The organism is Brachybacterium sp. AOP29-B2-41, from assembly GCF_052378395.1.
Taxonomy (GTDB): Bacteria; Actinomycetota; Actinomycetes; order Actinomycetales; family Dermabacteraceae; genus Brachybacterium.
In genome coordinates, this window is record NZ_JBQSXR010000009.1 from 1 (window position 1) to 114,661 (window position 114,661).

The following is a 114,661-nucleotide window of genomic DNA, read 5'->3' on the forward strand; positions in this document are numbered from 1 at the left end:
TTAACGCCTCAGGTGGTGCTGCTGCGTTGCTCCTGGGCATGCCTGCGGCGGTGGTGGCATTTGCAGTAGGACCCCGCGAGAGCTCCATCGAGGCCGCCCTTCTGGGCCCGTTGCGTATCGGAATCTTGACATGTGCTGTGATGCTCTTGGCGTGCGCAGCCAGTCTCGTCGGCGTGCTCGACGAACCGTTCCGTGTGGCACTTTGGTCGATCGGCGCAGCCTGGTCCGGATTGTTGGCGTGCGTCCTCTGCCTTCGCGAGGTCAGGGAGCGCCTCAAGATCTGGGGGAAGCTCCTGGTGGGCGCCTTGGTTTTGGCGGCAGTGGCGCTCTGGGGCATCGCAATGTTGACGTGGTGACACTGAGCAATCGTGCCTCGGCGGGTGTCGCGGCACGCTTGCTGGGACTACGATGGCATGATCGCTTTACGGCGAGGACGGAGGGAGTCGACCGATGTCGGACAATGTTGCCAATCGGGTGGACGTTCAGAGCCCAGGGAGACGTTCCGGTCAGGAGGGTCGCTGGCAATGGCTCAAAGTACGGCTCCCCGGAGGGGATGCTGATGCCACTATTGCTGTTCGCGTGCTTTCCCCCGAAGCATCTGGACCTAGTGGAACGGGAAAGAGGGACACAGAGTCCCGCAACCCGCGGCCTGATATGCACGTCCAGCTGGCGGTACCAATGATGACGGCACGCCGCGCGACCTAGCCGCAGGCTACCTGCGCTCCGATCTTCCGCCTGCTAAATGTGACGACAGGATCGATCAAGATGCGGTAGGCCGTGGACGGTCCGCGTTTTCAACACCCCGAATTTTAATTCTGAACTATCCCGGGATGTGATGTCGCAAGGCTTCGGTGGCGGTTATGCGGCTCTTCGCAGATGGGGGTGTAGTTGCGGAGGGGTCGTGATCGGGTCAGCTAGGTGGGCGCCGGGTGGGCCGGACACCGATGAATCCCTGCTGACGGAAAGCCGAGCCACGGCCACGTCGGCTATTGGCGCGGTGCGGCCAGCGTTGTCGTGCTTCCACCGATCGGGCGGACAGCGGACGGAACCGCCGCAGACCGCTGCACTCAGCCCATCCACGCCTCAGCCAGCAGCTCGGCGGAGCGAAGCCGCTGCTCCACCCGCGGTCCCTGGTGGGCGATGATCAGCTCGTCCGCGCCGGTCTGCTCGGCGAACTCGGTGACCTGGTCCCGGACCGTGCCCGGGGTGCCGACGGCGCTATAGGTCGCCATCTCGTGCAGGTGCCGGGCCTGGGGAGCAGCGAGCAGCTCATCGGCCTGCTCGTCGGTGTACTCGGTGCCCGGCTGCAGCAGCAGCGCCACCCGGCTGCGCATCATCTCGTGCTGCTGGCGCTCGGCGTCGGCCTGGTCATCGGCGGCGATGACGTTGTACGCCGCCATCACATAGGGCGCATCGAGCTGCTCGGAGGGCTGGAAGTCGCGGCGGTACAGCGCGATCGCCTCGTGCAGCGCGCCGGGGGAGAAGTGCGAGGCGAAGGCGTAGGGCAGGCCGAGCACGGCGGCCAGGCTCGCACCGAACAGCGAGGAGCCGAGGATGGTCAGCGGGACGTCGGTGCCCTTGCCCGGATAGGCGTTCACACCCGGGATCCGGGACTGACCGCGCAGGTAGGCCTGCAGCTCCACGACGTCCTCGGGGAAGGAATCGGCCGTGGCGCCGCTGCGGCGCAGCGCGCGCATCGTGTTCTGGTCGGTGCCCGGCGCGCGGCCCAGTCCCAGGTCGATCCGCCCGGGATGGAGGGTCTCGAGGGTGCCGAACTGCTCAGCGATCACCAGCGGGGCATGGTTGGGCAGCATGATGCCGCCCGCTCCGAGTCGGATGGTGCTGGTGTGCGCGGCGACATGGGCGATCAGCACCGCGGTGGCGGAGGAGGCGATCGAGACCATGTTGTGGTGCTCGGCGTACCAGACCCGCCCGTACCCGGTCTCCTCCGCTTTCCGGGCCAGAGCGACCGTGCCCTCCAGCGCCTGCGCCACGCTCTGGTCACGGGCGGCGGTGGCGAGGTCGAGGATCGAGAGCGGGACAGGCATGGAGCACCTTTCGTGGAGTGGCGGCACCGGTCGGAGCAGCACCTGCTGGCACAACGCCCACGGCGTCGGTTCTCTTCCCGGCACCTCTTCGCGCCGTCGCGGCGGAGCGCCAGAGCCCCGTCCACCCCTGGGACGCCACATCACGAGAAGGTCACGGCGCCCTCTCGCTCTTCGCCTCAGCTCCACAAGAGCCCAGGATGGCCGCACCCCGCTGCAGGCGCACGGGACATGCCCATCCTTCCCTCGTGTCAGGAGCTGCCATGTCCTACGTCCAGCCCACCGATCTGGTGGACCGGCTCACCGCCGCCGGCGCCTCGAAGGTCACCTACTCCGCCGGAGTCACGGTGCTGCGAGCCTTCATGGCCGGGGCGATCCTCACCCTCGGCGCCGCCTTCGCCGTCACCGTCTCCACCCAGACCGGGGAGCCGCTGCTGGGAGCGCTGCTGTTCCCCGTCGGCTTCATCCTGCTGTACCTGATGGGCTACGACCTGCTCACCGGGGTGTTCACACTGATGCCGATCGCACTGATCGCGCGGAAGCCCGGAGTGACGGTGCGCTCGATGCTTCGCGTCTGGGGCCTGGTGTTCCTGGGCAACTTCCTCGGCGCATTCATGGTCGCGGTGCTGATGGCCATCTACTTCACCTACGGCTTCTCCACCGAGCCCAGCCCCGTGGGCCTGGCGATCTCCGAGATCGGCCATGGCCGCACCGTCGGCTACGCCGATCACGGCGCCGCCGGAATGCTCACCCTGTTCATCCGCGCCGTGCTGTGCAACTGGATGGTCTCCACCGGCGTGGTCGGCGCGTTCATGACCGACAACATCCTGGGGAAGATCGCCTGCATGTGGATGCCGGTGATGCTGTTCTTCTACATGGGCTTCGAGCACTCCATCGTGAACATGTTCCTGTTCCCCTCCGGCCTGCTGCTCGGCGCGGAGTTCACGATCATGGACTACCTGATCTGGAACGAGATCCCCACCGTGATCGGCAACCTCGTCGGCGGCCTGGTGTTCGTGGGCCTCCCGCTCTACTACGCCCACCGCCGCAAGAACCCCGCCGCTGCTGCCGGTACCCCCACCACCGCGACCGGCACCGCTGCGGAGGCCACCCCCGCCCCTGCCCTCGACCCCACCGGCGCCCCGGCCGCCCCGTCGGCCGAGGGTCCGACCGAGGCCCCCGAACTGGTGGGGGCGCCCCGATGAGCCCCCGCATCGTCGTGATCGGCGCCGGGATGGCGGCGCACCGCCTGGTCGACTCGCTCGTCACCCGTGCCGAGGAGCGGATCACCGTGACCGTGCTCGGGGACGAGGCCCGCCGCCCCTACGACCGGGTGGGCCTGACCCGCTTCTTCGACGGGGACAGTCCCGAGGAGCTCACCCTCGCGCACACGATCTTCGAGGACCCCCGCGTCACCCTCCACGAGGGGGACCCGGCCGCTCGGATCGACCGCGAGGCCCGCACCGTCATCACCGCCTCCGGCGCCGTCCACCCCTACGACCACCTGGTCCTGGCCACCGGCTCCCACGCGGCGAGGCCCCCGATCCAGGGCGCCGAGCTGCCCGGCTGCTTCGTCTACCGCACCTTGGATGATGTCGAGGCGCTGCGCCGCCACGTCGAAGCACGCGCCGCCCAGCTCGGCGTCGCACAGTCCGATGCCGCACAGTCCGACGCCGCACAGGGCGATCAGCCCGTGCGCGGGATCGTCGTCGGCGGCGGGCTGCTGGGCCTCGAGGCCGCCGGCGCCCTGCAGGGCATGGGCGCCGAGGCGACGGTCCTGCAGTCCGGCGACCGGCTGATGTCCGCCCAGCTGGACCTGCCCGCCGGAGCGACGCTGCGCCGCCTCATCGAGGCCCGCGGGATCACCGTGCGCACCGAGGCCCGCTCCAACGCCGTGCTCCCGGACGCCGACGGCAGCGCCCGCGCCGTCCTCCTCCCGGACGGCTCCGAGCTCCCGGCGGACCTCGTGATCTTCACCGTCGGTGTCCGCCCCCGCGACGAGCTCGCCCGCGCCGCGGGCCTGGTCTGTGACGAGCGCGGCGGGGTGCGGATCGACGAGGCCTGCGCGACCTCCGACCCGGCCGTGCACGCGATCGGCGAGGTCGCCTCCTTCGCGGGGCAGTGCGTGGGCCTGGTCGCCCCCGGCTACGCCATGGCCGAGGTGGTCAGCGACCGGATCCTCGGCGGGCAGGCGACGTTCGCCGGCTACGACCTCTCCACCAAGCTCAAGCTCTCCGGCGTGGACGTCGCCAGCTTCGGCGACGCCTTCGCCACCACCCCCGGCGCCCTGGACGTGGTCTACACCGACCCCGTGAACGGCGTCCACAAGAAGCTCGTCCTCTCCGACGATGCGAAGACCCTGCTCGGCGGGATGCTGGTGGGGGACGCCTCCGCCTACGGCTCCCTGCGCCCGCTGGTCGGCGGGCCGCTCGGCGGGGACCCCGCCGCCTACCTGCTCCCCGCCGGGGCGTCGGCCGCCCCGACCGCCGAGCTGCCCGATGAGGCGGTGGTCTGCTCCTGCTCCTCGGTGAGCGCCGGCGCCATCCGCCACGCCGTGCGGGAGCAGGGCTGCGCCGACGCCGCGGCCGTCACCGCCTGCACCAAGGCGGGCGCCACCTGCGGCTCCTGCACCGTGATGGTCACCTCGCTCGTCGGCAGCGAGCTCGCGAAGCTCGGCCGGGCCGTCTCCGCCGGGCTGTGCGAGCACTTCGACCTCTCCCGCCGCCAGCTGTTCGACGCCGTGCACGTCTCGGGCCTGACCACCTTCAGCGCCGTCATCGCGCGGTTCGGCCGCGGGCGCGGCTGCGACACCTGCAAGCCCGTGCTCGCCGGCATCCTCGCCCTGCTCGGCGGGGAGCACGTGCTGGACAACGAGAACGCCACCCTGCAGGACACCAACGACCACGTGATGGCCAACATGCAGAAGGACGGCACCTACTCCGTGGTCCCGCGCATGCCCGGCGGGGAGGTCACCCCCGAGGGCCTGATCACGGTGGGGGAGGTGGCCCGCGACTTCGGGCTCTACACCAAGATCACCGGCGGCCAGCGGGTGGACATGTTCGGCGCCCGACTCGAGGAGCTGCCGCTGATCTGGCGGCGCCTGACCGAGGCCGGCTTCGAATCCGGCCACGCCTACGGCAAGTCGCTGCGCACCGTGAAATCCTGCGTGGGCTCCACCTGGTGCCGCTACGGCGTGCTGGACTCCACCTCCATGGCCATCCAGCTCGAGCTGCGCTACCGCGGGCTGCGCACCCCGCACAAGTTCAAGCTCGGCGTCTCCGGCTGCGCCCGCGAATGCGCCGAGGCCCGCGCCAAGGACGCCGGCATCATCGCCACCGCCCAGGGCTGGAACCTGTACGTGGGCGGGAACGGCGGCGCCACCCCGCGCCACGCCCAGCTGCTGGTCGAGGGCCTGGACGACGACACCCTGATCCGCACCCTGGACCGATACTTCATGTACTACGCCCGCACCGCCGACAAGCTCCAGCGCACCGCCCCCTGGCTCGAAGCCCTCGACGGCGGGATCGACGGGCTGCGCGCCGTGATCATGGAGGACTCCCTGGGGCTCGCCGCAGATCTCGACGCGGCCATGGAACGCCACGTCGAGGGATACCGTGACGAGTGGGCTGAGACCCTCGCCGACCCTGCCAAGCTCGCCCGCTTCCGCTCCTTCGTGAACGCCCCCACCACCCCCGACCCCGGCCTCGCCTTCGTCCCCGAGCGCGGGCAGGTGCGCCCGGCCCGCCCCGAGGAGCGCACGGGTGGGATCCTGATCGCCGGCACGACCCTGGAGGTACGACGATGACCCCGACCCTCACCACCCCGAGCACCGCCAGCACGACTCTCGCCACCCCGACCCTCGCCAGCCCGAGCCTCAGCAGCCCGGCGCTCGCCCCGCAGCTCGCGGCGAACTGGCTCCGGCTGTGCACCCTCGCGGATCTCGAGGTCGAACGGGGCTGCGCGGCCCTCGTGGGCCAGGAGCAGGTCGCCCTGTTCCTGCTGGCCGACGGCGACCTCCGCGCGGTCGACAACCACGACCCCTACTCGGGGGCGAACGTCATCTCCCGCGGCATCGTCGGCTCCCGCGGCGGCCGTCCCACCATCGCCTCCCCGATGTACAAGCAGGTCTTCGACCTGCGCTCGGGCACCTGCGTGAACACCCGCGGCAAGCAGGTGCGACGCCTCCGGGTCTGGCCCGTGCGCACCCTCGACGGGGACGTCTACCTGCTGCGCGGCGGCGCACGATGACCGTCGAGTCCGGAGCACGGACTCCGGCGCCGGCCCCGGCGTTCGGGAGGCCGACCCGCACGCTCAAGGCACCGGCACCGGCACCGGCACCGGCACCGGCACCGGCACCGGCACCGGCACCCGCACTGACTCCCGCCGCGGCACCGGCACCGGCAACCGACCCGTTGGCCGCCCGCGGCCACGTGGCGCTGGTGGGCGGCGGGCCGGGCCCGCTGGACCTGCTGACCGTGCGGGCCCTGCGGCTGCTGCGCGGGGCCGACGTCGTGATCGTCGACCGGCTCGGCCCCGCCGCAGAGGTCCGCGCGGAGCTGCGTCCCAGCGCGCTCGTGATCGACGTCGGCAAGCGCCCCGGCCACCATCCCGTCCCGCAGGAGCAGATCAACGCCCTGCTCATCGCGCACGCCCGCGCCGGGAAGGCGGTCGTGCGGCTGAAGGGCGGGGATCCGTTCGTGCTGGGCCGCGGCGGCGAGGAGGTGCTCGCCTGCCGCGCTGCCGGGATCGAGGTCGAGGTGGTCCCCGGCATCAGCAGCGCCTTCGCCGTGCCCCAGGCCGCCGGGGTGCCGGTCACCCATCGCGGACTCTCCTCCACCGTGCACGTGGTCAGCGGGCACGACCTGAGCGGGCCGCACGGACCGTCGGCCGCGACCCTCGCCGCGCTCGCCGACGACACGGTGACCACCGTGGTGCTGATGGGAGTCGCGGCGCTTCCCGCCCTGGTCGCCGCCGCCCTCGCCCATGGAGTGCCGGGGCAGCGGCCGATCGCGATCATCGAGAACGGCCACACCCCGCGACAGCGCACCACTCGCACCACCCTCGCCCGCGCCGTCCATACGGCCGGAGCCGTCGGCGTGCGCAGCCCCGCGGTGATCGTGATCGGCGAGGTGGCCCGGGCCGGACTGCTGCAGCCGGAAACGTCGGCAGCGCTCGCCCCCGCTGAGCTGAGCCCATCGGCCGCGCTCGCCCCCGCTGAGCCGAGCCCATCGGCCGCGCTCGCCCTCGCGGAGCCGAACCGGTCAGCGGCGCCGGACCTCACCGAGATGGCCGCGCTCGGCGGGCAGACGCCGGAGCACGCGGCGTGAGCACCCCGCCCCAGCTCTCCAGCGCGCTCGCGGGCAGACGGCTCGTGCTCGCCCTGGACCGCCGGGCCGAGGAGCTCGCCGCCGCACTGATCCGCCACGGCGCCGAGATCCAGCACGCCCCCGCGATGAGCATGATCCCGCACGTGGACGACCCGCAGCTGCTGGCCCGCACCGCCGAGCTCATCGCCCTCCCGCCGAACCTGCTGATCGCCACCACCGGGGTGGGGGTGCGCGGCTGGTTCGAGGCCGCCGACGCCGCCGGCCTCGCCCCCTCGCTGCGCGCCGCGCTCGCCGGCACCCGGGTCCTCGCCCGCGGCCCCAAGGCCCGCGGCGCCGCCCAGCAGGCGGGGCTCACCGTGGACTGGGTCGCCCAGGAGGGAACCTCCGCCGAGGTGATCGCCCACCTCGCCGGCCAGGACCTCACCGGGACCCGCGCCGCCGTGCAGCACCACGGCTCCGGGGCCGACGGCCTCGACGAGGCGCTGCAGGGCGCCGGCGCCGAGGTGGTGGCCCTGACCGTCTACCGCTGGGGACCACCGCGCGACCCGGCCGCTGTGCACCGCTCCGTGTGTGATGCCGCCGCCGGAGCAGTGGACGCGGTCCTGTTCACCGCCGCACCCGGCACCGAGAACTGGCTGGTCGCCGCCGAACAGGCCGGCGCCCTGCCGGCGATCGCCGCCCGCACCCGCGCCGGTGAGCTGGTCATGGCGGCCGTCGGCCCCCTCACCGCCGCACCCCTGGAAGCGCGCGGGATGCCCGCACTGCTGCCCGCCCGCAGCCGGATGGGCGCGCTGGCGCGCGCCGTCATACAGCACTTCGATCCCACCGCCCTGACGGCGCAGGAGGACTCATGACCGCGCTGATCGCCTGCTCCCACGGCACCCGCTCCGCCGCGGGCCGCGCCGTGATCGCCCGGATCCGGGAGCAGCTCGCCCGCGCCGTCCCGGACGCCGAGGTGCGCGAGGCCTACGTCGACGTGGAGCAGCCTGAGGTCGCGGGCGTCGTCACGCGCGCCGCCGCGGAGGGCCCCGTGGTGGTGGTGCCGCTGCTGCTCTCGACCGGTTTCCACACCTCCGTGGACATCGCCGCGGCCGTCGAGCCCCATCCCCGCGCCGTCGCCGCCCCCGCCCTCGGCCCGCACCCGGCTCTGGTGCGGGCGCTGCGGGACCGACTCGCCGCCGTCAGCGAGGGAGATGCCGGGCATCGCCCCGGCGATCATGTGGTGCTCGCCGCAGCCGGCTCCTCCGACCCGGCCGCCGCCCGTGCCGTGGAGCACATGCGTGATCTGGTCGCCGCCCACCTGCCGTGCCCCGTGAGCATCGGATACGGGGCGGGCTGCGCGCCCTCCCTCCCGGAGGCCGTCGACGCGGCGCGTGCGGCCGGCGCCCGGAGGGTGATCGCGGCGAGCTATGTGCTGGCCCCGGGCCATTTCGCGAACCTCGTCGGCGGCGCCGGGGCCGACCTCGTCAGCGCCCCGCTGGGGGCGCATCCGGAGGTGATCGGCGTGGCCGCCGCGCGGTTCCGGGAGGCGCTGGCCGTCCTCGCTCAGCCCGTGAGCTGATCCAGGGAACTCCCCACCGAACCCCAAAAAGGTCACGGAAAGGTCACAGCACGCCCACAGCCAGCGGTTCTACGTTTCTCGCTCCAGCACAGGACACCGAGAGGACCGCCATGGACAACGTCCCGCACCGCCCCGTCGGCCGCGCTTATCCCGAGGCCCGCGAGCACGACCCTGCCGCGCCGGCGACGGACCCTCCGACCTGCTTCGAGGGCCGCCCCCTGCACCACCCCGAGGAGGACGTCGAGGACCAGGGCCTCGCCTTCGACGTCGGTACGCTCGTCTCCCGCCGCGGAGTGCTCGGAGTGCTCGGCGCCGGCAGCGTCGCCGCGGTCCTCGCCGCCTGCACCGGCGGAAGCGCCGAGACGTCCGACGGCGCCGGCAACGGGGGAGGGGTGAGCGGCGGTGGGGCGAGTGACGGCGGCGGCACCTCCGCCTCAGCCCTCGAGGAGATGCCCGGCGAGACCGCCGGCCCCTACCCGGGGGACGGCTCCAACGGCGCGGACGTGCTCGAGACCAGTGGCGTCGAGCGCAGCGACCTCCGCTCCAGCATCGACTCCGACACCACCGCCGAGGGCGTGCCGCTCGAGCTCACCATGAACATCATCGACATGGCCGGCGGCGACGTGCCGATGGAGGGCGCGGCGGTGTACCTGTGGCACTGCGACGCCGAGGGCCGCTACTCGATGTACTCCCAGGGGCTGGAGAACGAGACCTACCTGCGCGGTGTGCAGATCACCGACTCCGCGGGCGCCGTCACCTTCACCAGCATTCTCCCCGGCTGCTACGCCGGCCGCTGGCCCCACCTCCACTTCGAGGTGTTCCCGGACGCCGACTCGATCGTCGACGCCGGCAACGCGATCCTCACCTCCCAGATCGCCCTGCCCGAGGTGGAGTGCCGCGAGGTCTACGCGCTCGAGGGCTATGCCGGCTCCACCGCGAACCTCGATCAGCTGACCCTCGAGAGCGACGGGATCTTCTCCGACAGCTACGAGCAGCAGCTGGTCGCCTTCAGCGGTGACCTCAAGGGCGGCTACTCCTTCAGCATCGACGTCCCGATCGACACGACCACCGAGCCTGAGGCCGGCGGGATGCCCGGTGGGGGCGGCGGTGAGGGTGGCTCTGGCGGGGAACCCCCCGCGGGTGGCGAGGGAGGCCCGGGTGGCGGCGGCACCCCGCCCGAGGACGCACCGCAGGGCGCGGGCCCCGGGGGCGAGCCTCCGGCGGACGGCGAGGGGTCCGAGGCGCCCAGCGACGGCGGGGAGTGACGGCCGGGAGTGACGGGGGCGCAGGGAACCCGCTGCAGCGCGGCCGGGCTCTGCCCGCCCGGCCGCACTGTCCCCGTCGGGCCGCCCCCGCTGCTCTGCCCGCTCCGCTACTCCCGCTGCCTCGACATCACCGCACGCTGCAGCAGCACGAAGATCAGCAGGATCCCGCCGGTGATGATGGTGGTGGCTTCCGGCGGGATGCTGCCGTCGCGGGTGATCAGCACGTTCATCAGGCCCAGCACGAGCGCACCGACCACGGAGCCGAGCACGTAGCCGAAGCCGCCGGTGAGCAGGGTGCCGCCGATGACAGCAGCAGCGATCGCATCGAGCTCCCAGCCGATGCCGGTGATGTTCTGGGCGGAGCCGAGGCGCGCGGTGTAGACCACCGCGGCGATCCCGGCGAGGGTCCCGCTGATCACGTAGATCAGCAGCTTGGTGCGCAGCACCGGCAGGCCCATCAGCGAGGCGGACTGCTCGGAGCCGCCGATGGCGTAGACGGTGCGCCCGGTGCGGGTGCGGTGCAGCACCAGGAACGCGGCGATGACCACCAGCAGAGCGATCAGCACGCCCGGGGTGATGACCAGGTCGTTGACCTTCGGACCGTCGATGATCTTGAGCTTCGTGCCCAGCAGCAGGATCCCGGAGCCCTCCTCGAGCCGCACCGGCACGGTGGAGAGCATCGAGGCCAGGCCTCTGCCCAGGAACATCATCGCGAGCGTCGCGATGAAGGGTTGGACGTTGAAGTATTGGATGAGGATTCCGGAGGCGAGCCCGATCGTGGAGCCGATCAGGATCATCACCACGATGACCAGCACCGCATTCATCCCGGTGCCGGCGAGCATCACCCCGCACACGGAGGACAGCGCGATGATCGCCCCGACGGAGAGGTCGATCCCGCCGCTGATGATCACGAAGGTCAGCCCCACGGCCAGGATGATCAGATGGGCGTTGTTGATGAAGAGGTTCGAGATGGTGCTGAGCTGGAAGATCCGGCCGTAGGCCGTCTCCCCGTAGATCAGCATCAGCACGAAGATGACCAGCGCGGCGAGGGTGGGCAGCGAGTCGGCGCGGAAGAAGCTCTTGACCCGGTGCAGGCGCGAGGGGCGCGGCGGGGTGCTGGTCGCCGACGGGGTGGTGGTCGCGGTGCTCATGCGGAGACCGCCTCCTTCGGGGTCTCGCTGCGGGGGCCGACGGGCTGGGAGCGGCGGGCACGGAACAGGTCCCGTACCCGCTGGGACTGCAGCAGGCACAGCGCGATGATCACGATCGCCTTGAACGCCGGGGTGGCGGAGGAGGAGATGCCCAGGAACACCACCGTCTTGTCGAGGGTCGCGATCAGCAGCGCGCCGATCGCGGCGCCGGTGATGTTGAACTTCCCTCCCGCCAGGGAGGTCCCGCCGATCACGACGGCGAGGATCGCGTCCATCTCCAGCTGGTAACCGGTGTTGGAGACGTCCACCGTCATCACGCTGGCGGTGGCGAACACTCCGCCCACCGCGGCGAGGAGCCCGGAGGCGATGTACACCGCGAACAGCAGCCCGCGCCGGTTCACGCCGGCCAGGCGGGCGGCCTTCGGGTCCATGCCGATCGCCTCGATCATCAGGCCCAGTGCGCTGCGGCGCACCAGCAGGCCCACCGCGATCACGATCAGCACGGCGAGCACGAACACCACCGGGACGCCGAGCACATAGCCATTGGCGAGCCATCGGAAGGACTCGTTGCTCGCCGCGGTGTTCTGCCCGCCGGTGATCACCTTCGCCAGACCTCGCCCGGCGAGCATCATCACCAGGGTGGAGATGAACGGCTGCAGCCCCACCACCGAGACCAGCACGGCGTTCACGGCACCGAGCGCCCCTCCCAGCAGCAGCGCGAGCGCGAGCGCGCCGGCGGCGGCGCCGAGAGAGCTGCCGGCGAAGGAGAGGAACTCCATCGCGATCGCACCGGAGACCGCCATCAGCGAGCCCACCGAGAGGTCGATCCCGGCCGTCGCGATCACCAGACACATGCCCACCGAGATCATCGCGATCGGGGCGGCGGCGCGCAGGATGTCGATGACGTTGCCGACCAGCGAGCCGGTGGTCTCGTTGTAGCTGACCGCCAGGTATCCGGGGTCCTTGAGCGTGTTGATCAGCAGCAGCAGGGCGATCGCGATGATCCCCCAGAAGTAGGGGCGGCGGATCAGGTCGAGCACCGCTGAATGCCGGGGTGTGCCGTCGAGGCTCATGAGCCGACTCCTGTTCCTGCGGGGTGGGGGCTCCCGGGCTGGCCCGGTGCGGGGTCCCCGGCGATGGTGGCGATCAGCGAGTCGGTGGTGACGGACTCGTCCACGGTGAGGTCCGCCAGCTTATGGCGGTCCTTCAGCACGATGATGCGGTCGCTGAGCCGCACCACCTCCTCGAGCTCGGAGGAGATGAACACGATCGCCACGCCGTCATCGGCCAGGGCGATCACCTGCTCCATGATCTCGGTCTTCGCGCCCACGTCGATGCCGCGGGTGGGCTCATCCAGGATCAGCACCTCCGGCTGGGTCGCCAGCCACCGTCCCAGCAGCACTTTCTGCTGGTTCCCGCCGGAGAGGTTGCTGATCGGCCGGTCCGGATCGGCGGGCCGCACGTTCAGCGCAGTCATGTACTTCTCGACCAGGGCGTCCTTCTCGTGCGCGGGCAGCGGCCGGGCCCAGCCGCGCTCCGCCTGGACGGCGAGGATGAGGTTCTCGCGCACGGTGAGGTCGCGGATGATGCCCTCATCGCGCCGGTTCTCGCTCGCGTAGGCGATGCGGGCGGCGAGTGCCTGGGAGGGGGAGGAGATCGAGGTGGTCGCGCCGCGCAGCTGCACGGTGCCGGATTCGGGTTTGTCCGCCCCGTAGACGAGGCGGGCGAGCTCGGTGCGGCCGCTGCCCAGCAGGCCGGCGATGCCGAGGACCTCCCCGGCGTGGAAGGTGACGTCCGTCGGCTCGAGCGAGCCGGTGCGGCTGAGGCCCTCGGCGCTGTAGACGGGGGTGCCGGTGCGGTCCACCTCGCGGCGGGCGCTGGCGCGCTCGAGCGAATCCAGTGCGCCGATCTCCTTGCCCACCATGGTGGAGATGAGCGCGCCCTGGCTGATCTCCTCGGTCATGAACTCGCCCTGGAACACGCCGTTGCGCAGCACGGTGAGGCGGTCGCTGATCTCGTACACCTGGTCCAGGAAGTGGGAGACGAACAGGATCGCGACCCCCTCATCCCGCAGCGAGCGGATCACCGCGAACAGCTGCGCGACCTCCGCCGAATCCAGGCTCGAGGTGGGCTCGTCCAGGATCAGCACCGTGGAGTCGGTGACCGTGGCGCGGCTGATCGCGACCAGCTGCTGCAGCGCGATCGACAGGGAGGAGAGCGGCTGGCGCGGGTCCAGCCCGCCGAGCCCCACCTTCGCCAGCACCTCGGAGGCCCGTCGATGGGTGGCACCCCAGCGGATGCCCAGTGGCCCGCGCAGCTCATAGCCGAGCATCACGTTCTCGCCGATCGACAGGTTCGTGCAGAGGTTCACCTCCTGGTACACGGTCGAGATCCCGGCGGCCTGGGCGTCGGCCGTGCCGTGCAGGCGCTGGGGGGTCCCGGCGACCAGGACCGTGCCCGCGTCGATGCTGTACACCCCGGTGAGCGCCTTGATCAGGGTGGATTTCCCCGCGCCGTTCTCGCCCATCAGGGCGTGGACCTCGCCGGGGAAGAGCCGGAAGTCGACCCCGTCGAGGGCCTTGACCCCGGGGAAGGAGATCGAGATGTCCTGCATCTCGACGATCGGTGGTGCGGGCATCGGTGCCTCTCCGTGGGTGCTGCGGGCAGCGGCGATCAGTTGCGGTGGGGTTCTGCGCGGCGCTCTGGGGTGCTGCGGGCTGGTCAGACGGCCTGGTCAGGCGCAGTCAGGTGCGGTGCGGGAGGCCCCGTCCTTCGACCCTGAGGGTCGAAGGACGGGGCCGCCTGCTGCTCAGAACTTGCGGTCCGGGAGTGCTTCCTCAGCGGCCTCGGGCGAGTCGAAGGTGGTCGACTCGACCTGGATGTAGGACTCGACCTCGCCGCCGTCCAGCACGGTGTTGACCGCCTCCAGCGCCTGGTCGCCGAACAGCGGGTTGTACTCCGCCACGAAGCTCAAGGTGCCGGCGGCGAGCGCCTCGAGCGCTGCCTTGGTGCCGTCGATGGTCGCGATCTTGACGTCCTCGCCCGGGACCAGTCCGGCCTCCTCGACCGCCTGCGCGGCGCCGAGGCCCATCTCGTCGTTCTGTGCGAAGACCAGCTGGACGTCGTTGCTGTTGGACTTCAGCACCGTCTCGAAGACGCTCTTGGCCTCCTCGGTGGACCAGTTCGCCGTCTGCGCACCGAGGTTCGTGAAGGAGGACTCGCCCTCCATCACCGCGTTCCAGCCCTCATTGCGCTCGTTGACCACGGAGACGCCGGCCGGGCCCTCGAGCACGAAGTACTTCGCGCCGTCCGGGAAGGTCTCCAGCGCCCACTCGGCGACCGAGGTGGACACGGCGATGTTGTCCGGTGCCAGGCGGGTGACGTACAGGGAGGCGTCGTCGGGCTCGATGCCGCGGTCGATCAGCAGCACCGGGATCTCCGCCTCCTGCGCGCGGCTGAGGGACTCCTCCCAGCCGGAGCCCTCGGTGGCGGACAGCAGGATCACGTCCACCCCCTCATCCACGAAGGAGGTGAAGGCGTCGATCTGGGACTTCTGGTCGAGGTTGGTGGCGGGGGCGTACTTCAGCTCGAAGCCCGCCTCCTGGGTGAACGTGTCCTGGACGTTCTCCTCGTTGGCCTGGCGCCAGGCGCCCTCGGGGCCCACGGCGACGAAGCCGATCGTGATCAGCTCACCGGAGTCGCCGCCGGAGCCGCCCCCGGAGCCGCCGCCGGCGCTGCCGGAGTCATCAGAGGAGCAGGCGGCCAGGACGGTGCCGACGAGGCCGGCGGCACCGAGGCCGAGAAGGGTACGACGAGTGGTAGTCATGATCTCCTCCTTGAGATCGAGGGCGCCGTGGGCGCCTGCCCGGTATCGAGACCGGGCGCGGGGGCGGGGGCGAGAGGGGGACGGCGGACTGCCGCGCCATGTTCCACAAATGTTACCGGGAACATGGCGGAGTGCAAGGTAGGTCACATCACGAAACGGACACGGCCGCGGGACGGACGAAACGGACACGGTCGCGGGGCGGGGGAGCGACGCCGCGAACAGCTGCGGGACGTGCGGAGCGGCCGTGTGGACGGCCGGCGGTCGGGCGGAGCGGCAGCGCGGGCACGGCTCAGCCGGGCGCGACCTCGCCGATCGGCGGAAGGTCGTCGTCCTCCTCGGCGGGGGCCGCGATCATCTCCACGATCGTGTCCACGCTCAGCCCCGGGCCGTTGCTGACCTCGCCGATCTTCACCCGGTCCTTCATCACCACGATCCGGTCGCTGAGCCGGATCAGCTCATCGAGGTCCGAGGAGATGATGACGACCCCCACGTGGCTCGCGGCCAGGCGCGCGATCAGGGACTGGATCTCCACCCGGGAACGGATGTCGATCCCCTTGGTGGGCTCGTCCAGCACCACGATCCGGGGCCGGGTGGCCAGCCAGCGGGCCAGCAGCACCTTCTGCTGGTTCCCGCCGGAGAGCAGCTCGACCGGGGTGGCTGGATCGGCCGGAGTGATCCCGAGCTCGTCGATATAGGCTGCCACCAGCTCATCCCGTTCGGCGCGGGACATCGGCCGCGCCCAGCCGCGCATCGACTGCAGCGCGAGCGTGATGTTCTCGCGGATGCTCAGCCCCGCGATCACCCCCTCGCCGAGCCGGTCCTCGCTGGCCATCGCGATGTGGTGGCGCAGCGCCGCGGCGGGGGAGGCGAAGGAGACCTCGGCCCCGTCCACCTCCGCGCGGCCGGAGTCCGGTCGCTCACCCCCCGCCAGCAGCCGCGCGAGCTCCGTCCGCCCCGAGCCGCGCAGCCCCGCGATCCCCACCACCTCGCCCCGGTGGAGGTCCAGATCCGTGGGGGACAGGACGTCCTGCTGGCCCAGGCCCCGCACGCTGTAGAACGGCCGGCCCTCGGGATGCGTGCGATGCTCCTGGCGCAGCGAGCCGATCCGTCGCAGCTCCTGCAGATCCCGCCCGATCATCAGCGCGATCAGCTCCGCCCGCTCGACCTGACGGGCGGGGAACTGCGCGATCCGGGTGCCCGCGCGCAGCACCGTCAGCTGATCGCTGAGGGCGAGGACCTGTTCGAGGAAGTGGGAGGCGAACACCATCGCGACCCCCTGGTCCCGCAGCCGGCGCAGCACGATGAACAGCTGCTGGACCTCCGCCGAGTCCAGGCTCGAGGTCGGCTCGTCCAGCAGCAGCACCCGGGGACCGGTCGCCATAGCGCGCGCGATCGATACCAGCTGCCGCAGCGCGGGGGACAGCGACCGCAGCGGCTGGCGGGTGTCCAGCTCTGCCAGGCCCAGCTCGCTGAGCATCTGATGGGCGCGGTCATGCAGCTCTGCCCAGCGGATGCCGAGGCGGCCGTAGGGCTCATGGCCGAGCATCACGTTCTCGCCGATGCTGAGATGCTGGGACAGCGGCACGTCCTGCAGCACTGCGGCGATGCCAGCGGCCTGGGCGTCGGCCGCTGAGGAGAAGCGCGCCTCCTGGCCCTCGAGGCGGATGCTGCCCGAGCTGGGATGGACCACCCCGGCCAGCACGTTGATCAGGGTCGACTTCCCGGCGCCGTTCTCGCCCATCAGCGCATGGATCTCGCCGGGGCGGAGCACAAGATCCACCCCGTGGAGCGTGCGCACCGGGCCGAAGTCCACGGTGATGCCCCGCATCTCGACCGCCACAGCAGCATCCGCCGCCCGTCCCGCTGTCGGTCTTGCTGACCGCCCCGCTGCCGTTTTCGCTGCCCGTTCGGCTGCCGGTTTCGCCGCCCGCTCCGACGCCCGTTCCGTGCTCACGGCGTTTCCCGTGCCTTCGCGGTGGACAGGCGCACGATCAGCTCGGGCGGGATCTTCGTGCGCTGCGGGAGGGGGCGGCCCTCGATCGCAGCCAGCAGCACGTCCACCACCGCGGCACCGAGCATCTCGAAGGGCTGGCGCACCGTGGTCAGGGGCGGGATGGAATGCCGCGAGAAGGGAGCGTCGTCGAAGCCGACGATGCTGAGCTCCCCCGGGACGCTGATCCCACGGTCGTGCAGACCGTGCACGATCCCGAGTGCCACCTGGTCGTTCGCCGCGAAGATCGCCGTGTAGTCCGGGCGGCGCTGCAGGCCGACGGCGAAGTCGTAGCCGAAATCTGCGGACCAGTCCCCGGCCACGATGGGCCGCTCCGGCATCCCCCAGGAGCGGGTGCGTGCCCGGAAGGCCCGCTCCCGGGCGCGGGCGTCGAGCCAGTCCATCGGGCCGGAGACGTGCAGGATGTCGCGGTGGCCCAGCGCCGCGAGGTGATCCACCGCCATCGTGACCCCCAGCTGCTGGTCCACGCACACCCGCAGCAGCTCCTCCTCGCGTTCGGGCTTGACCACCAGCACCGGGATCTCCGCGGCCAGCGCGCGCAGGGCGGCGAGCGAGGAGGAGCGCGGGGTGACCAGGCACAGCGCATCGATGCCGAGACCGGTCAGCTGCCGCAATGCCTGGGCGGCGTCGGCCGAATCATCCTCGTCCAGCGCGATCGAGCTCACCGAATAGCCGCGCTGCCGAGCCGCGCGATGGATCGCCCGCAGGGCGCTCGCCGGGCCGAACTCCGCCTCCGTCTCCACGATCGCGCCGATCCGCAGCGTCTTCTGGGTGGCCAGGGCCCGGGCGGCGATGTTGGGGCGGTACCCCAGCTCCTCCACAGCGGCGAGCACCTTCTCGCGGGTGCTCTCCTTGATGCTCGTGTGGCCGTTGAGCACCCGGGAGACCGTCATGTGGGAGACCCCGGCGTTCTCCGCGACCTGGCGGATGCTGGGGCGTTCGGAGGCGGATCGTGTGGTCACCGGGCCTCCGTCTCTTTCATGGAATCGCTGTCGTGGTGCGTGCTGCGTGCTGCGTGGTGCGTAACGCGTCGTGCGGAGCGCGCGTCGATTGTGCGGGAATCGTTCCCCGGGAGCGGCGCTCGCGGACCGGGAGATGTCGGCTCGCACCGAGATCGGGCGGACCCGCACGGTTCATCATGCCGGATCGGCCCCGTCCTGCCACGTTCATGCCTGGGAGGCGAAGGATCCGGGGGAGCCGAAACGCTGAGCGTTGGCGCTCGGAGCCGCCTTCGGTGAACCATATTCCCGCAGAAGCTCCATGGCCTGGGACACTGCTTGTCGAGTGCCGCCCCCGGCGGCTTGCCGAACATATGCGAGGTCGACGATGTCCATGCAGTACCGCACCCCCGCCCGTCTGGGCCGCCCGCTCTCCGTGATCGGTCAGGGCTGCTGGCAGATCGGCGCCGACTGGGGAGACGTCACCGACGACTCCGCCCAGGCCGTGCTCGGCGCCGCGCTCGATGCGGGCGTGACCTTCTTCGACACCGCCGACGTCTACGGCGACGGCCGCAGCGAGCAGCTGGTGGGCGCGATGCGCGCCGCCGCCGTCGACGGGGGAGCGGAGGCTCCGTTCGTCGCCACCAAGGCCTCCCGCCGCGCCGACCCCTTCGCCCCGGAGACCTTCACCGAGGAGAACCTGCGCGCCTGGGTCGAGCGCTCGCGGCAGAACCTCGCCATGGACACCCTGGACCTGGTGCAGCTGCACTGCCCGCCGCCGGCGATCTACCGCGAGGACCGCGTGTTCGACGTGCTCGACGCGCTTGCGGCGGAGAAGAAGATCGCCGCCTGGGGCGTGAGCGTGGAGACCTGTGAGGAGGCGCTGATCAGCCTCGAGCGCGAGCACCTCGCCTCGATCCAGATCATCCTGAACCCCTTCCGCCTGAAGCCCCTGGACGAGGTGGTCCCGCTCGCGGGCCAGAAGGGCGTGGCGATCATCGCCCGCGTCCCCCTCGCCTCCGGCCTGCTGACCGGCAAGTTCTCGCCCAGCAGCAGCTTCGCCGCGAACGACCACCGCAGCTTCAACCGCCACGGCGAAGCCTTCGATCAGGGCGAGACCTTCTCCGGCGTGGACTACGAGACCGGCCTCACCACCGTGGCCCGCCTCGAGCAGGCCCTCGACGGCGCGATGCCGCTCGCCGAGGCCAGCCTGCGCTGGATCCTCGCGCAGCCTGGCGTCACCGCCGCGATCCCCGGCGCCAGCAGCGGCGAGCAGGCCCGCCGCAACGCCGCCGCCGGCAGCGCCCCCACCGCCGAGCAGGCCGAGGTGCTCGGCCGCTTCGACGCCGCCGTGCGCGAGACCTACGACCAGCTGCTGCGCGAGAGCATCCACCCGCGCTGGTGAGCACGGCGGGTCATGCCGTCGTCGCGGTCCCCGGCGCTCGTCGGTGGCCGCGGGTCGCGATGTGCAGCACGTCCACGAAGTCCTCGACGATCGGTGAGGGATCGGGCCCGGTCACCACACCGATGGTGCGCCGGGCCTCGGGGTGGGCGATCGGGAGCTCGACGACATCCGCGGCGTGCGTGACGGCGCTCGGCGGCAGGACGGTCACACCCACCCCTGCGGCGGCGAGGCCCTGGGCGACCCGGTAGTCGTCGACCTCGAAGACGCTCTCGGGCAGGCCGCCGACGTCGGCGAGCAGGCGGACGATCGAATCGTGCAGCCCATACCCGGCGCTGAGGATCACCAGCTCGTGGGCGCGGAGGTCCTCGGGCAGGAGCGGGCGCTGGAGCCTCGCGATCGGATGCTGGGTGGAGGCCAGAGCCACCAACGGCTCATCGAAGAGCACCGCCACCTGGCCACCGGGGACGTTCTCCGGCTCCGCGACCAGGGCGAGATCCGCGGAGCCGTCCCGCACCGCATCGAGGGTCCCGCGCCGCGACCCATGGCTCAGCTGGAACCGGGTGGTGCGCCGGAAGGTGCGGAAGTGCGCGATCGCGCGGGGAAGGTAGCTCTCGCCCAACGCCGCCTGATAGCTGATACTGATCAGGGCGTTCTCCGTCCCTGCCTGGCGGCGCGCGGCGATGAGTCCGTTCTCGAGCAGTGCGAGCGCCTCGGTGCCTGCCTCCGCGAGATGGCGCCCGGCGTCGGTGAGGACGACGGACCGCCCTTGTCGCGCGGTCAGCCGCACGCCGGCGTGCTGTGCCAAGCGGGCCACGGCCCGGCTGGCAGAGGGCTGCTGCATCCCCAGCACGAGAGCGGCCTCGGAGATCGTTCCGGTGCGAGCGAGCTCGACCAGGACGGGGAGGTCGGGCAGGAGACGACGCGCATCCGACTGATTCATACTCGCAGTGTATGTGACGTCGGCGAATCAGTATTAGTCATGCGCCCGGGGTTTGCATACCATGGCGAGATGTCTTCCTCGCCCGCGCCGAGCCCCGCATCCGGCGCTACCGCCACGCAGGGCACGGCGCGAGGCGCCGCGCAGGGCGCCTCGCAGGTCGGTGGAGCCCCGCTTCCCTCCGCATCGGTGGCGCCGCGCGGCTCGGCACGGCCCGAGGTCTCCACCCGTCGGCTCGCCCTGGTGCTGCTGCTCGCGGGCTTCGCCAGCTTCGCGGAGCTCTACGCCGTCCAGGGGCTGCTCCCCAGCCTCTCCGCCGACTTCGGTATCAGCGCCGCAGACTCCGCGTGGGTCGTCTCCGCCGGCACGATCGGCGTGGCCCTCGGCGTGTTCCCGTGGGCGTGGGCGGCGGGCCGCATCGGCCGCCTGCAGGCGCTGCGCATCGCCACCATCGCGGGCGTGCTCCTCATGCTCCTGGCCACCCTCGCGCCGACGCTCGAGGTGATGCTGGCCGGCCGCCTCCTCGCAGGAATCTTCCTGGGCGGCGTCCCAGTGCTCGCAGTGCCCTATGTGTACGACCTGCTCAGCGGCCGCCGCGCCGCCGTGGCCCTGGCCACCTACATCTCCGGCACCACCATCGGCGGCGCCGGCGGCCGGCTCCTGGCCGGGCCGCTCGGGGAATGGCTGGGCTGGGAGAGCGCGCTGATGGTGATCAGCGGCCTGAGCCTGCTGTGCGCGATCCTGTTCGCCCTGCTCGCCCCGGTGCCCGCCGCCGGCTCGGCCCTGGTCCCCGCTGCCAGGCCATCCGCGGCCAGCTCATCGGCGCGCACCAGCAGTCCCGCTGCACGCGCCAGCCAGTGGTCCCGGATCCGGGCCGCGCTCGCCCAGCCGCACCTGCGCCGGCTGAACCTGCAGGGGCTCCTGCTCACCGGAGTGATGGTGAGCTTCTACAGCCTCATCGGGTTCCGGCTCGCCGCCGAGCCGTTCCACCTCTCGCCCACCTGGACCGCGTTCGTGTTCCTCGCCTACTTCGCGGGAACGTTCAGCTCCCGCCTGGCCGGCACGTGGCTGCCCCGGTTCGGCTTCGTGCGCACCGACCTGGTGGCCCTCGCCCTGACCGCCCTGGGCCTCGCCCTCACCCTGGTCCCGCACCTGGCGGCGGTCGTCGCCGGGGTCGTGATCTTCACCGCCGGATTCTTCATGGCGCACTCCGCGGCGGTCACGACCGTGGGCGCGACCAGCTCGCCCCAGGCGCGCAGCCAGGCCAGCGCGCTGTACACGCTGTTCTTCTACCTGGGCAGCGGCGTGGTCGGCGGCCTGGTCGCCATCGCCTACGACCTCTCCGGCTGGGCGGTGCTGATCGGCGTGATGCTGCTGATCATCCTGCTGGCCGGGATCAGCGCGCTGACCACCAAGGTGCCTCGCCCGGAATTCCTCCGCGCGGAAATGGAGGGCGTGCGGGCCGACGGAGACCAGGGAGCTCTTGCGCTGGCGGCCTCCGCACAGACAGCGTCAGCGCATGCAGCCTCAGCGCAGGCTGGCCACACCCCGCAGAACCACTCCGCGGAGCGTCAGCCCGTCTCCTCCTGAAGCTGGGCCTCGAGCGCCGCACGCAGATGCTCGGCCAGCAGCTCGCCCGAATGCAGGATGTGCGAGCGCACCGCCGCGCGGGCGGCCTCCGCGTCACGGGCCTGGAGCGCCTCGATGATCGCATCGTGCTCGGAACGGGTGGCCTCCGGCCAGCCCTCGATCCCGTCATAGAAGCCGCGGGGCACGTACTTCGAGCACAGGCCGACGATCCGGTCCAGCAGCGGCGCATCCACCACCAGGTTCAGCGAACGGTGGAAGGAGTTGTTGAGCGACTCGAGCGTGGTCAGATCATCGCGCAGGGACGCGGCCATCATCTCGTAGTGCAGGCTGCTCAGCGCTCTGACCTGCTCATCGGTGATGATCGCGACCGCGCGGGAGGCGAGCTCCCCGGAGACGTCCGCGTGCACCAGGAAGGCGTCGGCGGGACCACGGTCACCATCGGGCTGCCCTCGCCCGATGCCCGCTCGACGATCGCCCCGCTGGGGCTCACCGCCGAGGCTCGCACCATCGTCGGCTCCTACCTCGGCTCGGCGGTCCCCTCCCGCGACATCCCCGTCTACCTCGACCTCTGGCGACAGGGGAAGCTGCCCATCGAGGAGCTGATCTCGGACCGCATCAAGCTCGCGGACATCAACGAGTCCCTCGACAAGCTCGCCGACGGCAAGGCCGTGCGACAGGTGATCCTCTTCGAGGACTGATCCACGCAGCTGGCATCTGGCAGCTGACTCCCGAGCGATGTTCCTCGGGTCGTGCGCCCGGGCGGCAGCTCGCACCGGAGCCCGGTCGTGCTCGTTGCGCGGCCGGGCTCCCGTCGGCTCAGAACGGGAAGCCGTGGAATATCCCCCGGGTGAAGACGACGAACCCGCTGAGGAACACCAGCATCACCAGCGAGAAACCGATCCTCGTGACGGGCTGCCACCAGGACAGGCTCCGACCGTTCTTCGGCGCGATCATCCGCTCGGGCCGCTCGCGGTCGTAGAACACCACGACCTCCTGGCCGGTGCGATCCAGCATGCCGACGTCGCCACGCACCGGGTTCGTGCGGATCTGCTGGCCGCGATCGGTGGTGAACTCGATCGTCTCCACCATGGTCGAGCTCCGATTGTCGCGGTCACCGGAGACGTGGACCTGCGACGAGATGACCATGCCGCGGGCCTGCTGCCCCCGAGTGGTCAATCGGGCATTGCGCAGCAGATCCCGCACGGCGCTGAGCATCATCAGCAGGGCGATGATGCCGATCACCGCCGGGACGATCACGAAGATGAGTCCGATGTGCTCGAGTCCCATGGGGTCCCCTCTCCGCCGGTGAGCAGGTGGTCAAACGCTCACCATAAGGTGCGGCCCGGGCAGTGTGTGCCGCCGCCGAATACCGGGTCGCTCAGACAGCCGCCTCGGCGTGCTGGTCTGCGGTGACGTCATGCTCGGTATCGCCCAGCAGGTGGGTGCCGCCGATCGGGGTGCTGACCCAGTCGTTGAGCACCCAGCCCTCGTCGGGATGGCCGGTGAGGGTGACCATGCCGGTGTTGTACAGCGGGCGGTCGTGGCGGGTGGAGGCGCCGAGCTGCCCGGCCAGTGAGGCGAACACCCGGATCGCCGCACCATGGCTGACCAGCGCGACGGTCGCATCCTCGGCGTAGAGCCCGGCGATGTGGCGCAGCGCGCGGGTGTAGCGGTCCAGGAAGGCGTGTCCCGTCTCCCCACCGGGGAGGGAGCCGTCGAGCTCGCCCCCGCTCCATCGCGCCTGGTTGTCCTGGTAGGCGTCGACGGCCTGCTCGTCGCGCCGCATCTCGAAGTCACCCGCGACGATCTCCTCGAGCCCCTCGGTGAGCCGCGGGCTCATGTCCAGGGCGGCGGCGAGCGGCGCAGCGGTCTCATGGGTGCGCAGCAGGCGGGAGACGTGCAGACCCTGGATCGTCTCGTGCTGCAGGGCATCGGGCACAGCCTGCGCCTGTGCGCGGCCCAGGGCAGTCAGCCCGGGCCCGGGATAGCCCGCATCGAGGATCCCCTCGACATTGCTCGGAGTCTGGCCATGACGGATCAGGAGAAGTCGCATGCCTGGCACCGTACGCGATCACCCGACGGGTTCCATGGACGCCAGGTGAACAACCGGTGCGCAGGTCACAGCCGTGGGAGCGATCCCACACGGGTGGCGATCGTCGGCCCCGTCGGCCCCGTCGGTTCCCTCAGGCTGTCAACGGCGCCGGATCAGGAACAGCGCGATCGTGAGCGCGACCACCCGCACCAGCAGCACCCCGACCGCCAGTCCGGCCGTGCCCAGGCCGAGGAGCGCCCATGCCGGCATGGACTGCTCTGGGGGCCCGCCCGGCTCACCGGGCTGGGGGACGGGCTGATCGGTGAGGTCCGCGGGATCGCCCAGCAGCTCGGTGAGCCGCTCCGGGTCATCGGGGCCGCCGTCCGCCGGTAGAGCGCACCAGGTGCTGCTGTACGAGCCGTCCTTCCCGGAAGCCCAGACCAGCAGGCTCGTGCCCGCCTCGATCCTGCCCAGTCCGCAGGAAGCGACCCACTCATGGGTGGTGAACTCGATGGTGCGGGACTCCTCGCCCTTCCACACCGTGTCGACCACCGCGAAGTAGGTGACCTTCCCCTCGACGTCCTCGAGCTCGGTCTCGATCGTGATGTCCGCGATCAGATCGGCATTCGCCGCGGCTTCCTCGAAGGTCAGCTCCATGCAGTCGCAGGCATACGCCGAGGGTGCGCCCACCAGGACCAGCATCAGCAGGCCGGCGAGCATCACGAGCAGCCGCGAGCTGCGACGAGTTGCGGTGGTGTGCATCACGCCAGGATAGTGTCGAGCTGTCGCCGGCACCTGCTTTGTGGAAGGAGCGCACCATGCGCCGCAGCATCGTCAACGATCCCGAGGACCTGGTCCCCGAGGCCCTCGAAGGTCTCGTGCTCAGCCACCCCCTCATGCTCGCCCTCGACGCGGAGCACCGCTTCGTCACCCGCCGCCAGCCCGCCACCGACAAGGTGGGCCTGGTCTCCGGCGGCGGCTCCGGTCATGAGCCCCTGCACGCCGGCTTCGTGGGCACCGGGATGCTCGACGTCGCGGTCGCCGGCGCCATCTTCGCCAGCCCCACCGCCCTGCAGGTCCTCGAAGCCACCAAGGCGGCCGACGCAGGCCGCGGCGTGGTCCAGATCGTCAAGAACTACACCGGGGACGTGCTGAACTTCCGCATTGCGGGCGAGATCAGCGGCGACGACGCAGTAGAGACCGAGATGGTGCTGGTCGACGACGACCTCGCCACCGACACCGGTGACGAAGACGGCCCCGGCCGCCGCGGCACCGCCGCCACCGTGATCGTCGAGAAGCTGTGCGGCGCCGCCGCCGAGGCCGGGGCGAGCCTCGCGGAGGTCGCCGAGATCGGTCGCCGCGCCGCCTCCCGCGCCCGCACCATGAGCCTCGCCCTCTCCGCCGGCACCCATCCCGGGGACGCCGAGCCGCAGTTCACCCTCGACGATGACGAGGTCGAACTCGGCGTGGGCATCCACGGCGAACGCGGCCGTGGCCGGGTCCCCTTCCGTGACGCCGACGGACTGGTCGAGCTGCTGGTCCAGCCGCTGCGCGAGGAGCTGGACCTCCACCGCGGCGAGGAGGTGCTCGCGATCGTCAACGGCCTCGGCGGCACCTACCCGCTCGAGCTGCAGCTCGCAGCCCGCTCGCTGCACCACCATCTGGCCGACGCGGGAGTGTCGATCGGACGCTCCCTGGTCGGCTCCTATGTCACCAGCCTGGACATGCACGGCATCTCGATCACCCTGATGCCGCTGGACGATGAGCAGAGCCGGCTGTGGGACGCTTCTGTGCGCACCCCGGCCCTGACCTGGTAAGGAACCACCCAATGAACGATCAGACCCCCAGCAGGACCCTCCCCGACAGCTTCGGCCGCGCGTTCGTCCTCACCCTGCGCGAGGCCCTCGTGGGCTCCGCGGACGAGCTCGGCGACCTCGACCGCCGCGCCGGCGACGGCGACTTCGGCACCAACGTCCGCACCGCCATGAAGCACCTCGACCAGAACCTCGAGACCGACGAACCCCGCAGCTACCGCGAATGGTTGACCGCCCTGTACATGGCATGGCTCGGCGTGGGCGGCACCAGCGGGCCCCTCTTCGGCATGTTCTTCCGCGACCTCGCCAAGGCGGGAGAGGAGGCGGACGCCGCCGTGCCCACCATCGCCCAGTTCGCCAACGCGCTCGCCGCCGGCCAGGCCACCGTGCAGAAGTACGGCGAGGCGAATGTGGGCGACAAGACGATGATCGACTCGCTCGACCCGGCCGTCACCGCCCTGCGCACCGCCTTCGAGGCCGATGCGGAGACCACCGCCGTCGAGGCCCTGTTCGCGGCGGAGGATGCCGCAGTCACCGCGGCCACCGCCACGGCGCAGACCATCGCGCGTCGAGGCCGTGCCAGCTACGTCGGCGACGCCTCCCAGGGCGTCATCGACCCCGGCGCCGCAGCCATGGCCCTGGTGATCAGCTCCGCCCGCGCCGGGGCCGACGGCTCCGGCGTCGCCAACATCGGCTGGATCGCCTGACTGGCAGCTGAGCCGCGGCCCGCGACGAGTGCCCGGCGGCCGGTACCGCTCAGCGCGCTCCCCGCGCCGCTCCGCGCGCGCCACCGCTCCGCGCGTCGCCGATTCTGCGCTCAGGACCGATGGCGGGCATGATCATCGGTCCTGTGCGCAGAATCGGTGAGTCGTCTGCGCGGCTCAGCGGGTGGCAGCTGACGGGAGCGGGGCTCGCAGCTGCGGTGGCTGGGCGGTGGTGGCCGGGCGGCATCAGGGGCGGAGGGGCCGGAGAGGCGGCGTCAGAGGCGAATGACGTCAGCCATCTTCCCGGTGCGGGAGGACTCGTAGGCCGCGAGGATCACGCCGAGCACGCTGACGCCCTCGACCTCGGTGTTGAGCGGACGCTCCCCGGTGAGCAGGCAGTCCACGAAGTGCGCGATCTCTGCGGAGAAGGTCTCCACCTCCTCGTGCTCGAAGACCTGCTCCTCCTCGCCGCGCACCTGCACCCGCAGGGTCGAGCCGTCTGAGCTGAGCGAGCCCTTCTCGCCCACCACCGAGAAGCGGTCCGTGCCCGGCGCCGCCTGGTACGCCCAGGAGGTCACCATCTGGCCCACCGCGCCGTTCTCGAAGCGCACCAGCACCTGGGCCGAGTCCTCACCCTCCATGAACTTCAGGCGGTGGGTCGAGAGCATCGCGAAGGCGCTGGTCGGCACCGCGCCGGCCAGGTGCAGCATCAGGTAGGTGGGGTGGTAGCCGGTGTCGATCAGCTCGCCGCCGCCAGAGGTCGCGGCATTCGCGCGCCAGCCCATCGAGTCGGGATCGAAGTCGTTGAAGAACGAGTCGGTGGTGCGCACCTCGTACACCTCGCCCAGCGTGCCGGCGTCGATCAGCTCCTTGGCCTTCGCGACAGCGGGCATGAACAGCTGGTTGTGCGCGCACATCAGCGTCACGCCCGCCTTCTGCACCGCGTCGCTGACCTGCTTCGCCTCCTCCGGGGTGAGGCACAGCGGCTTCTCGCACAGGATGTGCTTGCCCGCTGCGGCGGCCGCGAGGATCGCCGGGGTGTGCAGGTGGTGGGGGAGGCAGATGTCGATCGCATCGACGTTCTCGTCCTTCACCAGCTCCAGGAAGTCGGTGTAGCCCTTCGCGCCGGTCTCGGCCTCGCGGCGGGCGAGCGCCTCGGGGTCGACGTCGGCGATGGCCGTGACCTGCGCACGGTCCGAGACGGTGGCGTAGGCGTTGAGGTGGGCGGTGGCGATGCCGCCGCCGCCCAGGATGCCGATGCGGAGGGGGGAGGGGACGGTCGTGGTCATGGGAGCTCCTGAGAAGTCGTGGGGGTTCGTGCTGGACGTGCTCGTCTTGTCGGTCTTCGGGGTCGTGATGGGGCGCCTCAGGTGGCCGCGGCGTTCGCGGCGACCACGAGGGCGGTGAGAGCCTGGGCCCGGTCGAGGTTCTCGGCCGTGTCCTGGCCCGAGCGGATCGCCCGGGCCCACTGCGCGAAGGGGTTCTCGGCATCGCCGGGGACGTCGATCGGGACGGGGCCCTGGCCGGTGTCGACGCTGGTGCCGCCTCCCTTCCCGAGCCCGTGCTGGAACGAGCCTTTGGTGCCCTGCACCTCGATCGAGAAGGGGCTGGTGGGAGTGACGAACCCGGTCTCGATCACCCCGATCGCGCCGTCGGCGCTGGTCATGACGACCACGGCGTTGTCCTCCACGCCGCGGCCGGTCATGTCGGTGAAGGTCGCCGAGCGCACCTGCACCTCGCTGCCCAGGATCATCTGGGCCAGATACACGGGATGCGCGGCGAGGTCGCTGAATGCCCCGCCGATCGCGGTGGCCGGATCGTAGAAGCGCGCCGGCAGCCAGTCCCCGGTGGACCCGTCATGGGCCAGCCGCACCCGCGAGTAGGTCAGCCGCCCCAGCGTCCCCTCCTCGAGCACCCGGCGCAGCGCGAGCGCATAGCCGTGGGCCAGGCGGGGCAGGGAGACGGTCAGCCGCACCCCCGCCTCGCGTGCCGCGGCGATCAGCGCCTCGCCTTCGGCGACGGTGGGGGCCAGCAGCTTCTCGGTGAACACGTGCTTGCCCGCCGCGAGCGCGCGGCCGATGATCTCGCGGTGCGCGCTGGTGGCGGTGGTGACGGTGACCCCGTCGAGATCCTCCCGGGCCAGCAGCGCGTCGAGATCCGAGACGAACTCGACCCCGAGCGCCGTGGCCAGGGACCGGCCCCGCTCGGCGTCCTCGTCCCAGACGGCGACCAGCTCGGTCCCGGGATGCTGCTGCGCTTCCCGGGCGTACTCCTCGGCGTGGACGTGCCAGGCCGAGAGGGCGGCGATCCGCAGAGGGCGGAAAGGCGGGGCCGCGGACGGCAGGGGAGCAGACGGGCGGGAAGCAGACGGAGGCGGGGCGGAAGAACGGGGAGCGGAGGGACGGGGTGCAGACATGGTCCTCACAGATTCGTCGGTGGAGATGCGGCATGCCCGCAGATCGCACCCTCGCGCGGGAGGGTCAGAGCGGGATCCCTGCACTGTTCGTGACGTAGGTTACTCACCTCCCCACGGCGAGACGGATGGAGCGGCCCGGACGGGGCCGACGCGGCCAGCCAGCTGGGGCCGACGCGGCACCCCTGGCAGGGCCCGACGCAGAATCCGGACAGGGCTGATGCGGCACCCCCGGACGGGGCCGACGCAGCAGCAGCGACACGGACCGCCTCTCCTCCCGGGGCAGCACGCTGATAAGTTCACTCACCGTGCCTGACCTCGCTGCCCTGATCCCCACCATGAGTCCTGCTGCCTGGGCGCTGGTGGCACTCGGCGCCCTGATCGTCGGCTTCTCCAAGACCGCACTGCCCGGTGCCGGCACCCTCGCGGTGGGCCTGTTCGCCTTCGCCATGCCCGCCAAGGAATCCACCGCTGCGCTGCTCCTCCTGCTGATCGTCGGCGATATGACCGCGCTGTGGGTGTACCGGCGCGAACCGGACTGGCGCACCCTGATCAGGCTGCTGCCCAGCGCCATGGTCGGAGTGGTGATCGGTGCGTTCTACTTCGCCCGGGTCGACGGGGACGGGGTGCGCCTGACCATCGGCATCATCCTGCTGGTGCTGATGATCGTCACCGTGAGCCGTCGCGTGCTCGCTCAGCGCCGCGAGGCCGCCGGTACCGCCGCGGGCAAGGAGCTGCCGCCCACCCGCGCCGCCGCGGCCGGGTCACAGCCCGGTACCGCCGCGGCCGTGCAGGGCATCGGCTACGGCCTGCTCGGCGGCTTCACCACCATGGTCGCCAACGCCGCTGGGCCCGTGATGTCCCTGTACTTCTACGCGATGCGGATGCCGGTGCTGACCTTCCTCGGCACCTCTGCCTGGTACTTCGCGATCGTGAACCTCTTCAAGGTGCCGTTCTCCGCGGGGCTGGGCCTGATCAGCCGGGACACCCTCGTGATGGACGCGATGCTGATCCCCGTGGTGCTGATCGGCGCCTACGCCGGCGCGAAGGTGGCCCGTCGGATCCCCCAGAAGGTGTTCGAGAACCTGATCCTGGTGCTCACCGTCGTCGCCGCGCTGGGCCTGCTGCTGGTCTGACGGTGGCCCGCCGCCGAAAGGCTCAGCCGGCCTGGAAGCCCTGTGCCTCGACGTCCTCGGGCGTGCCGGCGTAGATGATCTCCCGGACCTCGACCGTGGTCGGCTCGGCGCCGCCCACTCCGAGGTCGGCCGTCCACACCTTGCCACTGGGGTCGAAGTAGTAGCTCGCGGTCGAGATGTCCAGCAGCAGGGCGGCGTTCTCGCCGCAGTACAGCCAGCTCTGTCGCCCGGCATGATGATCGATGCCGTCGCGGGCGACGGGGGTGCAGGTGGTGCCGTCTGCCAGGATCACCATCAGCGGCAGCGGCGCCTCGGGGGACGGTGCCGTGAACCCGTCGATCGCGGGGGAGTGGATGCGCACGGCCGTCTTCTCCAGCGGGTCACGCACGCAGAGCGCCTCGTCGCCCTGCACCTGCTTGCAGGCGATCAGCAGATCCTCCTCCGCGCCGCAGCCGAAATAGTTCTTGCCCAGCACCCAGCGGGAGATCTGCGGTGCCCGGCCGGCGCACGCATCACCCTCGAGCTCCTCGATCTGCCAGCTCTGATCAGGCCAGACCCCGGTGATCGTGGTGGCCGTGAGCGGCGCCCCCTCCCCGCTGCCATCGACGTGCGCCCCGGGCTCGCCCTCGGAGGGGACCGGGGCATCGGCATCGACCGAGGGCACCTGGTGACCCGGGAGGTCGCTGCCGGCGCTCGGGGGCTCGGGAGGTTCGGGCTCCGGCGGGGGAGCGGCGCCGCTGCACGCCGCCAGCACCAGGGCGAGCAGGAGCGCGCTGAGCAGGGCGAGTGGTCGGCGGTGAGCAGCCATGGAGAGTGAGTGTCCGTTCCAGCAGGGGGACGACGGCCCATTCCGCCCGCCCCGGAGCTCTGCCGCTCAGCATAGGCCGACGGTCCCCCGGAGGGAACGGCTCATCGCCCCGGATCCGACACGCCCCGCCCCTCCTCTGGCGCCTTCCGGACCGTGCCCGTCCAGTCGCGCAGGGAGGCGATCACCTCGAGCAGCTCGGGCGGGTCGATCACCTCGATCGGGGCGCCGATCCACGCCAGGTACATCGCCACCCAGTGCAGCTCATCGGCGCCCGCGCGGAGGATGCAGGCATCCGGCCCGTCGGCCGTGACCGTTCCGGACCTCGCCGGGACGTGCGGCGCGACCTGCTCGTACGGGGCCAGGATCCGCACCGTCGTCGACCTCGGATACCCGCCCACGGTGATCGACTCCCGCACCACCGCCTCGATATCCGGGGTCGCTCGCGGGGTGATGGCGAAGGTCGAGGTGTGCACCGCGTGCATGCGGTCCAGCCGGAAGGTGCGCCAGTCCTCGCGGTCCAGGTCCCAGGCGAAGAGGTACCACCGCCCTTCCATGGACAGCACCCGGTGCGGTTCGAGCCGGCGCTCGGCGCGCTCGCCGTCGGCCCGCTCGTAGTCCACCCGCACCCGCACCCCGTCCCGCACCGCGGTGGCCAGGGTCATCAGCACCTCGGAGCGGATACCGGCGGCTGGCCGGGTGATCACCCCCATCGCCTCGCTGATCGCGCCCACCTCCGCCCGCACCGGCGCCGGGAGGATCCGGTCCAGGGCGGCGAGGGCCCGGAGTGCTTCCTCGTCCAGGCCGTCCACCCCGGAGGACGCCGCCAGTCGCAGTCCCACCGCCACCGCGACCGCTTCGCTCGAGCTCAGCAGCAGGGGCGGCAGCGCTCGGCCCGCGCCGAGCTGGTAGCCGCCGCCGTGCCCGGCCGAGGTGAGCACCGGATAGCCCAGCTCCCGCAGCCGATCCACATCGCGCCGCACCGTCCGCGTGGTCACGGCCATCTCCGCGGCGAGCTCCGGCCCGGTCCACACCGATCTCGACTGCAGCAGGGCCAGCAGTCGCAGCGCCCTCGTGGTCACATCGCTCATGCACACAGCATGACTGACTTCGCGGACAGGACCTGTCCGCAGGGGTGATCAGCGCCGGGTGAAGGTGCGGTGCACGAAGCGGCCAGCCCGTCGCGCGGGGCCGCCGCTCGCGGCGAGGTACGTGCCCAGCAGTGCGGCTGCTCCGCCGACGCCGAGCAGCGCGGGGCCGCGCAGCTGCGAGGGTCGTCCAGGGGCGGCGGAGATGAAGCTGCCGATGCCCACCAGCAGGGCGCTGAGGGTCATTCCCACGATCAGCCTGTCGGCGGTGCCCTCCAGGCGGGAGATGGCCCGGTCGAGGTCCTCGGCATGGATGCCGATGTCGATGCCGTGGGCCTCGTAGTCGTCCAGCAGCCGTGCCGCGCGGCCCGGCAGCTCGTGCCCGACGCGGAGCGCCTGCATCCCGGCGGAGCTGGCCCGTCGCAGGAGCGCCTCCGGGCTGAGCAGCTCGACGAGCGCCACCGGCATCACGCTCTGGAGCACCGTTCCCAGGTGGAAGTCGGGGTCCAGCACCACGGCGGTGGACTCGGTGAGCACCAGCATCCGCAGCATGGAGGACACCTCGGCGGGCAGCTGCAATCGGTGGTGGCGCAACAGCGCATAGATCTGTTCGACGACCCGTGAGACCGACACCTCGGCCAGCGGATGCCCGGAGATCGACTCGACCAGGGCCCCCACGTCCCGGGTGAGGCGCCGACGGTCGATCCCTCGGCGCGGGGGCGCCAGCCTCAGCAGCGAGGCGACTATGGCCTCCTCATCATGACGAGACATCGCCAGCAGCAGCCACAGCAGATCCTCACGGGCCGCGGGGTTGAGCCGGCCGACCATCCCGAAGTCGATGAGCCAGATCGTGGAGTCCGCGGCGACGAAGAGGTTGCCCGGGTGCGGGTCAGCGTGGAAGAACCCGTCGACGAGCACCATCCGGATCAGGGCGTCGGTGGCGGTGTGCGCGAGCGCCCGACGGTCCACTCCGGCGGCCTCCAGTCCCGCGGAATCGGTGATGTTCCGACCGGTCACGAGTTCCTCGGTGAGCACCTCGGAGGTCGTCAGCTCCTCGACCACGAGTGGGATCCGTACGGCGGGGTTGTCGGCCAGGTTCTGGCGGAACTGCTCGGCGTTCGCGGACTCGGTGCGGTAATCGAGCTCCCCGAGCATCATCCGGTCGAAGGCCTCGACCAGGGCCTCGATGTCCACATCGCGCGCCAGTTCCCATTCGCGGGCGGCCAGGGAGGCCAGCTGCTTCATGACGTCCAGATCTGCCCTGACCTCGGCGGTGACCCCGGGCTTGCGCACCTTGACGATCACCTCGGTGCCGTCATGCAGGCGGGCCCGGTGGGCCTGGCCGATGGAGGCGGTGGCCAGGGGTGTCTCCTCGAAGCTCGGGTACAGCTCATGCGGGTCGGCGCCCAGCTCGCGACGGATCGAGGCAGCGATGGCCTCGTAGGGAACCGGGGTGGCGGAGTCCTGGAGCTTGGTCAGCTCGGCGATGTAGTCCGCTGGCAGCAGATCGCTGCGGGTCGACAGCATCTGGCCGAGCTTGACGAAGGTGGGGCCGAGCTCTTCCAGAGCGGTGCGCAGGCGCTCCGGCCCCATGGGCAGACGCTCCTCCGCGTGATGGTGGCGCAGCGCCTGCGGAAGGTGATCGCGCAGACCGATCTGGGCAGCGAGGGCAGAGAGGCCGTTGCGCGCCAGCACCTCGACGATCTGTCGGTAGCGTGCTGTGACGGAGGCCATGACCAGCATCCTAGTGGGTGCTATCGAGGCAGCCGGGTGACTTCGCGGACAGCACTTGTCCGCACGGGGGCGAAGAGTGGGTCTCGAACCACCGGAGGGTCGCAGAACACCGTGTCCCGGCCCCAAGCAGACGAGAGATGAGAGCACGATGCCTTTCCTCACCGCAGAGACCACCGACGAGCGCGACAGCCTCGCCACCTTCGCCCAGCAGCAGATCGACCAGATCGCCACGGCCCTCCACAGGCTCGACCGGGAACAGCTCGCCCAGATCCCCAGCGCCTCCGAGATGAGCTTGGGCGCCCTGGCACGGCACGTGCTGCTGATCTCCGAGCGTGCGGCAGAGTCCTTCCACGCCGCGCCGGACGCGCCCCCGGCGCCCGCCAGCACCCTGGATCAGCTCATGGCCGAGGGCACCATCTCCTCCGAGGCGCTGCGCGAGAAGGACACCGCCGACTCGCTGATCGAGCAGCTCCAACAGGCCGGTGCGGGGCTCGCCGCCGCGATCCGTGAGGTCGATCTGGAGACCAGGGGTCCCGTCCCCGACCAACCCTGGTTCGAGGGGCGCACGACGTGGAGCCTGCGGTGGTACGCCCTGCACCTGATCGAGGAGAACGCCCGCCACGCCGGCCATGCGGACATCCTGCGGGAGAGCATCGACGGCAAGACCGCCTACGAGCTCAACGCGCTCGCCGCAGGGGAGGGCTGGCCGCCCGCCGGCTGGTGACCCCTCCCGCTCCCTCGCGTCGCCCGCCGGCGCCGCCTCCCTGCTCCAACCCTCACAGGAGAACCCTCATGACCAGCCCCGACATCACTCAGACCGACCAGCCCCGCGGCATCGGCGGCGACCTGCCCACCGTCCTGCTCGACCAGATCGAGCTCCACGCCCGCGAGCACCTGCGTCCTCGCCTCGAGGGCCTCTCGGACGAGGAGTACTTCTACGACCCCTCCGGCGCCGGCCGGGCCTGGACCGTGCACCCGCGCGCAGCCGACGGAGAGCTCCCGCCCACCTCGATGCAGGGCGGCTCCGGGGCGATGGTCATCGACTTCGAGTTCCCAGAGCCTGACCCCGCGCCGTTGACCACGATCGCCTGGCGGCTGGGGCACATCATCGTCGCCCTGCTCGCGATGCGCAGCCACGACCACCACGGTGGCCCGTCCGCGGACTACATGAGCTGGGACTATGCCGCGACAGCGACGGAGGCTCTGGCCCAGTTCGACGCGGAGTACGAGCGCTGGATCGCCGGCGTGCGGGCCTGGGACGCGGAGGACCTCCAGGTCGCCGTGGGCGAGGCGGAGGGGCCGTGGGCCGAATACTCCCGCGCCACCCTCGTCGCCCACATCAGCCGAGAGCTCATCCACCACCTCGCCGAGATCGCCCTGCTGCGCGACCTGTGGGCGCATCGGGGGTGACCCCGCAGGAGCGCAGGCGCCACCCCGCAGGAGCGCAGGCGCCACCCCGCAGGAGCGCAGGCGCCACCCCGCAGTAGCGCAGGCGCCACCCCGCAGGAGCGCCGGCGCCACCCCACAGGAGCGCAGGCGTCGAGCTCTCTTTCGCCGAGCGGGCAGGAGCGGTGCGGGCAGGAGCGGTGCGCTCAGGCGCCCGGCCCGGCGTGGGAGAGCTCGCGGGCCGGGCCGCTGCGGGAGGCCCGTCCCGGGGTCATGAACGTCTGCAGTGCGAGCACCGCTGCGCCGACAGCGCAGGGATGGGGCTGGACCTGGGAGACCGCCACGGTCATCTCCCCGCCGAGGTTGCGGGCCCGGGCAGTGAGCAGCTCGTCCATCACCTCTTCGACCAGCACCGGGGCGACCTGCACCCCTGGTCCGGAGAGCACCACCGCGCGGATCCCCAGGGCGCTGGTCGCGGACCAGACCGCCTGGGCGAGCGCGGAGATCGCTGCCACGAACACCTCACGCGCTCGAGGCTCCCCGCGAGCGGCGGCCAGGGCGATCAGCACCACGTCGCTGCTCAGGGAGGCCGGAGTCAGCCGCAGCTCGAGGTCCTGCGCCAGGCTGCCGGTGCGCACGGCGCACTCGATGATCGCGCGGGCCGAGGCGTACTGATGGAGGCAGCCGCGGCCGCCGCACTCGCAGGGCGCCCCGTCGGGATCGATGCCCACATGATCGAGGGTGGCGGAGCTGCCCGAGCCGGGCTGCAGCGGCCGGCCATCCAGCAGGATCGACAGCCCCAGCCCCGCATCCATGTGCACCGTCGCGCACAGCCCGCTCTCGGGCTGCTCTCCGCTCCAGAAGCTGCCGAGCGCGGCGCAGGTCGGTGCGTTCGCACTGATCGAAGGGATGTCCAGGCCCTCCGAGATCGTGCGCACCAGGGCCGGACCACGCCCGTCGAGCCCATAGGGGATCGCGAAACCGATCCCGGTGGCGGAGTGCGCCTCGGCCTCGGGCCGGATCATGGACAGCGCCCGGCGCAGCGCAGTGCCCACCTCCTCCGCATCGGAGGCGGAGCCCAGCGGAACCGCGATCCGGGCGCGCAGCCCACCGGCGAGATCCACCCCCGCCAGGGAGAGGCGGTCGGCATCGATGGTGCAGCCGATCGCCCATCGCGCCTGGTCGTTCAGCCGCAGCAGGGAAGCGCGCTTGCCGCCGTTGGACCGAGCGAAACCGCTCTCCACCAGCAGCTCCGCCGCGAGCAGACGCTTGACGGCATAGGTGACGGTCGCCGGGGTCACCCCGAGCTCCCGTGAGATCTCCACCCGGCTGGTCTCCGAGCGGCGGCGCACCAGCTCGAGGATCGCGGCGTCGGTGGTGGAGGCTCTGCGCTCTCCGATCACGCTCATCACCGCCTCCTGTCTTCCGGTCCTGGGATGGTCTCGAGCTGCTCCCGAGCTCGTCCTGTGCTGCTCTCGAGCTGTTCTCGAGATGGTCTCGAGATGGTCTTGCGTCAATCTCGCGTCAGTCTCGCACCCGGGCGGCGACGGCGGGTCGCACCGCATCGTGATCATTCCGTTGCCTGCTCCGGATGCCCCCGCCACTTGACGGATCGTGACCGAGGTCTCCACAATACCGATACTTCATTAACGTAATGAAGAAATCTCCTCGGAGCGATCGACCCGGCACGCACTGATGCGTGACAAGGAGAGCAACGATGCACCTCAGTCGTCGAGACCTGTACAAGCTCACCGCGCTCGGCGCGGCCCCCGTCGCACTCGCGGCGTGCAGCACGAGCTCCAACCTCGAGAACGGCGGAGGCGGTGGGGCGGAGGAGCGACCGATCATCACCACCACCGCCAACACCGGCCTGGCCGAGAACTTCAACCCGCATTCACCCTCGGTGATCTCCCTGATCCAGGGCCTGATCTACGAGACGCTGTTCTACTTCAACCCCCTCGAGCCCATCGATCAGGAGCCCGTCCCGCTGCTGGGCGAGAGCTACGCCTGGAACGAGGACGGCACCGTCCTGACCGTGACCACCCGCGCCGGCGCGGTCTGGGCCGACGACACCCCCTTCACCGCGAAGGATGTCGCCTTCACCTTCACCAAGATCCTCGACACTGAAGCGCTCAACGCCGCGGGCACCGCCCCGTCGGCCGAGGCGATCGACGACACCACTGTCGAGATCACATACGCCGAGCCGTCCTTCACCGAGGGTCCCAACGCCCTGGCCCGCACCTGGATCATCCCCGAGCACCTCTTCGCGGACGTCGATGATCTGGCGACCTACGCGAACCCGGAACCGGTGGGCACCGGCCCCTTCGCTCTGGATGACTTCACCCCCGAGTCCTACCTGCTGCTGGCCAACGACAAGCACTGGGACGAGGGCAAGCCCGCCATCGGCGGGATCCGCGCGATCGCCATCTCGGGCAACCAGTCCGCGACCGACATGTGGCTGGCCGGCGAGATCGACTACATGTCCTCCGCGATCCCGAACCTCGAAGAGCACGTGGCCGCCAACCCCGACCTCTCGTTCACCAACACCGGCATCTCCCAGATGGCGCTCATGGCCGCCTCCAACCCGGAGCTGGGCTGCGAGGGACCTCAGACCGACGTCGCCGTGCGCAAGGCCCTCTACTACGGGATGGACCGCGAGCAGCTCTCCAAGCTGGCCTTCTTCGACCTCGGCGCGGACATCTCGCCCTCCTTCGGCCTGCCTGAGCGCGACGCCGACTTCATCGATCCCTCGATCGAGAACGCTCCCTGGAACGCCCAGCCCGACGAGGCCAAGAAGATCCTCGAGGACGCCGGCTACGCGCTCGGCTCCGACGGGGTGTACGCCAAGGGCGACGTTCGGGTCTCGATGACGGTCTCCTGCCCCACCGGCTGGTCCGACTTCGTCACCGCGCTGGACACGCTCGCCGCGCAGTACAAGGAGATCGGCATCGAGCTGATCCCCCAGCAGGTCTCGGTCAACGAGTGGAACGACGCCAAGGCGCGCGGCACCTATCAGCTGGTCATCGACTCCGTCGGCCAGGGTCCCGCCCCGGACCCGTACTACCCGTACCGCAACCACTTCTCCACCGACAACACGGTCCCCGTCGGCGAGAACGGCAACCCGTACCACAACGTCACCCGCTTCTCGGATCCCGAGGTCGACGCCGCACTCGATGCCGCTGCGGCGACCGACGATCCCGAGGTCAAGAAGGGGCACTACTTCCTGATCCAGCAGCGGCTGGCCGAAGTGATGCCGGCGATCCCGGTGATGATCGGCTCGAGCCTGACGGAGTACAACTCCTCGAGGGTCACCGGCTGGCCCACCCAGGAGAACCTCTTCGCCTACCCGATGGCCTGGGCGGCGCCGGACAACTCCATGGTCCTCAAGGCCATCACCCCCGCCAGCTGACCCACCGGCCCGCGCCGCCCACCCCGCCCGGACACCGGCGGTCCAGGCGGCGCGGCCCGGGCGACGAAAGGATCTCGAGGCAGTGCACCTCCTGCGCAAGATCGGGTTCTACCTGGTGGCTCTCTGGGCCGCAGTGACCCTCAACTTCTTCATCCCCCGCGCCCTGCCGGGGAGCCCGGTGGACGCCGTCCTCGCGAAGCTCGCGCTGCGCGGACCGGTATCCCCTGAGACCCGCAGAGCGATCGAGGTGATGCTCGGAGCGGATACGGACCGATCGCTGTTCGAGGAGTACTTCGCCTACCTCGGCGGTCTGCTCTCCGGAGATCTCGGGGTCTCGGTGACCTACTTCCCGACCCCCGTCTCCCAGGTGGTGGGCCAGTCCCTGCCGTGGACCCTGGTGCTGGTGGGCCTGGCGACCACCTTCACCTTCATCCTGGGGATGGCGCTGGGCACCCTGGCGGGATGGAAGCGCGGGACCTGGCTCGACTCACTGATCCCCGCCACCACGATCCTGCAGGCCGTGCCCTACTTCTGGCTCGCGCTGCTGTTCATCTACGTGCTGTCGGTGAACCTGGGGATGTTCCCGATCTCCGGCGGCTACGACTACACCCTGGTGCGCCCGGCCTTCGACTACCCCTTCATCTCCAACGCCCTCTACTACGGGTTCCTGCCGGCGCTGACGATCGTGCTGTCCTCGCTGGGCGGCTGGCTGCTGGGGATGCGCAACATGATGGTCTCCACCCTCAGCGAGGACTACATCCTCACCGCCGAGGCGAAGGGACTCTCTCCGCGCCGCGTGATGCTCATGTACGCCGCCCGCAACGCGATGCTCCCCAGCGTCTCCGGCTTCGCGATCTCGCTGGGCTTCGTGGTCTCCGGCTCGATCGTGGTCGAGACCGTCTTCTCCTATCCAGGGGTCGGCTTCACCATGCTGCAGGCCGTGCAGAACAACGACTACGCGCTCATGCAGGGAATGTTCCTGATCATCACGGTGGCCGTGCTCGCGGCGAACCTCGTGGTGGACCTGCTGTACGGCGTCATCGACCCCCGCACCCGAGCGCGAGGCTGAGGAGCTCCCATGATCGACACCCCCGCTTCCCGTGGCGCCCGCTTCCGCGCCTCCCTGCGCCGCAACGCCACCCCCTCACTCGTGATCGGGGCAGGACTGGTCGTCGCGATCACCCTGTTCGGGCTGATCGCCCCGCTCGTCGTCGCCGATCCGCTGGCCATCTCCAGCGTGGGCATGTCTCCGCCGTCGGCCGAGCACCTGCTGGGCACCACCCAGACCGGGCAGGACGTGCTGGCACAGCTCGCCTGGGCCACCCGTGGCTCCCTGCTGGTGGGCATCATCGTCGCGGTCCTGGCGCTGTTCCTCTCCGCCTTCTTCGGGATCCTCGGCGGCTATCTCGGCGGCTGGATCGACGAGGGGTTCTCCCTGTTCACCAATGTCGTGCTGATCCTGCCGGGCCTGCCGCTGATGATCGTGATCGGCTCCTACGTCCAGCAGCGAGGCCTGCTGCTGATCGCCGTGATCCTCGCGATCACCTCCTGGGCCGCCGCGGCCCGAGTGCTGCGCTCGCAGACCCTCTCGATCCGCACCCGTGACTATGTGCAGGCCGCGAAGATCGCCGGGGAGAAGCCCCTCCGCATCATCGCCGTGGAGATCCTGCCGAACCTGCTGCCGGTGATGTCCAGCGGCTTCGTGTTCGCCCTGATCACCGCGATCCTCGGCGAAGCGGGCCTGAGCTTCATCGGTCTCGGCGTGGTGGGCACCCAGACCTGGGGCTCGATGCTGTTCTACGCCCAGAACGGCCAGGCCCTCACCCTGGGCGGCTGGTGGTGGTTCGTCCCGCCGGGTCTGATGATCGCGCTGCTGGGCTGCGGGCTGTCCCTGATCAACTTCTCCATCGACGGCATCATCAACCCGCGCCTGCGCACCGCCCCCAAGGCCGCGCGCAGCGTCCGCAAGGCCGAGAACGCCGACGACTCCGAGGCCACGACGAAGGAGGTCCTCGTATGAGCACCCCGATGACCGGGCCCGTCCCCCCGGACCACCCCGCCCACGAACCGGATCCGAATGTCGAGACCGCCTCCGCGATCGCGCGCGGCGAGATCGGCGACCCCGTCCTGGACAGCTCGCTCGAGGAGGGGCGCACCGGCGGCGACGTCTCCCCGGTGCTCGAGGAGCCCGTGCTGAGCGTGCGCGACCTCAACATCGTCTACGAGGTCGGCGAGGGGGTCCATGCTGTCAAGGACGCCTCATTCATCCTGCGCCGCGGAGAGATCCTGGGCCTGGCGGGGGAGTCCGGCTGCGGCAAGACCACCCTCGCCTACGGACTGAACCAGCTCCATCGCCCGCCCGCCCGCATCACCAGCGGCTCGGTCACCTTCCATGACCGCGTGAACGGCTCCGACGTGGACGTGCTGGCCTTGAAGGGGCCCGCGCTGCGCGCCTTCCGCTGGTCGAAGGTCGCGATGGTGTTCCAGGGGGCGATGAACTCCCTGAACCCCGTGCTCAGCATCCGCACCCAGCTCGCCGATGTGCTCATCACGCACCGGCCCCAGATGGAACGGGCCGAGCGCCGCCACCGCGGCGAGGAGCTGCTGGAGCTGGTGGGGGTGGACCGCGGCCGCATCGATGCCTACCCCCACGAGCTCTCCGGAGGCATGCGCCAGCGCGTGATGATCGCGATGGCGCTCGCGCTGGACCCGCAGCTGATGATCATGGACGAGCCCACCACCGCACTGGATGTGGTGGTCCAGCGCGAGATCCTCCAGGAGGTGCTGCGGCTGCGCAAGGAGCTCGGCTTCGCGGTCGTGTTCATCACCCACGACCTGCCGATGCTGCTGGAGATCTCCGACCGGATCGCGGTGATGAAGGCGGGACGGATCGTCGAGATCGACACCGCCGAGAACCTCTACTTCGAGCCCAGGGATCCCTACACCCGGCGCCTGCTGGGCTCCTTCCCCTCCCTGACCGGCGAGGCCGGGGACTTCGTGCGCGCCGGCTTCGGCGGAGAGCAGCACGCCGACCAGGAGGCCACCGCATGACCACGCTGACCGTCACCGACCTGCACAAGTCCTACCGGCTGCGCAGCGGGGCCCGCTTCACCACCCTCCAGGCCGTCAAGGGGGTGGACCTCGAGCTGCAGCCCGGCCGCACCGTGGCGCTGGTGGGCCAGTCCGGCTCCGGCAAGTCCACCATCGCGAAGATCCTCGTCCAGCTCGAGAAGCCCACCTCGGGCACCATCACCCTGGACGGGCAGCCGATCGGCACCCGCGGCAAGGGCCTGGCCCACTACCGCGACCACGTGCAGATGGTGTTCCAGGATCCCTTCGCCTCGCTGAACCCCTTCCACACCATCGGCCACCACATCGAGCGACCCCTGCTGCTGCACGGCAAGGCCACCCGCGCGAACGTGCGGCAGAAGGTGTGCGAGCTGCTCGAGCGGGTCAACCTCAGCCCCGCCGAGAGCTTCATCGACCGCAGCCCCCACGAGCTCTCCGGCGGGCAGCGCCAGCGGGTGGCGATCGCCCGCGCGCTCGCCCCGGAGCCGACGGTGCTGATCGCCGACGAGCCGGTCTCGATGCTCGACGTGTCCATCCGCCTCGGAGTGCTGAACCTGCTGGCGCGGCTGCAGCGCGAGGAGAACCTCGCGATGCTCTACATCACCCATGACCTGGCCACCGCCCGGCACTTCTCCGACGAGATCCTGGTGATGTACCGCGGCGAGGTCGTCGAGCGCGGCCCGGCCGACGATGTCATCCTGAACCCTCAAGCGGAGTTCACCCGGCAGCTGCTGCTCGCCGCCCCTGAACCGGGGAACAACCCGCGCTTCCTCGCCGAGGCCCAGCGCCGCGGCGTCCCCATGCCCGACCATCTGGCCCTCGCGAAGGAGACCCCGTGACCCTGACCAGCACCCCCAGCCGTCGGCCCCTGCACGAGGGCTGGCGTCTGAGCATCACCGACGGTCCCGCGCCCTTCGCGGTGCGCGAGGTGCCGGCCACCGTGCCCGGCACCCTGATCACCGACCTCCACGCCGCCGGGCTGATCGAGGATCCGTACCTGGACCGCCACGAGCACGACCTGCAGTGGACCGGCGAATGCGATGTCACCTACGCGACCCGCTTCGACTGGGCACCCACCGGCGCCGAGCGGGTGGACCTGGTCGCCGCCTCCCTCGACACCGCCGCCACGGTCGTCCTGAACGGCACGCGCATCGCCGAGGCGCAGAACCAGCACCGCTCCTGGCGCTTCGACGTCACCGACGCGCTGATCGAGGGCGAGAACCAGCTCGAGATCCGGTTCGCCTCCCCGCTGCGCACCGCCCGCGAGAACGAGCGGGTGCTCGGGAAGATGCCGGTGACCGGCAACGACCTGCCCTACAACGCGATCCGCAAGATGGCCTGCAACTTCGGCTGGGACTGGGGACCGGTGCTGGTCACCAGCGGGATCGCCGGCCCGATCGGCCTCGAGGAATGGTCCGGGGCGCGCCTGGCCGAGGTGCGCCCGCAGATCACCGTCGAGCCTGGTGCTGGCGCGCGCGGGCTCGTCGACCTCACGGTCCTGATCGAGCGTGCGGATCTGCTGGACGAGTCCGCGGTGACCGTCTCGGCGAGACTGCTGGACCCTGCCGGGAAGCAGATCGATGAGCTCTCTCGCTCCGATGCGCAGGACGAGCTCGACCTGCGGCTGTCGGCCGCGGACCCGCAGCTGTGGTGGCCGCGCGGTTACGGCGACCAGCCCCTGTACACCGTGGCGATCGAGCTGCGGGACGCCGAGCACCGGGTGCGCGATGCGCGCGAGCACCGGATCGGCTTCCGTACCGCCGGCGTCCTCGAGGAGCCCGACGAGATCGGCACCTCCTTCACGATCGTGGTCAACGATCGCCCGATCTTCGCCAAGGGTGCGAACTGGATCCCCGACGACTGCTTCCCGGTGCGCCTGACCGCGCAGGACTACCGCGCGAGCGTCACCGACGCGCTCGAGGCAGGGATGAACACCCTGCGGATCTGGGGCGGCGGGCTCTACGAATCGGAGCTGCTCTACGAGCTGTGTGACGAACTGGGGATCATGGTGTGGCAGGACTTCACCACCGCCTGCGCCGCCTACTCCGAGCTCGAGCCGCTGCGCAGCGAGTTCGAGGCCGAAGCCCGCGAGCACATCGTGCGCCTGGCGTGGCATCCGGCGCTGGTCCACTGGAACGGCAGCAACGAGAACGTCGAGGGCTACTACCACTGGGGCTGGCAGGAGCACATCCCCGAGGGCGCCGGCTGGGGGCTCGGCTACTACACCGAGCTGTTCCCCTCGCTGCTGGCTGAGCTCGACCCCACACGCAGCTACACCCCCACCAGCCCCTATTCGCGGCCACTGCCCGAAGATCCCCGCAACCCCGACCACGGCACCGTGCACAACTGGGTGGCCTGGGCCTCCGAGGAGGACAACGACTACACCCGCTACCGGGACACCATCCCGCGGTTCTCCGCCGAGTTCGGCTACCAGGGCCCGGCGAACTACGCGACGATCGCCCGCGCGATCACAGAGCGGCCCCTGGACGAGGATTCCGAGACGATGCTCTCCCACCAGAAGGCCGTGGGCGGACAGGACAAGCTGCGCCGCGGCATGGCCCCGCACCTGCCACCGGTCGAGGGCTTCGACGACTTCCACTTCGCGACCCAGCTCAACCAGGCCCGCGCGCTGATCAGCGGGATCGGCCACTACCGCTCCCACTGGCCGGTATGCGCCGGCACCATCGTGTGGCAGCTGAACGACTGCTGGCCGGTGACCTCCTGGGCCGCGGTGGATGGCGACCGACGCCGCAAGCTGCTCTGGTACGCGCTGCGCGAGGTGTACGAGCCGGTGCTGCTGAGCATCCAGCCCCGCGAGGCCAGCCCCGCGATCAGCCTCGGCAACGACACCGACGAGCCCCTGAGCGGAACCTTGCACCTGCGCCGACAGCGCCACGACGGCACTGTCCTCGCCGAGGCCACGCTCGACGCGCAGGTTCCCGCTCGCTCAGCGGCCACGCTGCCCGTGCCTGCAGAGCTCGCGACCGCCACGGACGCTGCCGACGAGGTGCTGCTGGTCGAGCTGGCGGGGACCGACGGGGACGGCGAAGTCGTGCGCACGGTGCACCCCTTCGCAGAGGACCGGGACTCCGCCCTGGTCGGTGACGCGGTCACCGCCACTGCACAGCCGGTCTCGGACGGGGTCGAGATCCTCGTGGAGGCCGCTTCGACCGTGCGCGACCTGTGCGTGCTGGCGGACAAGGTCGACCCCGCCGCCACGGTGGACCGCCAGCTGGTGACCCTGCTGGCCGGGGAGAGTACCCGCTTCCATGTGCGCACCTCCGCCACGGTGGACCCGAGGGCCTTCCTGGCCGATGATGTGCTTCTGAGCGCCAACGACCTGGTGGCACGGGCCCGTGCCCGCGACACCTGAGGAAGCGGGGAAGGGTATCCATGGCCACCATCGGGATCACGATCCCCGAGACCGTCTGGTCCGCACGCTCGGAACGGTTCTACACCCAGGTCCTGCATGGCCTCGAGGACACCGCGGTCTCCCAGGGCCACACCGTGCTCAGTCACGTCGCCGGCAGCCCCGGGGAGGAGATCGAGACGGTACGGCGCTGGGCCGAGCGCGACATGGTCGACCTGCTGATCCTCAAGGACCTCCTGGACGATGATGACCGCCTCCAGCAGGCTCATACGCTCGACCTTCCCTTCGTGGTGATCGGCGATCAGCGCCAGGGCGAGTTCTCCGCCGTGACCGTCGACAACGCCGGCACCATGCAACGTGTCCTGGAGGACCTGCACGGGCGGGGCCACCGGGCCATCGGCCACGTCGGCGGCCCCTCCCACCTGCTGCACAGCCGCTGGCGGTGCGAGGCATATTGGGAGTTCGTGCACGCCCGCGGCCTGCCCACGCTCTTCGCCGAAGGCGACTACGGGGCCGACAGCGGCACCGCCGCGACCCAGGCCCTGCTGGCTGACCCGCAGCGCCCCACCGTGATCGTCTACGACAACGACGCGATGGCGATCGCCGGCGCCCACTGGGCGGCCGCGGCCGGGCTGCGGGTGCCCGAGGACCTCTCGATCGTGGCCTGGGACGACTCGCCAGCCTGTCAGACCCATGAGCCGCCGCTGGCGGTGCTCGAGCACCATCCCCACCAGCTCGGCGTGGACCTCGCCCGCACTGCGCAGACCCTGCTCGCGGCTCCGGGCACCCCGGTGCGCGTGGCTCATGAGGTGCCGCGGCTGATCCCCCGGGGCACCCTGAGCACGCTGGACACCCTGGCGCCCTGAGCGCCCGCCCGTCGGTCGCCTGAGGCGAGCGCCGCACCCCGGCGAGGAGCGTGCCTCCGGCCCGGTGTGGACAGGAAAACGGGGCGAAAGCGCCTGGTCATAGACTCGCCGGCGTGACCACCCCCGAGGCGGCCGACCCCGCGACCATCCCTCCCCGCCGCCGCACGGCCGGCGCCCGCATCACCCTCACCCTCGCCGCCCTGGGGATGCTGGGCCCGTTCACGATCAACACCGTCTTCCCCGCGTTCACACAGATCGGGGAGGAGTTCGGTGCCTCCGACGTGGTGCTGCAGCAGCTGATCAGCGTCTACCTCGCCTCCTTCGCAGTGATGAGCGTGTTCCACGGCCCGCTCTCGGACGCGCTGGGCCGCAAGAAGGTGATGCTCGTGGGGCTTGCGATCTACATCCTGGCGATGTTCGGCGCGGTCTTCGCCTCGGGGATGGGCATGCTGATCGCGCTGCGGGTGCTGCAGGGCATGAGCGCCGGCGCCGCCACCATCGTCTCGCGAGTGGTGATCCGGGATCTCTTCGCGGGCGCCGAGGCGCAGCGGCTGATGGCGCAGGTGATGATGATCTTCGCGCTCTCCCCGGTGATCGCCCCGATGCTCGGCGGCTGGCTGCTGCTGCTGGGCGACTGGCGCTGGGTGTTCGTGGGCGTCGGCCTGTACGGGGTGGCCGTGATGGTGGCGACCGCGCTGATGCCCGAATCCCTGCCGAAGGCGGCCCGGATCCCGCTGCGGGTGGGCTCCGTGGTCGGAGCCCTGTGGGAGGTGGGACGCTCCCCGACGATGGTGCGGATTGCGCTCGCGACCGCTTTCGGGTTCGCGGCGCACTTCGTGTTCGTCGCCGCCGCCCCGATCATCGTGGTGCGGCTGCTGGGGCTCGGCGAGCAGGACTTCTGGGTGCTCTTCGGCCCGCTGATCATCGGCATGATGGCCGGGTCCTACCTGGTGGGGCGGGCGGCCGACGCGATGGAGCGCACCCGGCTGATCACGCTCGGCTACCTCGGCACGGTGGTGACCAGCGTGCTGAACCTGGTGCTGGTGATGGTTTTCCCGGATCCTTCCGGGCAGCTCGATGTGAGCCTGCTGCCGGTGCTGGTGGGCCCGATGCTGATGTCCTTCACCGCCTCGCTGTTCTTCGCCCCCATCCAGCTGGAGATCCTGGATCTGTTCCCGCATCAGCGCGGGGCCGCAGCATCGCTGGGCACCTTCTTCACCCTGGTCATGAACGCCCTGCTCTCCGGGGTGATCGCCCCGCTGATCACCGGCAGCCTCACCGTGGTGGCAGTGGTCGCGCTCGGCTACGTGGTGGTCGGGTCGCTCCTGTGGGCCTGGCATCTCGCGGAGAGTCGACGCCGACCCATGCGCGCTGCAGCTCCGCTCTGAGGCGCCGCACTGGGCCGCCGCGCTGAGTCGCCCCGCTGACGCCTCGCTCTGAGGCTCCCTCTGAGAGCCCGTTTCGCGCATTCCTTCTCCATTGCGGCGCTGAAGGGGGACGATGGGGTCATGTCCTTCGACCTGGATCCTCTCGAGCTCGTCGCCGCCGCGCTGATGGCCGTGCTGCTGTCCGTCCCGATCGCGTTCCCGCTGGCCGCCGGGATCATCGCCGGTCCGCGTCGGGCCTGGAGCGGGGCGGGGCTCGCGATGGGGGTCAGCCTGCTGCTGGGCGTGCTGCTCGCCATCGCGGCGTTCTTCATCGGGCCGGGGCCGTTGCAGACGCTCAGCGGCATCGGGCTGACGCTGGGGCTGCTGTGCGCGATCGCCGCTGCGGTGCTGGTCATCGTGCATGAGGATGGCAACACCCTCGCCATCGTCCTCGGGATCGTCGCCTGCGTGCTGATCGGCCTCGGCGAGCCCGGCGAGACCGTGGTCGCGATGCTCGGCATCAGCTCCTCGACCCTGGTGGTGCTCTCCTCGGTGGTGATCGGAGCGGTCGCCCTGGTGGCGATCGTCGGCTTCCTGGTCGCCGTCGCGGGCAGGGTGCGGGCGCTGCAGATCGGGGTGGCGGCGGCCGCGATCATCGGCGCGCTGATCAGCGTGTTCGGGATGTTTGGGATGCTGCTGTATGAGCTTGCGGGGGTCGATCTGCCGCAGCTGCCGCTGCTGGCCACCCTGATCACCGTGCTGGTCGCGCTCGTGATCGGCAGCGTGGTCGGTGGCGTGCTCGAGATGACGAAGGCTCGTCGGCCGAGAGTGGCGGTTCCCGAAGAGATCGCCTGACCGCCAGCAGCTCGCCTGACCCGAGTAGTGCAGATGCCCATCACCGGAACCCTCGACACCTCAGGCCGCGACCTCGTGCTCACCCGCGCCGTCGCCGCCCCTGCCGCCCGGATCTGGGAGTACCTGAGCCGCTCCGAGCTGCTCGCCACCTGGTACGGGACGTACACCGGCGACCCGGCGAGCGGCTCCGTCCTGGTCACCATGACTGCCGAGCCCGGGGAGGCGTCCGCCTCCGAGTACACGATCCACGCCTGCGAGCCGGGCCGACTGCTGACGGTCAGCGCCTCGATGGAGGGCACCTGGCGGCTGTCCCTCGAGCTCGCCGACGCGGACACTGGGGTTGACTCGGCCGACGCCGACGCCGACGCCGATGCCGACGCCGACGCGGTCGATGACGCCAGCGCCAGCACCCGCCTCGCGCTGCGTCATCACGAGGTGCCGCTCGAGATGCTCCAGTACGTGGGGCCCGGCTGGGAGTGGTACCTCGACCGACTCATCGGTGCTGTCACCGGGGGAGCGATCCCTGGCATGGACGTCTGGGACAGCGAGTACATGAGCCTCGGTGAGGACTACGCCGCGCTCGCCGGCTGACGTTCGTCCGTCACTCAGCGCGCGAGCTCGAAGCCGGCCGGGGCGAGGCGCGAAAGCTCCTCGTGCAGCAGCGCGCCGACCTCATTGCGCCGCGCCGCCCCCATCCGCTCGAGCGGCCCGGTGACGCTCACCGCGACCGAGCGTCCGCCGGTGCGGGTCAGAGCCACGCCCACGCAGGCGATGCCCACCTCGTTCTCCTCGATCTCGGTGGACCAGCCGCGCGCCGCGGCCTGATCCACCACCTCGGTGAGGTGCTGCAGGCTGATCACGGCCCCAGTCTCGCCCGCCCCCACCTCGGTGGCCTGGGCGTACGCGGCAAGAGCGTCCCCTCGGACCCCGTCGGCCGCGAGCATCGCCCGGCCCATCGCGGTGCGAGCCGCCGGCGCTCGGCTGCCCACCCGCGACCACACCCGGAGCGTGCGCTCGGGCTCGACCTTGTCGAGGTAGAGCACGCGGGTGCCGTCCATCTGCCCCAGGTGCACCAGCTCCTGGGAGTGCTGGGAGATGCTCGCGAGCGCCGGCGCGAACAGGGTCGGCAGGTTCTCGCCGGCACCGTAGGCATGGGCGAGCTCGAGCGGGGTGGTGCCCAGCCGGTAGCGCTGGTCGCTCGCTGACTGCTCCGCGAAGCCACGGTGCATGAGCGCCCGCAGCAGGCGGTGCACCGAAGCCTTGTTCAACCCTCCGGCCTCGGCGATATCGCGCAGGGACATACCCTCGGGGCCGGCTGCGGCCAGGATCTCCAACAGGATCAGTGCCTTGTCCACGCTGCCGACGGGGGAGGCAGCGTGGGGCTCGGTCGGCTCCGCGCCGGATGCAGAAGTGGTCATCTCGTGCCTCTCTCCGTGGCTGAGCAGATGTTGCTCGGTGCGCATGGCACACCTAGACTCGTCACGAACTACAGAATAAGCGTTCCATCATATAAAACAGCATCGAGGTCTCGTAGGTCGCCACCTCGCCCCGGAGGAGCCCCGCATGGCCATCGATCGCATCGACGTCAACGTCACCAGCCCTGGCCGGAACTTCGTGACCGTCAAGGTCACCACCAGCGACGGCATCACGGGCCTCGGTGACGGCACCCTGAACGGGCGCGAGCTCTCGGTGGTCTCCTACCTGCGCGACCACGTCGCCCCCACCCTCATCGGCCGCGACGAATCCCAGATCGAATCGATCTGGCAGTACCTCTACCGCAGCCCCTACTGGCGCCGCGGACCGGTGACGATGAGCGCAGTCTCCGCGATCGACATGGCCCTGTGGGACATCGCCGCGAAGAAGGCGGGGGAGCCGCTGTACAAGCTGCTCGGCGGTGCCTCCCGCAGCGGCCTGCTCACCTACGCCCACGCCTCCGGCACCACCATCGAGAAGCTCAACGAGGCGATCCACGGCTACGTCGAGGACGGCTTCCGAGCGGTGCGGATCCAGGCGGGCGTGCCGGGGCTGGACCAGATCTACGGCGTGCACGACGCCGCTCCCGGTGGGAAGTATGAATACGAACCGGCTGGGCGGGCGACGGCGGGAGCAGGGGGCACGACGATGCGGCCGACGGAGGAGTCCTGGGACACCGCCGCCTACCTCCGCCACCTGCCGACCGTCTTCGCCGGAGTGCGCGACGAGTTCGGCCCCGAGCTGCGCCTGCTGCACGACGGCCACCACCGCATGACCCCGATCGAGGCGGCGAAGCTCGCGAAGTCCCTCGAGCCCTACGACCCGTTCTGGCTCGAGGACTGCACCCCCGGCGAGGACCAGGCGGTGCTGCGCCTGGTGCGCCAGCATTCGGTGACCCCGCTCGCGATCGGCGAGGTGTTCAACTCCGTCTACGACTACCAGACGCTGATCACCGAGCGCCTGATCGACTATGTGCGCTCCTCCGCCACCCACGCCGGCGGCATCACCGGACTGCGCCAGATCATGAGCTTCGCCGCGATCTACGGCATCCGCTCCGGCTTCCACGGCCCCACCGACGTCTCGCCCGTGGGGATGGCCGCGAACCTGCATCTGGGCCTCGCGATCCACAACTTCGGCATCCAGGAGTACATGCCGCACTCCGAGAGCACGCTGTCGGTGTTCCGCACCAGCTACCGCTTCGAGGATGGCCTGCTCCACCCGGGCGACACCCCGGGCCTCGGCGTCGAGCTCGACGAGGAGGCCGCGGCCAAGCACGACTACCAGCCCGCCTACCTGCCCGTGAACCGACTGCGGGACGGCACCGTCCACGACTGGTGAGGCGTCCGGTCCGGTCCGGTGAGGGGTGCACGGTGATCGGTGGCCGCTGGCCAGTCCGAACCGTGACTACGTCGCCCACGACACGCTGTGAGGATGCGTCGAGATCACCGATTCCTGTCGTTTCTGGCAGGGAACGGTGATCTCGGTGGACGACGCGCGGCGTGTCCAGGATCAGCTGGGGTGTTCCGGTCAGCTACGGCGTGTCCGGGGTCGGCTTCGAACCGTGGCTCCGTCGCCCACGACACGCTGTGAGGGTGCGTCGAGATCACCGATTGCTGTCGTTTCTGGCAGGGGACGGTGATCTCGGTGGTCGACGCGCGGCGTGTCCGGGCCAGCTGGGGCGTTCCGGTCAGCTGGGGTGGATCAACGGTAGTGGTCGATCGACGGTCGGGGCGGCCTCACGGGACAGAGGCAGGCTCGGTCTCACCCCTCGTCGCCGACGGTGATCGCCTCGGCCTGCTCAAGGTCGGTGAGCTGGTGGTGGGTGCCGACTGCGGCCAGGTGGCGTCGGCCGCGGACCAGCATGAGCATCGAGATCACCAGCGCGCCCGCCGCGAGCAGGTAGGGGGCGCCGGCCACGGTCGCTGCCGCGAGCGGGCCCGCGATCGCCGGGGCGATCGCACCGCCGAGGAAGCGCACGCCCGAGTAGGCGGAGCTGGCGACGCCGCGGGGCAGGTCGGTGGCCTCCATGACCGTCTCGGTGAGCGCCGTGTTCATGATGCCCAGCAGCAGCCCGCCGATCACGATCAGCGTGATCAGACCGGTCATCGAGGTGTGGAAGATGCTCATCACCAGCATCAGCACCGCGAGCAGGCCGAGTGTGGTCAGCAGCGTGGGGATGAGTCCCAGCTTCCGGGTGAGCACCGGGGCGACGAACACCGAGGTGATCGCCAGGCCCAGCCCCCAGCCGAAGAACACCCCGCCGATGCCGAGGGCGCCGAACTCCATCCCGTGCGCGGCAGCCGCCGCCTCGAGCGGGAACGGGGAGTAGGCCAGCAGCGTGAAGAAGGCGAAGTTGTAGAAGATCGCGGTGAGCGCGAGGGTGCGCAGCGCCGGATGGGAGAGTGCCCGGAGGGAGGCCAGCGGCGAGACCGGTGCGGGACGTGCCTCCTTCTGCAGCAGCACCATGATCGCCAGGAAGCCGACGCCCATCAGCACCGCCGTGCCCGCGAAGGGGGCGCGCCAGGAGACGTTGCCGAGCAGCCCGCCCAGCAGCGGCCCGAAGGCCATGCCGATGCCGAGCGCCGTCTCGTACAGGATGATCGCGCCCGCGCTCGGCCCGGCGGTCGCGCCCACGATCGCGGCCAGCGCGGTGGAGATGAACAGGGCGTTCCCGAGGCCCCAGCCGGCACGCAGGCCGATGATCTCCCAGACGCTCCCTGCTCCTGCGGCCAGCGCCGCGAAGAGCACCACCAGCACCAGTCCGATCAGCAGCGTGCGCTTCACCCCGATCTTCGAGGCGAACCAGCTGGTGAAGAACATGGCGATCGCGGTGATGAAGAGGTAGCTGGTGAACAGCAGCATCGCCTGCGAGGGCGTCGCGTCCAGCTGGCTGCTGATCGCGGGGAGGATCGGGTCCACCAGGCCGATGCCCATGAACGACACGGTTGCGGCGAAGGCGATCGCCCACACGGACTTCGGCTGGCGGAACGCCTCGCGCAGGGTGGGTACTGCGGTCTGGATTGGTAACGCGGGCTGGGTGGGCGCCGCGTGCGGGGCGGGAGTCGCTGCAGTGGCCGGGGCGGTAGTGGGGGCGACGGCGGGTGCGTGGGGAGCGGCGGTGTGCTCGGGGGTATGTGCGGTCATGCGCTGGGGGTTCCTTCGGTGGGAAGTACGGCGGCGAGGGGGTGACGAGGCGGGGCGACGGATCCGCGACGGATCCGGCTCGGGGTCCGGCTCGGGATCCCTCGCAGGGTCGGGCTCGGCGTCAGCCGTCGTGGGCGTCGACGAGTCCGGCGAGGATCTCGGCGGCACGTTCGAGGGTTGCGAGGTCGGCGTCGGGCAGCGGCTCCAGGAGCGCACCCACACCGTCGGCGAGCTGGGACCGCCAGGCGGCGAGCTGCTGGATGCCCTGTTCCGTGGTGCTGACCAGCCAGGAGCGGGAATCCGCGGGGTCGGGCTCGCGGCGTACGAGCCCTTCCTCCTCGAGGCGCTTGATGACGGTGGTCGCCGTGGGGCGGGAGACCCGCTCGCGGTCGGCGATCTCGCTCAGGCGCAGCGGGCCGTGCCGGTCGATCGTGGCGACCACTCGCCAGGAGACGGTCCCGACGCCCACCTCGGAGCGTCGCGCCGCGAGCCGGGAGAACTGGCTGCAGACGAGGGCGAAGTGCTGGGGGAGCTCGCCGGGAAGCGAGGTGGGGGAAGTGGTCGACACGAGACGTCAATATAGTTAGCAATGCGAACCAGTGCAACGGGGCGGCCGGGCCGACGTGACAAGAAGATCGTTCGGCCGGAATGCGGCGGCCTTGAGGAATAGACGCCGGGAGAGGCTCGTTGGCGCAGGCGAGCACGATGAGACTGACGAGCACGCCCCGACGAGCACGACCCGACGAGCACGACGAGACCCGCCGCCCCGCGCTGTGCACCCGCTCTGTGCACCGCGCCGTGAAGGAGCATCCCGCATGACCGACCTGATGACACCGCTCGAGCTCGGGGAGCTCACGCTCCCCAACCGGATCGTGATGGCTCCGCTCACCCGCGCCCGCACCGGCGATGAACGGGTCCCCACGGAGCTCAACGCCGAGTACTACAGCCAGCGGGCAGGCGCCGGGCTGATCATCAGCGAGGCCACTTCCGTCAGCCCTCAGGGCGTGGGATACCACGGCACTCCCGGTATCTGGAACGACGCGCAGGTGGCAGGGTGGCAGAAGGTCACCGAAGCCGTGCATGCCGCGGGCGGCCGGATCGTCCTGCAGCTGTGGCACGTGGGCCGGATCTCCGATCCCGAGCTGCTCGGCGGGGAGGCGCCCGTCGCCCCCAGCGCCGTCGCCCCCGCCGGGCGCGTGGCACGACTGCGGCCCAAGCGTCCGTACGTGCAGCCGCGCGCGCTGGCCGTCGAAGAGATCCCCGGCATCGTCGAGGACTTCCGGCACGGTGCCCAGAACGCGAAGCGGGCCGGCTTCGACGGCGTGGAGATCCACGGCGCTAACGGCTACCTGATCGACCAGTTCCTCCAGGACAGCACCAACCAGCGCGCCGACGAGTACGGCGGCTCGGTGCGGAACCGGGCGCGCTTCCTGCTGGAGATCACCGACGCGGTCCTCGACGTCTGGGGCCCCGGCCGGGTGGGTGTGCATCTGCGCCCCCGCGGCGAGGAGCACGACATGGGCGACAGCGATCCTCGCGCGATCTTCGGCCACGTCGCCGAGGAGCTCGGGAGGAGGAAACTCGCCTTCCTGTTCATCCGCGAGGTGGAGGACGAGGACAGCCTCGTGGGCGTGATCCGCGGGCTCTTCGGTGGTCCCGTGATCGCCAATGACGAGATGACTGCGGCCGACGGTCAGCGGCTCCTCGAGGCCGGCGCGGCCGACGCGGTCGCCTTCGGCCGCGACTACATCGCCACCCCGGACCTCGCCGAGCGCATCGCGGCCGGCGCCGCGCTGAACCCGCAGCACAAGGCCACCTTCTATCCCGATACGGGCGAGGCGCTCTCCGTGGGCTACATCGACTACCCCACGATGGCCGAGGCGGCGCTCGCGGTCTGACGCCAGCAGTTCGCCCCGCCGACGGCTGAAACGGTCAGCGGCTCACCCTGCCATCAGCTGACCCTGCCCGCGGCTGAAACGGTCAGCGGCTCACAGGGTCCGCCGCGCCGCCGGAGAGCAGGGCGTCGAGGTCGCGCAGCCGTGGCGCTCCCTCCCAGTCCCCGGGGGTGGTGCAGGCCAGCGCCCCGCAGGCGTTCGCCCGGGCCAGCTGCGCGGGCACGTCGAGCCCGTCGAGCTGGGCGCTGAGGTAGCCGGCCACGAAGGCGTCCCCGGCGCCGACGGTGTCGACCACGTCGACCCGGTGTCCGGGCGCCTCGTGGATCGTGCCGCCCGCGAGGGCGGCGCCACCGTCGGCCCCGAGCTTCACGACCACCTGGCGTCCGTCGGCCTCCAGTGCGTGCAGCAGGGCGCGGTGGTCGGACTCCATGACGGCCGGCGCGAGGATCGAGAGCTCCTCCGGCCCGCCGAACACGACATCGACGTGCTCGAGGATCTCGCCCAGCAGCTCGCCGAGGCGCTCCCGCGATCCCAGCCGCGAGCGGTAGTTCACGTCCAGGCTGACCTGCACTCCTGCCGCTACCGCGCGCTGCACGGCAGCGACGTTCGTGGCGTGCGCGGTCTCCGAGAGCAGCGGGGTGATGCCGCTGAGGTGCAGGATCTCGGCCTCCTCGATGAGTCCTGCTGGGAGGTCGCCCGGGGTGAGTGCGGAGGCGGCGGACCCGGCCCGGTAGTAGTCCACGCGGGTGGTGGTCCCGCTGGGGCGGGACTTGATCATCAGGCCCGTCGGCCGCTCCGGATCGACCGTGCAGTGCACCTCGACGCCCTCGGCGCGGATCTCTCGGGCCACGCGCGTGCCCAGGGGGTCATCGCCCACCCGGCTCACCCACGCGGAGGGCACGCCCAGCCGGCGCAGCCCGATCGCGAGATTCGATTCCGCACCGCCCAGCGAGATGTCCACCGAGGGCAGATGGGCGAGCGAGCCGATCGTGGAGGTGCGCATCAGCGCCATGGTCTCGCCGACGGCCACCACGCGGGGCCCGGCCGACGCACGACCGCCCTCGGCCGGGACACTCATGCGCCGGCCTCGCGGGTGGTGACGCCGACGAACCTCGCCGCGCGCTCGGCCAGCTCCTCGAGGCTCCCGCCCCGGAGGGCATCGCCCAGCAGCGGCCCGCCCACGGAGACCGCCTCGGCCCCGGCCTGCAGCCAGGCCGCCGCCGCCTCGAGGTCCACTCCGCCGGAGGGGATGACGCGGATGCCGGGGAACGGTCCGCGCAGGTCCTTGAGGTAGCCGGGGCCCACCACAGAGGCCGGGAACACCTTGACCGCCGCCGCGCCCGCGGACCAGCCGGCGTGCAGCTCGCTCGGAGTGAGACCGCCGGACACGATCGGAATCCCGGACTCCGCAGCCGCTGCGAGCAGGTCCGCCCGGGTGATCGGGGTGACGATGTAGTGGGCACCGCGTTCGGCGGCGGTGCGCAGATCCGCCGGATCGGTGACGGTGCCGACGCCGATATCGAGCTGGTCCCCGAAGCGCTCCCTCAGGGCGGGCAGCTCGTCCAGGGTGCCGGGGGTGGACAGGGTGAGCTCGACGGAACGGATCCGGGCGCCGGCGAGGGCCTCCAGCACGGGGGCGTACTGATCGGCGCGCTCGCCGCGGATCACGACGATAAGCCGAGCGGCGGCGGTGCGCTCGGGAAGGGGCGGGCGAGGGGTGGGGGACATCGGGGCCTCCTGAGCGGTGCCGAGGTGCGCGGCGACATGGCTCGACGTGCACCGTTTTGGAATGCAAAACGTATGTTCCGGCATGCGTGACAGTCTAGCAAGAGTAGCTGGCCCGGACAGGTGACCGACCGGGCGGTCCCGCTGCGCCGCCCCACCCGCCCGTCTTCCCGTCGGCCCGCGCGCCTCTCGCGCCCATGTCGGCCACAATGGCCCTGTGACCCCAGCCAGCGCGACCATCGACACCGTCCTGACCCTGCTGCGCGGCGAGGAGCAGGATGAGGCCCAGCTCGAGCAGCTCGGCCTGGAGGCGCAGACGCTGCCGATCGGCGAGCTCGTCTACCTCGTGGAGACCCGCCCCGCGACCGAGGCTGCGCTGCTGTTCCGGGTGCTCGGCAAGACCGCCGCCCTGGCGGTGTTCGAGGCGCTGCCGGCGCATCACCAGGCCGAGCTGATCTCCGCGCTGCGCACCCAGCAGGTCGCCCACATCATCGGCGAGCTCGACCCTGACGACCGTGCCTCCCTGTTCGATGAGCTGCCGGCCTCGGTCGCCGAGCGGCTGATGCACGGCCTGGATGCCGCCGAGCGCGCGATGACCACCGCGGTCCTCGGCTATCCGCGCCACGCGATCGGTCGATACATGTCGCCCGAGGTGCTCACCCTGGCCCCCGGGCTCACCGTGAGAGAGGCGCTCGAGCATGTGCGCGCGCAGGCCGAGCAGGCCGAGACGATCTACCTGCTGCCCGTGGTGGATGATTCCCGCTTGCTGCTGGGCGTGGTGGGGCTGCGCCGCCTGCTGGTGGCCGACGGCGATGCGCTCGTGGGCGATATCGCCCACGTGCCGGTCAGCGCGACCGCGACCGATGACCGAGAGGATGCCGCGCGCCGCTTCTTCGCGGCGAAGCTGCTGGCCATGCCCATTGTGGACGGCGAAGGGCGGCTGGTCGGGATCGTGACCGTCGATGACGCCGTGGACATCATCGAGCGTGAGAACGCCGAGGATTCCGCCCGCACCAGCGGCTCCGAACCGCTGCCGCGCGCCTACCTCTCCACGCCGATCCTGCGCGTCGTGCGCAGTCGCATCGTCTGGCTGCTGGTGCTCGCGATCTCCGCGATCCTCACCGTCCAGGTGCTCGAGGTCTTCGAGGATCGGCTGGACCAGGTGGTGATCCTGGCGCTGTTCATCCCACTGCTGACCGGCACCGGCGGCAACACCGGAAACCAGGCCGCGACCACGGTGACCCGCGCGCTCGCCGTGGGCGAGGTGCGCGTGCGCGACCTGCCCCGGGTGGTGTGGCGCGAGCTGCGGGTGGGCACGGTGCTCGGCGTGGTCCTCGGAGCGCTCGGCTTCCTGGTCGCGGGCCTCGTCTACGGCTGGGCGATCGGGGCGGTGATCGGCACGACGCTGCTGTCGATCTGCGCCATGGCCGCGATCGTGGGCGGGATGATGCCGCTGATCGCGAAGCGGGTGGGCGCGGACCCGGCGGTGTTCTCCAATCCCTTCATCTCGACCTTCTGCGATGCCACCGGCCTGATCATCTACTTCACGATCGCGACGGCCGTGCTGGGTCTCTGAGGCCGACGGGCCCCTCGCCAGCGGGCGCTTGACGCGTCCTGCGCGGCACCGCATACTGGCTGACACGAAGGTGTCGAAGCGCTTCGACTGCACCTGAGTGACCCCCTCCCCGAACTGACGAGGTGGCGAGTTCGATCGTGTCGAAGCGCTTCGACTAGTGGTGCGGAAGAGCGGACGAGGAGGTGCGGAGATGGCGACGATGAGTGATGTGGCGCGCGAGGCCGGCGTCGCGCTGAGCACCGTCTCCTACATGCTCTCGGGGGACAAGCCGGTCGCAGCCGCCACCCGTGAGCGCATCGAGCTCGCGATGCGGGAGCTCGGCTACCGCCCCAACGCGATCGCCCGCAGCCTCGCCAGTCGGCGCACCCGGATCCTCGCCCTGCACCTGCCGGAGTTCGATGTCTCCGCCGGCGAGACCGTCTTCGAGATCGTCCGCGGGGCGTACGACCGTGCCGCCGAGCGGGGCTACCTGCTCACCGTGTGGCCGATCGCCTCGCAGCGAGCCCCTCAGGAGCTCTCCGACCTGGTGGGTCAGGGGCACGCCGACGGGGTGCTGCTGGTCGAGGTGGCGCTCGACGATCCGCGGATCGAGAGCCTGCAGGACGCAGACGTCCCCTTCTTCTCCGTCGGCCGCAGCCGCGAGAGCGAGCAGCTGCACTACATCGACATCGACTTCGAGGCCACCATCGCCCATGCGCTCGACGCGCTGGTCGATTCCGGGCACCGGGACCTGATGCTGATCGGCCGCTCCCGCGAGATGGAGGCCTCCGGCTACGGCCCGGCCGTGCGCTCCCATGAGGACTTCTCCCGCCTCGCCCAGGAGCGGGGCCTCGCACACCGCGAGTACGCCCTGGATCCCAGCCCGCAGGCAGGCCGCGAGCTGGCCCGCGAGGTGTTCACCGCCGGCCCGCGCCCGGATGCGGTGGTGGCGATGAACGATCTCGCCGTCGTCGGCTTCGTCAACGAGCTGCAGGCCATGGGACTGGACGTGCCCGAAGACCTCTCCATCGTCACCGTCGTCTCCTCCAAGCGCACGGCGTCGATGACCACCCCGAGCCTGGCCTCCTGGCGGGCACCGGGAGAGGAGATGGGACGACGGGCGGTCGACGGCCTGCTCGACCAGCTCGCGGCACCCCACGCCCCGCCCACGCAGGTGCTGGTCGCCTGTGCGCCGTTCGACGGGGGATCGGTCCAGGACCGACGGCCCACCGGCTGAGCGAACTTCCACGCAGCACCCGGCATCACCGGCATCACCGCAGGACCCGCACCCGCAGGACCCCGCAGGACCCACAGGACCCCGCACCACCCGCACGACCCGCAGGACCTCGCACCACCCGCACCACCCGCAGGACCCCACCCGAGGGTCCTTCCCACAAGGAAGTAGGACACCATGAAGCGCAGGAAATTCACCACCCTCCTCACCGCCTCCGCACTCGGCGCCGCCGCCATGCCCGCCCTCAGCGCCTGCGGCGGCAGCGGCGGCGGTTCAGGCGACGGCACCTCACTGGTGATCTGGCATTACGAGAACGAGGACTCCGCGATGGGGCAGGCCTGGGCGCTGGCCCAGGAGATCTTCGAGGAGGCGCATCCCGAGGTCACCGTCACCGTCGAGAAGCAGACCTTCGAGCAGCTGCAGAAGAACGCGACCATCGTGCTCACCGGCGACGACGTCCCGGATCTGATGGAGTTCAACAAGGGCAACTCCACCGCCGGGCAGCTCGCCGCGCAGGGCCTGATCGAGCCGTTCACCGAGATCGCGACCGAGAAGGGCTGGGATCAGAAGCTCTCCGCGAGCCTGCAGACCACCTCCCGCTACGACGAGTTCGGCCTGATGGGCTCCGGCGACTGGTTCGGCCTGCCCAACTACGGCGAGTACGTCTACGTCTTCTACAACCAGCGGATGTTCGACGAGGCCGGGGTCGCCGTCCCGACCACGCTCGAGGAGTTCGAGGACGTCCTGCAGACCTTCGTCGACAAGGACATCATCCCGCTGGCCGGCGCCGGCGCGGAGTACCCCGCCGGGCAGCTCTGGTACCAGCTCGCCCTCGCCCACGCCGACCGTGACTTCGTGGACGCCTACCAGCTCTTCGACGGGGAGGTCGACTGGGCGGCGGATCCGATCCTGGCCGGCGCCCAGCGCTTCGCCGACTGGGTCGCCAAGGGCTACCTCGCCGGCGACTCCGCCGGCCTGACCGCCGAGGACATGGGCACCGCCTTCATCTCCGGCACCTACCCGATCATGTTCTCCGGCTCGTGGTGGTTCGGCCGCCTGGTGGCGGAGATGACCGACGAGTGGGGGCAGTTCCTCTTCCCCGGCTCCGACCTCACCATCGGCTCCTCGGGGAACCTCTGGGTGGTGCCCGCCAACGCCGCGAACAAGGACCTCGCCTACGAGTTCATGGAGATCACCATGTCCCAGGAGGTCCAGGACCTGCTCGGGGCGAAGGGCGGCCTGCCGGTCGCGGGGGACACCTCGGCGATCGAGGACGAGAAGACCCGGGAGATGACCGAGAACTTCGCGGCCGTCAACGAGTCCGATGGCCTCGCGTTCTACCCGGACTGGCCCGTCGCCGGGTTCTACGACCAGGTCGTCAGCGCGATGCAGTCCCTCATCAACGGCTCCAAGTCTCCGGAGCAGGCGATGGCCGAGCTCGGAGAGGTCTACGCGACCGGTCGCTCCGACCTCACCGGTGAGTGAGACCAGCACAGTCACCCGGGCGGGCTGCAGCAAGCGGCCCGCCCTCCCCAGGGAGGAAGCATGTCCACCACAGTCGCCCCACCGTCGTCGACATCCGTCGCGCGACCCCCGCGGAGACGGCGCCCTCGCAGCGCCGCCGCCGGGTACTGGCCCTATCTGATCCCCGGTCTGCTCTCGTTCGGCGTCATCATCCTGGTGCCGTTCCTGCTGAACATCTGGTACAGCCTGCACAGCTGGAAGGGCGGGCTGTCCCCGAAGCGCTGGATCGGTCTGGACAACTACGTCGCGCTGCTGTCCGACGACGCGTTCTGGCTCTCGTTCCGCAACTCGCTGTCGATGATCGCGGCGATGGTGGTGGTCCCCACCCTGCTGGGCCTGCTGCTGGCCGCGGTGCTGTTCGACTACGTCGCCAAGCACTGGAACAGCAGGGTCGCCGCGTTCCTCCGCGCCACCTACTACCTGCCGCAGATCCTGCCGATCTCGGTGGCCGGCATCGTCTGGAACTGGATCCTGAACAGCCAGACCGGAGCGGTCAACGTGCTGCTGCGGGGGATCGGGATCGAGGCTCCGCCGAACTGGCTGGGCAGTCCCACCCTCGCCCTCGGCTCCGTGATGCTGGTGCTGATATGGATCCAGATCGGCTATCCCACGGTGATCTTCATGTCCGCCCTGGCGCGGGTGGATCCCGAGCTGTACGAGGCGGCCGAGCTCGACGGTGCCGGCTGGTTCGCCCGCTTCCGCGCCATCACCATCCCGCAGATCTCCCCGGAGACCTTCGTGATCGTTCTGACCTGCACCATCGCCGCCCTGAAGGTGTTCGCGCCGATCTACGTGCTCACCCGAGGCGGTCCTGAGGGGTCCACGCTGGTGCCCTCGTACTACTCGTTCCTGAACTTCTTCGACACTTCGCGGGTGGGCTACGGCGCCGCGATCGCGACGGTGCTGACGCTCATCATCATCATCGTCGCGGGCGGCATCCAGGTGCTCCAGAACCGCAGTGCCCGCAAGTCAGAGGAGGGCCGCTGAGATGGCCGCAGTGATCACCGGCAGCCCCGTCCCGTCGAGCTCCACCCCGTCGAACTCCACCCCGTCAGGTCCCGGACCGTCGGGCGGCGCGTCCGTCGGGCGTCGGCGCAACCGCCACCAGCGGGGCCTGACCCGCTGGCTGGTGCTGGCCGGAGCGCTCCTGGTGGGGCTGCTCATGGTGGCCCCCTTTGTGCTCATGATCCTCAACGCTTTCAAGTCACCCGCGGACTACTCCGCCGGCGGGCCGCTGTCGCTGCCGCGGGAGATCTACCTCGACGGGATCATCGCGTTCTGGGAGCGCGTGAACTTCCCGATCAAGCTCTGGAACTCGCTCTGGACCTCGACCCTGGTCGCCGTACTCGCGGTGCTGCTGTCCCTGCTGAACGCCTACGCGATCGGGGTGGGCAGGGTGAAGGGCCGGCTCTGGCTGGTGGCCCTGTTCCTGATGGCGAACATGCTCCCGCAGGAGGTGCTGATCTACCCCCTGTTCAACATGGCGCGGCAGGTCGGACTCACCGACAACCCGTGGTCGATCGTCATCATCTTCACGGTCGTCCAATCCGCGTTCGGCACCTATCTGCTCTCCTCCGTGCTGGGCACCTTCCCGCCGGCACTGCTGGAGGCGGCGCAGCTCGACGGCGCCACCCGCTGGCAGATCCTGTGGCGGATCGTCTACCCCGTGGTGCGCCCCACCATGTCCGTGCTGATGATCTTCTTCTTCATCTGGACCTGGAACGAGTTCTTCATCCCGCTGGTGATGCTCACCAGCAACGACAACCAGACGATCCCGATCGCGCTGTCCTCGCTCCAGGGTGACCGCATGCTCGACGTCCCCACCTTGAACGCAGGTGCGCTGCTGTCGCTGCTGCCGACGTTCATCTTCTTCCTCATCTTCCAGCGCACCCTCACCCGCGGCGTCACCGCCGGCGCGGTGAAGTGACCCTCCGGATTCCCGGCACTCTGCATAGAAAGGGGCGCTGACCATGCGCTTCACCAACGGATACTGGATGGACCGGGAGGGCTTCACGGTTCAGCGTGGCAGCCAGGTCCACGACCTCCAGATCGACGACGAGGCCGGACGCCTCCGCGCCTTCGCCCCTGTCCGGCCCGTCCGCGGCCGCGGGGACACCCTGAACAACCCCCAGCTCACCGTCACCTATGAGGCGGTCGCCGAGGGCGTGATCCGGGTGCGGGTGGAGAACCATCGCGGGGTGGCCGCCCCGCAGCCCCGTTTCGAGGTCGCTGCGGATCCCAGCTACCGCGGCACCATCGAGTCCGCGGCCGACGGGTGGACCACGCTCCGCGCGGGCGACCTCACCCTGACCATCGGCGTCGGCGAGCAGTGGCAGGCGGACTTCAGCTCCGCCGGCCGCGCGCTCACCAGCTCGATGCGTCGTTCCATCGCCCACGTCGTCGCACCGGACGGGCAGCACCACATGCACGAGCAGCTCAGCCTGCAGCCGGGGGAGAGCGTCTACGGCCTCGGCGAACGGTTCGGCGCCTTCGTGAAGAACGGGCAGAGCGTCGACATCTGGAACGAGGACGGCGGCACCACCTCGGAGCAGGCGTACAAGAACGTCCCGCTCTACCTCACCTCGCGCGGCTATGGCGTGTTCGTCGAGGACACCGGCGGGGTCTCCTTCGAGGTCGCCTCCGAGATGACCACCCGGGTGCAGTTCTCCGTCGAGGGCCAGTCGCTGAGCTACCTGGTGATCGACGGCCCCACCCCCAAGGACGTGCTGCGTCGTTACACCGCCCTGACCGGCCGGCCGCCGCTGGTGCCGGAGTGGTCCTACGGGCTGTGGCTGTCCACCTCCTTCACCACCGATTACGACGAGGCCACGGTCATGTCGTTCATCGACGGGATGGAGGAGCGCGGCATCCCGCTGTCCGTGTTCCACTTCGACTGCTTCTGGATGCGCGGCTTCACCTGGACCGACTTCGTGTGGGACCCGGCCACGTTCCCGGACCCGGAGGGGCTGATCCGTCGGCTCCATGAGCGGGGCCTGAAGGTGTGCGTGTGGATCAACCCCTACATCGCCCAGAAGTCGGTGCTGTTCGACGAGGGCCTCGAGCACGGCTACCTGGTCCGCACCACCGACGGCAACCTCTGGCAGACGGACCTCTGGCAGGCCGGGATGGCACTGGTGGACTTCACGAACCCCGACGCGGTCGCCTGGTACCGCAGCAAGCTCGAGGGCCTGCTGGACATCGGCGTGGACTGCTTCAAGACCGACTTCGGGGAGCGGATCCCGGTGCGGGACATCGCCTGGCACGACGGCTCCGACCCGGAGAAGATGCACAACTACTACACGCATCTGTTCAACCGCACCGTGTTCGACCTGCTGGTGGAGCGGCAGGGGGAGGGCGAAGCGATCCTCTTCGCCCGCTCCGCGACCGCCGGCGGCCAGCAGTTCCCGGCCCACTGGGGCGGGGACAACGACTCCTCCCTGCCCTCGATGGGGGAGACCCTGCGCGGCGGGCTCTCGCTCGCACTGTCCGGCTTCGGCTACTGGAGCCACGACATCGGCGGCTTCGAAGGGGCACCGGATCCGACGGTGTTCAAGCGCTGGCTCGCCTTCGGCCTGCTCTCCTCCCACTCGCGCCTGCACGGCTCGAGCTCCTACCGGGTGCCGTGGGCCTTCGACGACGAGGCGGTGGACGTGGCCCGCCGCTTCACGCTGCTGAAGCAGCAGCTGGTGCCCTACCTGCAGCAGATGGCGCTCCAGGCGCATGAGCAGGGCACCCCGATCCTGCGCCCGATGGTGCTCGAGTTCCCGGAGGATCGCACCTGCCACGCTCTCGACACCCAGTACATGCTCGGCGACTCGCTGCTGGTCGCCCCGGTGTTCTCGCCCGACGGCGAGGTCGAGTTCTACCTGCCCGAGGGCCGCTGGACCTCCGTGTTCGACGGGACCGTCGAGGCCGGCGGGCGCTGGCTGCGCCAGCAGCACGGGTTCATGACCCTGCCGCTGTACCTCCGCGAGGGCGCGGAGCTGGCGATCGACGTCGCGGCGATCGACGCGGCGGCGGCCGACGTGGCCGCGAGCGCCGTGGCCGCGATCCACGGCTGAGCCACGGCGCCACGCCGCCCGGACCACCCGGACCACCCGGGCCAGCCAGACCGCCCGGGTCCCCGGCGCCGCCCGGGCCGCTCGCGCCAGCGATGCCGGTCGATTCCGAGCCAGATCAGCCCTGATTCTGGCTCGGAATCGACCGATTATGACGCAGGCTGAGAACCGCACTCGTCTAGCCTGACTGGATGAGCATCACCCTTTCGATCGACTCGCGGAAGCTCGACATCCTCGGCATCATGCCGACCACCGCAGGTGGTCTTGGGGTCGCGCTCACCGTCTGGGGGCAACTGGCGCGGCAAGAGCTGTATTCGTTCTATGTGTTCAACGGGCATGGGACGGCGGACGGCCTCATGCTGATCGCCTTCATTCCAGGGGCGATCTGTGCCGTTCTCGCCCTTGCGCTCGGCATGGCCAGTCTGCGTAGCCGGGCCAGTGGGAGAACGTGGGCGATAGTGGGCCTCGTTGCGGGAGCTGTCGCGGTCGCCTTCATGGTGTCCGGCATACCCGTTGATCTGGTGCTGAACCCCCGGATTCCGCAAGGGCCCCTGTGAGCATCGTTGGCGCGATCGCGGTGCGCTCCTGAATCGACCGCTTTCGGCACGGCCACAATCCCGCGGGCCCGTAGCGTAGCCGGGTGAGTCGCACGAGCCCCAGCAGCGCCCAGATGGTCGATGGCCTAGGGCGCTACTCAGTTACCGCTGGCGTCCTCGCGGTCGCGCTCTCAGTGATCGCACGAATGCCCGTGGCGTACATGCGTGCCTCTGAGATCAGCTCTGGCCACCTGGCGGCACTGACGCTGTCAACGTCTCCTTGACCGGCATCCCCGTCGGCCTGGTGCCGGAGAGCCGGATCGGGCCAGGGGCCTGGTAAGGACGTCGGCAGCACCACTTCTCCGAGTGTGACCGCTCAGCCCACGCCCGGGACCGGGTCCCGTGGGGCGCTGGCTGCCAGCGGCCCGATCACTCCGGGGCGACCCATTCCGCCAGCTGCTTCGCCGAGACGTCGGCGAGCCACTTCTGCCACAGCGGCCCGAAGGTGATGCGGCGTGCGCCGAGCTCGGTCAGGGCGGACAGCGTGCCGGCACCGTGGCCCGTCACCGGATGGGCGGTCACGTTGACCGGCACCGAGACCGCGCCGACGAGTGCGGTGACCTGCTCCGCGGTGGTCAGCCCGACGGGGTACACGGCGCGGGCACCGGCACCCTCCATCAGCTGGATGCGCTCGACAGCTTCCGCCAGCGGGTCCGGAAAGACGTCCGTGCCGAGCTTGACCGCATCGGTGCGTCCGTTGAGCACGAACGGCACCCCGGCGGCGTCGGCCGCACTGCGGGCTGCGGCGATGTAGTCGGCGTGCTCCTGCCGATCGCGGACCCGCTTCCCCTCCCCGTGGACTACGTCCTCGATGTTCGCTCCTGTGGCGCCGGCCTCGAGCAGACGCTCGATCAGCTCCTCCGGGTCCAGGCCGTAGCCGGATTCGACGTCCGCGCTGACGGGCACCTCGACGTCCCCGGTGATCCGCGCGACCACCGCGAGGTAGTCGGCGAAGTCCATGTTCTCGCCGTCGGCGCTGCCGAGGGAATCCGCCACCGGGTGGCTGCCCACGGTGAGTGCGCGGAACCCCGCCTGCACGGCGACCCGGGCGCTCCAGACGTCCCAGACGGTGGGAAGGACCAGCACCTCGCCGGAGTCATGCAGTGCGGCGAGCGTCGTGGCACGGTCAGCGGTGTGGGACATGGTGGCCTCCTGAAGGGTCGGTCCTGCCACCATAGGCGTCGCCGAAGAGGGCGGGAAGGTACCTGTCGATCGCGTTCTTCCCCGGACGAGAAGTGCTCCTCGATCACGGCGACGAGCAGCGGCAGCTCGGAGCAGCTCCAGCAGCTCACGGGGTCCGACTACGTCTGCGGTGATGATGCGGTCGGCGAGTCGATCCACCATGTGTACGGAGAAAGATTTCGGGAATACCGCCCGATAGACTTCGAAACCGTGCGCCCGAGGACGGGCGTCGACCACGCCCGCGAGCTGCCGGAGAGCGATCCCCATGACGCCCACGCCCCGTGAACGACTCCACCTCGAGACCGGTTGGCGGTTCCGCCGGGTGGCGCCGGACCAGGTGGACCGTGCCCTCGACTACGTGCCGTGGCCTGAGCTCGGTGAGGCGCAGGACGGCAAGGACGCCGATGCCCGCCCCGAGCAGGTGCGCCACGACGCCGCCGAGACCGGCCTGCGGCCATGGATCCAGCCGGGCGCGAACGCCTTCCTCCGCGATCCCGCACAGCATGCGCAGCGACCGGACCAGCAGCCACCCGTCGCCCCTGATGCGGCTGATCCGGCACTGGACGACAGCGACTGGCAGCAGGTCGTCGTGCCTCACGACTGGGCGATCGCCGGGCCCTTCCTCGTCGACGGCCCTCACGGCGGTATGGGGCGCCTGGAGAGCTGGGGTGTGGGCTGGTACCGCCGCGAGCTCGAGATCCCGGTGGAGGACGCGGGCCGCTCGATCCACCTGGACATCGACGGGGCGATGTCCTACACCTCGGTGTGGCTGAACGGCTCCCTCGTGGGCGGCTGGCCCTACGGATACAACAGCTGGCGCCTGGACCTCACGCCTCACCTCGTCCCGGGCGGACGGAACCTGCTCGCGATCCGCCTGGACAACCCGCCCCGCTCGGCCCGCTGGTACCCGGGCGGAGGGCTCTACCGCAATGTCTGGCTGGTCAAGACCTCCCCGGTCGCCGTCGCGCACTGGGGCACGACGATCACCACCCCCGAGGTGAGCGCGGAGTCTGCTGTCGTCGAGATTGAGGTGGCCCTCGAGAACGCCGGGTCGGATCCGGTCACCGTGCAGGTCACCACGGAGATCTTCAAGATCCCCGGTTCGCCCGCCGAACACGATGCTCCCGCCGCGGATGGCGACCCTGTCGAGCACGGCGCACCCGTCGGACAACGAGCCCCCGTCGAGCGCAGCGCCCCCGTCGCCCGGACCGAGCCGCTCACCGTCGCCGTCGGCCCCGGTGCTGCGGCGAGAACCACCGCGTCGGCCCGGATCGAGGCGCCCTCCCTCTGGGGCCCGCCGCCCACCCAGCACCCCCACCGCTATCTCGCGGTCACCACGCTGCGCCGGGGCGAGGAGATCCTGGACCAGGTCGAGACGCCCTTCGGCGTGCGCCGGATCGAGTTCGACGCCGACGAGGGCCTGCTCGTGAACGGCGAGAAGATCCGGATCCAGGGGGTGAACAACCACCACGACCTCGGCGCTCTTGGCGCGGCGTTCCACGAGCGCGCCGCTGAGCGCCAGCTCGAGATCCTGCAGGAGATGGGGGCGAATGCGCTGCGCACGGCCCATAATCCGCCTGCGCCGGAGCTGCTGGATCTCACCGACCGGATGGGCATCCTGGTGCTCGACGAGGTGTTCGACTCCTGGTACGCGCGCAAGACCGATCTGGACTTCCACCTGATCTTCGAGGACTGGCACGAGGCGGATCTGCGGGCGATGATCCGGCGCGACCGCCACCACCCCTCCGTGATCCTGTGGGGGATCGGCAACGAGGTCGGCGAGCAGTACACGGACCAGGAGGGCGCCCTGGTCGCACGGCGACTGGTCGAGATCGCCCACGAGGAGGATCCCAGCCGCCTGACCACCACGGCCATGAACTACGCGAAGCCGCACATGCCCCTGCCCGCCGAGGTCGACGTCATCGGCATCAACTATCAGGGCGAGGGCATCCGGCAGGAGCCGGTGTTCGAGGGCACCGACCGGATCCGCACCCCACCCCAGTACGGCCGGTTCCGCGAGGCCTTCCCCGACACGCCGATCATGGGCAGCGAGACCTCCTCCGCACTGTCCACCCGCGGCACCTACCTGTTCCCCGTCGCGGAAGGGCAGAGCAACCCGGCACGGGACGGTGCCGGCGCCGACGACGCGACCTGCATGGTCAGCGCCTACGAGCTCTACGCGGTGGACTTCGGCTCCACGGCGGAGAAGGTCTTCGCCTCCCTCGAGCACTATCCGTTCGTGGCCGGTGAATTCGTGTGGACCGGCTTCGACTACCTGGGCGAGCCAACCCCGTACTACAGCGCCCGCAGCTCCTACACGGGCATCGTGGACCTCGCCGGATTCCCCAAGGACCGGTTCTGGCTCTACCGCGCGCACTGGCGGCCCGAGGTGCCCACTGCCCACTTGCTGCCGCACTGGACCTGGCCCGGCCGCGAGGGCGAGGTGACTCCGGTGCACGTGTTCACCTCAGGAGATGAGGCCGAGCTGTTCGTGAACGGGGTCTCCCAGGGCCGGCGCGCCATGCAGCCCGGTCAGTTCCGGCTGCGCTGGGACGAGATGGTCTACGCCCCCGGGGAGGTGCGCGTGCAGACCTACCGCGACGGCGCGCCGTGGGCCGAGGACGTCGTGCGCACCGCCGGCGCCCCCGCCCGCCTCGCCCTCGCAGCGGATCGCGACCACATCGCTGCCGACGGTCGTGACCTGGCGTTCCTCACCGCACGGGTGCTCGACGCCGACGGGATCGAGGTCCCTACGGCCGGCCACCTGCTGCACTTCACGGTGGAGGGGCCGGGCACCCTGGTGGCCACCGACAACGGCGATCCCACTGACCTGAATGCCTTCCCGTGTCCGCAGCGCAGGGCCTTCAGCGGCAAGGCCCTGGCCATCGTGCGCGGCGAGGCCAGTGAGGGAGGCGCAGAGGGGGAACTCCGGATCACCGTGAGCGCGGCCGGGCTCGAGAGCGCGCAGCTGCGGGTGGCCCTGGCGGCGTTCGAGGGTACCGAGGGCGCAGGAGACATCGCGGGCTGAACCCTCACGCTCCGTGCGAGTGGTGGCATGGGCCGACCATCGGCCCACCGGGACTTTGTACAGCACGATCCCGGTCGATTCCGAGCCAGATCGGTGAAGGTTCTGGCTCGGAATCGACCGGGATCGCGTGGATGATGCCGCGGACGGCGCCGGTAACGGGGGTGGGCCGGCCCCGGGGCCGGCCCAGGGGGATCGCCCGCGATGCCGGCCCACGGCGCGGAGCCATAGCCCCCGCCGAACGGGACTACTTGCTGAAGCCCGCCGTCAGGCCGCTCACGAGCTGGCGACGGCCCGCGATGTACAGCACCAGGATGGGCAGCGCGGAGAGCATCACCGCGGCCAGAACGGCCGGGATGTTCACCGTGAACTCGCCCTGGTAGGCCCACAGCGACAGCGGCAGCACACGCTTGTCAGAGCTCTGGGTGAGCACCAGCGGGAACAGGAATCCGTTCCACACCTGCAGCGCGTCATAGATGCCCACGGTGACCACAGCAGGCTTCGCCAGCGGCAGCACCAGCGAGCGGAACATCTGCCAGTCGTTGGCCCCGTCGATGGTCATCGACTCGTACAGCTCCTTGGGAACGTCCCGCAGGAAGTTCGTCAGGATCAGGATGGTGATCGGGATCGCGAAGGCGATCGAGGGCAGGATCAGCGCCCACAGGGTGTCGTACAGCCCCAGCTGCACGATCAGGTAGTAGATCGGGATGATCGTGGCCTGCAGCGGGATCGCGATCCCCATCAGGAACAGCCTCTGGCTGAACTTCGCCAGTCGGGTGCGGGAGCGCACGATGACGTACGCGGCCAGCAGCGAGGCGGTCACCACCGCGAACACGGTGATCACGGTGACGAACACGGAGTTCGCGAAGTAGCGCAGGAAGTCGTTCTCGAGCACGTAGCGGAACGGCTCGAGGGTGAAGTTGGAGGGCAGCGACAGCGGGTTAGAGGAGTAGTAGTCCTCTCGCGGCCGCACGCTGGTGACGACGATGTAGTAGATCGGCACCAGGATCACCAGCAGCCAGGCGAAGCCCAGCAGACCGCCGACGACATTGGGGGAGCGGTGGGTTCTCGTGCTCATCTCAGGCGCCCTCCATCTGGCTTTCCATACGATCCGCACCCGAGATGCGGTTGAGGACCAGCGACAGGGTCAGCCCGACGGCCACCAGGATCACGGCGATCACGCTGGCCGAACCCATCTGATAGGAGCGGAAGCCGGTCAGGTACATGTCCAGCGGCAGGATCCGCGTGGCATTGCCCGGCCCGCCCATGGTCAGGATGAACACCAGGTCGAAGTAGGTCAGCGAGCCGACCAGCATCAGCGTGGAGCTCGTGACCACGGTGTACTTCAGCTGCGGCAGGGTGACGTTGAAGAACTGCCGCACCCGCCCCGCGCCGTCGAGCGTGGCCGCCTCGTACATCGAGGTCGGGATCTGCCGCACGCCCGCCTGGTAGAGCAGCGAGTGGAAGGGCACGAAGGACCACGAGATCACCATGATCAGGGTGTAGAAGGCGAAGGTCGGCGATCCCAGCCAGTCCTGGCGCAGGAAGTCCAGGCCGAAGGCGCGGGAGATGCCGAAGTTCGGATCCAGCAGTGCCTTGAAAGCGATGCCGACGGCCGCGGCCGAGAACAGCAGCGGCAGGAAGTACAGCACCGAGAACACTTCGCGGTAGCGCTGCTGCCCGGCCATGAAGACGCCCAGCAGCAGGCTCAGCGGGAACTGCACCGCGTAGCTCAGCACTGTCATCAGCAGCGTCAGCCACATGGCGTTGAGGGTCACGGGGTCCTGGAAGACCTGGAACCACGCGGCGAGGCCGGCGAACTGCGGCGTGCCCAGACCATCCCAGGCGAAGAACGAGAGGATCACCACGCCTGCCAGAGGCAGCAGCGCGAACACGCCGAAGAAGCTCAGCGCGGGGACCAGCAGCCAGTTGCTGGGCCCGGTCCGCAGGTGCCGACGACCGCCGGAGGCGCCGATGCTCCCGCCCTGGCGGGCCGACGAGGGCGGAGTGCCCTCGCCGGCCGGGGCGGCGACATCGGCAGCGGCGGCACCGGTGTGGGGTGCGTGCGACTGCCCGGAGGTCATGCCGAGAGGGTCGCGTTCATGTTGGTCACGAACTCTTCGGGCTGGATCTCGCCCAAGAAGATGCGGGACAGGTTGTTCAGCAGCTCCTGTGCAGGAGCCGGGGCCAGGGCCTGGTCCCAGGACAGCTGGAAGTGCGGAGCGTTCAGCACCATGTCGTAGGCGAAGGACAGGAAGGCCTCGTCATCCAGCCCGCCGAAGGAGTCCTCGAGACCCGAGACTGCGGGGATCGCGCCCATCGCCAGGAAGTTGTCGACCATGTCCTGGTTGAGGTTGAACTCGTTGAGGTACTTGATCGCGAGCTCCTGGATCTCGGGCTCGGCAGCGGCGGAGACCGACCAGTAGTTGGCCGGGTTGCCGACCACGTTGGCCGGATCGCCAGTGCCGCCGTCCTTCGCCGGGAAGTTCAGGAAGCCGAGGTTGCCGTCTGCGACGAAGTCCGGGGCATCCTGCTTGAACGTGCCGTAGACCCAGCTGCCCTGCAGCAGCATCGCGGCCTGGCCGGTGTGCACCAGGGCGGCGTCGGCCCCGGCGTCGGCGGCGACCGAGCCGTAGGCGTTGCCGAAGGCGCCGGCATCCTTCAGCTCGATGATCGCCTCGAGTGCCGAGGTGATCGCCGGATCGGCCCAGGAGTCGGCCTCGCCGGCGACGATCTTCTGGAAGACGCCCTCGCCGCCGATGCGGTCGGTGAGGTACTGGATGTACATCAGCTCCGGCCACACGCTCTGGCCGGCCAGGGAGATCGGCGTGATGCCGGCTGCGGAGAAGGTCTCCACCGCGGTCATCAGCTCTGCCCAGGTGGTGGGCGGGGTGACGGAGTGCTCCTCGAACAGGGCGGTGTTGTAGTAGAGGATCACCGGCTGGGTGTCGTTGTTGGGGACGCCGAACTGGGCGCCGTCGACCTGGCCGACCTTCCCGATCGACTCGATCGTGCGCGAGAGCACGTCGTCGACCTTTCCGGAGAGGTCGACCACGGCGTCATTGGCGACGTAGTCGGCCAGGGTGCCTCCGGCCCAGTTGAAGACCAGGGTGGGGGAGTTGCCGGAGCCGATCGCGGTGCGGATCTTCTCCTTGTAGGAGTCGTTCGCGAAGAACTCCACGGCGAAGGGGTTGTCGGGGTTGGCCTCGTCCCAGGCGTCGAAGGAGGCCTGGTAGGTGTCCTGCTTGGCGCCGGTCAGGGCCCAGACGGAGAGGCTGGACGGCGAGCCGCCGCCACCGCCGGGCTTGGTGCCGCCTCCACAGGCGCTGAGGGTGGCGAGCGCGGGGATCGTCAGGCCAAGGCCCGCGAGAGTTGCGCGGCGGGTGGGTTGCATCATTGCCTCCAGGGTCACGGACCGACACCGGACTGAAAGGTTTCGGAAACTAATGTCGGTGGCATTAAGTTAATCCCTCTTACTGCCATGGGTCAAGCGGCGATGGACTCGATTACGTCTCAACCCGTCCTGACGTGCGCATGTTCATGGAAGGCGGCCGTGCCGAAGGGCGCGAAGTGACCCCCGGAACCGGGGAAAACTTTCGGTGAGATGTGCACGACTGGTGAGGGTGGCGCCGACAGGGCCGACGGCACGACGGGACCGCAGAGGCCGCTAGGGCCGACGGGCCGACCGGACGGCCGACGGGCTCCGTGCTGACAGCAACGAGTCCCCTGCCTCCCGCCGCTCGGGGCGGGGGACAGGGGAGTCGTCGAGGCGACCGACGCGACCGACGCGACCGGTGCGGCCGCAGGCGTGCTTGCGTGCTGGCGGGTGGGGTCAGGCCCGGCCGGTGAGCTCCCTGGCCTGCTCCTGCGCGGCCAGCGCCAGCTCCACGGCCTTGAAGGCGTGCTCCTGGGTCATGGCGTTCTCGGTGCGGTTCAGCACGTCCAGGATCAGCTCTCCGAAGAACGGATAGCCCACCTCGCCGCTGGCGTTGATGCGGTGCTCACCCTCGCCGTCGACCAGGATCACCTGGCCGCCGCCGTTGTCGGTGGTGACATCGATGTACTTGCGCAGCTCGAGGTAGCCCTCGGTGCCGAGGATGAAGGTTCGGCCGTCGCCCCAGGTGCGCAGCCCGGCCGGGGTGAACCAGTCCACGCGGACGAAGCCGGTGGCACCGCTGGAGAGCACGATGTGCGCATCGCCGTAGTCGTCGAGCTCGGGATGCTCGGCGTTGCCGAAGTTGCCGATGGAGCTGGAGAGGATCTCACCGTCGTCGGAGCCGGTGAACGCGAGCATCTGCTCGAAGTTGTGGCTGCCGATGTCGGTGAGGATGCCGCCATAACGGGCGCGCTCGAAGAACCAGTCGGGACGGGTGGAGGGGTCGCCCATGCGGTGCGGGCCCATGCCCTGGACCTGGAGGACCTTGCCGATCGCGCCGCGGTCGATCAGCTGGCCGGCGAGCACCGCGGCCTCGACGTGGATCCGCTCGGAGTAGTACACGGCGTACTTCTTGCCGGTGCGCTCCACGGCGGCCTTCGCGTCCGCCAGCTGCTCGCGGGAGATCAGCGGCGTCTTGTCGGTGAAGTAGTCCTTGCCGGCCTCCATCACCCGGATGCCCAGCGGGGCGCGATCGACCGGTACGGCGGCGGCGGCGACCAGATGGACCTCGGGGTCCTCCAGCACCTCCTCCTCGCTCGCGGCGATCTTCACCTGCGGGAACTTCTCCTGGAACGCGGCGGCGCGCTCGGGCTGCGGGTCGTAGACCCACTTCAGGGTGCCGCCGGCGTCCAGCAGGCCCTGGGTCATCCCGCCGATGTGGCCATGGTCGAGATGCATCGAGGCGAAGACGAACTCGCCGGGCTCGACGACAGGCTTCGGCATCGAGTCCGGGGCGTAGTTGGCTCCTTCGGAGACGGCCATGGGGGAGTCCTTTCGGTGGAGGGAGCGGCATGAGGGCATCGGATGCCTCCGGGCCCGGGGCGGGCCGACGACGGACCGCGCCGTCGCGGGGCGCTGACGCCTGGGGTGCCGCAGGGTGGCTACGGGGTCAGTGTCATGCATCACCCCCGGCGTCGCTGTCATGTGCCGGATGTTGCCAGGTTTGCGCGGCGAGATGGAGCGAGAGCGGAGCCCCAGTAGAGGGCTGCCGGGCGGAGCATAGGAACAGTGGACTGACCAGGGACTGAAGTCACGCCCGCGGTGCCTGTCGGCGGCCTACGCTCCGGCTGGACCCACCGGGGCACCCGCTCCGGCGTCCAGAGATGCATCGCTCGACCCCCTCCGTCAACGACGACGGCCAGGAGCTCGCAGCACCCGATAGTCCACCCTTCCCCTGGATCCTCTGGGATCCGCGCCCGTAGGAGCACCTGCCCCCATGTCGACATCTCCGCCTTCCCTGATAGCGCCCTCCCGGACCCATCGCGTGTGGGCGGCCCTGCTCGCCCTGCTCCTCGGCCTCGCGCTCCTGCCAGGCCTGGGCGCCGGACCCGCGCACGCCGAACCGCTCGACAAGAGCCAGCCCGGGTTGCTCTCCGTCACCGATGCGCGTCGCGCGCTCTCGACCATGGCGGTCGACCGCAACGGTGCGGACTCCGGCTACCACCGTGATCACTTCTACAAGTCCTGGCGCGTGGTCACCGCGCAGAAGGGCAGCAACCGCGGACTGCGCAGCTGGTACGGATGGGACTCCTACACCTCGAGCACCTGGAAGGAGCCGGATGTGACCCGCGCCCTCGCCCCGAAGAAGGGATGCGATGCCCGCGAGATCACCCTGATCCGCGACGCCGTCAACGAGGATGTGCGCTGGAACGCCAGCGACTGCAAGGTCACCGGCGGTCGCTGGTACGAGGCCTACGCCGGCAGGACAACCACCGACGCTTCGACTCTGGACATCGAGCACATCGTGGCGATGCAGGACGCCTGGAACAACGGCGCCAAGAGCTGGCACGCGGACCAGCGACTGCAGTTCTCCCACGACCCGCTGGTCCTGGCCGCCGTGTCGAAGTCGGAGAACCGCTCGAAGGGTTCGCGGGGCCCCGCGCAGTGGAAGCCGAGCAACAAGGCGGCCTGGCCCGCCTACGCCCAGCGCTACATCTCGATCAAGAGCAACTACGACCTGACGCTGTCCAGCGAGGCGGAGCGCACCGCGCTGTGGCAGATGATCGGCGGCGCCCCGGCACCGTCGAAGCCCAGCACTCCCGCCGGTCCGTTCAAGGACGTGCGGAAGGGCCAGGAGCACCACGTCGCGATGGCGTGGATGAAGTCGGCAGGGATCTCCAAGGGATGGCCCGACGGCACCTACCGACCCCTCCAGCCGGTCAATCGGGACGCGATGGCAGCGTTCCTCTACCGGATGGAGGGCTCCCCGAAGGTGTCCCTGCCGAGCAGGTCTCCGTTCCGGGACGTGAAGCCGGGCCAGGAGCACTACACCGCGATCATCTGGGCCTACAACAAGGGCATCACCACCGGGTGGGACGACGGGACCTTCCGGCCCACCCAGCCCATCGACCGTGACGCGATGGCGGCATTCCTGTACCGCTTCGCGGGGAAGCCCGCTTACTCCGCCCCGTCCACGTCGCCGTTCAAGGACGTGCGGAAGGGTCAGAAGTTCGCGCGTGAGATGGCCTGGATGAAGTCGACGGGGATCTCGACCGGCTGGGCCGACGGCACCTATCGGCCGGCGCAGCCCGTCAAGCGCGATGCGATGGCGGCGTTCCTGCACCGGTACTCGAAGAAGTTCTGAGCACGCGCGGCAGCAGCAGGGACGCGGCTTCCCCCGGTCATCGACCAGGAGGAGCCGCGCCCCTGCTGCTAGCGTGCCTGAGGTGGAACTGTTCACTCTCAGCTGGTCAGCGCTGCGACAGGCCGTGGCGCAGCTTCCCGACACCGCCCTCGACAGCCCCTCCGGCTGTCATGGATGGCGCGTGCGGGACCTCGTGCACCACTTGGTCCTGCAGGCGCAGGAGGTGCTGATCGCCCTCGCCACGCCCGCAGAGACCGCCCCCACCGATGACGCTCTGAGCTGGTGGACCCTGACGCCGACCCTGCCGGATGGCCATGCCCCGCACGATGCCCTGATCGGGCGAATGGCCGATGCCTACGAGAGCGCCGCCCAACTGCGCGAGAGCTTCGAGCACATCGCAGCGGCCGCTGGCCGAGCCGCGCTGCTCGCCCACCCCGACCTGCCGGTCAGTGCCCGCGGGAGGACGCTCACGGCGCGGGACCTCCTCGGTGCCCTCGTGCTCGAAGCGACCCTGCACCATCTCGATCTGGTGGCGCACTTGCCCGGGGCGGACGGCTCGCCCGCGGAGGGACCGCCTGCGGAGGGCCCGCCGACGGAGGGCCTGCCCGCGGAGAGCCTGACCGCTGCCCGCGAGATGGTCGAGCGGCGACTGCGGCTCCCGCTGCCCCCGACCTGGAATGACGCCGACGCGCTCCGAGTCGCGACCGGACGCCGCCCGGCCACCCCGGCAGAGCAGGCGGAGCTGGACGCTCTTGGCGTGCGCGGGCAGATGCTGCCGTTGTCGTTCGGCTGAGCACCGCCACCGTCGGCGTCGTGACCTCTCACAACTCCGCTGCGTGAGCGCCCTGGGCCGGGTCTATCGTGGGAGACCACTCCATAGGCGGTGCCCGCGCACAGGCGTCCGGATCCGGTGCTCCGCCGTGGGCACGGGAAAGGTGCACCGTGATCGACGTCCTTGAGGGGAGCCCGCTCCTCACGCTGTTCCTGGTCGTCGCCACGGGCGCGCTGCTGGGCGCGATCCCCTTCGGCCGGATCCGCCTCGGCGCCGCCGGTGCGCTGTTCACCGGCCTCGCTCTCTCCGCGATCGCCCCGCACCTCGGCTCGGGCATGGAGATCGTCCAGGCCCTGGGACTGGCCCTGTTCGTCTACACCGTCGGGATCTCCGCCGGCGCCGCCTTCTTCGGCTCCCTGAACCGGCAGCTGCCGCTGCTCGCCGCCGCCACCGTCAGCACCGTGCTCGCCGCGGCCGCGACCCTCGTGCTCGGCCAGGTGCTGGGTCTGACCCGCGATCTGTCGCTCGGCCTGTTCACCGGTGCGCTGACCGCCGCCCCCGCTCTTGACGCCGCCTCCCGCCTGACCGGCACCTCCGGGCCCTCGGTGGGCTACTCCTTCGGCTATCCGATCGGCGTGATCGTCGGGATCGTGCTGGTCTCGAGCATCGTCACCCGCGCCTGGCCGGGACGGAAGGACACTCCGGCCCTGGCCGGCACCAGTCTGGCCTCGACCACGGTGCGCGTGCAGCGCTCGGTGAACCTGCGGGACGTCCCCCAGTGGCACGCGCAGCAGGTGCGCTTCTCCTACCTGCGCCGCGACGGCAGGGTGCGGGTGATCGTGCCCGGTGAGGACCTGCTGGCCGGGGACGAGGTGGTCGCCGTCGGCCTGCCCGAGCAGGTGGAGGCCGTCACCGCCGAGCTCGGCGAGACCAGCGACCGCCACATCGCGCATGACCGCTCGCTGGTGGAGTTCACCCGGCTCACCGTCTCCAACCCCGACCTCGCCTCCCGCTCGATCGCCGAGCTGAACCTGTCGGTGCGCTTCGGCGCGGTGGTCACCCGGGTGCGGCGCGGCGATCTCGAGCTGCTGGCCCGCGACGACCTGGTCCTCGAACCGGCCGACCGGCTCGCCGTGGTGGTGGACCGCAGTCGGCTGGACGCCGTCCACGCCTTCCTCGGCGACTCGGACCGCAAGGCGGGGGAGCTCGACGCGCTCTCCTTGGGGCTCGGCCTGATGCTCGGCGTCGCGCTGGGCCTGGTCAGCCTCCCGATGCCTGGCGGGAGCAGCTTCTCGCTGGGACCGGCCGCAGGCCCGCTGCTGGTGGGCATGATCCTCGGCGCCCTGCGCCGCACCGGCCCCGTGGTGTGGGCGCTGCCGGGCAGCGCGAACCGCACGCTGCGCCAGCTGGGGCTGCTGCTCTTCCTCGCCGGGCTCGGGCTCACCGCGGGGCCGGAGGTCGCGACCATGCTCGCCTCGCCGACCGCGTGGCGGGCGGCGGTGCTGTCCGCAGTGGTCGCGGCGCTGAGCTGCCTCGCCCTGGTGATCGCCGGGCGCTGGGTGCTGGACCTCTCGGCTCCACGCGCTGCGGGCGCGGTGGCGGGCTTCCTCGGGCAGCCGGCGGTGCTCGAGGCCGCGAACGCCCGACGGGCCGACGAACGCATCGAGGCCGCCTATGCCACGCTCTTCGCGTTCTCGATCGTGGTGAAGATCCTGCTGGTCCCGGTCATCTGGAACCTGTGACGCGGCAGCACCCGTGACCCGTCGGCCCGACCCCGTCGGCCCCATGACCCGCGTGCGCAGGGCCAGGGAGTCCTCTACGCGTGGGTGGCGCCGATGATCGACTCGCCCTCCTGCGAACGGACCGAGGCGGTCTTCTCGAAGAAGTGCGGGGCCCGCTGGACGAGCGTGCCCGCGCGGTACCAGGGATCCTCGGGCAGGATCGGCAGATCGATCGTGCGTCGTTCGATCGCCGCGGCGTAGATCGCGGTCACCAGCTCGATCGCGTCCTTCCCAGCCTGCCCGTCGATCAGCGGGGAGCGCCCCTCACGGAGCGCGGCGAGCACATCACCGATCTGCCCGGCGTGGCCGGTGTGCGCGAGCGGGGCCTGCGCCGCGGCGAGGGTCTCGAGCTCCTGGATCAGCTGCTCGTTCCCGCCGGTCTCGGGGAAGCCGTTGGGCCGGGCGGTCTCGGCCGCGACCGCCCACGGCTGGGAGATCCGGGCGTGCTCACCCTGGATCACGACCTCCTGCTGCTCGCCGTGATGGACCACCGAGCTGGTCAGCTCCGCCAGCCCGCGTGGGTACTGCAGGATCGCCGCGGAGAGATCCTCGACCTCGGCGTTGTCATGCCCGGCGTTGGTCATCATCGCCGCGACCGCCTGGGGCCGGCCCAGCAGCCACAGCGTGAGGTCGAGGTGGTGGATGGCGTGGTTCAGGGTGGGCCCGCCGCCCTCGGACTCCCAGGTCCCGCGCCACCACAGGTCGTAGTACGAGCGGCCGCGCCACCACGCCGAGGCGATGCGGGCATGGGCGATACGACCGATCTTCCCGGTCTCGAGCACGGCCTTCAGCTGAGCCAGGTCGTCACGGAACCGGTTCTGGGCGACCACCGAGAGGAGCCTGCCGGAGCGTCGCTGCGCCTCGAGCATCCGGTCGCACTCCTCGAGCGAGGGCGCCATCGGCTTCTCCACGATCACATGCACCCCCGCCTCGAGCGCCTGGACGGTCAGCTCGCAGTGGGTGCCCGGGGGAGTGGCGATCGAGACCAGGTCCAGGTCCTCCGCAGCGAGCATCGCGCCCGCCTCGGCGTAGACCCGCGTCCCGGCCGGACCCTCCAGACCATGAGCGGCGCGCGCCGCCTCGGCCTTCGCGGGATCGATGTCCGCAAGGCCGACGATCCGCACCTCATCCGGAAACTCGAGATAGGCGGCGAGGTGGGCGCGGGAGATGTTCCCGGTGCCGATGATGCCGATGGAGAGCATGGAGGAGAGTGCCTTTCGGGCGAGGCGACGGGTCTACGGGTCTACGGGTCTACGGGGGACGGGTCAGGACCCGGAGGGTGCGAGCGCGGTCAGCGCCACCGCCTCCGGGCGCTCGCAGGTGCTCGCAATCTCGACCCGGGTTCCCGAGTGCGCGGACTCGAGCACCGCGTTCATGGTCTCCAGGACGTGCTGGCCGAGCCGGCCGCTGGCCCGCAGCTGCTCATCGCGCATCGCCATGTCCTGCAGCCCGATCCCGCGCGAGGCCTCCTCGTAGCCGGCCGAGACCGGCAGGACCTCCCAGTCCTTGCCGTCGAGGCGTCGGATCGAGACCTCTCCGGCGAAGTGGTTCGGGTCGGGGACCGCGAGGGTGCCCTGGCTGCCGTGGATCTCGATCGGGTGGATCGAGGTCGCGACCGCGTCGAAGCTCATCACCAGCGTGGACAGCGCCCCGGACTCGTGGACGAGCACCCCGGTGACGTGGGTGTCCGTGCTGACGGGGATGGTCTCCCCGGCGCGCGGGCCGGAGCCGATGGTGCGGGTCTCGCGGGCGCGGCTGGCCGCGCCGATCACCGAGGCGACCGGACCCAGCAGGGTCACCAGTGCGTGGATGTAGTACGGGCCCATGTCCAGCAGCGGACCGCCGCCGGGCGTGTAGTAGAAGTCGGGCTGCGGGTGCCAGCGCTCATGGCCGGGGCAGACCATCGTGGCGGTGGCGGCGATGGGGAGGCCGATCAGGCCCTCATCGATCGCGGCCCGGGCAGTCTGGGTGCCGGTGCCGAGCACCGTGTCGGGAGCGGAGCCGACGAGCACTCCGGCCTTCTCGGCGGCGGCGAGCACCTCCTGGCCCTCCTCGGTGGTGACCGCGAAGGGCTTCTCGGAGTAGATGTGCTTGCCAGCTGCGATCGCCTTCAGATCGATCTCGGCATGCGCTGCCGGGATGGTCAGGTTCAGCACCGTGTCCACCTCGGCGTCGTGAAGCAGCTCATCGACGCTCAGGGCGCGCACGCCCTCATGCTGAGCGGCGACCGCCTCGGCGCGGGAGACGTCGAGATCCGCGACCGCCACCAGCTCCACGTCCGGGAGGTGACCGAAGGTCGCCAGGTACTGGGCTGCGATGACGCCGCAGCCGATCATTCCCACCTTCATCGGGTCGCCTCCGTCTTTGCGTGGTCGCCGTAGGGCTGCTCGGAGCCGCGGGCGGCCCAGAGCATGCCGCGCTCGATCACGGTGCGGACGTTGGGGTCTTCGAGAACCTCGACGCGGTGCCCGGGAGTCGAGACGAAGATCCGGCCCTCGCCCCACTGGCGGGTCCAGAGCGCGGGGGAGGTCACCTCGCGGTGCCAGGGGTCCCACTCGCGGACCTTCTGGGTGGTGGTGGCGAGCACGTCGATGTAGTCATCGGCGAGCACCCAGTACTGCTCGGTCACCAGGTCGAAGTCGGTGATGCCCTCGGTGATCGGGTGGTCTGCCGCTGCCGGGACCATGTTCACCGTGTACGGCATGTAGTTGTCGGACTGCTCGCCCGTGCGCTCGTCGGGGTGCTTGCCCGGGTGGCAGCCGAACTGCCCGCCGATCAGGGTCAGGTAGTCGGACTCGTTGCGGTAGGAGTCGGCGATCCCGCCATGCCAGCCGGCCATGCCGGTGCCCGCTTCGATCGCGGCGCGCAGCCCTTCGAACTGGGGGCGCTCGATGGTGTTCATGGTGTTGCACTGGACGATCAGGTCGACCGTGGCCATGTACTCCGCGTCGGCGTAGATCGCGGGGGAATCCTCGATGCGGACCGTGAAGCCGTTCTCCTCGAGGAAGGGGATGAACAGATCGGTGGCTTCGACGGGCTGGTGCCCGTCCCAGCCGCCGCGGACGACGAGGCAGATGCGAGAGGTGGTCATCGGGAGGTCTCTTCCGTGGTGGTGCCCGGCGTGTTGGTGTCCGGCGTGGTGGTGGTCGTGGGGTCGATGGTGGTCCAGCCGCTGCCGTTGTTCGAGCTGGCCTCGACGGCGGCGAGGACGTGCTGGACCTGCAGCGCCTCCTCGAAGCTGGGGGAGGGGTCCACGCCCTCGCCGATCGCGGTGACGAGGTCAGCGATCTGGTGGGTGAAGGTGTGCTCGTAGCCCAGGCCGTGCCCGGTGGGCCACCAGTTCGCGGCGTAGGGGTGCTCGGGCTCGGTGGTGAGGATGCGGGTGAAGCCCTGGCGGCCGGCGGTGGCGGTCGCGTCGTAGACCTCGAGCTCGTTCATCCGCTCGAAGTCGAAGGCGATCGAGCCGTCGGCGCCGTTGATCTCCACGCGCATCGCGTTCTTGCGGCCCTGCGCCATCCGGCTGGCCTCGAAGGAGCCGAGCACGCCGGAGTCGAAGCGGGCGGTGAACAGGGCAAGGTCATCGACCGTGACGTCCTGGCGCTCGGCGGAGGCGTCTCCCTTGCCGCCCAGACCCTGCGCGGTGCCGGCCGCGGGGCGGGTGGGGATCACGGTCTCCAGGGTGCCGGAGACGGAGGAGATCCGCTGCCCGGTGAGCCACTGGGTGAGGTCGATGATGTGCGCGCCGATGTCGCCGAGCGCGCCCGAGCCGGCCTTGTCCTTGTCCAGGCGCCAGGTCATCGGGGATTCTGCATCGGAGAGCCAGTCCTGGAGGTACTGGGCACGGATCTGACGGATCTCGCCGACGGCGCCCTCGCTGATCAGCTGACGGGCGTACGCGAGCGCGGGGGTGCGGCGGTAGCTGAAGCCGCAGATCGAACGGGCGCCCTGGGCTCGTGCCGCGGCCGCGGCGGCGGTCATCTCCTCGGACTGCTCGACGGAGTTCGCCAGCGGCTTCTCGCACAGCACGTGCTTGCCCGCTGCGAGCGCGGCCATCGCGATCTCGTAGTGGGTGTCGCCGGGGGTGCAGATGTCGATGACATCGATCTCGGGATCCTCGACCACGTCCTGCCAGCGGGTGGTGATCTGCTCGAAGCCGTAGCGTTCGGCGGCTGCGACCAGGGCGCTCTCGGTGCGCCCTGCGAGGGTGCGCAGCTGGGGTGTGAGCGGGAGGTCGAAGAAGCGGTGGGCATTGCGCCAGGCATGGGAGTGGGCGGCGCCCATGAAGCCGTAGCCGATCATGCCGACGTTCAGGGTGCCGGTGCGGGCTTGCGTCGTGGTCATCGGTGAAGCACTACTCCTGAGTGAAAGTTTCGGACGGGATGAGACGGGTCTTCGGGACGTTCAGGATCTCGGTGCCCGAGTGTGAAGCCGGTGCGGTGGACCATCGCGACCAGCAGGGCCAGGCGTTGTCCAGCGCTTTCCCGGGTGAAGTGCTGGCCCGGGGGCGTTGTCCGCCCAGCCTATCGGAGAGAGGCTGTTGACCCCATGATCCACCCTGTCGTACGCTCGCGCCACCGAAAGCAACCGAAAAGGTTGCTAAACCTAGCCTGAAAATGCCTCCGGGCGCAGGCGCAGCGGACGGGGCCGACGTCGTCGTCCCTCCGTCCGCCGCGACCGTCACGGGCCGTGCGAAGGAGCATCATGACCATTCCGCTGTGGAATGACCGGAGCCTCAGCACCGAGCAGCGCGTCGACGCGCTGCTCGCGGAGCTGAGCCTGGAGGAGAAGGTGGCCCAGCTCGGCAGCTACTGGAAGCGGCCGACGCTCGGGGACGCCGAGGGCTTCGCCCCCATGCAGTCCACGTTCGAGGAGGGCCGCGACCCCTTCGACGCCGCGGTCCAGGGCGGGCTCGGCCATCTCACCCGCCCCTACGGGAGCGCCCCCCTGGACGGGCAGGAGGGAGTGGAGAACCTGCGCAAGATGCAGCAGGCCGTCGTCGCGGGCTCCCCGCACGGCATCCCGGCCCTGGTCCACGAGGAATGCCTGACGGGGATCATGGCCCATGGCGCCACCACCTATCCCGCCGCGATCGCCTGGGGCGCGAGCTTCGATCCCGCCCTGATCGGTGAGATGGGCGAGCGCATCGGCACCGACATGCGTGCGATCGGCGCCCATATGGGACTCGCCCCGGTGCTGGACATCGTGCGCGACTACCGCTGGGGACGCATCGAGGAGACGATGGGGGAGGACCCCTATCTCACCGGCGTGCTCGCCACCGAGTACGTGCGCGGGCTGCAGTCCACCGGCACGATCGCCACCCTCAAGCACTTCGCCGGCCACGCCGCCTCCCGCGCGGGCCGCAACCACGCCCCGGTCTCCATCGGGTTGCGCGAGCTGCACGACATCGACCTGGTCCCCTTCGAGATGGCCGTCCGCCACGGCGAGGTCGGCTCCGTCATGAACTCCTACGCGGACATCGACGGCACCCCGCCTGCGGCCAGCCACTGGCTGCTCACCGAGCTGCTCCGCGACACCTGGGGCTTCGAAGGCACCGTGGTCGCCGACTACTGGGCCGTCAGCTTCCTGCAGTCCATGCACCGCGTGGTCGAGGACGATCGGGGCGCGGCGCTCGCCGCCCTCCGCGCCGGGCTCGACATCGAGCTGCCCGAGACCACCACCTACCCCCACCTCGCCGCCGCCGTGCGCGAGGGGGATCTCGAGCTGGAGGTGCTGGACACCGCGGTGCGTCGGATCCTGCGCCAGAAGGTCGAGCTGGGCCTGCTCGATGCGCACTTCGACGCCGCGACCACCGGTGAGGCGATCGAGCTCGACTCCGAGGAGGGGCGCGCGCTCGCTCGGAGGATGGCCGAGGAGTCCATCATCCTGCTGGACAACTCCCACGAGCTGCTCCCGCTGACGCCGTCGCACCCGCTGACCGCAGCGGATGACGCGCAGGGCCTCGCTGGCCCCGCTGGTCCTGTGTCGATTGCCCTGATCGGCCCTGCCGCCGTGCAGCCCCGCAGCTTCCTGGGCTGCTACAGCTTCACCAACCACGTCCTGTCCCGGCTCGAGGACAACGGCACCTCCGTGCACGTGCCCACCCTCACCGAGGCGCTCGGCGCGGAGTTCCCCGGCGCGTCGCTCACCACCACCGCCGGCACGGACTTCATCAGCCCCGACACCTCCGGGATCGCCGAGGCCGTCGCGGCGACGCAGGCTGCCGAGCTCGCCGTCGTCGCCGTCGGCGACCTCGCCGGGCTGTTCGGCGCCGGCACCTCCGGCGAGGGCTGCGACGTCGAGAGCCTGCAGCTGCCCGGAGCCCAGCACGAGCTGGTCGAGGCGGTGCTCGCCACCGGCACGCCCGTGGTGCTGGTGCTCGTCACCGGCCGCCCGTACTCGCTCGGCGCCTACAAGGGCCGGGCTCACGCGATCGTGCAGGCGTTCATGCCGGGCGAGGAGGGCGCGAGCGCGATCGCCGGAGTGCTCTCCGGCCGCGTGAACCCGTCCGGTCGCCTGCCCATCGGCATCCCGAACGGAGTGGGCGGACAGCCCGGCACGTACCTCGCCCCGGTGCTGGCCTGGGAGAGCGACGGCATCTCGAACCTCGACCCCAAGCCCCTGTTCCCCTTCGGCCACGGCCTGAGCTACTCGCGCTTCGAGTACTCCGCACTCGAGCTCTCCGCTCCGCAGATCGCGGCGGACGGCACCGTCGAGATCTCCGCGACCGTCACCAACACCTCGGACCGCGACGGCAAGGAGGTCGTCCAGCTGTACCTCAGCGACCCCGTCGCCAGCGTGGTGCGACCGCTCAAGCGCCTGGTGGGCTTCACCAAGGTGGGCCTCGCCGCCGGGGAGAGCACGCGCGTGACCTTCCAGCTGCACGCCGACCGCACCTCCTTCACCGGCCCCGACCTGCAGCGCATCGTCGAGCCCGGCGAGTTCCGGGTGCGGCTCGGCGCCAGCAGCGAGGACGTCACCCTCGAGGGCTCCTTCCGGATCGAGGGCGAGGTGCGGGTCCTCAGCCCCGGCCGGCACGTCCTGGACACCCCGGCCACCGTGTCCCCGGTCGCGCTGCGCGCGCAGGACCCGATGACAGCGGGCGCCCCGGCAGCAGTGATGGGAGGCGGTCTGTGATGACCACCGCGCAGCAGGCCGTGATGGCCGAACGCACCGAGACCTTCCGGCTCCGCCTCGTGGACGAGCAGGGCGCGGCACGGGCAGGGGAGGAGGTCCGCGTCGAACAGATCTCCCACGACTTCGGCTTCGGCTGCTCCGGCTTCGAGCTGCAGCCCGAGGATCCCGATGAGCACACCAGGCTGTGGCTGGACCTGTTCAACATGGCCACCCTGCCCTTCTACTGGCGCTGGTTCGAGCAGACCCCCGGCGCCCCGGACACCGAGAGGCTGCGCCGCCTGGCGAAGGGACTGCGCGGGCACGGCGTGCGCCTGAAGGGCCATCCGCTGCTCTGGCACACCCTCGCCCCCACCTGGCTGCTCGAGAAGGAGCCCGCGGAGGTGGAAGAGGCGATCCGTCACCGGATCACCCGCGATGCCACCGATTTCGCGGGCCTGATCGACCAGTGGGATGCGATCAACGAGACCGTGATCCTGCCGGTGTTCGAGGCCGAGGAGAATGCCGTCACCCGGCTGGCCCAGGCGCGCGGCCGGATGCATGTCATCCGCCTCGCGTTCGAGACCGCCCGCGCCGCGGATCCCACGGCCCGGCTGGTGCTGAACGACTTCGAGCTCTCCTCCGCCTTCGAGGACGTCATCGAGGAGTGCCTGGAGGCCGGGCTGGAGATCGACGCGATCGGCGCGCAGACCCACATGCACAAGGGCTACCGCGGCGAGGAGCAGATCGCGGAGGTGATCGGGCGCTTCTCCCGCTTCGGCCTCCCGGTCCAGCTGACCGAGACCACGCTGCTCTCCGGCCACATCATGCCCGCGCACATCGTCGACCTCAACGACTACGTGGTCGACTCCTGGCCGTCCACGCCCGAGGGCGAGGAGCGGCAGGCCGATGAGCTGGTGCGCCACTACCGCACCGTGCTCGCCCAGCCAGCCGTCGAATCACTGACCTACTGGGGGCTCGGCGACGCCGGTGCCTGGCTCGGCGCCCCCGCCGGGCTGGTGCGGGCCGACGGCACCCCCAAGCCGAGCTACCACGCACTGAAGTCACTGATCAGCGAGGAGTGGTGGACTGGCAGTCATCCGCTGCGCAGCGATGCGGATGGCGTCCTGACGGTCCGCGGCTTCGCCGGGGACTACCGGCTCGACCTTGCGGGGGAGGCGGGGGAGTCCGTGGAGTTCACGATCCCTCGAGGGGGCGGGCATCAGGAGCTCAGTCCTGCGGAGAGCTCTCCGCAGAGCTGATCTCAGGGCCTGCCTCGGGGCCGACCGCAGGGCCGCCAGCAGGGCCTGCCTCGGGGGCTACCGCAGGGCCGCCTGCGGGGCTGACGAACTGCTCGGTGAGCATCGCCGCGATCTTCCGCTCCGAGGCCCACAGCGCGAAGACCAGCAGTGATGCCGTGAACAGCAGCATGAACTCGCCGATCAGCAGGATGATCCCGAGCGTCAGCACGCCGAGCGACACCAGCGCCAGGGTGGACAGCGGCTTCACCAGGAGGGTGAAGGCCGAGAGCCGGAAGACGTCCCGGGCCCGGAAGCTGAAGCGGGAGATGATCGAGAGCGCCCGTGCCAGCACCAGCAGTGCGGCCGCGCCCAGCACCAGGAAGACGATGTTGAGCATGCTGGTCCCGGCCGCACCGGCATAGGTGAGGTTGAACGCCGCCAGGGCCAGCACGAGGACCACTGGGCCGCCCACCCGGAGGCTGTCCAGCGCGTTCAACCGGTACCCGCGCAGGAACTGACGCGCCGGGACCAGCTCCTGGTCCTCGCGCCAGGCGCGGCAGGCATACAGGGCCGCGGCGATGGCCGGCAGCAGCGGCAGCGCGGCGATCACGAACACCGGCGAGCTCAGCGGCCCGGGGGAGAGCAGGGTCCACACCAGCAGGGTCGGCACGGCGGCCAGCACCAGCATCACGTCGATCACCAGGAACCAGTAGACGCCCTCGGTGAGTTCGGTGAACATCCCTCGCGGGCGGCGGGGTGGCGTCATTGCTCCTCCTGGAGATCGCAGTCCTCAGAGAACTGCAGTGCTGTCGCAGTGCCCAGAGCACTGCAGTGCTTTCGCAGTGCCTAGAGAACTGCAGTCTGCCGCCATAGATCGACGGAACCCCATTCTCAACGAAACTTTCGATCCCTGTCGAGCCCTAGTTGCAGGAATGTTACCTTCGCAGGCTCTGCCTGAGGGGCGGTCGTGCGAGCGATTGGGCATCAAGTGGCCAGGTCAAGTCTGCTTTGCTTGGCACGGACGCGTTCTTTTCAAACTTTCGTGAACTTCTTGACCAGGATCACATCCCCAGCTAGGTTGTGTGTCATAGCGAAAGCTTGACGAAATTCGCGGCAATTCCTCCGGCACAGTCGCCAGCGCGAGCCCCACACGAGAGCTTCATCCACTCAGCTCGGCCAGTCCCTCAGCCACCTCCGGCGGCCTGTCGGCACCTGAGCCTCGACGTACCGCACCACCGGTTCGACCCGCTTCGCCCACGCCGCACCACCCGGTCCGGCACCGACCCTCATGAGGAGACGGCAATGAACACGTCCCGCCACTTCCCTTTCGCGCCGACCCGACGCAGCTTCGTCGGACTCTCCGCCGCCGCGTTCGCCACGGTGGCGCTGGCCGCCTGCGGCTCCGACTCCGGTGAGGAGGTCGACGTCGAGTCCCAGAACGTGGGCGCGATGGACGACTACGCCGCGGACACGCAGTTCAAGGCCACCGAGCCGATCCAGGTCAGCATGCTGTGGACCGACTGGCCCGAGGTCCCCGTCGAGGACACCTGGCGGCTCTTCGATCACATCAAGGAGCTCACGAACGTCGAGATCACGCTGACGCACATCCCCTTCAGCGATGCGACCGAGAAGCGCAGCCTGCTCATCAGCGCTGGTGACGCGCCGACGCTGATCCCGCTGGTCTACACCGGTGAGGACGCCCCGTTCGTCTCCTCCGGCGCCGTCGTGCCGATGAGCGACTACGTGGACAAGATGCCGAACTTCCAGAAGTACGTCGAGGAATGGGACCTCGCCGACATGATCGACAACCTCAAGCAGGAGGACGGCAAGTACTACATGGTGCCGGGCCTGCAGGAGGTCTCGGTGCCCGTCTTCAGCCTGGTCATCCGCAAGGATGTCTTCGAGGAGGTCACCGGCGCGGTGCCGAACACCTGGGACGAACTCCACGAGGGTCTCAAGCTCATCAAGGAGAAGTACCCCGACTCGACCCCGCTGGCCGACGGCTTCGAGGGCGGCGCGCTCTTCAACTTCGCCTCCCACGCCTGGCTCACCAAGGGCGGCTGGGGCTTCGGCGACGGTTCGATCGAGGGCCCCGACGGCAAGCTCACCTACGTTGCGATCACAGACGAGTACAAGACCATGATCGAGCTGTTCCGGACCCTGGTCGAGGACGGCCTGCTGGATCGGGAGTCCCTCACCGCCTCCAACGACGGCTCCGGTGCGGCGTCGGTCGCCGAGAAGTTCGCGGCCGAGACCTGCTTCGCCGCCTCCGGCTCCTCCGGCACCGCGATCGAGTTCAGCCAGGCACTGAACGAAACCGTCGGCGAGGGCAATCACTCCGTCACCCTGATCCCGCCGCCCGCAGGGCCGGCCGGCGAGCACGTCGAGCCGCGCAACTTCTGGCACGGGTTCATGCTCAACTCGCAGATCACGAAGTCCGAGAACTTCCTGGCCACCCTGCAGTTCCTCGACTGGCTGTACTACAACCCGGATGCCCGCGAGATGCTGCGCTGGGGCGAGAAGGACGTCAACTACACCAAGGCCGAGGACGGCGCCATCGAACTGATGGACGGCTTCTCGCTCGACAGCTTCAACATCAACACCGGCGCCGGCACGGACATCAACGTGGACCTCGGGTTCTCGACTTTCCCCGCTGAGTCGACTGAGTCCCGGGAGCTCAAGGAGTCCTACAGCACCCCCGAGTTCGTCGAGTACATCGACAATGTCCTCTCCACGCGCACCCCGCGCGATCCGTACCCGCCCAAGCCCATGGACGAGACCGAGCTCGAGCAGGCCTCGCTGCTGGCCACCCCGATCAAGGACTCCGTGGACACGGCGACCCTTCAGTTCATCATGGGCGAGCGCGACATGAGCGAATGGGACGCCTTCAAGGGCGAGCTGGAGGCAGCGGGCCTGCCGCGCTACCTCGAGCTGCTCAACAAGGCACGTGACCGCTTCGTTGAGGCGAACGGGTGAATGGCACCGAGGCACTGACGGAGGAGCTGAGGTCATGACACTGACGGAGACTCGGGAGACCGCGGCGCAGGAACCTGCGCCGCGGCCCCCGGCCCCAAAACGCAGACCGGGAGGTTGGAAGCGGTCGCTCCGGCGCGACTGGCCGCTGTACACCCTCGCGATCGCCCCACTGATCTTCCTGGCGATCTTCCGATACCTGCCGATGCTCGGCAATGTGATCGCCTTCCGACGGTTCCGGCCCGGAGGCAGCATCTTCGGCGACGAATGGGTCGGGATGCTGTACGTGGATATGTTCATCCACGATCCCGCGTTCTGGAACGTCTTCACGAACACGGCGATCATCGGCGGCATGACCCTGGTGGTCTGCTTCCCGCTGCCGATCATCCTCGCGCTCATGCTCAACGAGGTGCGACGCACGCACTTCAAGCGGATCGTGCAGTCGATCAGCTACCTGCCCCACTTCCTCTCGGTCGTGATCGTGGTCGGCATGGTCTACCAGCTGCTCTCCCTGCAGGGCACGGTCAACCAGATCACCGAGGCCTTCGGCGGGGACGCAGTCTCGTTCCTCCAGAAGCCTGAATGGTTCCGGTTCATCTACGTCGCCTCCGAGGCCTGGCAGACGGTCGGCTGGGGCACGATCCTGTACCTCGCCGCGCTCACCGCGGTGGACGACGGCCTCTACGAGGCGTCACGCATCGATGGGGCCAACCGCTGGCAGCAGACCTGGCACGTGACGATCCCGGGGATCCGGCCGACGATGGTCACCCTGCTGATCCTCAACATCGGCAACTTCCTCAACGTCGGCTTCGAGAAGGTCCTGCTGCTGTACAACCCCATGACCTACTCCACCGGTGACGTCATCTCGACGTACCTGTACCGCGTGGGTCTGGTGTCGAACAACCTCAGCTATGCGGCGGCCATCGGCCTGTTCCAGGCGATCATCGGTTTCGTGATGGTCATGTCCGCCAACTACATCTCGAAGCGATTGGTGGGGACGAGCCTGTGGTGATCGAAGCAATGGCCCCGGATGCGCCGCGCAAGAATTCCAAGAGCGCAGTCGCCCCCCGGACCTCCCGGATTAAGGACTCCACGTCCTACAAGGTCTTCACGGTCGTGAACATGACGGTGCTGGTCCTCATGTGCGCGCTCATGCTGTACCCGTTCGTCATGCTGCTGGCCCAGTCGTTCAGCTCAGCGGGTGCGATCAACGCGGGCAAGGTCAACCTCTTCCCCGTCGGCTTCAACCTCGACACCTACAAGGTGGTCGCCAACAACGACAACTTCTGGCGCGCCTACGGCAACACCGTGGTCTACACCGTGATCGGCACGACCATCGCCATGGTGCTGACCACCTCCTACGCCTATGTGCTCTCGAAGAAGCACCTCAAGGGGCGCGGCCTGCTGATCGGCATCGCCGTGTTCACGATGTTCTTCAACGGCGGCATCGTCCCGAACTACGTGCTCATCTCCTCGCTGGGGATGAAGAACACGATGTGGGCGGTGATCCTTCCGCCGGCGCTGTCGGTCTTCAACCTTCTGGTGATGAAGGCGTTCTTCGAGAACCTGCCCACGGAGCTCGAGGAGGCCGCGCATATCGACGGCCTGAGCTGGTTCGGGATCTTCTTCCGGATCGTGCTGCCGCTGTCCAAGGCGGTGATCGCCACGATGGTGCTGTTCTACTCGGTGCAGTACTGGAACGACTGGTTCGCCGCCTTCCTGTACCTGGACAAGACGGACCTGTTCCCCGTGACCCTGTTCCTGAGGAACCTGATAGCCGGGGCCTCCACCGCAGCGTCGGAGGGGGCCGCGGCCTCGGGCGGCAGCGTCGATGCCATCAACGCCAACATCCAGTCGGTGACGATGATCCTGATCCTGATCCCGATCCTTTGCGTGTACCCCTTCGTGCAGCGGTACTTCGTCTCGGGCATCATGCTCGGCTCTGTCAAGGGCTGAACCCTCGCGCCCCGTCTGCCGTCCGCGGCCGGCGGGGCGCCTGCACGAGCAGTCGCAGTTCCCCCGATGATGACGTCGAAGGAGACACCATGAAACGCCGCCAGATCCTCACCGCCGGAGCTGTCGCGACCACGCTCGCGGTCGCCGCTCCCGCCGCCGCCGCCGCCCCGGGCGGGGTTCCCGGGAACGGGCAGGCCAAGCCCCCGGGCCTCGCGAAGAAGGACAACCTCGCCTTCGCCGCCGGAAGCACCCTGAAGATCGGCTGCGCCGTCGCCGGCGGCGGTCACCACACGAGCCAGCCCTATCCCGATCCGTTCACCGCCGACGAGCCCTACCGCGAGCTGCTGGCGGCAGAGTTCACCTCGCTCTCGGCCGAGAACCAGATGAAGTGGGACCACATGCGCCCCGCCCGGGACGAGTACAACTTCGTCGACTCGGACGCGATCATGGAGTTCGCGGAGGCCAACGGCCAGGTCGTGCGCGGTCACACCCTGATGTGGCACAACCAGAACCCCGCCTGGCTGACGGAGGGCGGCTTCTCGCCCGAGGAGCTCCGGGCGATCCTCAAGGAGCACATCGAGACGGTGGTCGGCCGCTACGCCGGGCGCATGCAGCAGTGGGACGTCGTCAACGAGATCTTCGACGACAGCGCCATCCTGCGCACCGAGGGCAACATCTGGATCCGCGAGCTGGGCACGGAGATCATCGCCGACGCCTTCCGCTGGGCTCACGCCGCGGACCCGGAGGCGCTGCTGTTCTTCAACGACTACAACGTCGACGGGATCAACCCCAAGAGCGATGCCTACTACGCGCTCATCCAGGAGCTGCTGGCCGACGGGGTCCCGGTCCACGGCTTCTCCACCCAGGGGCACCTGTCGATCCGTTACGGCTTCCCGGGGGATCTCGCCGACAACCTCCAGCGCTTCGCCGATCTGGGCCTGCAGACGGCCATCACCGAGCTCGATGTGCGCATGGACGTGGTCGAGGGTGAGGAGCCGACGGAGGCCCAGCTCGCGCAGCAGGCCGAGTACTACCGCCGGGTGACCGAAGCGGCGCTGTCCGTGGAGGGCTGCTCGTCGCTGACCCTGTGGGGCGTGCTGGATCGCTACTCGTGGGTGCCCGGCACCTTCCCCGGTGAGGGCGCGGCGACCGTGCTGTGGGACGACTACTCCCGCAAGCCCGCCTACTACGCCGTGCAGGACGCGCTCGCCGAGGCGAGCGGCCGGGCGGGACACCCGGCACTGCGGCGCTGAGAGCGCGGGGCCGGTCCTGCGGCGCTGCGGCGCCCCGAGAGCGCGGGGCCGGTCCTGCGGCGCTGAGGCTGCGGGGCCGGTGCTGCCCCGCGGAGCATCCGCGGCCGATGGGGCCGGCCGGCGCGACGGTCACAGGTTCTCGCGCAGCCAGTCGAGCTGGCGTCGCTGCTGAGCGGGACCGCCGCCCTCATGGTTGTTGAAGGGGTAGACGACGATCTCGCGCTCCGGCTCTTTCCCGGTAGCACTGCCATAGAGGTTGTAGGCGGCGAACACGGTCGAGGGCGGGCAGATGACGTCGCGCAGCGCCACCGAGAACATCGCGGGCGCAGTCGCACGGCGGCCCAGGTGCAGGGCGTCGACGTAGGCCAGGGTCCGGAAGGTCTGCTCCTCGAGACCTCGATGGACCGCCAGGTAGCGCACGATCTCCTGGTACGGGTCGGCATCGGTGATCTCGGTGGCGCGACGCATATGGGTGAGGAAGGGGACGTTGGTCATCAGCGCGTCGACGTCGGGGACCAGCCCGGCGGCGCCGAGAGCGAGGCCGCCGCCCTGGCTGCTCCCGGTGACGACCACCCGGCCGTCCGCGCCGGGCAGGGCGCGGGCGGCATCCACGGCGCGGGCGGCGTCGGTCAGCAGGCGGGTGAGATAGGAGGTGTGCGGGGACTCGATGCCGCGGGTCATCACCCCGGGGGCGGCCGGACCCGAACCAGCCGGGTCCGCGGTATGCCCGCCCGCGCCCCAGCCCGAGCCCTGCCCGCGGGAGTCCATCAGCAGATGCCCGTACCCCGCGGCGGCCCAGGCCAGGCGCTCGAGAGGCTCGCCGCGTCCGCCCCCGTACCCCAGATACTCGACGATCACCGGGAGATCCCCGTCGGTGCCGGCGGGCCGGTTGTACCAGGCGCGCACCGGTGCGCCGCCGTGCCCCGCGAGGGTGACGTCCCAGGTGTCGACCAGGGTGAGCCCGTTCTCGACCCGCTCCTGGGCGAGGATCGGGGCCGAGGCCGTACGGGCCTGGGTGAGGGTCTGGTCCCAGAAGTCCTCGAGATCCGCCGGCTCCTCGAGCGTGGGGCGATACTCCCGCAGGGCATCGAGGGGCATGTCGAACAGGGCCATGGAGATGCCTCCAACGAGTCCGTGGGGTGATCGACGACGACCGCTCCCCGCGTGGTGACGCCAGCGAAAACTGGCGAAACAATGAACTGAAAGTTAAGGTAGGGCAGGGTTAGAGTTCGCGTGCTGGCCGGTCAAGGTTCGTTCGCGCAGGTAAGGTGCGAGGCGGCGCTCCAAGGGCGGAGCGCCCCGGGCACGGGAGAGGTGAAGTCATGGCACAGAGCGAGACGCGGACCGGACGGGTCACCTTGAAAGAGGTGGCGGAGAAGGCCGGGGTGTCGCTGGCGACCGCCTCGAAGGTGATGAACGGTCGCGCCGACGTGCGCGACCGCACCCGAGAGATCGTGGCCGAGGCCGCGCGGGAGCTCGGCTACCAGCCCAAGCGCCGCGAAGGGGACAAGCGACGCTCGGCGCTGATCCACTTCGACACCCTCACCAGCCCCTACTCGCTGCAGGTGCTCGAGGGCGCGGAGCAGGCGGCGCACCGCGCCGATGTGGATCTCATCGTCGTCAGCGGCGATCAGACCTCCGCCGGCCTCTCGCGCGCCTGGATGGCCGAGGTCGCCTCCCGCGGCGTCGAGGGAGTGGTCCTGGTGACCACCCCGATCGGGGTCCGCCATGCCCGCTGGAGCAAAGACCTCTCGCTGCCGCTGATCGCGATCGACCCCGTCTCCATCGACCCCGACGTCAAGGGGATCGTCACCATCTCGGCCACCAACTGGGAGGGAGGCACCACCGCCGTCCAGCACCTGGTGGACCAAGGGCATCGCCGGATCGGTGTGCTCGCCGGCCCGGAGGATTCGATCCCGGCGCGCCAGCGGCTCCAGGGCTACCACTCCGCGCTCGGTGCGGCCGGAGTGAAGTGGGAGCGGGAGCTCATCGAGCACGGGAACTTCTCCTACGAGGACGGCCAGCGCGGCGCCGAGCGCCTGCTGCAGCTGCCCGAACCGCCCACCGCGATCTTCGCCGTCGCGGACACCCTGGCGGTGGGTGCCCTGCGCGCCGCGCGCCAGCTCGGAGTCGAGGTCCCCGAGCAGCTCAGCGTGATCAGCTTCGACGACACGATGATCGCGCAGTGGACGCACCCGCAGCTCACCGCGGTGCGCCAGCCGCTGTTCTCGATGGGTCAGGTCGCGATCGAGCGCCTGCTGGCGCTGTCCTCGGACCCGGGTCTCTTCGCCCATCCCTTCAAGCTCGAGACCATGCTCATCCAGCGGGAGTCGACGGCTCCGCGGGAGTCGGCGGCTCCGGAGGGGGAGCAGGGTCCCTGACCTCCGGAGCACGCCGGCCCTGATGCCGCGAACGCCGGCTCTGGCTCCGGCTGCGGCGTCGGCTCAGGTGCCGGCGGCGGCTCAGGTGCTGGCGCCGTCCCGGTGCCGGCTCAGGAGCCTTCGAGGAACCGCTCGCGGGCGCCGTTGATCAGGTCCATGTAGTTCTGCAGACCGGAAGCCTCGAGCTCTGCGGCGAAGGCATCCCATTCGCCCATGTCGCGCTCGCCGAGGATGAACTGCAGCGTGGCGGTGTCCACGGCGTCCTTCAGCGGAGTCGCCATCAGGGACGCCTGCTCGAGCTCCGCCTCCTCGAGCGGTGCCGGAGCCCACGGCGGCATCGATTCGAGATTCTCGGTCACGCCGTCGATGTACTCGGTGTACTCCGCGGAGTTGTAGGACTCCTTGAGCGCCCGCGACTCGGTGGCCTCGGCCAGGAAGGTGGAGAAGCCCAGGTCCTTGAGCAGATCCGTCCCGGCGCCGACGTTCAGGTCGAAGGAATCCAGGGAGTAGCCCTCCATCAGCTTGATGGTGCCGTCCTCGGCCTTGGTGTAGGTCTCGCCCTCGATGCCCCAGCGCTGCATCTCGCGCGCCTCCGGGTTGAAGTACAGCCAGTCCAGGAACTGGAGGATCGCCAAGAAGTTCGCGGACTCGGCGATCTCGGAGTTGAGCATGAAGCCGTGCCAGAAGTTGCGCGGGCCCATGATGTTCCCACCCGGCCCGGCAGGCGGCGGGATGAGCCGGAGGTCGTAGTTTCCCTCGCCGACGGTCTCGTCAAGGGCCTGCGCGAACTCGATGGCCGTGCCGGAGGAGCCGGAGGCGGCGAAGCAGACCTCCTTGGCGAACTTCTCCGCGACCCCGCCGGCACCGCTGCCGTCGTTCGCGGCGGTGAGCGTCTCGGGATCCAGCAGACCTTCCGCGACGAGGGCGCGGTAGTACTCGACCATCGCCTTGTACTCCTCGGTGGTCGCCGCGTAGCGGAGCGGCTCGCCGTCCTGCCCGCCGATCGTCCCGTCCCCGAAGCCCCAGCCGGCGCGGGTGCCGAAGGAGTAGCCGCCGTAGTTGATCAGGGACTGTCCCTCGAAGCCGTCGGCCAGCGGGAGCGAGTCAGGGTACTTCTCCTTGATGGCCTGCAGCCCCTCGTGGACCTCATCCCAGGTCGAGGGGATCCCGATCCCGATCTCCTCCCAGACGTCCGTACGGATGATCAGGGAGAACGACGGCACCCAGACCTCCTGCAGGCCCGGAAGCATGTAGTACTTCCCGTCCGCCTGCTTGAGGTTCTCGACCATCTCGGCCTGGTCCCACTCCTCCACGTACTTGCGGAAGTTGGGCATGTGCTCGACGAAGTCGCTCATCGGCAGGATCGCGCCGGAGGAGACGAAGGGGGTCTCGTCGCCGCGGTAGATCAGGGGGATGATCGTGGGCGCATCACCCGCGCTGATCAGCAGGCTGCGCTTCTCGACGGAGTCGCTGAAGGGGACGTGGGTGAGCTCGAGCTGGACATTGGTCAGCTCCTTGATGCGGTCGAAGACCTGCCAGGTCTCCTTGACGGGCTGCTCGGGCCAGTCCGTCCACAGGATCGAGACGGTGATCGGCTCGGTGGCCTTGAACTGCTGATCGGCCTCGAAGGTCTCCATCGCGCCGACATTCTGGGAGGCGGGGTCGACCTCGGCGTCCTCGGATCCTCCGCACGAGGCGAGGGTGAGTGAGCCGAGCGTCGCGGCGGTCAGGCCCACGAAGGCGCGGCGGCTGGTGAGCGGTGAGCGAGCTGTGATCATCGGGAACTCCTGGGGAGTGATGAGATATCGGATTCATGGAGCGCCGTGAAAGGCCGAGCATCCGTCGCCGGTTCTGCGGTGAGCCGGCGGCGGTGGAGCTCATCACGGAGGGGTGCTCCGCAGCGTCCCTGCCGCGGATCATCCCTCCCCTCAGAGAATGAAAAGTTTCTCGAAAACAAGTAGTCCAGAGGGGGTTCGCTCTCAGAGTAAAGAGTGGCCGACGAGCCGTCAAGGACTTCTTGGTAAACGTTGTAATCGGGCGGCCATATTGCACACCTGCAGGTCAGCGGGATTGGGGTGTTGCTGCGGCGTCGACGCCCCAGCTCTGAAAACCGCTCGAAAACTTCCTGCTGCACGATGTCAGATTGTCGGTGGCGGGGCCGACAATCCCTGCCCTGGTGGGCTGTCGGGACGAGCGGCGGGCTCGCGAAGTTTCGCTCTGTCCGGCGGGGCGGACGGTGCGGCTGTCGACCGCGCCGCCGCGGCCGAGGGATCAGCCTGCGAAGGGGTGAGCCCGGGTGATCCATGCGCCGGGGGCGCTGAACACCGGCTGCAGCGCCGCTCGCGCCGCGCCCTGCAGGGCCGGGTCGAGCTGGTCGTCCGAGCGTTCGATCAGCACCGGCCCGGCCTCGACCGCCAGGGCGTGGCGCTCCACGGTCTCGCGGATCACCGGCTCCAGCTCATCGGAGATCGGGGCCAGGTAGCCGGAGAGCACGACTGTGGTCAGGTCCAGCACGTTCAGCGCATTGGCGATCGCCAGGCCCAGCGAGCGCCCGATCATGCCGATCACCTCGGCGCGGTCCCGGGTCAGCGCGAGCGCATCGACCAGGTCCTCGATGAGGATGTCGTCGCTGAGCCCCGCCCGTTCCCTCAGTGCGTGATAGGAGACGTAGGCCTCCAGGCAGCCCTGGCGACCGCAGCGGCAGGTGGCGCCGCCGGGATCGATCACCGTGTGCCCGAACTCGCCGGCCCAGCCGTGAGCGCCGGTCATCAGTGCGCCATCGAGCACCACCGCGCCACCGATTCCCGTCGACCCGCGCAGGTAGATGAAGGATTCGCCGGGGCGATGATCGATCTCGGTGAGGACCGAGAGGCGGTTGTCGTTCTGGGCGCGCACCGAGAGGCCCGCGAGCTCCGGATGGGCGAGCAGGCGCCCCACGAGCGGCACCTCGGTCCAGTCCAGGTTCGGGGCCGAGAGCACCCGGCCGTCATCCGGGGCGATGCGGCCGGGAACGGCGACGACCACCTCGACCACCGGCAGGTCACCGGCGTCGGCGCGCACCTTGCCCACCAGCTCGGCGGCGAGGTCGATCGACTCCTCGGCCGAGGTCGCGGTGACCTTCCGGTACTCGATGCGATGGCTCAGCACCTCGCCGGCCAGGTCGACCCCGAGGCAGGCGACATGGTCGGCGGCGATCTCCAGCCCGATCGCCAGCAGGGTCCCGCGGGCGGGGCTGAGCGGCACCATCGGGCGCCCCGCCCCGGCGGAGATGGGCGTGCCCTCCTCGACCAGACCCGCCCTCACCAGCTCCTCGACCAGCTTGGAGACGGTCGGCTTGGTGAGCCGGGTGCGCTTGGCGAGCCCGGCACGGGACAGCGGGGAGGACGTTGAAGCGGCTGTCGCCAGCGCATTCAAGATCATGGACAGGTTGTGTTCACGCAGATGGGTGGACTGCACCTGTGCTCCCTTCGCCGGCTCCGGTGCGGGCAGCTGCGACGTGCTGACCCGAAATATTTGGGAACAGCTTGGCACGCAACTGTTAGTTACGGTAACTTACTAACAGCGGCGTCGCGAAGAGCGCACGCCGAGAGCATGCCAAGAGCAACGACGAAGGAGCCTCCCCATGGCCGCCCCCACCCCCACCCGCGACGACAAGTTCTCCTTCGGTCTGTGGACCACCGGATGGGAGGCCCGCGACCAGTTCGGTTCGGCCACCCGCCCGCCGCTCGAGCTGAGCGCCCACATCCGCAAGCTCTCCGAGCTCGGCGCCTGGGGCTTCACCTTCCACGACAACGACGTGGTGCCCTTCGACGCGACCCCCGCAGAGCGCGCGAAGATCATCGATCAGCTGAAGTCCGTCACCGACGAGACCGGCCTCGTGATCGAGATGGTCACCACCGACACCTTCGCCCACCCCGTCTTCAAGGACGGCGCGTTCACCTCCAACGACCGCGACGTGCGCCGCTTCGGCCTGCGCAAGGTCCTGGCGAACGTGGATCTCGCCGCCGAGCTCGGCGCGACCACCTTCGTGATGTGGGGCGGCCGTGAGGGCTCGGAGTACGACGGCTCCAAGGATCTCTTCGCAGCGCTCGAGCGCTACCGCGAGGGCCTGGACACCGTGGCCGGCTACATCAAGGACAAGGGCTACGACATGCGCATCGGCCTCGAGCCGAAGCCGAACGAGCCCCGCGGCAACATCTTCCTGCCCACCGTCGGCCACGCCCTGGCCTTCATCGAGCAGCTCGAGCACGGCGACATCGTGGGCATCAACCCCGAGACCGGCCACGAGCAGATGGCGACCCTGAACTACACCCATGGGCTCGCTCAGGCGCTGTGGAGCGAGAAGCTCTTCCACATCGACCTCAACGGCCAGCACGGCCCGATGTACGACCAGGACCTCGTGTTCGGTCACGGCGACCTGATCTCCGCCTTCTTCACCGTGGATCTGCTCGAGAACGGCTTCCCGTCCAAGCCCGGCGCCTACGTGGGTGCCCGTCACTTCGACTTCAAGCCCTCGCGCACCGAGCACGAGGAGGGTCAGTACGACTCCGCTGCGGCGAACATGGAGATGTACCTGATGCTCAAGGAGCGCGCACTCGCGTTCCGTCAGGACCCCGAGGTCCAGGAGGCGCTGAAGTACTCCGGCGTCGAGGAGCTCGCCGAGCCGACCCTCGCCAAGGGCGAGTCCCTCGCGGACCTGCTCGCGGATCGCTCCACCTTCGAGGACTTCGACGCGGACAAGGCCGGCGAGCGGAACTTCGGCTTCGTGCGCCTGCAGCAGCTGGCCATGCAGCACCTGATCGGCTTCCGCGCCTGATCCGACTGACCCGCGTCACTCGACTCGCCCGCCTCACTCGAGCTCCCGAGCTCCCGTGAGTTCTGCGTGATCGCGTGATCGTTGCGTGACCACCGCGGGAATGTGCGCTGAGGACCTATACGGGACACCGATATAGGTCCTCAGCGCACAATCGTCGGGAGCGGCTCGCGCAGCGCCCGGCTCGCGCCTTGCGTCCGGATCGCTCGGCGGCTCGGCTCCCCGGCACCCCCGGCACCCGGCACCCGGCACCCGGCACCCGGCACGCGGCTCCGCTGCGGGGCATATCCTCGCCCCAGCGCCACTTCACTGCTGCACTGCTTGTTCAGCACCCATGTGTTCAGCACTCATCTGCTCCAGCACGCTCCGCTCCAGCACTCACGACGGAAAGGCCCTCTGATGGCACCCCTGGTCCTCGGCATCGACTCCTCCACCCAGGCCACCAAGGCCCTTCTCGTCGATGCGGAGTCCGGCGAGATCCTCGAGCAGCGCCGCGCCACCCATCCCGACGGCACCGAGGTCGACCCCCGCGCCTGGCTCGCCGCGGTCGATGAGGCTGCCGGCCCGCTGCTGGAGCGCGCCGACGCCGTCTCCGTCGGCGGTCAGCAGCACGGCATGGTGCTCCTGGACGCACAGGGCGAGGTGGTGCGCGATGCGCTGCTGTGGAACGACACCCGCTCCGCGCCCGAGGCCCAGACCCTGATCGAGGAGATGGGCGGGCCGGAGGCCTCTGTCGAGGAGATCGGCAGCCTGATGGTCGCCTCCTTCACCGCCTCCAAGCTGCGCTGGGTGCGGGACCACGAACCGGAGAACGCGAAGCGCGCCGCCAGCGTGCTGCTCCCGCATGACTACGTCTCCCTCCATCTCGCCGAGCAGGGCGCCGCGCCCTTCACCGACCGCGGCGACGCCTCCGGCACCGGCTACTACTCCACCCGCACCGAGGCCTGGGCGCCCGAGCTGGCCGAGCGGGCGCTGGGCACCGCACTCGCGCTGCCCCGCCTGCCCGGCGCCCCCCAGGAGGTCATGGCCCGCACCGCCCGCGGCGCCGTGATCGCCGCCGGCACCGGCGACAACATGGGTGCCGCGCTCGGCCTCTCGCAGGGCCCTGGCGACGTCTCCGTCTCGATCGGCACCTCCGGCGTCTGCGCGATGGTCAGCCCCACCCGGCCCGGCGATGCGAGCGGCACCGTCACCGGCTTCGCGGACGCCACCGGCAACTTCCTGCCGATGACCACCACCATCAACGCCTCCCGCATCCTCGAGGCCGCCCGGGCGCTGCTCGGGGTGGAGCACGAGGAGCTCTCCCGCCTGGCGCTGGCCTCCGTGCCCGGCGCGAACGGGGTGACCCTGCTGCCCTACTTCGACGGTGAGCGCACCCCGAACCGTCCCACCGCCCGCGCCACCCTCACCGGGATGAGCACGGCGACGACCCGGGAGGACGTGGCTCGCGCCTATGTCGAGGGACTGCTGTGCTCGCTGGCCGACGGGATCGCTGCGCTCGAGGACCGCACCGGCACCGCCGCCGCCCGCATCACCCTGATCGGCGGCGCTGCCCGCAGCCAGGCCGTCCAGCAGCTGGCTCCTGCGATCATCGGCCGCGAGGTGACGATCGCCCCCGAGGGGGAGTACGTCGCCCTCGGTGCGGCTCGCCAGGCCGCCTGGGCGCTCTCCGGCGCTGGCGAAGCGCCGACCTGGAGGCTCAGCGGGTCCCGCACCGTCGGCGCCGAGCCCACGCCTGAGGTGCTGGGCGCGTACCGCGAGCTGAAGGACCGCACCGAGAGCTGGGGCTGACGGACACGCGGCACCCCTCGTCGCGCACCCTTCCTCGAGCACGATTCCTTGAGCATTGCTCCACGCGCACCCGCGGTGACCGCTGCCTGCGAGGAGACTGCTATCTGCGGTAGGACTGCGGCGGCAGGGTGATCGGTGCCGGGTGCCGAGCCACCCAGGCGACGACGAGGTCTCGTAGCCGCGCGAGCTCGATGTCGTCGGCCGCGCCGCTGCGCATCGCACGGGCCAGCTCTGCCAGCTCGGCAGCCGCGAGCTCGGGCGAGGTCCCGGAGGCGTCTGCGGTGGTGGCCGTTGCTGCGGTGGACTGTGCTGCGGAGGCGGTATGGGCACTCAGCAGCGCGGGCAGCGCAGTGATCATGCGCGCGAACTCCGTATCCCAGTTCGCGCCGCCGGTGCCATGGATCTCGGCGGTCACGCGGCCGACGATGCGCACGGCTTCGCCCTGCACGGTGTCGGCCGGTCCCATGCCGGGAACCAGCAGATCCCAGAGCTCGGAGAACTGCTCGACGGGGGAGTCCGCGCGGGTGTCGATGGGGGAGGTGCCGTCGTGGCGCACGACCTCCGCGGCCGGCACGACCCCGAAGAGCCGGCACAGCTCCTGGACGGCGGCGCCCGTCTCCTCGACGGACTCGGGGGCATAATCTTCGCGGATCCGCTCGAAGTCCTCGCTGAGGGCGCGCACCTCCTCGCCGATCCCCTCGGGGATCTGCGCCCCAGTTGCGAGGAGCAGCTGCACGGACTCGGTGACCTCGGTGATCTCGTGGGTGCTCGTGCGCCGCAGGCGAGCTTCGAGGGCGGTCTCGCCCTCCTGATCCAGGGCGTTGACGTCGATGCCCGCCTCGAGGAGGGTGCGCACGTGCCCGGGATGCATCATGGCCCCGAACAGGGCCGTCTGTCCGCTGGCGTCGCGGGCATGGAGGTCGGCGCCGAGCTGCAGGATCAGCGTCGGGTTGCCGCGCCAGGAGCCCGCGTGATGATGCAGAGGGGTCTCGCCGTACGCGTCGGGCTGGTTGATGTCGGCGCCCTGCTCGACCAGCCACACCACCAGCTCGTCCGGCACTGCGAAGAACGAGAGCGCCGGCGTCCCGGACGAGGATCAGCCCAGCGGACTCGTCGCGATGAGTCCCACCACTACGAGCAGCAGCGCCACGGCGCCCAGGATGGCACCCGCGAGTGCGGGGAGCATCCGCGGGGCCCGGCCGGCGTCGTAGTGGCCGACGCCGACGACGCCGCAGACGACCGCGACGACCGCGATGGGCACGGCGACCAGGTCACCGATCACCGGGATCAGCGCGCACGCGATGGCGAGCAGACCGAAGGCCAGGGCATATCCGCCCGAGCGGTGTGTCCGGTGCCCGCCGGTCGCGGGATGCTCTGCCATGGGGTGAGAGTAGTGCCGGGCACTGCTCGCCGCACGCCCGTTCACCGCCTGGCCGCGCACCGTCGAGGGTTCACCGCCCGCCGCGCACCCGCTGGTGCTCGGTCAGCACGAAAGTGGCGAGTGTCCAGCCCGGCAGCTCGGCCGTGAGCACCCGGTCGCCGGCACGGACCGTGACGGCCCGCGCCGGAGCGTCGTTGTGCAGGACCACCACGAGGGAGCCGTCGGCCCGCCGTGCCGCGACGTTCGGCAGGCCCAGCGGGGCGGTGGAGGCGACGGTCGGGGTGCCCGGAGGGAGGAACCGGCTGTGGTGGGCCATCACGTACAGCTCCGCATTCGGGATCAGCTCACCGGTGGATTCCTCGATCTGGAACAGGCCGGTGCCGTTGGTGAAGGTCGCCGGTCCCGGTCCGCCGTCCTGGTCGAGCACGAGGTTGAAGAGGATCACGCCGCGGTGGTGATGACGCAGCGCAGGCAGGAAGAGCTGGTTGGACATCCACCAGATCCCGTCGGCGAAGTCGCCCTCATAGGGTTTCGCGGGATCCTGGGTGCCGCTCTGCTCGGTGAACCACAGCGGAGCCTCCGGATGCGCCTCGTGCAGCGGGTCCACCGCGTCGGCAGTTCCGGCGTACGCATGGAACGCCGCGCCCACCCGTCCGGGATCGTCGAGTCCGGTGGCGCGGAGCTCGTCGAGCACCGCCATCGGGTAGTCCACCCGGTCCCAGTTGTGGTCGTAGGACAGCACCACCGCCGACGAGCCGCGCTGGTCGAGCTCTCCGAGCAGCTGGCCGATCACCTCGGCCTGCACCTCCGCCGTCATTCCCATGCAGGGGTACTGCGCTGTCTCGTGGAGCGGCTCGTTCTGCACCGTGACCGCGCTGACGGTGAGGCCAGGGACGGCCTGCTCGTAGGCCTTCAGGGAGCGGGCGAGATAGTTCGCCCAGGTCTGCCGGGTCGCCCCATCGTCGAGCAGATGGCCACCGATGAGTGAACCGCTGGTCTTCATCCACGCGGGAGCGGACCACGGCGAGATGACCACGCTCAGGGTCCCCGCGATCTCGACGATATCCCGCAGCACCGGCAGGATCGTCTCCTCGTCACGGCTGATGTCGAAATGCGCCAGCGGATCATCCGCCGGGCCCTGCTCGTCGGCGAAGGTGTAGTAGGTCGAGGCTCCAGCGTCAGGGGCGAAGTCGCTGGTCCCGAGCGGAATCCGCAGGGCGGTGAGGCGCAGCGGACCGGTGGGGGAGAACATCCCCCGGAGCAGTTCCAGGCGGCGGGGGCGTGGCATCCGCAGCAGCAGCCAGGCCGCGGAATGGGTCAGCGCCGGCCCGAAGCCTTCGAAGGGATGGCCGGGATCCTCAGGGTCCACGTCGATCACTGCCGAGCTGGTCTGGGCGGTGGTGGCGACCTGCTCCCAGACGATCTCGCGCTCGCCGTGGGTCGCCACCACCCCGCCGGTGCGGTCCACGCGGTGCTGCTGCGCGAGCATGCCCCTCCGCCCCGGCGCCCGGTCCTGACCGCGAGAGAGGGCGCCGACGGAGCGGCCCCGCGGATCTGATCGATCGGGCGGCCCGTCGGCCCCCGCGGCGGCAGGTGCGAGGACACCTGCCCCGGCGGCGAGACCGAGGGTGGCCAGCAGGGTGCGACGGGGATGACGAGTGGTCATGGGGTGCCCTTTCCGGAGCGATCGCCACCGCTGCTCTGCGGTGGTCGGTGCTGTGCGACCCGGCGCCGCGGGAGGGAGGAGAACGCCCTCTAACGGGTGGCCGGGATGGAACGGCGCCGACGCTAGCGTGCTCGGCGGGCAGGCCGCCAGCCCCCGAGTCTGTACAGAACACCAGGTCAAGGGTGTGATCAAAGACCTGCTCGCGCGCGCGAGATTCCGTCGGAAGCCGTTACCCGATCGTGACGACCGGAGTCACAGACAAGCCTGCGGCGTCCCTGTACGCTCCTCGACATGAACGCCTAACGTTCGTTAGGTGTTTGGCTGATCCCGTTCCTGTCGACCTCAAAGGAGAGCGTCATGACCAACGTTTCGCCTCGCCCGTTCCGCCCCTCCCGCCGTGCCGTCTTCGGACTCGGCGCGACCGCCCTCGCCGTCAGCGGGCTCGCCGCCTGCGGCAGCTCCTCCGGAGGAGGATCCGGCTCCGGCGGCTTCGAGGAACAGGCGCTCACGCTGCCCACCCACGTCGAGCCTCCGGTCCCGGAGGGCGGCATCGCCTCCGAGGTGGAAGGCATGCCGATGATCTTCACCTCGCCCCTGAAGGAGTACTTCACCTCCGTCGACGAAGCGCCGGGCACCGGCGACGAGGTCACCACCTTCCAGGTCCTCTGGGGCGCACCGCCGCGCCCTCGCGAGCAGAACGAGTACTGGCAGGCCCTGGAGGAGCGGCTGAACGTCACCTTCACCCCCACGCTCACCGCGGCCGACGGATACAACGACAAGTTCTCCACCACCATCGCCTCGGGCTCGGTGCCGGATCTGTCCTTCGTGCAGGACACCGATGCGATCGGCCAGCGCGCGCTCGCCGATGGAGCCTTCGCGGACCTCTCCGAGGTGCTCTCCGGGGACAACATCCTCAAGTGGCCGAACCTGGCCAACGTCTCCACCAACGCCTGGCAGGTCTCCGCGAAGAACGGCCACATCTACGGCGTCCCGAACGAGAACCCCTTCCTCACCAACTTCCCGCTCGTTCGCGCCGACCTGATGCGTCTGGCGGGTCACGACTCCATGGGGTCCACGGCGGAGGAGTGGCTGCAGGTGATGACCGATATCGCCGGCCTCGGCACCGCGCACGGCAAGCAGATCTGGGGCATGTCCACGATCGGCGGCAACGAGCAGGCCATGTTCGAGTGGATGTTCCGCGCGGGCACCACCTGGCAGCTCGATGACGCCGGCAAGGTCACCAATGTGCTGATGACCGATGCCTTCGAGCAGGTCATGGAGTTCGAGAAGCAGCTGTGGGATGCCGGGGTCATCCACCCCGACGGGATCGGCGGCGAACTGCCGGATCTATTCACCACCGGGCAGATCGCCCTGACCATCGACTCCTTCAACGGCTTCTTCGGGAACCCGATCATCGGCCAGGTCGTCGACTCCACCCCGGAGGCCGAGCCCGAGTTCTTCGTGCCGCCGGCCTTCGATGGCGGGGACATCGTCATCCAGCGCGACGACGGCTACTGGGGCATCGTCGCGATCTCCGCCGAAGCCGCCGAGGACGAGGCCCGCCTGCACGCCCTGCTGGGCGTGATCAACTACTGGCGTGCCCCCTTCGGCTCCCAGGAGGCCCTGTTCATCGGCTCCGGCACCGAGGGCGTGAACTATGAGTTCGGACCGGACCACGAGGTCGTCGGGCTCGAGGACGAGCAGGCCGACGCGGACCGGGCGGCGCTGCAGTGGCTGGGCGCCTTCAACTCGCCGATCTTCTCGATCGGCGCCACCCTCACCGACTACGTCGACAACTTCCGCACCACGATGGAGCAGCTCGTCTCGGCGACCGTCCCGAACCCGGTGGCCGGGACCATCGCACCCAGCGCCGCGACCCTCAACGCGAAGCTGGATTCTCTGAACGAGGACTATCGCAACGGCTTCATCACCGGTCGGCGCCCGCTCAGCGAGCTGGCGGCCTACCGCGAGGCATGGCTCAGCGGCGGCGGGCAGACCCTCTGCGACGAGTACACCGCAGCGCTCGACGAGGCGTCCTGAGCGATGTCAGTGCTCATCGCCCATCGCGGAGCCGCTCCTGAGGTCGGCGAGCAGGGCCCGGATGGTGCGACGGGTCACAGCGGTCATATCCACGGCGCCGGGGTCGAGCAGGAACTGGTACTGCACGCCATCCATCACAGCCACGATCGCCGCCGAGGTCTCCAGGACATCGGCCTCGGCGATCGTCGGATCCGCGACGGCGGTGAGGATCGCGTCGCGCACCATGACCCGCAGCCCCGCGAGACGATCCCGGAAGTAGGACTGCGCGGGATGCCCCTCGGTGATCGATTCGCCGAGGAGCACCGCGTACAGCTGGGTCAGCCCGCGGTTGGCGGTGTTGGCGGCGGCGGTGTCGCCGAGGTGGTCCAGCGCCGCCTGCCCGCCGGCGTCGAAGGACGTTCCCCCGATGTCCCGCGAGACGTCGTCACGGTAGTCGATCAGCTCTGTGAGCAGGGATTCCTTGTTCCGGAAGTGGTGCAGGAGGCTCGGGGCGGAGATGCCGACATCCTCGGCGATCGCCGCCAGCGTGGCCCCCGCGTAGCCGCGCTGGCCGATGGTGCGGGCGGCGGATTCGAGGATCTCCTTGCGGCGCAGCGCAGAGCGACGAGCTCGGGGGCCGAGGGAGGCATCGGCCGGATCCATGGAGGCGCTGGGCATGTTCGGCACCTTAGCGCCTCCGCTCGATGGCCAGGAACAGGAGACCAGGGATGACGCAGTCGAGGTATTACCGGCGCGAGGGGGCGAGCATCGTCGCTCCTGAGGGAGCGCTCCCCTTCCGGCGCGGCATGGGGCTGGGTGGCTGGCTGCTGCCGGAGGGATATATGTGGGACCTGGAGGGACCGGTCGATTCGCCGCGCCGCATCGAGCAGCTCGTCACCGAGCTGCTCGGGGCCGCCGCCGCCGCGGAGTTTTGGGCGAAGTATCGAGCGCGCTTCCTCACGGCGCAGGACATCACCCAGATCGCGGCTGCCGGTTTCGACCATGTGCGGCTGCCGCTGAATGCCCGCGCGCTGTTCGACGGCCACGATCTGATCGACGAGGGCATCGCGCACGTTGATCGCACGATCGACTGGTGCCGCGCGGCGGGGATCAGCTGCGTGCTGGACCTCCACGGCGCCCCCGGAGGCCAGACCGGCGAGAACATCGACGACTCACCGCGTCGCCTGCCCGAGCTCTTCACCGACCCCGCCGCCTACCAGCAGGGGCTGCGCCTGTGGCGGCTGCTGGCACAGCGCTATGCCGATGAGCCCACCGTCAGCGCCTATGACCTGCTCAACGAACCGCTGCCGGAGAAGCACGCAGCCCTGGTGCCGCGGCTGGCGGAGTTCTACCGCGACGTGATCGCGGTGATCCGCGAGGCGGACCCCCACCATCTGCTCTCCATCGAAGGCTGGAACTGGGCGACCCGCTTCGAGGGGATCGATCAGATCTGGGACGAGAACTCCTGCGTCCACTTCCACAAGTACTGGTCGGAACCGACGACTCAGAGCATCCAGCAGCATCTCGATCTTCGCGACCGGCTGGGCCTTCCGCTGTGGATGGGGGAGAGCGGTGAGAACGACGATCAGTGGTACTCCGACGCGTTCGGCCTGTTCGAGCAGCACGACATCCCCTGGACGTTCTGGACCTGGAAGAAGATCGCCCGCGGCACCTCGCCGCAGATCATCACCCCACCCGAGCGCTGGGAGGAGATCATCCGCTTCGCCGCTGGTTGGGGGACGTCCGAGCAGGGCCCCGCGCCCTCGCACGCCCAGGAGATCTTCGACCAGCTGCTCGAGAACCTGCCCGTCGCCCGGTGCACCCCGCGCGAGGCCGTTCTCGACGCGCTCCCGGGGATCTCCAGCCCCTCACCCACCACCCGCGCCCCCGGCGCGGCCCAGGAAGGAATCCTTCGATGAGCATCGGAGCACGGGACGTCGAGTCCCCGGCGATCGCGCAGGCGGTCGCGAGCGTCCCCGAGGAGAGTCCCACGCACCCCGAGCCACCTGCGGGGCCACCGCGCCCTCGGACCCGGTCCCGGTGGCAGCGGATGAAGCGCGAGTGGCAGATGTATGTGTTCATCGTGCCCGGTGTGCTGTTCTTCCTGCTGTTCGCCTATGTCCCGCTCGCGGGCAATGTGGTCGCCTTCCAGGACTATTCCGCGTTCCGGGGCGTCTTCGAGTCCGAGTGGGTGGGACTGCAGAACTTCGCGAACCTCTTCACCGACGACGAAGTGCTGCGCGCCGTCGTCAACACCCTGGTCATCTCGCTGCTGCAGATCGTCTTCGCGTTCCCCGCACCGATCATCCTGGCGCTGTTCCTGAACTCCCTGCTGGGGGAGGGGATCAAGCGGATCATCCAGACCGTCGTCTACCTGCCGCACTTCATCTCCTGGGTGATCGTGATCGCGATCTGGCAGAAGATCCTCGGCGGTGCGGGCCCGGTCGCCCAGCTCTTCGAGGCGATCGGGATCCACGGCGTCAACATCATGACCAACCCCGAGACGTTCAAGATCCTCGTGGTCAGCCAGGTGATCTGGAAGGACATCGGCTGGGGGACGATCATCTTCTTCGCCGCGATCTCGGCGATCCCGACCGAGCTGTACGAGTCCGCCGCGACCGACGGCGCCGGCTCCTGGCGGCGCATGTGGCACATCACCCTGCCCGGCCTGGTGCCCGTCATCTCCCTGCTGCTCATCCTCACCGTGGGCAACGTGCTGACCGTCGGCTTCGAACAACTGCTGCTGCAACAGCCCGCTGTCGGCGCGAATGCGGCGCAGGTGCTGGACACCTTCGTCTACTTCCGCGGCATCGCCGGCGGTGACTGGGGGCTCTCCGCGGCCGCCGGACTGCTCAAGGGCGTCATCGCCACTGTCCTCGTCATCTTCGCGAATCGCATCGCGAAGAGCCTCGGAACCGGAGGAATCTTCTGATGGCCGTCATCGACCAGATCGCCCAGCCCGCCGCGCCCCGCCGCGCGAAGGGCCCCCGCCGATCCCCAGGGCGTCCGCCCTGGATGGGGACCCCCTCGCCCACGATGCAGGCGCTGAAGGTGGCGGCCATCGCGATGATCGCCGTGGTGATGCTCTACCCGTTCCTGTACGTCATCCTGTTCTCCTTCGCCGACGCCGGCTCCGTGACCTCCGGGCAGCTGATCCCGACGTCGTTCTCCAGTGCGGCCTATGAATCGATCTTCGCCGGCGGCGTGGTGACCAGGTCCCTGCTGGTCACCGCAGGGATCACGATCATCGGCACCCTGCTGTCGCTGCTGTTCACCTCGACGCTCGCCTATGGGCTCACCCGTACCCGCGATGTCCCCTATGCGAAGAGCGCGATGGTGCTGGTGCTGTGCACGATGTTCTTCGGCGCCGGGATCATCCCGAACTACCTGCTGATCAAGCAGCTGGGCCTGCTGGACAGCTACTGGGCACTGATCCTGCCGGGGCTGATCAGCGCCTTCAACATGATCGTGATGCGCAACTTCTTCATGGAGCTGCCCAGCGAGCTGCTCGAGTCGGCTCGCATCGACGGGGCCAGCGAGTTCCGGATCTTCGGCTCGATCGTGCTGCCGCTGTCCAAGGCGGTGCTCGCGGTGATCGCCCTGTTCTATGCCGTCGGCTACTGGAACTCGTTCTTCAACGCCCTGCTCTACATCAACGACACCACGAAGTGGCCGATCCAGCTGGTGCTGAACCAGTACGTCGTCCAGGGCAATGCGATGAGCGATCTCCAGGCCCCGGACCGTCCCGCCCCGCCTGCCCAGACCGTGCAGATGGCGATCGTGGTGGTCGCGACGGTGCCGATCCTCATCGTCTACCCCTTCGCGCAGCGGTTCTTCACCAAGGGCGTGCTCACGGGGGCGATCAAGGGCTGACCCTGCATCACCCGGGGCCCCTGCCCTTCCTCACCCCTGGCCCGTCATCGGCCTGCTCCATCCCGCGGCCCGCTTCTGGCGGTGCCGCTGACGAAAGTGCCTGCACCATGACCGACACCCTGCTCTCGCAGACCTCCACCGCCGTGACCGCCGCTGCTCCCGATGCAGAGCAGCGCGTCGACCCCGAGCTGGCCTCCCGAGCCCGCTCCCTTGCCGCCCGCGGCACCATCCTGCTGCGCAACGACGGCGTGCTGCCGCTGTCACAGGGTTCGCGGGTGGCCGTCTTCGGCCGCATCCAGAAGGACTGGATCGCGGTGGGCTACGGCTCCGGCGGCGATGTGAACCCGCCGTATGTCACCAACCTGCTGGACTCCCTCCGGGAGGGCGGCGAGGTCATCGTCGACGAGGAGCTCGCCGCCCTCTACGAGGCCTTCTCCGCGCAGCATCCCGCAGATCCCGGCCAGGACTGGGGGCAGTGGCCCCGCTCCTTCCCCGAGCCGGAGCTCGCGGCGGGCATCATCGCCGCCTCCGCCGCGCGCAATGACAGCGCCGTGGTGGTGATCGGCCGGGCAGCCGGCGAGGACCGTGACAACGTCCTCGAGCCGGGCGCGTACTACCTCTCGACCGCGGAGAGAGAGCTGCTGGACCAGGTCACCACCAGCTTCGAGCGCACCGTGGTGCTGGTGGATACCGGCAACGTCATCGACCTCTCTTGGGTCGAGGACTTCCCGCTCTCCGCAGTGCTGCTGGCCTGGTCCGGTGGGATGGAGGGCGGGCGCGCCGCGGCCGACGTGCTCACCGGGGTGGTCGAGCCCGGCGGACGCCTGACCGACACCATCGCCCACCGCTACGAGGACTACCCCTCGGCCGGGAACTTCGGTGACCCGGAGGTGAGCGAGTACGTCGAGGACATCTTCGTCGGCTACCGCTACTTCGAGACCTTCGCACAGGAGAAGGTGCTGTTCCCCTTCGGCTTCGGGCTCGGCTACAGCTCCTTCGAGATCGCCGCGTCGGGAGTCGCAGCCACCGACGCCGGACTGTCCGTGCAGGCCACCGTCACCAACACCGGAGCGCGCAGCGGCTCCGAGGTCGTCCAGCTCTACGTCCAGGCCCCGGATGGCGCGCTGTCGAAGCCTGCCCGCTCCCTCGCCGCCTTCGCCCGTACTACCGAGCTCGAGCCCGGCCAGAACCAGAACGTTCCCCTCACCGTCCAGCTCGAGGACCTGGCCAGCTACGACGACACCGGCGCGACCGGACACCGCAGCGCCTGGGTGCTCGAGCCGGGGGAGTACCGCGTGTTCGTCGGCACCGACGTGCGCCAGGCAGCCCTGGTCGGCTCGGTCCAGGTCGGGGAGCTGAGAGTGGTGCGGCAGCTGGAGGAGGTCGCCGCGGTCCAGCCCGGCCACGGCTTCGACCGGATGGTGGTGCGCCGCGGGGAGGGCGGCGATGCGCAGGTGAGCTGGGAGCCGGTGCCCACCGCAAGCGTCGATCTCGCCCAGCGGATCCTGGACCGGCTCCCGCCTGCGCTCGACCTCGTCGAGGGCGCGGAGGGAAGCTCTGAGGTGAGCTTCGAGGATGTGCTCGCCGGGCGTGCGGAGCTGTCGGACTTCGTCGCGACGCTGAGCCCCGAGGAGCTCACGAGCCTCGCCTACGGCGACCTCGTGATGGACAGCCCCCTGGGGGCTCCCGGGAACGCCGGAACGCTGGGCGGGGTGACCGAAGCCCTGCGCAGTCGCGGGATTCCGCCCGCGACCACGACCGACGGGCCCTCCGGGCTGCGGCTGGCGACGATCGCCGCGCTGCTCCCGTGCGGCACCGCGCTCGCATCCTCCTGGGATGTCCAGGCGGTGCGCGAGCTGGCGGTGCTGCATGGTCAGGAGATGCTCGACAAGGGGTCCGACATGATCCTCGCCCCCGGGATGAACATCCACCGCGATCCCCTGTGCGGGCGGAACTTCGAGTACTTCGCGGAGGATCCTCTGCTCACCGGAGCGATGGCGAGTGCGATCGTGGCCGGGGTGCAGTCCCAGGGGGTCTCCGCCTGCCCCAAGCACTTCGCCGCCAACAATCAGGAGACCCAGCGCACCGTGAGCGACTCCCGGGTCTCCGAGCGTGCCCTGCGGGAGATCTACCTGCGCGGCTTCGAGATCCTGGTCCGTGTCGCGCCCCCGCAGAACCTCATGACCTCGTACAACCGCATCAACGGGGTGTGGGGTCACTACCACTACGACCTCGTCACCACGGTGCTGCGCGGGGAGTGGGGCTACGACGGCAATGTCGTCACCGACTGGTGGATGCGCAACGAGCCCGATCCGCACTTCCCGGCCCTGCGCGACAGCGCCTACCGAGTGCGGGCGCAGGTCGATGTGCTGATGCCCGGGGCGAAGGTCCACTTCGGGACCACTCGGGACGACGCGATCATGGACTCCTTCGCCCGCGAGGACGGCCTCACCCTGGGGGAGATGCAGCGCACGGCGAGCAACGTGCTGCGCTACCTGCTGCGCAGCGGGATCGCGGAGCGGCGGGGGGAGTGAGCTGCTGGGGGTGACCGACCGATGGGTCGTCTGCTTGTCTCCGCCGACGAGCCCGCTGGGCCCACGTCTCGACACGGCTCCGTGTGGCTGGGTGCCGTCCCCCGGAAGGTAACCGGGCTCTGTCCGGTCCGGGTACCCAAGAGTGCGGTAAACGCTTGCCGTCCGCAGGGGTGCCTGCCTACACTTCGCAGCGGAGCGGTGTTCTTCGGTGTCACGGCGCTCCCGAGCACTCCCGCAGCCGGGCGTGCCCGCGCCGCGATGATGCAGGCGCCCACGAAGACGCCGTGGATCACCGAGGGGATGACCCATGAAGAGACGCACAATGCTGGCAATGTCGGGAACCGGTTTCTTAGGATCGGTGCTGGCCACAGCGCCAGCTCAGGCGGGAACAGTCGCTGCAGCGGAGGGGCCTTCGGCGCCAGCGCGTCCCGCGGAGCAGCCGACGGCGAGCACCTGGTACGAGACTGCGCACGTCACCTGGGCCGGTGATGTCGATGCGGACTACGAGGTGTTCGTGCGGGGCAGCGATGTCGTCGACTGGCGGGACGGCAGTCCGATCACGGGGTGGCTGACGAATTGGACTCTGGTCAATGACGCGGACAATTCGCCTCTGGTCCGTGTGGTCGATAGAGCTCGTGGGACCTGGCGGGCTGACGTGCTCGGTCTGCCCCAGGGTGTCTACGAGATTCAGGTGCGGGACGCGGGTGGCGCTGTCCTGCACACCCTGTCCGATCTGAGAACTGTCGCGTTCCCCCGCAACGGCGCTGCGTTCGTCCCCTCCGATCAGAGCCATGGCTTCGAGGGCAGCAATGACTTCGCGCTCGAAGGCGCCGTCGGCGGATATCTCGCAGACGGGCGGCTC

The 114,661-nt window shown here is 70.0% G+C and carries 94 protein-coding genes (1 of these 94 cut by a window edge); 54 read left to right on the forward strand and 40 right to left on the reverse strand.

The window, feature by feature from the left end; genetic code table 11:
* The coding region (locus ACT3T9_RS10065; protein ID WP_444606534.1) for a hypothetical protein at positions 1–356 on the forward strand (356 nt) is incomplete at its 5' end.
* 711 nt (positions 357–1,067) lie between these two features.
* Here the strand turns inward: ACT3T9_RS10065 and ACT3T9_RS10070 are convergent.
* On the reverse strand, positions 1,068–2,048 hold the full coding sequence (locus ACT3T9_RS10070) for an LLM class flavin-dependent oxidoreductase (RefSeq protein ID WP_444606535.1): 981 nt from the start codon (positions 2,046–2,048) through the stop codon (positions 1,068–1,070).
* 260 nt (positions 2,049–2,308) lie between these two features.
* On the opposite strand from ACT3T9_RS10070, the gene ACT3T9_RS10075 reads away from it, so the two are divergent.
* From ACT3T9_RS10075 to ACT3T9_RS10105, 7 genes are all read left to right on the forward strand, one after another.
* A complete protein-coding gene (locus ACT3T9_RS10075; protein WP_444606536.1) occupies positions 2,309–3,250 on the forward strand; it encodes a formate/nitrite transporter family protein in 942 nt (313 codons plus the stop codon).
* Positions 3,247–5,850, forward strand: a complete 2,604-nt coding sequence (gene nirB / locus ACT3T9_RS10080; protein ID WP_444606537.1) for a nitrite reductase large subunit NirB — start codon at positions 3,247–3,249, stop codon at positions 5,848–5,850. The genes ACT3T9_RS10075 and nirB overlap by 4 nt, the downstream gene beginning before the upstream one ends.
* Entirely contained in the window at positions 5,847–6,293 is a 447-nt protein-coding gene (gene nirD / locus ACT3T9_RS10085) for a nitrite reductase small subunit NirD (RefSeq protein ID WP_444606538.1), read from the forward strand. The genes nirB and nirD overlap by 4 nt, the downstream gene beginning before the upstream one ends.
* Complete coding sequence (gene cobA, locus ACT3T9_RS10090; RefSeq protein WP_444606539.1) at positions 6,290–7,372, forward strand: uroporphyrinogen-III C-methyltransferase; 1,083 nt, start codon at positions 6,290–6,292, stop codon at positions 7,370–7,372. The genes nirD and cobA overlap by 4 nt, the downstream gene beginning before the upstream one ends.
* Positions 7,369–8,226: a uroporphyrinogen-III synthase gene (locus tag ACT3T9_RS10095; RefSeq protein ID WP_444606540.1), complete on the forward strand. Its 858-nt coding sequence runs from the start codon at positions 7,369–7,371 to the stop codon at positions 8,224–8,226. Before cobA ends, ACT3T9_RS10095 begins: the two co-directional genes overlap by 4 nt.
* On the forward strand, positions 8,223–8,933 hold the full coding sequence (locus tag ACT3T9_RS10100) for a sirohydrochlorin chelatase (protein ID WP_345076034.1): 711 nt from the start codon (positions 8,223–8,225) through the stop codon (positions 8,931–8,933). The genes ACT3T9_RS10095 and ACT3T9_RS10100 overlap by 4 nt, the downstream gene beginning before the upstream one ends.
* A gap of 110 nt (positions 8,934–9,043) precedes the next feature.
* Entirely contained in the window at positions 9,044–10,198 is a 1,155-nt protein-coding gene (locus tag ACT3T9_RS10105; protein WP_444606541.1) for an intradiol ring-cleavage dioxygenase, read from the forward strand.
* 107 nt (positions 10,199–10,305) lie between these two features.
* On the opposite strand, the gene ACT3T9_RS10110 is transcribed toward ACT3T9_RS10105, so the two are convergent.
* From ACT3T9_RS10110 to ACT3T9_RS10135, 6 genes are all read right to left on the reverse strand, one after another.
* Positions 10,306–11,349, reverse strand: a complete 1,044-nt coding sequence (locus tag ACT3T9_RS10110; protein WP_444606542.1) for an ABC transporter permease — start codon at positions 11,347–11,349, stop codon at positions 10,306–10,308.
* Positions 11,346–12,422 carry an ABC transporter permease gene (locus ACT3T9_RS10115; protein ID WP_444606543.1) on the reverse strand — a complete coding sequence of 359 codons (1,077 nt, stop codon included), beginning with the start codon at positions 12,420–12,422 and terminating at the stop codon, positions 11,346–11,348. Before ACT3T9_RS10115 ends, ACT3T9_RS10110 begins: the two co-directional genes overlap by 4 nt.
* Complete coding sequence (locus tag ACT3T9_RS10120; RefSeq protein ID WP_444601281.1) at positions 12,419–13,987, reverse strand: sugar ABC transporter ATP-binding protein; 1,569 nt, start codon at positions 13,985–13,987, stop codon at positions 12,419–12,421. The genes ACT3T9_RS10115 and ACT3T9_RS10120 overlap by 4 nt, the downstream gene beginning before the upstream one ends.
* Positions 13,988–14,158: 171 nt before the next feature.
* Positions 14,159–15,175 carry an ABC transporter substrate-binding protein gene (locus ACT3T9_RS10125; RefSeq protein WP_441444219.1) on the reverse strand — a complete coding sequence of 339 codons (1,017 nt, stop codon included), beginning with the start codon at positions 15,173–15,175 and terminating at the stop codon, positions 14,159–14,161.
* 289 nt (positions 15,176–15,464) lie between these two features.
* Entirely contained in the window at positions 15,465–17,015 is a 1,551-nt protein-coding gene (locus ACT3T9_RS10130) for a sugar ABC transporter ATP-binding protein (protein ID WP_444501924.1), read from the reverse strand.
* Between the two features lie 110 nt (positions 17,016–17,125).
* A complete protein-coding gene (locus ACT3T9_RS10135; protein ID WP_441444221.1) occupies positions 17,126–18,148 on the reverse strand; it encodes a LacI family DNA-binding transcriptional regulator in 1,023 nt (340 codons plus the stop codon).
* A 370-nt stretch (positions 18,149–18,518) separates the two neighbouring features.
* On the opposite strand from ACT3T9_RS10135, the gene ACT3T9_RS10140 reads away from it, so the two are divergent.
* Positions 18,519–19,529 (forward strand): aldo/keto reductase, encoded by a 1,011-nt coding sequence (locus ACT3T9_RS10140; protein WP_441444281.1) that lies wholly within the window; start codon positions 18,519–18,521, stop codon positions 19,527–19,529.
* A gap of 10 nt (positions 19,530–19,539) precedes the next feature.
* Here the strand turns inward: ACT3T9_RS10140 and ACT3T9_RS10145 are convergent, their stop codons facing one another.
* Entirely contained in the window at positions 19,540–20,469 is a 930-nt protein-coding gene (locus tag ACT3T9_RS10145) for a LysR family transcriptional regulator (protein ID WP_442332373.1), read from the reverse strand.
* Between the two features lie 69 nt (positions 20,470–20,538).
* Here ACT3T9_RS10145 and ACT3T9_RS10150 point away from each other — a divergent pair, with 69 nt between their 5' ends.
* Positions 20,539–22,056, forward strand: coding sequence for an MFS transporter (locus ACT3T9_RS10150; RefSeq protein ID WP_441444223.1), 1,518 nt, complete (start codon positions 20,539–20,541; stop codon positions 22,054–22,056).
* Here ACT3T9_RS10150 and ACT3T9_RS10155 read toward each other — a convergent pair.
* Positions 22,038–22,463 carry an FCD domain-containing protein gene (locus ACT3T9_RS10155; protein ID WP_441444224.1) on the reverse strand — a complete coding sequence of 142 codons (426 nt, stop codon included), beginning with the start codon at positions 22,461–22,463 and terminating at the stop codon, positions 22,038–22,040. The genes ACT3T9_RS10150 and ACT3T9_RS10155 overlap by 19 nt on opposite strands.
* Here ACT3T9_RS10155 and ACT3T9_RS10160 point away from each other — a divergent pair.
* Positions 22,458–22,754 carry a hypothetical protein gene (locus tag ACT3T9_RS10160; protein ID WP_441444225.1) on the forward strand — a complete coding sequence of 99 codons (297 nt, stop codon included), beginning with the start codon at positions 22,458–22,460 and terminating at the stop codon, positions 22,752–22,754. The genes ACT3T9_RS10155 and ACT3T9_RS10160 overlap by 6 nt on opposite strands.
* Before the next feature lie 118 nt (positions 22,755–22,872).
* On the opposite strand, the gene ACT3T9_RS10165 is transcribed toward ACT3T9_RS10160, so the two are convergent.
* The 3 genes from ACT3T9_RS10165 to ACT3T9_RS10175 form a co-directional block, all read right to left on the reverse strand.
* Positions 22,873–23,343: a DUF3592 domain-containing protein gene (locus ACT3T9_RS10165; protein ID WP_444606544.1), complete on the reverse strand. Its 471-nt coding sequence runs from the start codon at positions 23,341–23,343 to the stop codon at positions 22,873–22,875.
* Positions 23,344–23,434: 91 nt separating this feature from the next.
* Positions 23,435–24,109 (reverse strand): histidine phosphatase family protein, encoded by a 675-nt coding sequence (locus tag ACT3T9_RS10170; RefSeq protein ID WP_444501925.1) that lies wholly within the window; start codon positions 24,107–24,109, stop codon positions 23,435–23,437.
* A 138-nt stretch (positions 24,110–24,247) separates the two neighbouring features.
* On the reverse strand, positions 24,248–24,850 hold the full coding sequence (locus tag ACT3T9_RS10175) for a hypothetical protein (protein WP_444606545.1): 603 nt from the start codon (positions 24,848–24,850) through the stop codon (positions 24,248–24,250).
* 56 nt (positions 24,851–24,906) lie between these two features.
* On the opposite strand from ACT3T9_RS10175, the gene ACT3T9_RS10180 reads away from it, so the two are divergent.
* Positions 24,907–25,905 (forward strand): dihydroxyacetone kinase subunit DhaK, encoded by a 999-nt coding sequence (locus ACT3T9_RS10180; protein WP_444599588.1) that lies wholly within the window; start codon positions 24,907–24,909, stop codon positions 25,903–25,905.
* Between the two features lie 11 nt (positions 25,906–25,916).
* Positions 25,917–26,609, forward strand: coding sequence for a dihydroxyacetone kinase subunit DhaL (gene dhaL, locus ACT3T9_RS10185; RefSeq protein WP_444606546.1), 693 nt, complete (start codon positions 25,917–25,919; stop codon positions 26,607–26,609).
* Positions 26,610–26,881: 272 nt separating this feature from the next.
* Here dhaL and ACT3T9_RS10190 read toward each other — a convergent pair whose 3' ends face one another.
* Positions 26,882–27,895, reverse strand: a complete 1,014-nt coding sequence (locus ACT3T9_RS10190) for a Gfo/Idh/MocA family protein (RefSeq protein WP_444606547.1) — start codon at positions 27,893–27,895, stop codon at positions 26,882–26,884.
* Between the two features lie 77 nt (positions 27,896–27,972).
* Positions 27,973–29,022: a Gfo/Idh/MocA family protein gene (locus tag ACT3T9_RS10195; protein WP_444606548.1), complete on the reverse strand. Its 1,050-nt coding sequence runs from the start codon at positions 29,020–29,022 to the stop codon at positions 27,973–27,975.
* A 305-nt stretch (positions 29,023–29,327) separates the two neighbouring features.
* Between ACT3T9_RS10195 and ACT3T9_RS10200 the strand changes: the two genes are divergently transcribed.
* Positions 29,328–30,155, forward strand: a complete 828-nt coding sequence (locus ACT3T9_RS10200) for a sulfite exporter TauE/SafE family protein (RefSeq protein WP_345076054.1) — start codon at positions 29,328–29,330, stop codon at positions 30,153–30,155.
* Positions 30,156–30,177: 22 nt separating this feature from the next.
* Here ACT3T9_RS10200 and ACT3T9_RS10205 read toward each other — a convergent pair whose 3' ends face one another.
* From ACT3T9_RS10205 to ACT3T9_RS10215, 3 genes are all read right to left on the reverse strand, one after another.
* A complete protein-coding gene (locus tag ACT3T9_RS10205) occupies positions 30,178–30,963 on the reverse strand; it encodes a hypothetical protein (RefSeq protein ID WP_441444233.1) in 786 nt (261 codons plus the stop codon).
* A gap of 101 nt (positions 30,964–31,064) precedes the next feature.
* Positions 31,065–32,051 carry a helix-turn-helix transcriptional regulator gene (locus ACT3T9_RS10210; protein ID WP_345076056.1) on the reverse strand — a complete coding sequence of 329 codons (987 nt, stop codon included), beginning with the start codon at positions 32,049–32,051 and terminating at the stop codon, positions 31,065–31,067.
* 48 nt (positions 32,052–32,099) lie between these two features.
* Positions 32,100–33,782 carry an ABC1 kinase family protein gene (locus ACT3T9_RS10215; RefSeq protein WP_441444235.1) on the reverse strand — a complete coding sequence of 561 codons (1,683 nt, stop codon included), beginning with the start codon at positions 33,780–33,782 and terminating at the stop codon, positions 32,100–32,102.
* Positions 33,783–33,930: 148 nt separating this feature from the next.
* Between ACT3T9_RS10215 and ACT3T9_RS10220 the strand changes: the two genes are divergently transcribed.
* Together ACT3T9_RS10220 and ACT3T9_RS10225 are read left to right on the forward strand one after the other, a co-directional pair.
* The gene (locus tag ACT3T9_RS10220) at positions 33,931–34,506 is read left to right on the forward strand and encodes a mycothiol transferase (protein ID WP_441444236.1); all 576 of its coding nucleotides are present in this window, start codon (positions 33,931–33,933) and stop codon (positions 34,504–34,506) included.
* A gap of 68 nt (positions 34,507–34,574) precedes the next feature.
* Positions 34,575–35,192: a DinB family protein gene (locus ACT3T9_RS10225; RefSeq protein WP_441444237.1), complete on the forward strand. Its 618-nt coding sequence runs from the start codon at positions 34,575–34,577 to the stop codon at positions 35,190–35,192.
* A 182-nt stretch (positions 35,193–35,374) separates the two neighbouring features.
* Here ACT3T9_RS10225 and ACT3T9_RS10230 read toward each other — a convergent pair whose 3' ends face one another.
* Positions 35,375–36,577: an ROK family protein gene (locus ACT3T9_RS10230; protein WP_441444238.1), complete on the reverse strand. Its 1,203-nt coding sequence runs from the start codon at positions 36,575–36,577 to the stop codon at positions 35,375–35,377.
* A 308-nt stretch (positions 36,578–36,885) separates the two neighbouring features.
* On the opposite strand from ACT3T9_RS10230, the gene ACT3T9_RS10235 reads away from it, so the two are divergent.
* The 10 genes from ACT3T9_RS10235 (at position 36,886) to ACT3T9_RS10280 (ending at position 48,695) form a co-directional block, all read left to right on the forward strand.
* Positions 36,886–38,577: an ABC transporter substrate-binding protein gene (locus ACT3T9_RS10235; protein WP_442332771.1), complete on the forward strand. Its 1,692-nt coding sequence runs from the start codon at positions 36,886–36,888 to the stop codon at positions 38,575–38,577.
* A gap of 82 nt (positions 38,578–38,659) precedes the next feature.
* The gene (locus ACT3T9_RS10240; RefSeq protein WP_441444240.1) at positions 38,660–39,646 is read left to right on the forward strand and encodes an ABC transporter permease; all 987 of its coding nucleotides are present in this window, start codon (positions 38,660–38,662) and stop codon (positions 39,644–39,646) included.
* Between the two features lie 9 nt (positions 39,647–39,655).
* Positions 39,656–40,597: an ABC transporter permease gene (locus ACT3T9_RS10245; protein ID WP_441444241.1), complete on the forward strand. Its 942-nt coding sequence runs from the start codon at positions 39,656–39,658 to the stop codon at positions 40,595–40,597.
* Complete coding sequence (locus ACT3T9_RS10250; RefSeq protein ID WP_442332655.1) at positions 40,594–41,628, forward strand: ABC transporter ATP-binding protein; 1,035 nt, start codon at positions 40,594–40,596, stop codon at positions 41,626–41,628. Before ACT3T9_RS10245 ends, ACT3T9_RS10250 begins: the two co-directional genes overlap by 4 nt.
* Positions 41,625–42,485 carry an ABC transporter ATP-binding protein gene (locus ACT3T9_RS10255; RefSeq protein WP_441444243.1) on the forward strand — a complete coding sequence of 287 codons (861 nt, stop codon included), beginning with the start codon at positions 41,625–41,627 and terminating at the stop codon, positions 42,483–42,485. Before ACT3T9_RS10250 ends, ACT3T9_RS10255 begins: the two co-directional genes overlap by 4 nt.
* Positions 42,482–45,019, forward strand: coding sequence for a glycosyl hydrolase 2 galactose-binding domain-containing protein (locus ACT3T9_RS10260; RefSeq protein WP_444606549.1), 2,538 nt, complete (start codon positions 42,482–42,484; stop codon positions 45,017–45,019). The genes ACT3T9_RS10255 and ACT3T9_RS10260 overlap by 4 nt, the downstream gene beginning before the upstream one ends.
* Positions 45,020–45,039: 20 nt before the next feature.
* A complete protein-coding gene (locus tag ACT3T9_RS10265) occupies positions 45,040–45,882 on the forward strand; it encodes a LacI family DNA-binding transcriptional regulator (protein ID WP_442332653.1) in 843 nt (280 codons plus the stop codon).
* A 113-nt stretch (positions 45,883–45,995) separates the two neighbouring features.
* Positions 45,996–47,270, forward strand: a complete 1,275-nt coding sequence (locus tag ACT3T9_RS10270) for an MFS transporter (protein ID WP_441444246.1) — start codon at positions 45,996–45,998, stop codon at positions 47,268–47,270.
* A 120-nt stretch (positions 47,271–47,390) separates the two neighbouring features.
* The gene (locus ACT3T9_RS10275; RefSeq protein WP_441444247.1) at positions 47,391–48,104 is read left to right on the forward strand and encodes a hypothetical protein; all 714 of its coding nucleotides are present in this window, start codon (positions 47,391–47,393) and stop codon (positions 48,102–48,104) included.
* A 33-nt stretch (positions 48,105–48,137) separates the two neighbouring features.
* Positions 48,138–48,695: an SRPBCC domain-containing protein gene (locus ACT3T9_RS10280; RefSeq protein ID WP_444606550.1), complete on the forward strand. Its 558-nt coding sequence runs from the start codon at positions 48,138–48,140 to the stop codon at positions 48,693–48,695.
* A 14-nt stretch (positions 48,696–48,709) separates the two neighbouring features.
* Here the strand turns inward: ACT3T9_RS10280 and ACT3T9_RS10285 are convergent, their stop codons facing one another.
* A complete protein-coding gene (locus tag ACT3T9_RS10285) occupies positions 48,710–49,522 on the reverse strand; it encodes an IclR family transcriptional regulator (protein ID WP_444606551.1) in 813 nt (270 codons plus the stop codon).
* Positions 49,523–49,667: 145 nt separating this feature from the next.
* Between ACT3T9_RS10285 and manD the strand changes: the two genes are divergently transcribed.
* Complete coding sequence (gene manD, locus ACT3T9_RS10290; RefSeq protein WP_444606552.1) at positions 49,668–50,915, forward strand: D-mannonate dehydratase ManD; 1,248 nt, start codon at positions 49,668–49,670, stop codon at positions 50,913–50,915.
* 423 nt (positions 50,916–51,338) lie between these two features.
* Here the strand turns inward: manD and ACT3T9_RS10295 are convergent, their stop codons facing one another.
* Entirely contained in the window at positions 51,339–52,721 is a 1,383-nt protein-coding gene (locus tag ACT3T9_RS10295) for an MFS transporter (protein WP_444606553.1), read from the reverse strand.
* 121 nt (positions 52,722–52,842) lie between these two features.
* A complete protein-coding gene (locus tag ACT3T9_RS10300) occupies positions 52,843–53,289 on the reverse strand; it encodes a MarR family winged helix-turn-helix transcriptional regulator (protein ID WP_444606554.1) in 447 nt (148 codons plus the stop codon).
* A gap of 247 nt (positions 53,290–53,536) precedes the next feature.
* On the opposite strand from ACT3T9_RS10300, the gene ACT3T9_RS10305 reads away from it, so the two are divergent.
* Positions 53,537–54,619 (forward strand): alkene reductase, encoded by a 1,083-nt coding sequence (locus ACT3T9_RS10305; protein ID WP_444606555.1) that lies wholly within the window; start codon positions 53,537–53,539, stop codon positions 54,617–54,619.
* An 82-nt stretch (positions 54,620–54,701) separates the two neighbouring features.
* Here ACT3T9_RS10305 and ACT3T9_RS10310 read toward each other — a convergent pair whose 3' ends face one another.
* Together ACT3T9_RS10310 and ACT3T9_RS10315 are read right to left on the reverse strand one after the other, a co-directional pair.
* Positions 54,702–55,694, reverse strand: coding sequence for a sugar kinase (locus ACT3T9_RS10310; protein WP_444606556.1), 993 nt, complete (start codon positions 55,692–55,694; stop codon positions 54,702–54,704).
* Positions 55,691–56,344 (reverse strand): bifunctional 4-hydroxy-2-oxoglutarate aldolase/2-dehydro-3-deoxy-phosphogluconate aldolase, encoded by a 654-nt coding sequence (locus ACT3T9_RS10315; protein WP_444501936.1) that lies wholly within the window; start codon positions 56,342–56,344, stop codon positions 55,691–55,693. Before ACT3T9_RS10315 ends, ACT3T9_RS10310 begins: the two co-directional genes overlap by 4 nt.
* Positions 56,345–56,558: 214 nt before the next feature.
* Here ACT3T9_RS10315 and mgtE point away from each other — a divergent pair, with 214 nt between their 5' ends.
* The 7 genes from mgtE (at position 56,559) to ACT3T9_RS10350 (ending at position 65,269) form a co-directional block, all read left to right on the forward strand.
* Positions 56,559–57,917: a magnesium transporter gene (gene mgtE / locus ACT3T9_RS10320; RefSeq protein WP_441444256.1), complete on the forward strand. Its 1,359-nt coding sequence runs from the start codon at positions 56,559–56,561 to the stop codon at positions 57,915–57,917.
* Between the two features lie 190 nt (positions 57,918–58,107).
* Positions 58,108–59,133, forward strand: coding sequence for a LacI family DNA-binding transcriptional regulator (locus ACT3T9_RS10325; protein WP_444501937.1), 1,026 nt, complete (start codon positions 58,108–58,110; stop codon positions 59,131–59,133).
* Positions 59,134–59,307: 174 nt separating this feature from the next.
* Entirely contained in the window at positions 59,308–60,615 is a 1,308-nt protein-coding gene (locus ACT3T9_RS10330; protein ID WP_444501938.1) for an ABC transporter substrate-binding protein, read from the forward strand.
* 60 nt (positions 60,616–60,675) lie between these two features.
* Positions 60,676–61,641 carry a carbohydrate ABC transporter permease gene (locus tag ACT3T9_RS10335; RefSeq protein ID WP_441444259.1) on the forward strand — a complete coding sequence of 322 codons (966 nt, stop codon included), beginning with the start codon at positions 60,676–60,678 and terminating at the stop codon, positions 61,639–61,641.
* A 1-nt stretch (position 61,642) separates the two neighbouring features.
* Positions 61,643–62,581 (forward strand): carbohydrate ABC transporter permease, encoded by a 939-nt coding sequence (locus tag ACT3T9_RS10340; protein WP_444606557.1) that lies wholly within the window; start codon positions 61,643–61,645, stop codon positions 62,579–62,581.
* A gap of 43 nt (positions 62,582–62,624) precedes the next feature.
* The gene (yicI, locus tag ACT3T9_RS10345) at positions 62,625–64,715 is read left to right on the forward strand and encodes an alpha-xylosidase (RefSeq protein WP_444606558.1); all 2,091 of its coding nucleotides are present in this window, start codon (positions 62,625–62,627) and stop codon (positions 64,713–64,715) included.
* 188 nt (positions 64,716–64,903) lie between these two features.
* On the forward strand, positions 64,904–65,269 hold the full coding sequence (locus ACT3T9_RS10350; RefSeq protein ID WP_444606559.1) for a hypothetical protein: 366 nt from the start codon (positions 64,904–64,906) through the stop codon (positions 65,267–65,269).
* Between the two features lie 408 nt (positions 65,270–65,677).
* On the opposite strand, the gene ACT3T9_RS10355 is transcribed toward ACT3T9_RS10350, so the two are convergent.
* Positions 65,678–66,451 (reverse strand): isocitrate lyase/PEP mutase family protein, encoded by a 774-nt coding sequence (locus ACT3T9_RS10355; RefSeq protein WP_444606560.1) that lies wholly within the window; start codon positions 66,449–66,451, stop codon positions 65,678–65,680.
* Positions 66,452–66,755: 304 nt separating this feature from the next.
* On the opposite strand from ACT3T9_RS10355, the gene galB reads away from it, so the two are divergent.
* Positions 66,756–69,518, forward strand: coding sequence for a beta-galactosidase GalB (gene galB / locus ACT3T9_RS10360; RefSeq protein ID WP_444606561.1), 2,763 nt, complete (start codon positions 66,756–66,758; stop codon positions 69,516–69,518).
* A 244-nt stretch (positions 69,519–69,762) separates the two neighbouring features.
* Here galB and ACT3T9_RS10365 read toward each other — a convergent pair whose 3' ends face one another.
* From ACT3T9_RS10365 to ACT3T9_RS10380, 4 genes are all read right to left on the reverse strand, one after another.
* Entirely contained in the window at positions 69,763–70,593 is an 831-nt protein-coding gene (locus tag ACT3T9_RS10365; RefSeq protein WP_444501944.1) for a carbohydrate ABC transporter permease, read from the reverse strand.
* A 1-nt stretch (position 70,594) separates the two neighbouring features.
* A complete protein-coding gene (locus ACT3T9_RS10370; RefSeq protein ID WP_444501945.1) occupies positions 70,595–71,599 on the reverse strand; it encodes a carbohydrate ABC transporter permease in 1,005 nt (334 codons plus the stop codon).
* Positions 71,596–72,912 (reverse strand): extracellular solute-binding protein, encoded by a 1,317-nt coding sequence (locus tag ACT3T9_RS10375; RefSeq protein WP_444501946.1) that lies wholly within the window; start codon positions 72,910–72,912, stop codon positions 71,596–71,598. Before ACT3T9_RS10375 ends, ACT3T9_RS10370 begins: the two co-directional genes overlap by 4 nt.
* Positions 72,913–73,347: 435 nt before the next feature.
* Positions 73,348–74,433 carry a Gfo/Idh/MocA family protein gene (locus ACT3T9_RS10380; protein ID WP_444501947.1) on the reverse strand — a complete coding sequence of 362 codons (1,086 nt, stop codon included), beginning with the start codon at positions 74,431–74,433 and terminating at the stop codon, positions 73,348–73,350.
* A 454-nt stretch (positions 74,434–74,887) separates the two neighbouring features.
* Here ACT3T9_RS10380 and ACT3T9_RS10385 point away from each other — a divergent pair, with 454 nt between their 5' ends.
* The 3 genes from ACT3T9_RS10385 to ACT3T9_RS10395 all read left to right on the forward strand — a co-directional run bounded on the left by ACT3T9_RS10385 (position 74,888) and on the right by ACT3T9_RS10395 (position 78,769).
* Positions 74,888–76,255, forward strand: a complete 1,368-nt coding sequence (locus ACT3T9_RS10385; RefSeq protein WP_444599181.1) for an S-layer homology domain-containing protein — start codon at positions 74,888–74,890, stop codon at positions 76,253–76,255.
* 82 nt (positions 76,256–76,337) lie between these two features.
* On the forward strand, positions 76,338–77,048 hold the full coding sequence (locus tag ACT3T9_RS10390; protein WP_444501949.1) for a maleylpyruvate isomerase N-terminal domain-containing protein: 711 nt from the start codon (positions 76,338–76,340) through the stop codon (positions 77,046–77,048).
* A gap of 149 nt (positions 77,049–77,197) precedes the next feature.
* Positions 77,198–78,769, forward strand: a complete 1,572-nt coding sequence (locus tag ACT3T9_RS10395) for an aspartate:alanine exchanger family transporter (RefSeq protein ID WP_444501950.1) — start codon at positions 77,198–77,200, stop codon at positions 78,767–78,769.
* A gap of 74 nt (positions 78,770–78,843) precedes the next feature.
* Here ACT3T9_RS10395 and ACT3T9_RS10400 read toward each other — a convergent pair whose 3' ends face one another.
* From ACT3T9_RS10400 to ACT3T9_RS10415, 4 genes are all read right to left on the reverse strand, one after another.
* Positions 78,844–80,010 (reverse strand): Gfo/Idh/MocA family protein, encoded by a 1,167-nt coding sequence (locus tag ACT3T9_RS10400; RefSeq protein WP_444599182.1) that lies wholly within the window; start codon positions 80,008–80,010, stop codon positions 78,844–78,846.
* A 63-nt stretch (positions 80,011–80,073) separates the two neighbouring features.
* Entirely contained in the window at positions 80,074–81,156 is a 1,083-nt protein-coding gene (locus ACT3T9_RS10405) for a Gfo/Idh/MocA family protein (RefSeq protein ID WP_444606562.1), read from the reverse strand.
* Complete coding sequence (locus ACT3T9_RS10410; protein WP_444501953.1) at positions 81,153–81,899, reverse strand: ThuA domain-containing protein; 747 nt, start codon at positions 81,897–81,899, stop codon at positions 81,153–81,155. Before ACT3T9_RS10410 ends, ACT3T9_RS10405 begins: the two co-directional genes overlap by 4 nt.
* On the reverse strand, positions 81,896–83,149 hold the full coding sequence (locus ACT3T9_RS10415; protein WP_444606563.1) for a Gfo/Idh/MocA family protein: 1,254 nt from the start codon (positions 83,147–83,149) through the stop codon (positions 81,896–81,898). Before ACT3T9_RS10415 ends, ACT3T9_RS10410 begins: the two co-directional genes overlap by 4 nt.
* Before the next feature lie 360 nt (positions 83,150–83,509).
* Between ACT3T9_RS10415 and ACT3T9_RS10420 the strand changes: the two genes are divergently transcribed.
* Positions 83,510–85,942, forward strand: a complete 2,433-nt coding sequence (locus tag ACT3T9_RS10420; protein WP_444606564.1) for a glycoside hydrolase family 3 N-terminal domain-containing protein — start codon at positions 83,510–83,512, stop codon at positions 85,940–85,942.
* Positions 85,942–87,180 carry an endo-1,4-beta-xylanase gene (locus tag ACT3T9_RS10425; protein ID WP_444606565.1) on the forward strand — a complete coding sequence of 413 codons (1,239 nt, stop codon included), beginning with the start codon at positions 85,942–85,944 and terminating at the stop codon, positions 87,178–87,180. The genes ACT3T9_RS10420 and ACT3T9_RS10425 overlap by 1 nt, the downstream gene beginning before the upstream one ends.
* Here ACT3T9_RS10425 and ACT3T9_RS10430 read toward each other — a convergent pair.
* Positions 87,149–87,925, reverse strand: coding sequence for a DUF624 domain-containing protein (locus ACT3T9_RS10430; protein WP_441444278.1), 777 nt, complete (start codon positions 87,923–87,925; stop codon positions 87,149–87,151). The genes ACT3T9_RS10425 and ACT3T9_RS10430 overlap by 32 nt on opposite strands.
* A 536-nt stretch (positions 87,926–88,461) precedes the next feature.
* Here ACT3T9_RS10430 and ACT3T9_RS10435 point away from each other — a divergent pair.
* From ACT3T9_RS10435 to ACT3T9_RS10450, 4 genes are all read left to right on the forward strand, one after another.
* Entirely contained in the window at positions 88,462–90,135 is a 1,674-nt protein-coding gene (locus tag ACT3T9_RS10435; RefSeq protein WP_441444279.1) for an ABC transporter substrate-binding protein, read from the forward strand.
* A gap of 34 nt (positions 90,136–90,169) precedes the next feature.
* Positions 90,170–91,144 (forward strand): ABC transporter permease, encoded by a 975-nt coding sequence (locus ACT3T9_RS10440; RefSeq protein ID WP_441444280.1) that lies wholly within the window; start codon positions 90,170–90,172, stop codon positions 91,142–91,144.
* Positions 91,145–91,152: 8 nt separating this feature from the next.
* Complete coding sequence (locus ACT3T9_RS10445; protein ID WP_444600898.1) at positions 91,153–92,088, forward strand: carbohydrate ABC transporter permease; 936 nt, start codon at positions 91,153–91,155, stop codon at positions 92,086–92,088.
* Positions 92,089–92,177: 89 nt separating this feature from the next.
* Positions 92,178–93,341, forward strand: coding sequence for an endo-1,4-beta-xylanase (locus tag ACT3T9_RS10450; RefSeq protein ID WP_444606566.1), 1,164 nt, complete (start codon positions 92,178–92,180; stop codon positions 93,339–93,341).
* Positions 93,342–93,470: 129 nt separating this feature from the next.
* Here ACT3T9_RS10450 and ACT3T9_RS10455 read toward each other — a convergent pair whose 3' ends face one another.
* Positions 93,471–94,454 (reverse strand): acetylxylan esterase, encoded by a 984-nt coding sequence (locus ACT3T9_RS10455; protein ID WP_441446206.1) that lies wholly within the window; start codon positions 94,452–94,454, stop codon positions 93,471–93,473.
* Positions 94,455–94,663: 209 nt separating this feature from the next.
* On the opposite strand from ACT3T9_RS10455, the gene ACT3T9_RS10460 reads away from it, so the two are divergent.
* Positions 94,664–95,722, forward strand: coding sequence for a LacI family DNA-binding transcriptional regulator (locus tag ACT3T9_RS10460; RefSeq protein WP_441446205.1), 1,059 nt, complete (start codon positions 94,664–94,666; stop codon positions 95,720–95,722).
* A gap of 110 nt (positions 95,723–95,832) precedes the next feature.
* Here the strand turns inward: ACT3T9_RS10460 and ACT3T9_RS10465 are convergent, their stop codons facing one another.
* Positions 95,833–97,500, reverse strand: a complete 1,668-nt coding sequence (locus ACT3T9_RS10465; protein WP_444606567.1) for an ABC transporter substrate-binding protein — start codon at positions 97,498–97,500, stop codon at positions 95,833–95,835.
* Between the two features lie 493 nt (positions 97,501–97,993).
* Positions 97,994–99,178 carry an ROK family transcriptional regulator gene (locus tag ACT3T9_RS10470; RefSeq protein WP_444606568.1) on the reverse strand — a complete coding sequence of 395 codons (1,185 nt, stop codon included), beginning with the start codon at positions 99,176–99,178 and terminating at the stop codon, positions 97,994–97,996.
* Positions 99,179–99,344: 166 nt separating this feature from the next.
* On the opposite strand from ACT3T9_RS10470, the gene xylA reads away from it, so the two are divergent.
* A complete protein-coding gene (xylA, locus tag ACT3T9_RS10475; RefSeq protein ID WP_444606569.1) occupies positions 99,345–100,538 on the forward strand; it encodes a xylose isomerase in 1,194 nt (397 codons plus the stop codon).
* A gap of 396 nt (positions 100,539–100,934) precedes the next feature.
* On the forward strand, positions 100,935–102,326 hold the full coding sequence (gene xylB / locus ACT3T9_RS10480; RefSeq protein WP_444606570.1) for a xylulokinase: 1,392 nt from the start codon (positions 100,935–100,937) through the stop codon (positions 102,324–102,326).
* Between the two features lie 100 nt (positions 102,327–102,426).
* Here the strand turns inward: xylB and ACT3T9_RS10485 are convergent, their stop codons facing one another.
* The 3 genes from ACT3T9_RS10485 to ACT3T9_RS10495 all read right to left on the reverse strand — a co-directional run bounded on the left by ACT3T9_RS10485 (position 102,427) and on the right by ACT3T9_RS10495 (position 105,373).
* A complete protein-coding gene (locus tag ACT3T9_RS10485; RefSeq protein WP_345076119.1) occupies positions 102,427–103,386 on the reverse strand; it encodes an ankyrin repeat domain-containing protein in 960 nt (319 codons plus the stop codon).
* Positions 103,387–103,422: 36 nt separating this feature from the next.
* Positions 103,423–103,707: a hypothetical protein gene (locus ACT3T9_RS10490; protein ID WP_345076120.1), complete on the reverse strand. Its 285-nt coding sequence runs from the start codon at positions 103,705–103,707 to the stop codon at positions 103,423–103,425.
* A gap of 70 nt (positions 103,708–103,777) precedes the next feature.
* Positions 103,778–105,373 carry a glycoside hydrolase family 30 protein gene (locus ACT3T9_RS10495; protein ID WP_444606571.1) on the reverse strand — a complete coding sequence of 532 codons (1,596 nt, stop codon included), beginning with the start codon at positions 105,371–105,373 and terminating at the stop codon, positions 103,778–103,780.
* Positions 105,374–105,730: 357 nt separating this feature from the next.
* Here ACT3T9_RS10495 and ACT3T9_RS10500 point away from each other — a divergent pair, with 357 nt between their 5' ends.
* Positions 105,731–107,413 (forward strand): extracellular solute-binding protein, encoded by a 1,683-nt coding sequence (locus tag ACT3T9_RS10500; protein WP_345076123.1) that lies wholly within the window; start codon positions 105,731–105,733, stop codon positions 107,411–107,413.
* 6 nt (positions 107,414–107,419) lie between these two features.
* On the opposite strand, the gene ACT3T9_RS10505 is transcribed toward ACT3T9_RS10500, so the two are convergent.
* The gene (locus ACT3T9_RS10505) at positions 107,420–108,070 is read right to left on the reverse strand and encodes a TetR/AcrR family transcriptional regulator (protein ID WP_345076125.1); all 651 of its coding nucleotides are present in this window, start codon (positions 108,068–108,070) and stop codon (positions 107,420–107,422) included.
* 50 nt (positions 108,071–108,120) lie between these two features.
* On the opposite strand from ACT3T9_RS10505, the gene ACT3T9_RS10510 reads away from it, so the two are divergent.
* From ACT3T9_RS10510 to ACT3T9_RS10530, 5 genes are all read left to right on the forward strand, one after another.
* On the forward strand, positions 108,121–109,311 hold the full coding sequence (locus ACT3T9_RS10510; RefSeq protein ID WP_444600880.1) for a glycoside hydrolase family 5 protein: 1,191 nt from the start codon (positions 108,121–108,123) through the stop codon (positions 109,309–109,311).
* Entirely contained in the window at positions 109,308–110,324 is a 1,017-nt protein-coding gene (locus ACT3T9_RS10515) for an ABC transporter permease (protein WP_444606572.1), read from the forward strand. The genes ACT3T9_RS10510 and ACT3T9_RS10515 overlap by 4 nt, the downstream gene beginning before the upstream one ends.
* On the forward strand, positions 110,324–111,265 hold the full coding sequence (locus ACT3T9_RS10520) for a carbohydrate ABC transporter permease (RefSeq protein ID WP_444606573.1): 942 nt from the start codon (positions 110,324–110,326) through the stop codon (positions 111,263–111,265). Before ACT3T9_RS10515 ends, ACT3T9_RS10520 begins: the two co-directional genes overlap by 1 nt.
* A 107-nt stretch (positions 111,266–111,372) precedes the next feature.
* Positions 111,373–113,799 (forward strand): glycoside hydrolase family 3 protein, encoded by a 2,427-nt coding sequence (locus ACT3T9_RS10525; protein WP_444599192.1) that lies wholly within the window; start codon positions 111,373–111,375, stop codon positions 113,797–113,799.
* A 331-nt stretch (positions 113,800–114,130) separates the two neighbouring features.
* Positions 114,131–114,661 carry the beginning of a pectate lyase family protein gene (locus tag ACT3T9_RS10530; RefSeq protein WP_444599193.1) on the forward strand. 1,953 nt of this gene lie beyond the right edge of the window, so 531 of the gene's 2,484 nt are visible here — the first part of the coding sequence; the start codon lies at positions 114,131–114,133; its stop codon lies off the right edge, out of view.

Excerpts from the sequence above, each read along its gene's own strand:
- manD (WP_444606552.1), top strand. The coding sequence starts at position 49,668 with ATGGCCATCGATCGCATCGACGTCAACGTCACCAGCCCTGGCCGGAAC.
- ACT3T9_RS10405 (WP_444606562.1), bottom strand. The coding sequence starts at position 81,156 with ATGAAGGTGGGAATGATCGGCTGCGGCGTCATCGCAGCCCAGTACCTG.
- ACT3T9_RS10500 (WP_345076123.1), top strand. The coding sequence starts at position 105,731 with ATGACCAACGTTTCGCCTCGCCCGTTCCGCCCCTCCCGCCGTGCCGTC.
- ACT3T9_RS10225 (WP_441444237.1), top strand. The coding sequence starts at position 34,575 with ATGACCAGCCCCGACATCACTCAGACCGACCAGCCCCGCGGCATCGGC.
- ACT3T9_RS10070 (WP_444606535.1), bottom strand. The coding sequence starts at position 2,048 with ATGCCTGTCCCGCTCTCGATCCTCGACCTCGCCACCGCCGCCCGTGAC.
- ACT3T9_RS10115 (WP_444606543.1), bottom strand. The coding sequence starts at position 12,422 with ATGAGCCTCGACGGCACACCCCGGCATTCAGCGGTGCTCGACCTGATC.
- ACT3T9_RS10510 (WP_444600880.1), top strand. The coding sequence starts at position 108,121 with ATGACGCAGTCGAGGTATTACCGGCGCGAGGGGGCGAGCATCGTCGCT.
- ACT3T9_RS10315 (WP_444501936.1), bottom strand. The coding sequence starts at position 56,344 with ATGTCCCCCACCCCTCGCCCGCCCCTTCCCGAGCGCACCGCCGCCGCT.
- ACT3T9_RS10105 (WP_444606541.1), top strand. The coding sequence starts at position 9,044 with ATGGACAACGTCCCGCACCGCCCCGTCGGCCGCGCTTATCCCGAGGCC.
- dhaL (WP_444606546.1), top strand. The coding sequence starts at position 25,917 with ATGAACGATCAGACCCCCAGCAGGACCCTCCCCGACAGCTTCGGCCGC.
- nirB (WP_444606537.1), top strand. The coding sequence starts at position 3,247 with ATGAGCCCCCGCATCGTCGTGATCGGCGCCGGGATGGCGGCGCACCGC.
- ACT3T9_RS10220 (WP_441444236.1), top strand. The coding sequence starts at position 33,931 with ATGCCTTTCCTCACCGCAGAGACCACCGACGAGCGCGACAGCCTCGCC.
- ACT3T9_RS10445 (WP_444600898.1), top strand. The coding sequence starts at position 91,153 with ATGGCCCCGGATGCGCCGCGCAAGAATTCCAAGAGCGCAGTCGCCCCC.
- ACT3T9_RS10140 (WP_441444281.1), top strand. The coding sequence starts at position 18,519 with ATGCAGTACCGCACCCCCGCCCGTCTGGGCCGCCCGCTCTCCGTGATC.
- ACT3T9_RS10265 (WP_442332653.1), top strand. The coding sequence starts at position 45,040 with ATGGCCACCATCGGGATCACGATCCCCGAGACCGTCTGGTCCGCACGC.
- ACT3T9_RS10180 (WP_444599588.1), top strand. The coding sequence starts at position 24,907 with ATGCGCCGCAGCATCGTCAACGATCCCGAGGACCTGGTCCCCGAGGCC.
- ACT3T9_RS10190 (WP_444606547.1), bottom strand. The coding sequence starts at position 27,895 with ATGACCACGACCGTCCCCTCCCCCCTCCGCATCGGCATCCTGGGCGGC.
- ACT3T9_RS10075 (WP_444606536.1), top strand. The coding sequence starts at position 2,309 with ATGTCCTACGTCCAGCCCACCGATCTGGTGGACCGGCTCACCGCCGCC.
- ACT3T9_RS10415 (WP_444606563.1), bottom strand. The coding sequence starts at position 83,149 with ATGACCACGACGCAAGCCCGCACCGGCACCCTGAACGTCGGCATGATC.
- ACT3T9_RS10520 (WP_444606573.1), top strand. The coding sequence starts at position 110,324 with ATGGCCGTCATCGACCAGATCGCCCAGCCCGCCGCGCCCCGCCGCGCG.
- ACT3T9_RS10455 (WP_441446206.1), bottom strand. The coding sequence starts at position 94,454 with ATGGCCCTGTTCGACATGCCCCTCGATGCCCTGCGGGAGTATCGCCCC.
- ACT3T9_RS10465 (WP_444606567.1), bottom strand. The coding sequence starts at position 97,500 with ATGATCACAGCTCGCTCACCGCTCACCAGCCGCCGCGCCTTCGTGGGC.
- ACT3T9_RS10380 (WP_444501947.1), bottom strand. The coding sequence starts at position 74,433 with ATGGCCGTCTCCGAAGGAGCCAACTACGCCCCGGACTCGATGCCGAAG.
- ACT3T9_RS10295 (WP_444606553.1), bottom strand. The coding sequence starts at position 52,721 with ATGACCGCACATACCCCCGAGCACACCGCCGCTCCCCACGCACCCGCC.
- ACT3T9_RS10400 (WP_444599182.1), bottom strand. The coding sequence starts at position 80,010 with ATGCTCTCCATCGGCATCATCGGCACCGGGAACATCTCCCGCGCCCAC.
- ACT3T9_RS10375 (WP_444501946.1), bottom strand. The coding sequence starts at position 72,912 with ATGATGCAACCCACCCGCCGCGCAACTCTCGCGGGCCTTGGCCTGACG.
- ACT3T9_RS10150 (WP_441444223.1), top strand. The coding sequence starts at position 20,539 with ATGTCTTCCTCGCCCGCGCCGAGCCCCGCATCCGGCGCTACCGCCACG.
- ACT3T9_RS10365 (WP_444501944.1), bottom strand. The coding sequence starts at position 70,593 with ATGAGCACGAGAACCCACCGCTCCCCCAATGTCGTCGGCGGTCTGCTG.
- ACT3T9_RS10410 (WP_444501953.1), bottom strand. The coding sequence starts at position 81,899 with ATGACCACCTCTCGCATCTGCCTCGTCGTCCGCGGCGGCTGGGACGGG.
- ACT3T9_RS10280 (WP_444606550.1), top strand. The coding sequence starts at position 48,138 with ATGCCCATCACCGGAACCCTCGACACCTCAGGCCGCGACCTCGTGCTC.
- ACT3T9_RS10505 (WP_345076125.1), bottom strand. The coding sequence starts at position 108,070 with ATGCCCAGCGCCTCCATGGATCCGGCCGATGCCTCCCTCGGCCCCCGA.
- nirD (WP_444606538.1), top strand. The coding sequence starts at position 5,847 with ATGACCCCGACCCTCACCACCCCGAGCACCGCCAGCACGACTCTCGCC.
- ACT3T9_RS10430 (WP_441444278.1), bottom strand. The coding sequence starts at position 87,925 with ATGACGCCACCCCGCCGCCCGCGAGGGATGTTCACCGAACTCACCGAG.
- ACT3T9_RS10250 (WP_442332655.1), top strand. The coding sequence starts at position 40,594 with ATGAGCACCCCGATGACCGGGCCCGTCCCCCCGGACCACCCCGCCCAC.
- ACT3T9_RS10340 (WP_444606557.1), top strand. The coding sequence starts at position 61,643 with ATGGCCGCAGTGATCACCGGCAGCCCCGTCCCGTCGAGCTCCACCCCG.
- ACT3T9_RS10335 (WP_441444259.1), top strand. The coding sequence starts at position 60,676 with ATGTCCACCACAGTCGCCCCACCGTCGTCGACATCCGTCGCGCGACCC.
- xylA (WP_444606569.1), top strand. The coding sequence starts at position 99,345 with ATGGCCGCCCCCACCCCCACCCGCGACGACAAGTTCTCCTTCGGTCTG.
- ACT3T9_RS10210 (WP_345076056.1), bottom strand. The coding sequence starts at position 32,051 with ATGAGCGATGTGACCACGAGGGCGCTGCGACTGCTGGCCCTGCTGCAG.
- ACT3T9_RS10100 (WP_345076034.1), top strand. The coding sequence starts at position 8,223 with ATGACCGCGCTGATCGCCTGCTCCCACGGCACCCGCTCCGCCGCGGGC.
- ACT3T9_RS10370 (WP_444501945.1), bottom strand. The coding sequence starts at position 71,599 with ATGACCTCCGGGCAGTCGCACGCACCCCACACCGGTGCCGCCGCTGCC.
- ACT3T9_RS10305 (WP_444606555.1), top strand. The coding sequence starts at position 53,537 with ATGACCGACCTGATGACACCGCTCGAGCTCGGGGAGCTCACGCTCCCC.
- ACT3T9_RS10245 (WP_441444241.1), top strand. The coding sequence starts at position 39,656 with ATGATCGACACCCCCGCTTCCCGTGGCGCCCGCTTCCGCGCCTCCCTG.
- ACT3T9_RS10120 (WP_444601281.1), bottom strand. The coding sequence starts at position 13,987 with ATGCCCGCACCACCGATCGTCGAGATGCAGGACATCTCGATCTCCTTC.
- ACT3T9_RS10205 (WP_441444233.1), bottom strand. The coding sequence starts at position 30,963 with ATGGCTGCTCACCGCCGACCACTCGCCCTGCTCAGCGCGCTCCTGCTC.
- ACT3T9_RS10425 (WP_444606565.1), top strand. The coding sequence starts at position 85,942 with ATGACCACCGCGCAGCAGGCCGTGATGGCCGAACGCACCGAGACCTTC.
- ACT3T9_RS10285 (WP_444606551.1), bottom strand. The coding sequence starts at position 49,522 with ATGACCACTTCTGCATCCGGCGCGGAGCCGACCGAGCCCCACGCTGCC.
- ACT3T9_RS10515 (WP_444606572.1), top strand. The coding sequence starts at position 109,308 with ATGAGCATCGGAGCACGGGACGTCGAGTCCCCGGCGATCGCGCAGGCG.
- ACT3T9_RS10175 (WP_444606545.1), bottom strand. The coding sequence starts at position 24,850 with ATGCACACCACCGCAACTCGTCGCAGCTCGCGGCTGCTCGTGATGCTC.
- cobA (WP_444606539.1), top strand. The coding sequence starts at position 6,290 with ATGACCGTCGAGTCCGGAGCACGGACTCCGGCGCCGGCCCCGGCGTTC.
- ACT3T9_RS10215 (WP_441444235.1), bottom strand. The coding sequence starts at position 33,782 with ATGGCCTCCGTCACAGCACGCTACCGACAGATCGTCGAGGTGCTGGCG.
- ACT3T9_RS10330 (WP_444501938.1), top strand. The coding sequence starts at position 59,308 with ATGAAGCGCAGGAAATTCACCACCCTCCTCACCGCCTCCGCACTCGGC.
- ACT3T9_RS10435 (WP_441444279.1), top strand. The coding sequence starts at position 88,462 with ATGAACACGTCCCGCCACTTCCCTTTCGCGCCGACCCGACGCAGCTTC.
- ACT3T9_RS10255 (WP_441444243.1), top strand. The coding sequence starts at position 41,625 with ATGACCACGCTGACCGTCACCGACCTGCACAAGTCCTACCGGCTGCGC.
- ACT3T9_RS10420 (WP_444606564.1), top strand. The coding sequence starts at position 83,510 with ATGACCATTCCGCTGTGGAATGACCGGAGCCTCAGCACCGAGCAGCGC.
- ACT3T9_RS10170 (WP_444501925.1), bottom strand. The coding sequence starts at position 24,109 with ATGCGACTTCTCCTGATCCGTCATGGCCAGACTCCGAGCAATGTCGAG.
- ACT3T9_RS10450 (WP_444606566.1), top strand. The coding sequence starts at position 92,178 with ATGAAACGCCGCCAGATCCTCACCGCCGGAGCTGTCGCGACCACGCTC.
- ACT3T9_RS10350 (WP_444606559.1), top strand. The coding sequence starts at position 64,904 with ATGAGCATCACCCTTTCGATCGACTCGCGGAAGCTCGACATCCTCGGC.
- ACT3T9_RS10385 (WP_444599181.1), top strand. The coding sequence starts at position 74,888 with ATGTCGACATCTCCGCCTTCCCTGATAGCGCCCTCCCGGACCCATCGC.
- galB (WP_444606561.1), top strand. The coding sequence starts at position 66,756 with ATGACGCCCACGCCCCGTGAACGACTCCACCTCGAGACCGGTTGGCGG.
- ACT3T9_RS10460 (WP_441446205.1), top strand. The coding sequence starts at position 94,664 with ATGGCACAGAGCGAGACGCGGACCGGACGGGTCACCTTGAAAGAGGTG.
- ACT3T9_RS10275 (WP_441444247.1), top strand. The coding sequence starts at position 47,391 with ATGTCCTTCGACCTGGATCCTCTCGAGCTCGTCGCCGCCGCGCTGATG.
- ACT3T9_RS10495 (WP_444606571.1), bottom strand. The coding sequence starts at position 105,373 with ATGACCACTCGTCATCCCCGTCGCACCCTGCTGGCCACCCTCGGTCTC.
- ACT3T9_RS10195 (WP_444606548.1), bottom strand. The coding sequence starts at position 29,022 with ATGTCTGCACCCCGTCCCTCCGCTCCCCGTTCTTCCGCCCCGCCTCCG.
- ACT3T9_RS10355 (WP_444606560.1), bottom strand. The coding sequence starts at position 66,451 with ATGTCCCACACCGCTGACCGTGCCACGACGCTCGCCGCACTGCATGAC.
- ACT3T9_RS10440 (WP_441444280.1), top strand. The coding sequence starts at position 90,170 with ATGACACTGACGGAGACTCGGGAGACCGCGGCGCAGGAACCTGCGCCG.
- ACT3T9_RS10165 (WP_444606544.1), bottom strand. The coding sequence starts at position 23,343 with ATGGGACTCGAGCACATCGGACTCATCTTCGTGATCGTCCCGGCGGTG.
- ACT3T9_RS10525 (WP_444599192.1), top strand. The coding sequence starts at position 111,373 with ATGACCGACACCCTGCTCTCGCAGACCTCCACCGCCGTGACCGCCGCT.
- ACT3T9_RS10145 (WP_442332373.1), bottom strand. The coding sequence starts at position 20,469 with ATGAATCAGTCGGATGCGCGTCGTCTCCTGCCCGACCTCCCCGTCCTG.
- ACT3T9_RS10490 (WP_345076120.1), bottom strand. The coding sequence starts at position 103,707 with ATGGCAGAGCATCCCGCGACCGGCGGGCACCGGACACACCGCTCGGGC.
- ACT3T9_RS10310 (WP_444606556.1), bottom strand. The coding sequence starts at position 55,694 with ATGAGTGTCCCGGCCGAGGGCGGTCGTGCGTCGGCCGGGCCCCGCGTG.
- ACT3T9_RS10235 (WP_442332771.1), top strand. The coding sequence starts at position 36,886 with ATGCACCTCAGTCGTCGAGACCTGTACAAGCTCACCGCGCTCGGCGCG.
- ACT3T9_RS10110 (WP_444606542.1), bottom strand. The coding sequence starts at position 11,349 with ATGAGCACCGCGACCACCACCCCGTCGGCGACCAGCACCCCGCCGCGC.
- xylB (WP_444606570.1), top strand. The coding sequence starts at position 100,935 with ATGGCACCCCTGGTCCTCGGCATCGACTCCTCCACCCAGGCCACCAAG.
- ACT3T9_RS10230 (WP_441444238.1), bottom strand. The coding sequence starts at position 36,577 with ATGAGCGTGATCGGAGAGCGCAGAGCCTCCACCACCGACGCCGCGATC.
- ACT3T9_RS10125 (WP_441444219.1), bottom strand. The coding sequence starts at position 15,175 with ATGACTACCACTCGTCGTACCCTTCTCGGCCTCGGTGCCGCCGGCCTC.
- yicI (WP_444606558.1), top strand. The coding sequence starts at position 62,625 with ATGCGCTTCACCAACGGATACTGGATGGACCGGGAGGGCTTCACGGTT.
- ACT3T9_RS10325 (WP_444501937.1), top strand. The coding sequence starts at position 58,108 with ATGGCGACGATGAGTGATGTGGCGCGCGAGGCCGGCGTCGCGCTGAGC.